This is a genomic window from Micromonospora sp. DT201, from assembly GCF_049841575.1.
Lineage (GTDB): Bacteria > Actinomycetota > Actinomycetes > Mycobacteriales > Micromonosporaceae > Micromonospora.
Genome location: NZ_JBNCKP010000022.1, coordinates 1 through 115,343 on the forward strand (window position 1 = coordinate 1; position 115,343 = coordinate 115,343).

Below are 115,343 nucleotides of genomic sequence, written 5' to 3' on the forward strand. Positions count from 1 at the left end.
GGTGTCACCACCGCCCTATCTCCCCCACCCCCCGGTTATGGCCAACGGCTATAGACCCCCGCGGGGCCGCCCCGCCCAGCGGGGCCCCGCCCCGGCCGGTGGTGAAGCGACTGCTCAGCAGTCGTAGTACATGGCGAACTCGTGCGGGGTCGGGCGCAGGCGCACCGGGTCGACCTCGTTGGCCCGCTTCCAATCCACCCAGGTGGAGATCAGGTCCGGGGTGAAGACGCCACCCTCGAGCAGGTAGTCGTGGTCGGCCTCGAGCGAGTCGAGCACGGCAGGCAGCGAGCCAGGCACCTGCTTGACGTCGCCCCACTCCTCCGGCGGGAGGTCGTAGAGGTCCTTGTCGATCGGCGTCGGCGGCTCGATCTTGCTCTTGATGCCGTCCAGGCCGGCCATCATCATGGCCGAGAAGGCCAGGTAGACGTTGGCCGACGGGTCCGGAACGCGGAACTCGACGCGCTTGGCCTTCGGGTTGCTGCCGGTCACCGGGATGCGGGTGCAGGCGGAGCGGTTGCGCTGCGAGTAGACCAGGTTGACCGGCGCCTCGAAGCCCGGCACCAGGCGGCGGTACGAGTTGACCGTCGGGTTGGTGAAGGCCAGCAGCGACGGCGCGTGGTGCAGGAGGCCGCCGATGTACCAGCGGGCCATGTCGGACAGGCCCGCGTAGCCGGTCTCGTCGTAGAAGAGCGGCTCACCGTTGAGCCAGAGGCTCTGGTGGGTGTGCATGCCGGAACCATTGTCGCCGAACAGCGGCTTGGGCATGAACGTCGCGGTCTTGCCGTTGGCCCAGGCCTCGTTCTTCACGATGTACTTGAAGAGCTGGAGCTGGTCGCCGGCGTGCAGCAGGGTCGAGAACCGGTAGTTGATCTCGGACTGGCCGGCGGTGCCCACCTCGTGGTGCGAGCGCTCCACGTTGAAGCCGGTGTCGACGAGCCGGCGCACGATCGAGTCACGCAGGTCGGCGTAGTGGTCGACCGGCGGCACGGGGAAGTAGCCACCCTTGTACGCGGTCTTGTAACCGCGGTTGCCGCCCGGCTCTTCGCGGCCGGTGTTCCAGGCGCCCTCGATCGAGTCGATGTAGTAGAACGACTGGTGCGCCGAGGTCTCGTGGCGGATCGAGTCGAAGATGTAGAACTCCGCCTCGGCGCCGAAGTAGGCGGTGTCGGCGATGCCGCTCGCCGCCAGGTACGCCTCGGCCTTCTTCGCCACGTTGCGCGGGTCGCGGCTGTAGGCCTCACGCGTGAACGGGTCGTGGATGAAGAAGTTGAGCGCGAGAGTCTTTTGCGCGCGGAACGGGTCGATGAACGCGGTGGCGACGTCCGGGAGCAGGAGCATGTCCGACTCGTGGATCGCCTGGAAACCGCGGATCGACGAACCGTCGAACGCGAGGCCGTCAGTGAAGAGGTCGTCGTTGACGGACTCGACCGGCAGATTGAAGTGCTGCATCACGCCGGGCAGGTCGCAGAAACGAACGTCGACGAACTTCACGTCCTCGTTCTTGAGGTATCGCAGCAGTTCCTCGGGATTGGCGAACACACATCCTCCTGGCACGTCCACGGGGTGGCTAGGCTTCTGGCGACGCTAGGCCCAAGCGGTTGCCCGGCCATGTCTCCGTTGTTTCTGCCGTGTTACGTCCCTCGCGGAGCGTCAGCAACGCTCCTGTCCACGCCTTCGGCCCGCCGCGAACGCCGTACCGGCTGTGCCAGTGTAATGACATCTGATGCCTTTGGCCTGAATCGGCGCAGAGTGGCGGCGGCACCCGGCAAGCCCTCGTCCCGGCGCGGATACCCTTGACCGCTGTGACCAATCCGCACACCCCGGCAGCGCCGGCCGCCGACCCGACTTTCACCCCACCGAGCCTCGGGAAGCGGTTCGGGGCGCTGATCATCGACTGGGTGCTCTGCCTGCTGGTGTCCAACTTCTTCGCCGACCCGGTACGCGACGGCTGGGCGCCGGTGCTCGTCCTGGTGCTGGTGTACGGCATCTTCCTCGGCCTGTTCGCCCAGACGCCGGGCATGTACATCACGAAGCTCCGCTGCGTGAACTGGCACGACGGCGGTCGCATCGGTGTGCTCCGAGGGCTGATCCGGGGCCTGCTGCTGGCCCTCGTCGTCCCCGCGCTGATCATGGACGAGCACCGTCGAGGCCTGCACGACCGCGTCGCCGCCTCGGTCATCGTCGACGCCCCCCGAGGCTGACCCCACACCCGCCCGACGCCCCCGCCCCCCGACCATGACCGGCGACGACGACGGCGACGGCGTCCGAGGCTGACCGCACCCGCCCGATGCCCCCGCCCCCGACCATGACCGGCGGCGACGCCCGAGGCCGGCGTTCCGGCGCCCGCGTGTCGGGCAAGCGGTCAAGATCTGCGCAACTTCGCGGAAGTTGCTGCCTCCGGCCGCGTCTGAGGCAGCAACTTCGGGGATGTTGTGAGGATCTTGGCGCGGGGCGCGGGGCGCGGGGCGCGGGGCGCGGGGCGCGGGGCGCGGGGCGCGGGGCGCGGGGCGCGGGCGCGGGCGCGGGCGCGGGGCGCGGGGCGCGGGGCGCGGGGCGCGGGGCGCGGGGCGCGGGGCCGGCGAGATGAGGGCCGACGGGAAAGAGCCGGACCCGCGCGGGTCCGGCTCTTTTCGGCGTACGGCGAAGGGGTCAGCGGCCCCGCGACTGGCGGAAGGCACCCGGCGGCCGCATGTTCTTCGGGATCGCGCCCTTGGGCATCTGCGGCCGGGCAGTGAGTGCCTTGAGTCGCTTGTCCAGCGAGTTGACGTCCTTGCCGGAGAGCGCGCGGGGCAGGCGTAGCAGCGTGGTCCGCAGCTTACGGATCGGCAGCTCGCCCTCGTCCTGCCCGATCACGTAGTCGTGCAGGGGAGCGGAACCGATCACCTTCGACAGCCGCCGCTTCTCCTGCCCGAGGAGGCCGCGCACCCGCTGCGGGTTGCCCTCGGCCAGCAGGATCACGCCCGGGCGGCCGATCACCAGGTGGACCATGTCCATCTGGGTGGTCGAGCTGACCGCCGGGGTCACCCGCCAGTCGCCGCGCATGTTTTCCATGATCTGCGCCGCCGCGCCGGGCTGACCCTCGGCGGCGTTCATCATCGCCTTGTTGGACCGCAGATTGAGCACGATCAGCACCGCAAGCAGGATGAACAGGATGCCGATCGGCAGCCAGATCCAGCTCCAGAGGATGACCGCGACCACGGTGAGGGCGAGCGGGATGAGCACCGCGGCGGCGACCAACGGCGCGAACCACCGGTCCTGCTTGGCGGTGAACTGGAACACCATCCCGATCTGCTTCAGCCGTTGGCCGAACGAGACCTTCTCCTGGGGCTTTGCCATGCCGCAGAGTCTAGTGGTCGCCGCCCGCCCCGTTGATCCGCGTCCGGTTGCCGGGGCAGCTGAGTACCTTACGTCGCCGTACGCGTCCGGACCGGGCCGGTAAGGAGGGCGGCGGTCGGCAAGATGAGGCGCTGTGCCCATGCCCGGTTGGGGCCTTCACGCGAAGAGTCATCGGCAGAAGATGACAACGCACGAAGGAGCTCGACATGTTCGGCAACGACTCGGAATCCCTGCTCTCCCTGCACCGTACGCACGCCGCTGAGCTACGCGCCGAGGTAGCCGCGGACCGGCTCGCCCGCGCGGTGTCGCCCCGCACCGGCCGCACCTGGCTGGGCCGCCGCCAGCAGGCCCGCCGCGCCGGCGACGACCGCCGGTGACCGCGTCCGCCCCCGCCTCGACGCGCACGGCACCCGCTGTGCTGGCCGCTCGACCGGAACCCGCCCCGCCGCTCGGCCACCGGCCGCCGGGCGGGGCCGGTGCTGGCGGTCGTCATGGCATGCTCGCTTCCGTGACCGTACGTGCCGCCAGTTCCGTCCTCGTCGGCCGCCACCGTGAGTTGTCGACGCTGCGGGACTCCCTGGGCCGGGCACGTGCGGGGGAGCCGACCACCGTGCTGGTCGGCGGTGAGGCGGGCGTGGGTAAGACCCGGCTGCTGGAGGAGTTCACTGGCTGGGCCACCGACGGCGAAGCGCGGGTGCTGGTCGGCCAATGCCTGGAGTTGGGCGAGGCGGGTCTGCCGTTCGCCCCGTTCGCCGCCGCCCTGCGCGCGGTGCTGCGTGTCGACGGCCCGGAGGTGTTCGCCGGCTACGAGGCGGAGTTCGCCCGGCTGGTGCCGGAGTTGGGCCGGGCGGCGTTGGCCGCGCCGAGTGTCGCCCCTGTCGGCGACGCCCCGCGCGGCTACCTGTTCGACCTGGTCGCCGAGCTGTTCCAACGGCTCGCCGACGCCCGGCCGCTGGTGCTGCTCATCGAGGACCTGCACTGGGCCGACCGCTCCACCCGAGACCTGATCGGCTTCCTGGTCCGGGCGGCCCGGCCGGCCCGGCTGCTGCTGGTCTGCACCTACCGCACCGACGAGTTGCAGCGCGGCCACCCGTTGCGCCCGTTCCTCGCCGAGCTGGACCGGGTCCGCGGCGTGGAGCGGGTCGAGCTGGGCCGGCTGGACCGCGACGGCACCGGCGCGATCCTCGCCGATCTGCTCGGTGCCGAGCCGCCCGCCCGCGCCGTCGACGACGTCCACAAGCGCACCCAGGGCAACCCCTTCTTCATCGAGGAGCTGGCCGTCGCTGGCGACCCGATCGGCTGCGCGGCGCTGCCTGAGACGCTGCGCGACCTGCTGCTGGCCCGGGTGGACCGGCTACCCGAACCAGCGCAGCGGGTGCTGCGCATCGCCGCGGCCGGCGGCACCCGGTTCGCCCACGACCTGCTCGCCGAGGTCGCCGGGCTGCCCGAGGTCGAGCTGGAGGATGCGCTGCGCGCCGCTGTCGCCGCCCAACTGGTGGTGGCCGACCCGGACGGCGACTACGAGTTCCGGCACGCGCTCGTCCGCGAGGCCGTGCACGACGAGTTGCTGCCCGGCGAGCACGCCCGGCTGCACGCCCGCTTCGCCGCCGCGATCGAGGCCCAGCCACACCTGGTCGCCGCCGGCCGCTTCCCGGCCGAGATCGCCCACCACTGGTACGCCGCGCACGACCACCCGCGTGCCCTCGTCGCCGCCCGAGCCGCGGCCTGCGCCGCCGCCGAGCGGTACGCGTACGCCGAGCAGCGCCGGCTGCTGGAGCGGGCGCTGGAGCTGTGGGAGCTGGTGCCCGACGCCGCCACTCTGCTCGGTATGGACCACCTGGCGTTGCTGGAGCAGACCCTGGGCGCCGCGATCACCGCCGGCGATTTCAGTCGGGCGATCACCCTCACCCGGGCCGGGCTGGCCGAGGTGGACGCTGACGCGGCGCCGCTGCGCGCTGCCCGACTGCTGGGCCAGCGGGGTCGACTGCTGGCCCTGCTCGGTAAGAGTGACGGCAGCGAGGAGCTGGGTGAGGCGTACCGGCTCGCGGCCGGTGGCCCGGCCGGGGTGGAGCGGGTCCGGTTGCTCGCCGACATCGCCACGTACCTGGTCAAGATCGATCCTGGGCAGGCATCCCGGGTGGCGGCCGAGGCGAGTACGACCGCCGTGGCCCTTGGTGAGAAGTTGGCCCTGCTGCCGACGCGGATCGCCCTGCTCTGCCGCGGCGAGGGGAATCTCGAGCGCGGGCTGACCGAGCTGGCCGAGGCCGAGGCCGTCGCCCGCGCGGCCGGGGACGCCCCAGCGTTGGTGCTCGCCAAGGTGTTCCGGTCGGACGTGCTCTGCGAGCTGGGCCGCTACGCCGAGTCCGCCGAGGCGGCCGAGGCTGGGGCGGCCGAGGCGCGGCGGGTGGGCATCAGCCGCTCGACCGGGGCGTACCTGCTGTCTAACCGGGCCGAGGCGCTCATCGCGTTGGGCCGGTGGGACGACGCCGAGGCAGTGTGCGCGGAGGCCGCACGGATCGACCTGTCCGGCGTCACAGGGCTGCACTGGCTCCAGTTGGGCGCCGGGCTGCGGCTGGCCCGTGCGCATCCGGGCGCCGACGAACTGGTCGACCGGGCGTTGGCCTTCCTCAGCCGGCCCTTCCTGTGGCCGAACCTGCGGCTGTCCCTGCACGAGCTGGGAGTCGAGGCAGCGCTCGCCGCCGACGACAAGATCGAGGCGGTGCGGGCGGCCCGCGTGGCGGTGGCCGACGAGCGTCTGCCGCAGCTGCCCCGCGAGGGCTGGCCGGTGCTCAGCGCCGTGGCCCGTACCGCCGCCCGGGTGGGTGACCGGGAGCTGGCCGCTGCCGTCACCGCGCTCGCCGCGGCCCTGCCGGCCCGGCATCCGGCGGCCCGGGCGCACGCCGCCCAGGTCACCGCCCTGCTCGCGGTCGGCGACCAGGTCCTGCCGGCGTGGCGTACGGCGGTGGGCGCGTGGCGCGCCGACGGGCAGCCGTACCCGCTCGGTCGGGCGTTGCTGGCGCTGGCCGAGTCGGCCGCCGCCGCAGGCGAGCGGGACGAGGTGTCGGCGGCGGTCACCGAGGCGGCGGAGATCGCCCGGCGGCTGGGCGCGACGCCGCTGGCCGAGACGGCCGCAACCCTGGCACGGCGGGTCGGCCTGCGCGGGGCGGGCCAGGGCGGGGCCGGGGCAGATCTGTTGACCGCCCGGGAGCGGGAGGTGCTGCGTCTGGTCACCGAGGGGCACAGCAACAGCCGGATCGCCGAGCGGTTGTTCATCTCCCCGAAGACGGCAAGCGTGCACGTCTCCCGGATCATCGCGAAACTGGGCGTGACCAACCGGGTGGAGGCCGCCGCTGTGGCCCACCGCCTCGGCCTGCTCGCCGAGCCCGCCACACCCCGCTGACGGGCGGGCGGGGCGACCGGCCGGCCGCCTTCAGGTGCGCGGCAGGTAGATCTGCCAGCCGTCGATCGTCACCAGGTCAAGGCTGCCTGGGGCGGCGCGAAGCCGCTCGTCGAGCACGTTCGCCAACGGTGAGCCGGCCGGCGCGACCCAGGCTGGCGCCGCCGCGCTGTCCACCTCCCGCCGGTACGCGGGGTAGCGGTCGAAACCGGGGCGCAAGGTGTCGTCGACGACCGCGCAGACCACCTGCTCGGCGGTGGCGAAGGTGAGTCGGTTGCAGGTCCAGTAGCCGGCGCGCACGTGTCGTACGCCGAGCTGCCGCAGGGTGCTCACCAACTCGGCGTGCCGGGCCTCGGCGGCCTGCGTCGCCGGTGCGGTTTCCGCTGCCCGCCAGGTGGCGTGGCCGGCGGTGCCCAGGGTGGCGGCGAGCAACGCCAGCGCGGCTGATCGAGCGAGCGTCCGCCCGACGCTGCGACGGTCGCCCGCCGACTGGCGCAGACCGTGCCGGGCCACCGTCCACACCGGCCACAGCAGCGCTGGCAGCGAGATGAGCAGGCAGGACAGGTAGCGGGAGCTCTCCACCGGGGTGAGCCCGGCTGAGCTGCTCACGGTGTACCCGCCGAGGGTGCCGATCGCGGCCAGCACGAGCGCCAACCGCATCGCCGCAGCCAGCCGAGCCGGAACCTCAGCAGCGCCCCCAGGACCGCCAGCGGCAGGAGTTGCGGGGTCGGTCGGGATGGCGGGCGCTCGACACAGGGTGTGCCAGGCGGTGGCGGCGGCGACGGCCAGCAGCAGCGGCAGGGCGAGCGCCCACCACAGCTGCCAGGTGGCGCACTGCCCGGGAGCGCAGAAGCCCATACCCAGCGCTGGGCCGAGCAGCAGACCGCCGTGCAGCCGGTCCGCCCAGCCCGCGGCGGCGTTCGCACCGCTGGCGGCGAGCACCGCGTCCAGGGGGTTCCGGCCGTGCACCAGGCTGTACAGCAGCAGCGGCGCCGCCCCCAGCACGGCCGCCGCCCCGAGCAGCGCCCCGGCCGCCCCCCGCAGCTCCCGATGGCAGAACGCGACGAGCACCGCCCCGGTCGCCACGACGTACGGCAGCACGAGCGGGTCGACCCAGAGCATCAGGCCGGCCAGGAACCCCCACACCGCCCAGCGCGCCAGCCGCCAGCCGGGCCTTCCGATGGCCAGATCCACGGCGAGTACGGCCAACGCCATCCCGGCCGCGTTCATCTCCGGGTAGCCACCGCCGGCGATCAGCTGGTTCTTGATGATCCGGTCGGAGCCCAGCGCCAGCAGCGCCACCACCAGCAACCCGAACCACCGGTCCCCGGTCAGTCGCAGCGTCAACCGCCAGGCCAGCAGCAGGAACAGCACGTACAGCGCGAGCGTGGGGAGTCGCAGACCGAGCAGCGACGGCCCACCGGCCAGGGTGAACACCGGCGCGGCCAGGTACGCCTCCAGGGCACCCATGTACTGCTGGCCGTAGAACCAGACCGGGAAGCCCTCACCCCGGGCGATGTGCAGTGCGGCCAACCCCATGGTGGCCTCGTCGCTGTTCGTCGGCGTCGCGGCGTACGCCAGCAGACCGAGGCGGTAGCCCACACCCGCGACGACGGCGAGTGCGGTGAGGATCCCGGGCAGCCGGGACGGTCGGGTGGGCGACAGCGCGCCCAGCGCTGACACCGGCACCTATGCATAACGGGCGAAGTGCCGCAGATGTCGCGGAAGTTCCGATATTAGGCCGCCGTCGTCAGGCGACTACGGCTCGCAGCCGAAGCGGGCAGGGCTGGCGAGAGCCAGCCCTGCGGTCAGCTGGCGTTACCGACTGGGAGGCCGGCGCGGGCGTCGAGGGCCTGCTTGTAGAGCCGACCGGCCCGGTACGACGAACGCACCAGCGGCCCGCTCATCACCCCGGCGAAGCCGATCTCCTCGGCCTCCTCGCGCAGCTCCACGAACTCCTCCGGCTTGACCCAGCGGGTCACCGGGTGGTGCCGGGGGGAGGGGCGCAGGTACTGCGTGATGGTGATCAACTCGCAGCCGGCCTCGTGCAGATCGCGCAGCGCCTGCGAGACCTCGGCGCGTTCCTCGCCCATGCCCAGGATGAGGTTGCTCTTGGTGACCAGGCCATCGGCGCGGGCCTGCCGGATCACGTCCAGGGAACGGTCGTAGCGGAACGCCGGCCGGATGCGCTTGAAGATGCGCGGCACGGTCTCCACGTTGTGGGCCAGCACCTCCGGGCGGGAGCCGAAGACCTCGGCCAGTTGCTCGGGGACGGCGTTGAAGTCCGGGATCAGCAGCTCGACGCCGCAGCCGGGCTGCAGGGCGTGGATCTGTCGGACGGTCTCGGCGTACAGCCAGGCGCCGCCGTCGGGCAGGTCGTCACGGGCGACGCCGGTGATGGTGGCGTAACGCAGCCCCATCGAGACCACCGACTCGGCGACGCGGCGCGGCTCGTCGGCATCGAACTCGGCCGGCTTGCCGGTGTCGATCTGGCAGAAGTCGCAGCGCCGGGTGCACTGGTCGCCACCGATGAGGAAGGTGGCTTCCCGGTCCTCCCAACACTCGTAGATGTTGGGGCAACCGGCCTCCTGGCAGACGGTGTGCAGCCCTTCACGCGAGACAAGACCGCGCAGCTGGGTGTACTCCGGCCCCATCTTGGCCTTGACCTTGATCCACGGCGGTTTGCGCTCGATCGGCGTCTCGGCGTTGCGTGCCTCGATCCGCAGCAGACGCCGCCCCTCGGGGGCGGCCGTTGCGGTTCGCGCTGCCTGGCCGGTCGTCGGCGCGGAGTGCTCGATCGTCACGAAAATGAGCCTACGCCGGACGGCAGGTGTCTATGCGGGTCAGGCGACCGGCGTCACGCCCCAAAGGTTGTGACGCCTGACACCGGGCCGTCGAAAATGGGCGTCACATGCCCGGTGATCGGGTGCTACGGTCACCGCCAACAGCGACGACGGAGCCGAGTAGCGCGCCGACCCGCCAGTGCAGAGAGCCGCCGGTGCTGAGAGGCGGTCTGGTGCCGGTGCGCGAAGACCCTCCTGAGCTGCGGGAAGAACGGTTGCGGGTCACCCGCGCCCAGTAGAGCCCGCCCGGTTGGCCCCGGTCATCAGGCGACGAACGAGGCCCCCGTTTCGGCGGGGGCGAAGGTGTGGTGGCACCGCGAGGTTCCCGCTCGCCCACACCTCCCTGGGGCTGACGCGACGCTTCGCTTCCCCAGGGCGGCGCAGGCGTGGCGATCGACCGAGGAGCAGCCTGCCATGCAACGAACCCTGTCTCACCAACTGCCCGCCCAGGTCGGCGCGACCGTGCGGATCGCCGGCTGGGTGCACCGCCGCCGACTGCTCAAGTCCGTGGCGTTCCTGATCGTGCGGGACGCCGCCGGCCTGGCCCAGGTGGTCGTGACCGACCCGACCGTCCGCGCCGAGCTGGAGAAACTCACCGAGGAGACGGTCGTCGAGGTCACCGCGACGGTGACCTCGAACGAGACGGCGCCCGCCGGGGTCGAGCTGACCGACCCGACGGTACGTCCGCTCGGGCCGCCCGCCGTGCCGCCACCGTTCGACCTGTACCGGCCGGCGCTCACCGCGAGCCTGCCCACCCAACTCGACAACGCACCGACCGCGCTGCGGCACCCCACCCGGTCGGCCGCGCTGCGGATCTCGGCGGCGGCGGTGGCCGGGTTCCGGGCCGCCCTCGACGCCCACGACTTCGTGGAGATCCACACCCCGAAGGTGGTCAGCTCCTCCACCGAGAGCGGGGCGAACGTGTTCGCGCTCGACTGGTTCGGTGGGCCCGCGTACCTGGCCCAGTCGCCGCAGTTCTACAAGCAGCTGATGGTCGGCGTCTTCGAACGGGTCTACGAGGTGGGGCCGGTCTTCCGGGCCGAGCCGCACGACACCGTCCGCCACCTCGCGCAGTACACGTCGCTCGACGCCGAACTGGGCTTCGTCGGCGACCACCGCGACGTGATGCGTGTGCTGCGCGACACCCTGGCCGGGATGCTGGGCACAGTGCGCGAGCGGGCCGGTGCCGCCCTGGCGACGCTGGGCATCGAACCGCCGCAGGTGCCGGCGGAGATTCCAGCGGTGCACTTCACCGAGGCGTTGACGATCGCCGGGGCGCCCGCCGACGAGCCGGACCTCGCGCCCGCGCACGAACGGGCGCTGGGCGAGTGGGCCCGCCGCGAACACGGCTCGGACTTCCTCTTCGTCACCGGCTACCCGATGGCGAAGCGACCGTTCTACACCCACCCGGACCCGGAGCGGCCGGCGTACTCGAACGGTTTTGACCTGCTCTTCCGTGGTCTGGAGCTGGTCACCGGCGGGCAGCGGCTGCACCGGCACGCCGACTACCTGGCGGCGTTGGCCGCGCGGGGTGAGCCGGTCGAGCCGTACGCCGGTTACCTGGACGCGTTCCGGCACGGCATGCCGCCACACGGAGGCTTCGCCATCGGGCTGGAACGCTTCGTGGCCCGCCTGGTCGGCGCGGCCAACATCCGGGAGGTCACCGCGTTCCCGCGCGACCTGCACCGCCTCACCCCGTAAGAGGACGCACGGGCCGGCGTCGTGTGGCGCCGGCCCGTGACACCGCCCTATCGACACTCGGCGAGGCGGTCGCGCAGCCGGGCCGCCTGCGGGCCGTTGAGGTCGAGCGCGAGCGCCGCCCGGTACGCCGTGGCGGCCTCGTCGGCCCGGCCGAGACGGCGCAGCAGCTCGCCACGGGTGGCGTGGAACCACGGGTAGCCGGCCAGCCCGACGATCGCTCCCACCAGAGCCAGCCCGGCGGCGGGGCCGTCCCGCTCGGCGACTGCCGCCGCGCGGTTCAGCCGCACCACCGGGGTGTCATGGACGGTGAGCAGCACGTCGTACCAGGAGATGACCGCGTCCCACGGCGTCCGGTCGTACGACGGGGCGAGAGCGTGGCAGGCCGCGATGGCAGCCTGGACGACGTACCGGTCGGGATTGTCCGGGGTGCGGCGAAGCGCCTGGCCGACCAGCGCGACCCCGGTGGTGATCGCCGCCCGGTCCCAGAGCGAGCGGTCCTGCTCGGCCAGGAGCAGCGGGCGGCCGTCGGCGTCGGCCCGGGCCAGCCGCCGGGAGTCCTGCAGCAGGAGCAGAGCCAGCAGGCCGAGCACTGTCGGTTCGTCCGGCATCAGCTCGACCAGCAGCCGCGCCAACCGGAGGCCCTCGTCCGCCAGCCCGACCCGGATCAGATCGTCACCGGCGCCGGCCGCGTAACCCTCGTTGAAGATCAGGTAGACGGTGGCGGCGACCCCGGCCAGTCGGCCAGGCAGCTCCTCGGCCCCCGGTATCCGATACGGGATGCCCGCCCGGGTGATCTTCTGTTTTGCTCGGGTGAGCCGCTTGGTCATCGTCGCCTCGGGCACCACCAGGGCGCGGGCCACCTCGGCGGTGGCCAGCCCGCCGAGGGTACGCAGCGCCAGCGCCACCTGCGTGTCCAGTGACAGCGCCGGATGGCAGCAGGTGAAGACCAGCCGGAGCAGGTCGTCCCGGACGGATTCGGGCGAGTCCGGTGCGGGATCGAGCAGCGCCACGGCTTCGGCCTCCTTCCCGGAGCGGCGGGCCTCTCGGCGGATCACGTCGACCGCCCGGCGCCGCGCCACGACCAGCAGCCAACCGCGCGGATTGTCGGGTACGCCTTCGCGGGCCCAGGTCTGCAGGGCGCGGACGACCGCGTCCTGCGTGGCGTCCTCGGCCAGGTCGACGCTGCCGGTGACGCGGATCAGCGTGGCGAGAATCCGGGACCGTTCGGCCCGGATCACCTGCGCCGCCGCGTCGGCGGCGCGGATCACCTGCGCCGCGTCGGCGGCGCGGCCCTGCTGGCTCGCCGCGTCGGCGGCGCGGCCCTGCTGGCTCGCCGCGTCGGCGGCGCGGCCCGGCTGGCTCGCCGCGTCGGCGGCGCGGCCCGGCTGGCTCGCCGCGTCACCGGTCAGCATGGGGTCAACGCGTGACGACGGGGCGTACCTCGACTGCGCCGTTCCAAGCCGCGGGCATCTTCGCGACAGTGGCGACAGCCTCGTCCAGGTCCGCGCATTCCAGCAGGTAGAAGCCGGTCAAGGCTTCCTTGGTCTCGGCGTACGGGCCGTCGGTGGTGAGCACGTCACCGCCCTTGCCGCCGGAGACCCGTACGGTGGTCGCCGTCGCGGTCGGGTAGAGCGCGTTGCCGCCCCGGATCACCGCGCGGGCGGCCGCACCGAACTCCCGGTATTCCGCCATCTCCTCAGCCTGCTCGGGGCTGGTCCAGTCGACGTCCGCGGTGTAGGTAAGCGCGATGTAGGTGGGCATGTCCGCTCCTCGCGTCCGGGCCGGGCGGTGGGCGCCGGCCTCAGGTGTCGAGCCGACGCCGGTCGCCGACTCCACCATAGGGACGATCGGCCGGACATCCCACGGGACACTCGGTGCGGAAATTCTGGTCGGCGACGTCTCGCCGCCGACGTGGCGCTCAGACCTCGACGAGGGTGGACAGTCGGCGCTCGACCACCGGCAGCACGTCGGCGACGGTGATCGGGCGGCCCAGCTCGGCGGTGAGCGAGGTGACACCGGCGTCGCGGATGCCGCACGGCACGATCCGGTCGAAGTGCGTCAGGTCGCAGTCGCAGTTGATCGAGAAGCCGTGCAGGGTGACGCCCCGGGCCACCCGGATGCCGATCGCGGCCACCTTGCGGGCCGGCCCCCGGTCGTCCTCGGGCACCCAGACCCCGCTGCGCCCCTCGACCCGGCCGGCGGTCAGCCCGACCTCGGCACACACGTCGATCAGCAACTCTTCGGTCCGGCGTACGTACGCGACCACGTCCACCGGGTCGGGCAGCCGCAGGATCGGGTAACCGACGAGCTGCCCCGGCCCATGCCAGGTGATCTTGCCACCGCGGTCCACGTCGACGACCGGCGTGCCGTCCGCCGGCCGGTCCCACGGCTCGGTGCGCTTGCCCGCGGTGTAGACGCTCGGGTGCTCCAGCAGCAGCACGGTGTCGCCACGCTCACCGGCCACCACCGACTCGTGCAGGCGCCGCTGCTCGTCCCAGGCGGCCTGGTAGTCGAGCAGGCCGGCACGGACGGCCGTCAGGCCGGAGGTCGTCGTTGTCACGGCGTCCAGCCTAGTCCCGTTATTGGCGATCTTCCCTGGTGAGCCGCCTCACCAGGGCCCGGCCGCCCTATTGGTCGACCGGCGGGATGCGCCAGAGCCAGACGTCGTCGACCCGCTGCGGCTCGCCGAACAGGGCGGTGGCGGTACGCCGGACCGCCTCCTCGTCGACCTCGAACTTCGCGCCGTGCACCTGGTCGGCGAGCACCACCGTCTCGATCCGCCAGTGCCGCAGGTCGGAGTTGACCTCCCGGATGGTTCCGTCGGTGACGATCGGCACCAACCCGGTACGGGCCGCCTGGTCCATCAGCGCGCTCAGGGTGCGCGGCACCGGGCCGATCCGGCCGCGCCCGTCCGGCCCGCCGGGGCCGAGGAAGAAGCCGCCCGGAATGGCGAACTCGCCCTGCCGGTGTGACAACGCGTACGCCTGCCAGCGCTGGCCGTCCGGGTAGATGTCGACGGTCAGCGGCACAGGGGTGAGCACCCCGTCCGGTGACACGTAGTCCCGCCATGTGCCCGAGGTGATGAACTGCGGAATGGGTTCCCGTTCGTCGGTCAGCAGCGGGGTGGGCAGCAGCGGCACCAGGGCCACCGCGAACCCGATCAGCCAGGCCAACTCCGTGGAGCGGTGCCGGGGTGGTGCGGCGCGCAGTTGGTCGACGGCGTACGCCAGCAACAGCCCGATCACCGGCGCGACCACCAGGGCCAGCCGGGCCGGCAGCGCGGCGTTCACCACGGGTAGTTGTCCGAGCAGGTCGAACGGCATGGGCAGGTCGGTGCGTTGCCCGTCGACCTTGGCGACCGGCCCGAAGGAGAGCACCGTGAAGATCAGCGCGAGTGCGCCCAACGCCCACAGGGTGGCCCGGCGGTTGGCGTCGGCCCGCCGCCATAGCGCGACGAAGCAGACCACGGTGAGCACCAGCAGCGGGATGCCGAAGAACGAGTTCTCCTCGGTCGGGTTCGGGGCCAGCGAGGTGCCCAGCCCTGCCTCCCCGGCCAGCGAGCGGCGTGGGAAGGCGGCGAACGCGGCGATGTCCTCGGAGTGGATCAGCGGGTCGAAGCCGGTCCCGTGGAACCGTTGCGGCCCGGCGAAGTGCAGCCACAGCGGGTACGACAGCAGCACGCCGGCCACCACGGCGGTCACCCCGAGCCCGCGCAGGAAGGTGGGCAGTGCCGTGCGAGCCTCAGCCCGGTTGGCCGGGTGCAGCGCCCAGATGGCGACGAACACGCCGAGCGCCAGCGCCGTGAAGAAGAGCCCTTCGGCGGCGATCGAGAAGGCCACCGCCACCAGCACGCCGAGGATCACTCCGTCGCGGAGCCAGTGCCCGGGGCGGCGCAGCGCGAACAGGCGCCAGATCAGCAGCGGCACCAGCCAGCCGGCGGTCCAGTTCAGGTGTGCGTTGGCGTGCGAGACCATCCCGGGGGAGTAGGCGATGAACAGGCCACCGACCCCGGCGGCCAGCCGGCTGCGGACCAGGTGCCGGGACAGCAGCCAGTACCAGGCCAGCGCGGTGGCGAGCAGGTTCAGGGTGAGGATCACCAGGAACGTGGCCGGTGGCCCGATCAGGTACGTGAGCGGGGCGAAGACCACCGCGTACACCGTGATCGAGGTGTTGACCGCGAGGTTCACGCCGTCTGGGACGTTGATCAGGTACGTGAAGAGCGGGTTGCCCCCATGGGTGACCGCGTGACCGCCGAAGGCCAGCAGCCATTCGAAGAGCGCCTGGTCGCTGGAGTTGACGGTGATGGTGCGCGAGTTCGGGTCCCGCCACAGCCCACTTGTTACCCAGACGGCGAGGGCGAGCGCCACCAGCACGACGATCAGGTCGGCCCGGCGGTCCCGGACGACGCGCGGTGATGACGCGGGTGCGGGCCCGGTGGCCAGCGACGGGGAGGACGGCACGCAGCGGACGTTACCAACCGGACCTGGACGGGCCGGTCATACGTGCAAGGAGGGGACCGTTGTTGTCGCGTGGGGTTGGGGACGACTCGCGCCGACGGTCCGGCGTACACCTCGGCGGTCGTGAATGTGTGAGCGCACCCCATGTCATAGCGGCGTCGCATCGTCGTAACGTCTCGGCAATTCGACCGTGACCCAGTTCACAGTCCGCTCCCTCAGGAGGCCGCCGTGCGCCGCTCCTCGTCCATCCTCACCCGCCTGATCGGTGCGGGCGCCGGGTTCGTCCTCGCCGTGGCCGGCGCGGTCGCCTTCTCCGCACCCGCCCAGGCCGCCACCCTCACCCAGGTCACCGGGTTCGGCTCCAACCCGGGCAACCTCGCCATGTACGCCTACCGGCCGGACAACCTGCCAGCCAACTCCCCGGCTGTGGTGCTGCTGCACGGCTGCACCCAGAACGCCTCCGGTTACTTCGCCAACTCGGGCTGGCAGAAGTACGCCGACCAGTGGAAGTTCGCCCTGATCGTCGCCCAGCAGCCCTCCGGCAACAACGCCAACTCCTGCTTCAACTTCTTCGAGTCGGGCGACACCACCCGGGGGCAGGGCGAGGCACTGTCCATCAAGCAGATGGTCGACCACGCGAAGGCGAACTTCGGCGTGAGCGGCTCCCGGGTCTTCGTCAGCGGACTCTCGGCGGGTGGGGCGATGAGCGCGGTCATGCTCGCCACCTATCCAGACGTCTTCGCCGCCGGATCGATCATCGCGGGCATCCCGTACCGCTGCGCCACCAGCATGGTCAACGCGTTCAGCTGCATGAATCCGGGCTCGGACAAGACCCCGGCGGCCTGGGGTGACCTGGTGCGGGGCGCGTACTCCGGCTACACCGGTCCGCGGCCGCGAGTGGCCATCTGGCACGGCACCTCGGACCCCACGGTCGCCCCGCTCAACGGCACCGAGTCCCGCGACCAGTGGACCAACGTGCGCGGCGTCTCGCAGACCCCGACCAGCACCTCGTCGCTGCCCGGCAACACGACCCTTGAGGTGTACGGCAACGACGACGTGCGGCTCTACCGGGTCTCCGGGATGGGGCACGGCACGCCGGTCGACCCGGGCTCCGGGGCCGAGCAGTGCGGCAACGCCGGCGCCTACTTCCTGGACACCATCTGCTCGACGTACCGGGACGCGCTCTTCTTCGGGCTGAACGGCGGCGGCACCAACCCGACCCCGACCCCCACGGCCACCCCGACCCCGACGCCGACTCCGACCCCGACCACGCCGCCGACCTGCGTGACCGCGAGCAACTACGCGCACGTCACCGCCGGGCGGGCGTACCAGTCGGGCGGCTACGCCTACGCGAACGGCTCCAGCCAGCGCATGGGCCTCTACAACACCTTCTACACCACCGCCCTGAAGCAAACCGCCCCCAACCACTGGGTAATCGGCTGCTAACCCCACCCCACCCCACGCTTTGGTGATCAAGAGATTTGCGTCAGATTCCGGCATCCGGATGACGCAAACCTCTTGATCACCGGGGGAGGGGGCGGGGTCGGGGCGGGGTGGGGCGGGGCGGGGTGGGGGTGGGGGGTTAGGGGGTTAGGGCTGCTTTTAGGGCTTCCGGGAGGGTTGGGTGGTGGTACGGGTAGCCGGCTCGGTTCAGGGTGGCGGGGAGGACCCGGGTGCTGGTGAGGGCCTCGTGGGCGAAGCCGCCGAGCACCACCTTGAGCGCCAGCGCGGGGATCGGGATGATCGCCGGCCGATGCAGCTGCCGGGCGAACTCGCGGGTGAACTCGGCGTTGGTCACCGGGTTGGGGCCCACCACGTTGACCGGGCCGGCGATCTCATCGTGGGCCAGCAGGAAGAGGGTCGCGTCCAGCCAGTCAGCCATCGAAATCCACGGCAGCCACTGCCGGCCGCTGCCCAACCGGCCGGCGATGCCCAGCTTGAATGGCAGCAGTTGCGGCTTGAGTAGCCCACCGTCGCGGTGCAGCGGCAGCCCCGTGCGTAGTCGTACCACGCGTACCCCGGCGTCCTCGGCCCGCTGGGTCGCGGCCTCCCACACCCGGCAGACGTCGGCCAGGAAACCCTCGCCGGCCGGCGCATCCTCCTCGACCACCTGGTCGCCGGTGTTGCCGTACCAACCCACGGCCGAGGAGTTGAGCAGCGCCCGGGGGCGGTCGGCGGCGGGGAGCCCGGCGATGGTGGTCGCCAGTGTGGTGGTGCTGTCCACCCGGCTGGTGCGAATCAGTTGCCGGTAGGCGTCATTCCAACGCTTGTCGCCGACCCCTGCGCCGGCCAGGTTGACCACCGCGTCGGCGCCGGCCACCACGGTCGGGTCGAGTTGCGCGGCGGACGGGTTCCACTGCCGTTCGTCGGGGGTGCGCGGTGGCCGCCGGACCAGCCGGGTGACCTGGTGTCCGTCGGCGGTGAGGCGATCGGCCAGCCAGGTGCCGAGGAAGCCGGACGCGCCGGCCATGAGGATCCGCATGCTCATATCTTCGGGTACGGACGGCAACGTGGATGCATCGAGCCGGCTCGGTCACTCGTCGCGTCGGCGTGCCCACCCGTCCCGCGATCTTGCACTTGATGTCCTCCCGAAGGGGGTAAATGGTGCAAAGGGTAGACCGAAAGTGCAAGATCGCGTGCGGGCTCCGTAGCTTCCTGGGGTCGCGGGATCAGGTCAGCCGGGACAGCACCGGCGCGAGCGGATCCAGCGCGTTGCGGCGGACCACGAACCGGGTCACCCCCCACCGCTTTTCGTGCTCGGCGACCGCGGTGACGATCTCGTCCACCGTGCCGATCAGCACGAACGGGGTGGCCAGCAGCTCGGCAGGGGTCATTCCGTTGTGCTGGGCATGCTCCGCGGCGGCAGCCTCCGCGTCGTCGGTGACCACCACCGTCTGCACCAGCGCCTCCAGCGCCGGCGGGTCGGTCCGGCCGGCCGCGCCGGCGGCCACGCAGGCCAGCTGCGCCTCGATCTGGTCGGCCCGCCACCGCGCCTCATGCTGGTGGCCGTCGGCGAGGGTACGCCCGAACCCGGTCAGCCCGACCACGTCGGCGTGCGCGCCAGCCCAGCGCAGCAGCGTCGAGTTCGCCGTACCCATCGTCAGCGGGATTCGGTCCTGCACCGGTCGAGGCGCGCGCAGCACCGCCTCGCGCATCGTCAGGTCGGCCGAGTCGACGGTGACCGGGGCGCCGTCGAGCAGGGCACGGACCGCCTCGGCGACGGCCACGCAGCGACGGACCCGGCCGGCCACGTCGGGGCGTTCCCGGCCCACCGCGTGCCACTCGCCCGGGGTGTGACCGGCACCGACGCCGAGCCGGGCCCGCCCGCCGGAGACCAGGTCGAGGGTGGCCACGTCGGTCGCGAGCAGCATCGGCTCCCGCACGCCGAGGTTCGACACGTACGAGCCGAGCCCGATCGTCGAGGTCACTGACGCGGCGGCGGCCAGCGCCACGAACGGCGACGTCACGTCGCCGGGGTGGTCGGCGGCGAGCAGAGCGTCGAAGCCGGTGGCCTCGGCCCGGCGGGCCAGCTCGACCCAGCTCGCCGGGTCGGTGGGGGTGGCCTGGAGGGAGAAGATCGCCATCGGCCCATCATCGGCCCAGGCCGGAACACCGGCCACCCGGTGACCGCCGATTCTGCCCAGGGCCGAACCACCGTCGGTAGCAGGGTGAGGCCCGCTCACCGCGTTCGGCACCGCCCGCCGGACGGGTCCCGGTCGCTCGGACCTGCGTCAGCCGGCGGGCGGTGCCGTGCACTCCTCGATCAATGGCCAGGCGTTGAAGAACTTCGGCTGCTTGGTCAGCGTGGCCCGGTGGTCAGGCCGCGTGGGTCGGACGCAGGTCGGCGAGCAGTCGCTCCACCTCGGCGTAGGACTCGGGGCTCAGGGGGCCTTGGGTCAGGGTGGTGAGGTTTTCCTCCGCCTGGGCCACCGTGCGCAGGCCGGGGATCGGCACGGTACGCGGACTACGTGCGAGCAGCCAGCCCAGCGCACCCTGCGCGAGGGTCCGCCCGTCGGCGGTGAGCGCCGCGCGGACCTCCTCGACTCGGGCCGCCCAGCGTGGCGTCGGCCGGCCGTCGGTGAACCACTGCAGCCACTCGGGCGCCCGCCCGCGGACGTCGTCCGCGCCGACCGCCCGGGTCGAGCCGGTGAGCAGCCCCATCGCCAGCGGCCCACGGTTGAGGCTGGCCAGGTCGTAGCTGTCGCAGACCGCCAGCACCGCCGCGTTGTCGCGCAGCACCGACTCGTCGTGCTGGATGGCGGCGCAGTGCGGGCCGGCAGCCGCGAACGCCTCCGCCGAGGCGGGGTCGTCGGTGCTCCAGCCGTACGCGCGGATCTTGCCCTGGGCGACCAGGTCCTCCAGGGTGCCGATCAGGTCGAGCGCGGCGGGCACCGGCAGTTCGTTGATGTGCAGTTGGTAGAGGTCCACGTGGTCAGTGCCGAGCCGGCGCAGCGAGTCTTCCAGGCTGCGGACCGCGAACGCCGGGCTTGCGTCGCTGCCGAGCCACCGCCGGGTGCCCTCCTCGCTGACGTTGCCGAACTTGGTGGCGATCACCGCGCTGTCCCGCCGCCCGGCCAGGGCCCGACCCAGGATCCGCTCGCTGTGCCCGGCACCGTAGTTGCTGGCCGTGTCGAACAGGGTCACGCCGAGATCGAGCGCGCGGTGGATGGTGCGGATCGACTCGTCGTCGTCCACCTCGCCCCAACCGAACGGCTGCCCGTCGTCACCCCAGAGCGGCCCACCGATCGCCCAGCACCCCATCCCGATCGCGCTCACCTCGATGCCGCTGCGTCCCAGCGTCCGTGTCGTCGTCATGCGGTTCAGCCTCCAACCTGGAGCGCGCTCCAGGTCAAGGACTAACATCTCGGGCCATGAGCGGTTACGCCCCATCGGAGGCCGCCCGCCGCAGCGGCTTCAGCCTCGACACCCTGCGCTACTACGAGAAGATCGGCCTGCTCGCCGACGTGGAGCGGACAGCGGGCGGGCAGCGGGTCTTCACCGATGACGACCTCGGCTAACTGGTGCTGTTCCGCTGCCTGCGCGACACCGGAATGCCGATCGCGCAGATGCGCCGCTACGCGCAACTGGCCCGCGAGGGCGAGCACACCGCCGACGAGCGGCGCGAGCTGCTGCAACGGCACGCGACGCAGGTCGAGGAGCAGATGCGTCTGCTCCAGCGCCAGTACGACCACCTGCGGGAGAAGATCCGCTTCTACGAGCGGCTGCCCGGCCCGATGCCGGAGGTGGAGCAGGCCGGGGCAGCCACCCGTTCTGTCGCCTAGACGGGCAGGCCGTCAGTCGGCGGTGCGGTCAGGCCGAGGAGTTCCTCGGCGGTGCCGGGTCGACCGGTGAGTGAGTTCAGTGCGGTGACGAGCCGTTTCTCCTCGTAGCGGAAGTGCGACTCCAGCAGTGCGGCCAACCCGTCCAGCTCGGCGCGCACCTGGGCGAGCGGCACCGCCGTGTCGTCGGCCAGCAGCGCCTCGACCCGCTCCAGGATCCCCGCCACCACCTCGTGATCGGTGATCAGGTTCGCGATGACCGGGCGCAGCTCGGGGACCTGCTCGGCCAACAGCCGGAACGCCCCCGCGTCCTCACCTGTGTGGTGTCGGCCGAGCGCGGTGCAGAAGGTCAGGCAGTGCGCTCGCAGGTCCCGGGATGGGCGGGTGGCGCCCACGGTGTCGAGGCTTGCCCTGAGTCGGGCCAGTTCCGTGCTGAGCCAGAGGTGGATCTCGATCATCTGGTTGCCGACGGCAGCGAGCCGGCCGGCCGGTGAATCGGTTGGGTGCACGTTTGTCCCATGCTGTCCCCGCGCCTCCATGCCCACGGCGGCCTTCGTGCCGGGTGCACCGCGACGCTGCGGCGGAGTCTATACCGGAGGGTCACGGCGTGGTTGGCTCGTCGGTCTACGGTCGCGAGGGTGAGCGCGCCGAGCGCCGGCAGGTGTTTGTCGACCCGGGCACCGGGGGCGATCGGGGACGGCAGGGCCCAGCCGCCCACCCCGCCGCTAGCCGCCCACGGTCCCACTCTGGCAGCGTCCGGCCTGGTCGGAGGCCTGAACGGCGATGGCGGCGGTGTCGCGTGTTACCTCCGGCCCGGGGCGGGAAACACCTGGACCGGCCTTCATATCGGTCCGGAGCGCCGCCTATCGGCGCGGAGGCCGAATTGTGGCCGCCAACGGCCTCCGGCAGCGGGCCGGTCGGTCCGACCCACCCTGGACAAGGATGGATCATGACGACGAGCAAGCCGATCACCACTTCGTTCGCCCATAACTCCACGGCCATGGACGTGATCAAGGGCGTGGACCTCGTCGGGCGACGGGCGATCGTCACCGGCGGGTCGTCCGGCATCGGCGTGGAGACCGCCCGTGCCCTGGCCAGCGCCGGTGCGGAGGTCACCCTGGCCGTCCGTAACCCCGACGCCGGCCAGAAGGCCGCCAACGACATCACCGGCACCACCGGCAACGACCGGGTCATGGTCGCCCCGCTTGACCTCGCCGACCAGGATTCGGTCGCCGACTTCGTGGCCAACTGGGACGGCCCACTGCACATCCTGGTCAACAACGCCGGCATCATGGCCTCCCCGGAGATGCGAACCCCGCAGGGCTGGGAGATGCAGTTCGCCACCAATCACCTGGGGCACTTCGCGCTCGCCACCGGGCTGCGACCGGCGCTCGCCGCCAGCGGCGGGGCCCGGATCGTCTCGGTCAGCTCCGCCGCCCACCTGCGCTCACCTGTGGTCTTCGACGACATCCAGTACGAGCGCCGGGAGTACGAACCGTGGCAGGCGTACGGGCAGTCGAAGACAGCGAACGTGCTCTTCGCCGTGGAGGCGAGCCGCCGCTGGGCCGACGACGACATCACGGCCAACTCGCTGATGCCCGGGGCGATCCAGACCAACCTGCAGCGCTACGTCACCGAGGAGGAGCTCAACCGGCTCCGCGCGGGCAACGCGCCAGCCTGGAAGACCGTCGAGCAGGGTGCCGCCACCTCGGTGCTGGTAGCCGCGTCGCCGCTGCTCGACGGTGTGGGTGGGCGCTACTTCGAGGACTGTCAGCAGGCAGCCCCCGCCCAGCCCGGCGGGCGGACCGGCGTCGCGGACTACGCGCTGGACCCGGAGGCCGCCGAGCGGCTCTGGAAGGTCTCGACCGATTTGCTGAAGGGCTGAGATCGCAGACGGAGGGCTGACATCACAAACGTAAGGGCGCCCCGGTCGACGACCGGGGCGCCCTTACGGCGTTGGTGCTGGATCAGGACAGGCCCAGCTCCGCCTCGAAGTTGCCGGCCTCCAGCCGCTCCTTGATCGCGGACAGGAAACGGGCCGCGTCGGCGCCGTCGATCAGCCGGTGGTCGTAGGACATCGCCAGGTAGACCATCGACCGGACCGCGACGACCTCGCCCAGATCCGGGTCGTTGACCACGACCGGCCGCTTGACCACGGCACCCGTGCCGAGCATCGCCGACTGCGGCGACGGCACGATCGGGGTGTCGAAGAGCGCGCCCCGGCTGCCCGTGTTGGTCAGCGTGAAGGTCGCCCCGGCGATCTCGTCCGGGCTGATCTTGTTGGTCCGGGTCCGCTCGGCCAGGTCGGCGACCCGCTTGGCGATGCCACCGAGGTTGAGGTCACCGGCGTTGTGGATGACCGGAACCACCAGGCCCCGCTCGGTGTCCACCGCGACGCCGAGGTGCTCGGCGGCCGGGTAGGTGATCGTGCCGCCGTCCAGGTCCAACTGAGCGTTGACGATCGGGTACGTCTGCAGCGCCTCGACGGCGGCGAGGGCGAAGAACGGCAGGAAGGACAGCTTCACGCCGTGCCGCTGCACGAACGAGTCCTTCGCCTGGGCCCGCAGCTTGGCGACCCGGGTGACGTCCACCTCGACGACCGTGGTGAGCTGCGCCATCTCGTGCAGCGACTCCTGCATCCGCTTGGCGATGGCCTTACGGATGCGGGGGAGCTTCTCGGTGGTGCCCCGCTTGCCGCTCGGCTGCGGCTTGGCGGCCGGCTTGGCCGGTGCCGCCGACGGCGCGGCGGCCGGCGCGGGTGCGGCCTTGGCAGCCTTCGCCTTCTCGGCCGCGTCGAGGACATCCTGCTTGCGGATCCGGCCACCAACGCCGGTGCCGTTGAGCGAGGACAGGTCGACACCGTGCTCGCCGGCGAGCTTGCGCACCAGCGGAGTGACGTAGCCGGCTGCTTCTTCGCCACCACCCTGCGCGGGGGCGGACGGGCGCGACGGCGTCGAGGTCGGCGCGGCCGGCTGCGAAGCCTGCTCGGTCTTCGCCGGCTGCGCCGAGCTCTCGGTCTCCGCGGCCGGCTCGTTGTACGACACGCCCGCCGTCGGCTCCTCGACCTTCGGCGCCGGCTTCGGCTCGGCCTTCGGCGCTGGCGCGGCCTCTGCCTTCGGCTCGGGCTTCGACGGCGCGGGGGCCGCACCGGCAACGCCGATGATGGCCAGGTCGGCGCCGACCGCGGCGGTCTCGTCCTCAGGAACCTTGATCTCCAGGACGGTGCCGGCGACCGGCGACGGGATCTCCGTGTCCACCTTGTCGGTGGAGACCTCAAGCAGCGGCTCGTCGACCTCGATGGTCTCGCCGACCTGCTTGAGCCAGCGGGTGACCGTACCCTCGGTGACGCTCTCACCCAGAGCCGGCATCTTCACCGCGGTGCCCTCGCCCGACGGCGCGGCGGCCGGAGCCGGTGCCTCGTCCTGCGCCACCTCGTCGGCGGTGCCCTCGGCGGCGGCCGTCGGCTCGGTGACCGGCTCGACCGCGGCCGGAGCCTGCTGCTGCGGGGCGGCCTCGCCGCCACCGGTCGACTCGCCCTCACCGGCGATGACGGCCAGCTCGCTGCCGACCTCGGCAGTCTCGTCCTCGCCGACCACGATCCGGCTCAGCACGCCCGCCGCGGGCGACGGGATCTCGGTGTCGACCTTGTCGGTCGAGACTTCGAGCAGCGGCTCGTCGACCTCGACCGTGTCGCCCTCCTGCTTGAGCCAGCGAGTGACGGTGCCCTCGGTGACGCTCTCGCCGAGCCGGGGCATGGTGACCGATACCGGCATTTTCTGAGACTCCTTCATTCCCCTGGTGGGATCTTCGCCCGTCGCCGGACGCCGCGGTTTAAATGATCAGGCGTGCGCGTGCAGCGGCTTGCCGGCGAGGGCCAGGTGCGCCTCGCCCAATGCCTCGTTCTGGGTCGGGTGGGCGTGCACGAGCTGGGCGACCTCGGCCGGGTAGGCCTCCCAGTTGTAGATGAGCTGCGCCTCACCGATCAGCTCACCCACCCGGGCGCCGACCATGTGCACGCCGACCACCGGGCCGTCGTTTACTCGAACCAGCTTCACGAAGCCGGTGGTCTTGAGGATCTGGCTCTTGCCGTTGCCACCGAGCGGGTAGTTGTACGACTCGACCTTGTCGGCGCCGTACTGCTCCTTGGCCTTCGCCTCGGTCAGACCCACCGACGCCAGCTCCGGGTCGCAGTAGGTGACCCGCGGGATGCCGACCTCGTCGATCACGGCCGGGGTCTGCCCGGCGATCTCCTCGGCAACGAAGATGCCCTGCTGGAAGCCCCGGTGCGCGAGCTGGAGACCAGGCACGATGTCGCCGACCGCGTAGACGTTCGGCACGCTGGTGCGCAGCCGCTCGTCGGTCAGCACGTAGCCGCGGTCCATCTTGACGCCCTGCTCCTCGTACCCGAGGTTGGCGGTGTTCGGGCCGCGACCCACGGCGACCAGCAGCAACTCGGCCTCGATGGCCTCGCCGCCCTGAATGGTCAGCTTGACGCCGCTCTCGGTCTTCTCGACCTTCTCGAACGGCTTGCCGACCTTGAAGTTGATCTTCCGCTTGCGGAACGCCCGCTCCAGCGCCTTCGACGACTCCTCGTCCTCGGCGGCGACCAGCCGGGGCAGCGCCTCGACGATCGTCACGTCCACACCGAAGGACTTCCACACACTGGCGAACTCGACGCCGATGACGCCGCCACCCAGCACGATCACCGACGACGGCACCCGGTCCATCGTGAGCGCGTGGTCGCTGGTGATGATCCGCTCGCCGTCGACCTCCAGGCCGGGCAGGCTCTTCGCGTACGAGCCGGAGGCCAGGACGATGTTGCGGCCGGTGTAGCGCTTGCCGTCGACCTCGACCACGTTCTTGCCGACCAGCTTGCCGTGGCCCTCGACGATGGTGATCGCCTTGTTGCCCTTCAGCATGCCCTGCAGGCCCTTGTAGAGGCGGGCGATCACGCCGTCCTTGTACGAGTTGACCCCGGCCATGTCGATGCCGATCAGCTCGGCCTTCACACCGAACTGCTCCGACTCGCGGGCCTGGTCGGCGATCTCGGCCGCGTGCAGCAGAGCCTTCGTCGGGATGCAGCCGTTGTGCAGGCAGGTGCCGCCGAGTTTGCCCTTCTCGACCAGCGCGACCTTCAGGCCGAGCTGGACGGCGCGCAGCGCGGTCGCGTAGCCGCCGCTGCCACCTCCGAGGATGACGATGTCGAAGGTTGCGTCGTTCGGCTCGCTCACGCTCAACTCCCAGGTCGCGTCACTGCATCGGGGGTCCCGGAGGTGTAACACAGACACACCCCACCTCGGTCATCTTGTCACCACTGGGCACAGGGTGCGTACTGAGGTGCCCAACGACACGTCATCGACACGTACCCTTGGCACCGTTGTCGATGACGCAACGTGGGGGAGATGTCCGGTGGGGTTGTTCCGGCGCCGCAAACAGGCGGCTAGGCCGAGCCATGACCGTGTCGCCGATCGGGGCGACCTGGACCATCTGGAGAACTTCATTCGCAGCCGGCGCGGCGTCGAGGCGTACATCGAGCCGCAGACGACGGTGACGCAGACCACGGTCATCCTGATCGCCGACGACGGAGAGTGGACCCGCCGGCGCATCGACGGCCCGGACGGCGCCCGACGCTTCGCGTACCGGATGGGCGTCCCGGTGTACGACGTCCGACTGATGGGCTACCCGCAGCGGATGCGCGACTTCAACGAGCGCCGCAAACGTCGACCCGAGCGGTACTGAGATGTGCGGAGGGGCCCCCACAACGGGGGCCCCTCCGATTACTTCCGTCAGCCGTTGGCCGCGACGTCCTCGACGAGCTGCACCAGCGTGCGGACCGGGACGCCGGTGCCGCCCTTGGTCCAGTACCCGGTCGGCTCGCCGGAGTGGTAGCTCGGCCCGGCGATGTCGATGTGCGCCCAGGCCACGTCGTCGGTCACGAACTCGCGCAGGAACACCCCGCCCTGCAGCATGTGACCGGCCCGGTCCATCCCGGCGTTGACCTGCGAGATGTCCGCCACATCGGACTCCATGCCCTTGCGTACGTCCTCGGGCAGCGGCATCGGCCACGCGGGCTCGCCGACCGCGTCGCCGACCACCTGGACCCGCTCGCACAGCTCCGGAGTGCCCATCACGCCGGCCACCCGCTTGCCCAACGCGATCACCTGGCCGCCGGTCAGGGTGGAGGTCTCGAACAGGTAGTCGGTGCCGTCCGCACAGGCGCGGGCGATGGCGTCGCCCAGGACCATCCGACCCTCGGCGTCGGTGTTGAGCACCTCGACCCGCTTGCCGTTGAACATGGTGATCACGTCACCCGGCCGGTAGCTGCTGCCCGACGGCATGTTCTCCGCCATCGGCAGGTAGGCGCTGACCGCCACCGCCGGCTTCAACGCGGCGATCGCCAGCATGGCCGCGCCCACCGCGGCGGCGCCACCCATGTCGGACTTCATCTCCCACATGCCCTGCGCGGGCTTGATCGAGATGCCGCCGGTGTCGAAGGTGATCCCCTTGCCGACCAGCGCGACCCGCTTGCCGTTGCCGCCATCCTGCGGCGTGTAGGTGAGCTTCACCAGCCGCGGCGGGGCCTCCGAGCCCTGCCCGACCGCGACGATGCCGCCATACCCGCCGGCGGCCAGCTCCGCCTCGTCCAGCACCTCGACACCGAGGCCGGCCTCGCGGGCAGCGTCGGCGACCGCGTCGGCGAACGACGGCGGACGCAGCTCGTTCGGCGCGGTGTTCACCCAGTCCCGGGTGAGCCGGACCGCGTCCGCCACCACCTGCGCCCGGGTGACCTCCGCCAGGGCGCCCGCGTCTCCGGCGTCCGGCACCGCGATGAGTACCTCGGCCACCGGCTCCCGCCGGGTCGGCTGGGGGCGGGTCTTGTAGCCGGCGAACCGGTACCCACCGAGCAGCGCACCCTCGGCGACCCCACGCAGCTCAGCCGACGCGTCCGCGTCGTCCGGCAGCGGCAGAGCCAGCGCGACCTTCGGTGCGCCCGCCAGGGCCCGGATCGCCGAACCGGTGGCCCGGCGCAGCGTCTCCGGGGCCGGTGCGGCACCCGACGGCTCCGGGCCGAGCCCGACCGCGGCCACCAGCGGGGCGGTCACGGTGCCCAGCGTGGCCAGCTTGATGACCTCACCCGGCCCACCGGTCGCGCCGAGCAGCGCCAGCGTCTCGGTCAGCTTGCCGTCGAAGGCGGCGGCGATGCTCTCCGCGCCGCTGGCGAGCAGCAGGGTGCCAGCGAGGCCGCTGGTGGCGCCCTGCTCTCCGGGCTGGCTGTGCACGCCGATCACGATCGCGTCGACGGCGAGCTCGGCCGGGTCGGTGTCGACCAGGCTCAGGTTGGTGGTGCGGGGTGATGTCACTGAAGCTACTCCGGGCGGGCCGGGCCGGTCGCGGCATCGCGTACCAGCGGTGAAGGTCTCCGGCGGACCGTACCCGCCGGACGTCATGGCTGTCCCGCCGACAGTGCCAGCGGGCTCCCGCCGATGCTAACCAGCGACGTTGCCCCCGGTAAGTTGCCACCCATGACCGACGTGACCTACGACGCCGCCGCGACCCGGCTGCGCCGTTCCCCGCTGCACGAGCGGCACATCGCCGCCGGCGCCAAGTTCGCCCCCTTCGGGGGCTGGGAGATGCCGCTGGAGTACGCCGGCGGCGGGGTGCTCAAGGAGCACACCGCAGTGCGTACCGCGGTCGGGGTCTTCGACGTGTCGCACCTGGGCAAGGCCCGGGTGAGTGGGCCCGGCGCGGCCGACTTCGTCAACGCCTGCCTCAGCAACGACCTGGGCCGGATCGCTCCGGGCCGGGCGCAATACACCCTCTGCTGCGACGACGCCACCGGCGGTGTGGTGGACGACATCATCGCCTACCTGTACGCCGACGACCACGTCTTCCTCATCCCGAACGCGGCGAACACCGCCGAGGTGGTGCGCCGGTTGCGCGCCGCCGCGCCCGCGCAGGTCACCGTCACCGACGAGCACGAGGCGTACGCCGTGCTGGCCGTGCAGGGCCCCCGCTCGGCCGAGTTGTTGGCCGCCCTCGACCTGCCCACCGAGCACGGCTACATGAGCTTCTCCGCAGCGAGCCTGAACGGGGTGGAGCTGACCGTCTGCCGTACCGGCTACACCGGCGAGCTGGGCTACGAACTGGTGGTGCCGGCGGAGCACGCGGTGACCGTCTGGGACGCGCTCGCCGCCGCCGGGAAGACGTTCGAGCTGCGGGCCTGTGGGCTGGCCGCCCGGGACACGCTGCGTACCGAGATGGGTTACCCGCTACACGGGCAGGACCTCTCGGAGGACATCACCCCGGTGCAGGCTCGCTCCGGCTGGGCGGTCGGTTGGGACAAGCCGGCCTTCTGGGGCCGCGACGTGTTGCTCGCCGAGAGGGCCGCAGGCCCCCGGCGTACGCTGCGCGGCCTGGTGGCCGTCGACCGGGCCATTCCGCGGCCCGGGATGACCCTGCACCTCGGCGACAAGCAGGTCGGCGAGGTGACCAGCGGCACCTTCTCCCCAACCCGCAAACAGGGCATAGCGCTGGCCCTCCTGGACACCGACGCCAACCTCCGCGAAGGCGACGAGGTCGAGATCGACATCCGAGGCCGCCGAGCCCCCCTAACCGTAACAAAACCCCCCTTCGTAACCCCCTCAGTGAAGTAACCCCCCGCCCCCTGTCCCCACCCTGGCCCGCCGCCCCCAAAACCCTGTTGATCATGAGGTTATAGCCACGACACGCCGACGGCGGTGGCAATAACCTCATGATCAACGCGGGGGGCCGGCGGGGGGCCGGCGGCGGGGAGCCGGGGGTAGGGGTGGGGACAGGGTTTAGGGGGTTGGGGGTTCGCCGGAGTCTAGGACTGCTTGGGTCCAGCCGCCCTCTATGACGCCTGTCGCGTCCAGGACTGCCCAGTCGACTACTTCGGTTGCGTCCACCACCACGGGGGCGCCGATGCGCACCGCCGGGTCGGTGGCGGCGTCGCTGGCGCTCACGCCGACGATCCGCTCCGCGGTCTCCCACGAGGTGACGCCCGCCCAGACGTACTCCGGGCCGTCGTCGCCGGGCAGGCCGTACTTGACCACGAGCTGCGACTCGGCGGGGAGATGGCCTGCCACGAACCGGGTGCGCGCGTCACCCAGCGCAGCCCGCGCGGTGGCGACCGCCCGGCTCATCGCGTCACCCGAGCGCGCGTAGCGCACGTCTGGTTGGATCCCGGAGAACAGGGTCGCGCAGGCCGCGGCGTAGTAGCGCCCGTCCGGCCCCGGGTGTCCGGCCGGTGGGCGCAGGCTGAGGAACGAGTCGGCCTCCGGGTCGGTGGCCGGGTCCAGTTCCAGGCGCAGCAGCACCGGGGCGGTGGCACCGTGCTGTTCCGGGTTGCCGTACGCCACCGCGATGTCGTGCCCGGTGACCGTGGCCAGCACCGGCAGCTGCACGAACGCCGGCACCTCCTCGCCGGTGAGCCCGTCGGTCCAGTCCCGCAGCAGCCGGCGGGCCGCCCCGGTCATCACCGCACCCCAGGCGCGGGTGAGGTGGTCGGGCACACCCTGGGTCTGCAACTCGAGCAGCCCGAAGCGGCGCAGCCCCTTGGTGGTGAACCACAACCCTTCGGTGTCCGAGGAATACGGCACCAACACCCAGTCGACAAGTCGGATTCGGCCCTGCTCGTCGGGGAGCGAGCGCAGCGCGGTCGCCGGGTCGAGGAACTGCAGGCCGAAGACGTCCACCACATCGCCGTCGACGGATTCCGCCACGGCGGCCGCGACTGCCCGGGCCGCCCACTCGTGCGCGGGCGGCCAACCCGGCCGGTATTCGGCCTGTACGACCACCAGGTGGGTCGCTGCGGCCAGTCGGGCCAGCTGTTCCTCGGTGGCGCCGAACGCGGTGAGCAGATCCGGCGGCAGCTCGGGGAAGTCGGCGATCGGCCGGGTGTCGACGCTCATCAGCGGGCTGTCCAGCATCTGCCGGGCCAGCCCGTGCACCGGCTCGGCCAGCCGGCCGGTCAGCGCCGCCACCGCGGTCTTCGCACTGACCTTCGGCAGCCCCGCCATCGGCACCAGGTAGGTCGCGCTGAGCGACTCCGGCACCGGTACGGGCAGGAAGTCGTCCGTGATGAGCATTTTTGGGGTCCCCCACGGTGGCCGGCGCCGGTGCTGTCGAGCCGAACGCTACCCGGCCCGCCGCGCCCGGTTCAGCCGGACAGCACCAGACCCAGGTAGACAAGCGTGGTGACCACCTCGACGGTCGCGCCGAGGACGTCCCCGGTTATCCCGCCGAGCCGTCGTACCACGTGGGTCAGCAGGCCTGCCGCGACGGCGAGCGCGGCGGCGACGGCCAGCGGCCCCTGCCACGGGCGGTCCGGCACCGCGGGCACCGCCAGCAGCGCGACGGCGACCGCGCCGACGGCCAGTGCCACCGGGCCGACCGTGCCGGCCACGAGCGCGCCGAGCCCGTCCGGCCGGGCCGCCGGCACTCCCCGCCGGCAGGCCACCGTGACGCCGAACCGCCCGGCGGCGGTCGCCACGACCACCGCCGGGAGACACGCGGGCCAGGACCGTCCCGCCAGGTCGGCGAGCGCCGCCGCCTGCACCAGGAGTACGACCACCAGGGCGACCACCCCGAACGGGCCCACGTCCGGCTTCTTCATGATCTCCAGCGCGGCTGCGCCCCGCCGGTACGAGCCGAGCGCGTCCACGGTGTCGGCCAGCCCGTCCAGGTGCAGCCCGCGGGTGAGCAGCGCGGCGGTGCCAACCGTCACACCCGCGGCCACCAGCGGGGGAGCGAACGTGCCGGTCAGCAGCAGCACGCCGGCCAGCAGGGCGCCGAGCAGCGCGCCGATCGCCGGGGCGAGTGCCATCGCGGTGCCGGCGACCGGGCGGTCGATTCGGCCGGCTCGCACCGGCAGCGTGGTGAAGGTGGTGACCGCCAGCCGGGTTCCCGCGAGGAACCGTGACTCAGCCGGCACGCCAGCCCGACGCCGGCTGCTCGTCCGCCCCGGTGCTGGCCGGGCCCGGACCGGCCGGCTCCGGCTCGGTGAAGTCGGGCTCGGCGAACTCCGGCGCGGTGAAGTCGGGCTCGGCGTAGGCCGGCTCCGGCTCGTCGGGGGCCGGGTTTGGCTCCTCGTCACCGCCGAGCGACGGGTGGACCGGCAGCGCGGCGGCCAGTGCCAGCACCGAGCGCAGCAGCGGGAGCGCGGCCAGCGCGTTCGCACCTTCGCCGAGATCCAGCCGCAGGTCGAGCAGCGGGGTGAGACCGAGCACGTCGGCGGCGAGCCGCACCGCCGGATGCCCACCGTGGTCGGCGAGCAGGCACCAGTGCCGTGCCTGCCCGGCCAGGTCGCGGCTGACCATGCCGGCGGCCAAGCCGACCGGCCCGTCGAGCAGCACCGGCACCCGGCGGGCGGTGGCACCGAGCAGCACACCGGTGGCCACCGCCACGTCGCCGCCGCCCAGCTCGGCCAGGATGTCCTTGGCGCCGCGCGGCGAACGGCGGGTGCGGTGCAGGGCGTCACGTACCGCCGCGCAGCGGAGCATCCACGCCGCATCGTCGATCTCGCCAGAGTCGGTGATCACCCGGCCCAGCACGGCGGGCGGCTCCGCGCCCGCGGTCGCCGCGAGCACCGCCGCGGCCGCCGCCTCGGTGCCGGCTCCGCACGCCCCCAGCACCAGCAGCTGTACGCCGGCGTCGGCGGCCTGCTCGGCCAGACGCCAGCCGTAGCGCAACGCGGACTCCACCTGCTCAAGCGAGAGCGCCGGCTGGTCCTCTATGGGCGCGGCGGTCGGAGTGTCCACCACCTGCAGGCTCGCGCCGCTCTCGGCGGCCAGTCGCGCCAACGCGCCCCGGCCGGCGCGGGCCTGCGCGGCCCGGCGTGCCGACTCACCGGCGACGGTGCCGGCCGACGACCCGCCAGCGTGGTCGCCGTGCAGCAGCAACACCCGCACCGGACCCCAGGCTTGCGGGGTCGAGGTGCCCTGGGTGGCGGCGGCGAAACCGACCACCCGGTCCAGCACACCCAGCCCGGCACCCGGTACGTCCAGCGTGGCCAGTCGGTCCACCGCCTGCGGGCCCGCGTACTCGTCGGGCATCGGCAGCTCCATGCCCTGCTGGATGACCAACCCGGTGGCCACCATCGGCAGCGCCATGGTCGGCGCTGCCCAGGGGTTGCCGGGCTCCTGGTTCGGCGCGACCGGCGGGGTGTGGGTCAGCACCTCGGGCAGCTGCACCTCGGGGGTGGGCTCGGCGTCGTCCAGGCTCGCCACGACCGGTGCGGTCGCGGTTGCGGGAGCCGCCGGTGCGGTCGTGGTTGCGGGAGCCGCGGGTGCGGTCGTGGTGGCGGGAGCCGCCGACGGGATCGTGGTGGCGGCCGGCTTCAGCCAGACCGGCTGGCCGGCGACCACCAGCGCCACCGCGTCGCATGCGTCGGCGACCGCGCGGTTGGCCGCGCCCAACGCGTCGGTGAACGCCCGGCCCAGCGGGGTCGTCGGCACCAGCGACAGCCCCACCTCGGGGCTCACCAGCACCACCCGCGCCGAGCAGGTGCGGACCGCCTCGGCCAGCTCCGCGATCGTCGCCACGTCGTCGGCGGGCTGGTGATCCGGGTCGAGCAGCACCGTCACCCAGCCGCCCAGGTCGTCCACGAGCAGCGTCTCGTTGGGCTCGGCGGACGCGAGCACGTCGGCCAGCCGGCGTGGCTCAGCGGCGGTCTCCTCGGTGGTCCAGCTGCCCGGCCTGCGGGCGCGGTGCGCGGCCAGCCGGGTCGCCCACTCGGTGTCCTCCGGGTCGCCCTCGGGCGCGGTGGCGAGGTAGCGGACCACCGGCGCGTCGGTGACCAGCGACTCGGCGAACTCGGACTTGCCGGACCGGGTCCCGCCGAGCACCAGGACCGTGTTCCACCCGTCTACGGACATGCCCGTACCTTAGTTCGCTGGCTTCGTGTCTGGGCACGTCGCCCCAGCCCTCCCGAAGATCGAAAGCCCGTCCGGCGTCCGTTGCAGGCCAAAGGCCCACTTTCGGGAGCCGATACCCCCAGCGGGTACCGATTGCGGCACGTCGTTCCGGCGCCTCTCCGGCTCGTGATCTCGACCTCTGAGTGAGGCCAATCGACCGAGGCCGGATGACAGAGCCCTGGGCACCCTCTCGCCTTGATCAATTGATGAAAAGTAGGTGTCAGGGGCAGCTCGAACCTACTTTTCATCAATTGATCAACGCATGCCGTGCTGGTCATGATCGCTGCCGTCATCTGGTTGAGCGTGGTCACGGCACCCACCCGAGAAAGCGGACGAAGGCCGCCGGTGCTCGTGGTGCCTGCCGGCCCGGCGCTCGCCGTTGTTCAGTCGCAGTGTTCGAACCCGCTGCCGTAACTGACTCCGCCGGTGGCGCCGCCCCACTTCACGCATGTTCCGGGGGCGCTGGCCCGCACCGGCCCGGCGTAGTAGTCGAAGGACCCGCTGTCGGTGCTGCGGGCCCGCCCCTGCACCTCCAGGTACGCCGAAGCCGCCGTTTTCGTGCCGACCGCAGTGTCCTTGAGGGTGACCACGCAGTTGGTGCCGGTGCCCGCGTGGTACATCAGGAAGACCCGGCCCCTGCGGTGGCCGTCGCCGCCGGTCAGCGTCGCCGAGTCGATCACCTGGTAGCCGCTGCCGCACGCCTGCGCCGCCGTGAACGGGTTGGGCCGGCTGGCCGCGCTGCCGGTGGGCGTCGGTCGGCTGCTGGCCTTTCCGGTCGGTGTGCTGCCCGGCGTCGTGGCGCGCGGCTCCGGAGCGCCGGTCGGTGCGTCGGTCGGGCCGCCGGAACCGGTCGGTGCGGCGGACGCGGTGCGGCTGGCGTCCGGGGTGCCGCTGGCCGGAGGTCCCGAGGTGCTCGCACCTCCGCTGTCCTGCGCGACGTCGTCCGGGGCCGCCGCCGATCCGCCGGCCAGCGCGGGCGGGCGGTCCGTCCCACCCGACTCCTGGCCGGGCCGCAGAGCCACCACGGCCACCGCGATCAGCGCCACGAGAGTGACCGCGCCGGCCCCGATCAGCAGTTGCCGGCGCCGGCCGGACGACACCTCCCGGTACACGTCCTCCCGGGTCGACCCCGACCCGGTCACCGGCGCGGCCGCGAAGCCCGCCGGCGTGCGCACGGCAGCGGCCCCGACCGGCGCGGCCCCGACCGGCGCGGCCCCGACCGGCGCGGCCCCGACCGGCGCGGCCCCGATCGGCGCAGGCTGCCCGGTCGGCGTCGCCGCGGGCGCGGGCGTCGGTGCGGCCGGCGGCGCGGGAGCGGGGATGGGCGGCGTAGCGACCGGGGTGGCCGGAAGAGCCGATGGCGTTCCGGGGGTGGGTGCGGCCAGCGCCCACGGAGGGCGGGCGGAGACCGGGATGCTCGCCAGGGTCGAGTCGCGGGCATCGGCGGCGGCAGTGGCCATTTCAGCGGCGCTGCCGAACCGGTCCGCCGGGCTCTTCTCAAGCGCGCGGGTGACCACGGCGGCGACCGCCGGTGGGGTGCCCTGCGGCAGTGCCGCCGGCTCCTCCTGCGCGTGCCGGAGCGCCACCGCCAGCGGGTTGTCGCCGTGGAAGGGCGGCTGCCCGGCGAGGCAGAAGTACGCCACCGCGCCGAGCGCGTAGACGTCGGTGGCGGCCGAGACCGGCTGGCCGGTGGCCTGCTCGGGGGACATGTACGAGGCGGTGCCGAGCACCATGTTCGCGGCGGTGAGCCCGGCCATGCTGCGGGACCGGGCGATGCCGAAGTCGACGAGCACCACCCTGCCGTCCGCCTTGACCAGCAGGTTGCCCGGCTTCACGTCCCGGTGCACGATGCCGGCGAGGTGGGCGGTGTGCAACGCGTCCGCGGCCTGCGCCAGCACCGACATCGTGGTCGCCGGGTCCAGCCGCCCCGCCGCGCGCACCCGTGCGGACAACGGCTCACCCTCGACGTACTCCATCACCAGGTAGTCGACCTGGCCGCCGTCGGCGAGCGCGGCCTGCCCGACGTCGTGCACCGCGACCACGCCGGGATGCCGCAGCGCGGCCAGCATCCGCGCTTCGGCCCGGAACCGGGCGGTGAATTCCTGGTCGGCGACCAGCGACGGCAGCAGCACCTTCACGGCGACCTCGCGTTCCAGCAGCACGTCCGTGCCGCGCCAGACCGCGCCCATCCCGCCTGTCGCCACCCGCTCGCTCAGCCGGTACCGGTCACCGAGCAGCACTCCCCGAGTCAGCACCGAGACACCGTACCGGTCGACGCCCGGAAATGATCCACCCGTGGATCTCGCCGGGGCGAGCGAGCGGCCGTTGCGCGCCGGGCCGACTACGCTGGCGAGGGTTCGTCCCACGGGGACTTCAGCGGCGAGGGGAGACGCGGCATGGCGTGGAGCTGGCGGTACGAGGGCACGGACGGTCAGACGGTCGAGGGGCCGGCGGAGTCGTTCGGCAGCCAGGCCGACGCCGAATCCTGGATCGGTCAGACCTGGCGGGAGCTCGCGGCGTCCGGCGTCACCTCGGTCGCGCTCGTGGAGGACGACCGGGTGGAGTACCGGATGAGCCTGCTTCCCACCGCCGAGTGATGGCCTACGACCGGCCGGGCGGCGACGGGCTGGTCCTCGGCGTACCGAAGGCGGCGTTTCGGCCCAGCCCGGTCTTCCTCGGCCTGGTCGCCCTCTTCGTGGTCAGCGGGGTGCTGGCCTGGAACGGTTACGGCAACGTCCGGTTCGACGTGTTCCTCTTCGTGGTGTCCGGCTGGCTGGTCTCGCTCTGCCTGCACGAGTACGCCCACGCGGTGGTCGCCTACCGGGCCGGTGACCGGGACATCGCCCACCGCGGTTACCTGACGCTCAACCCGTTGAAATACACCCACCCGCTGCTGTCGATCGTGCTGCCGGTGGTGGTGGTGCTACTCGGCGGCATCGGTCTGCCTGGCGGCGCGGTCTGGGTGGACCGGCACGCCATCCCGGGCCGACTGCGGCACACCCTGGTCAGCCTCGCCGGCCCGGCGACCAACGTGTTGTTCACGCTGGTGCTGGTGGCGGCACTGCGGATCGGCATTGAGTCGGGTGGCCCGGTGGAGTTCTGGGCAGGGGTGGCGCTGCTGGCCTTCCTGCAGCTCACCGCGAGCGTGTTGAACCTGCTTCCGGTGCCCGGCCTCGACGGCGGCAACATGATCCAGCCGTGGCTCAACCCGCAGTGGCGCAAGATGTACGACCTGTTCGCCCCGTACGGTTTCCTGCTGCTCTTCGCGCTGCTGTGGAACCCGCGCATCGGCGGCTGGTTCTTCGACGTGGTCTTCGCGGTGGGTGACCTGCTCGGTCTGCCCTCGTGGCTCTACGCCACCGGCCTCGACCTGATCCGCTTCTGGCAGAGCTGACCGGGCCCGGCGACGGGCAGAGCTGAGCTGACCGGACCCGGTCCGGACGGCGCGAGAGGTTCGCGCCGGCCGGACCGGACTGGCGTCAGGGACGCTGCGCGGGGGACTCGGTCTTCGCCGGGTCCCGCTCGGTGACCGGCTCGACGATCTCGTCGATCGCCTTGAGCAGCGCGGCGTCGAGCTTGACCCCGGCCGCCTTCACGTTGTCGTGCACCTGCTCGGGGCGGGACGCGCCGATGATCGCCGACGAGACGTTCGGGTTCTGCAGGACCCACGCCACGGCGAGCTGGGCCATGCTCAGCCCGGCCTGCTCAGCGAGAGGCTTGAGCTGCTGAACTCGGGTGAGTACGTCGTCGCCCATCCAGCGGGAGATGAAGTTCGCGCCCGACTTCTCGTCGGTGGCGCGGGAACCGGCCGGCGGCGCCTGCCCCGGCAGGTACTTGCCGGAGAGCACGCCCTGCGCCATCGGCGACCAGACGATCTGCCCGATGCCCAGCTCCTCGCTGGCCGGCACGACCTCAGCCTCGATGACCCGCCACAGCATCGAATACTGCGGCTGGTTGGAGACCAGCGGGATGTGCAGTTCCCGGGCGAGCGGGTGGGCGGCACGCAGCTGCTCGGCGGTCCACTCGGAGACGCCGATGTAGTGCGCCTTGCCGGAGCGGACGACGTCGGCGAATGCCTCCATCGTCTCTTCCAGCGGGGTGTGGGTGTCGTAGCGGTGGGCCTGGTAGAGGTCCACGTAGTCGGTGCGCAGCCGGCGCAGCGAGCCGTTGATCGACTCCATGATGTGCTTGCGGGACAGGCCACGGTCGTTACGGCCCGGCCCGGTCGGCCAGTAGACCTTGGTGAAGATCTCCAGGCCTTCGCGGCGCTCGTTCTGCAACGCCCGGCCGAGCACGTCCTCGGCCCGGGTGCCGGCGTACACGTCGGCGGTGTCGAAGGTGGTGATCCCCGCGTCAAGGGCGGCCCGGACGCAGGCGAACGCGGCGTCCTCCTCCACCTGCGAACCGTGGGTGATCCAGTTGCCGTACGAGATCTCGCTGACCATCAGGCCGGAGCGGCCCAGGTGTCGGAATTCCATGTACCGACCCTAGCTCTAGTGGATCACCATCGTCGACCGATAGCTCAGAGCACCGGATTAGCGTCGGTGAGTAGTCGGTCGATCTCGGCCAGAACTTCGGCGCGATCACGGTGCACCGGGTCGATCAGGGGCTCGCCGCGTCGGTCCAGTGCACCCCACCGCCCGCTACCACTGGCGGCCAGGAACGCCACCGGGTGGATGACCAGCATCGCGTGCGTCGGCGGAACCAGTACCGCACCCGTGCGGTCCACCACACCGCGCCGGCCGGCCACGTCGACCACGGCGAGCCCTTCATCGGTGAAACCGTCGATCTGCTGGCCGTCGGCCAACTCGGTGACGAACGCGTGGTAGCGGGTGGGCACGACGATCCGGCCGGTCCGGTCGACCGCCCCCCACCCCTCGCGCCGAACGGCGGCCAACCCGCGGCGGAACGGTCGTACCTCGGCGAAGTTGGGCGCGACCTGCACCGCGCCGGTCGCGTCGATCGCCGTCCAACCGCCCTCGCCGACCACCCAGGCCAGACCGTCGCTGAAGGGGTGCGCCGCCCGGAAGGACGGCGGGATCACCGTCGTACCGAGCAGATTGATCAGCGACCACCGGTCCGTGTCCGGCCGGCGGACCCAGGCCAACCCGTCGTGGAAAGGCTGCGCCTCGGCGTAGCGGGCGGGGATGACCAGGTCGCCGTCCGGGCCGGTGTAACCCCACAGCGGCCCGTCCCGCTCCGGCAGCGGGGGCCGGTCACGGTCGAGCACCTCGTCGCGACCTCGGCGGTACGGCCCGAAGCCGTCCGCCGTGGCCCGGACGGTGACCGCGTCGAGGGCCACCCGGACCCGGTCCAACAGTTCGGCGTCGGCGGCGCCGCGCAGGTCCAGCGCCTGCTCGAAGTGCTGGCAGGCCTCCATGAGTCGACCCTGGTCGTAACACGACCGCCCGGCGTGCTCGTGGAGTGCGGCCCGTAACCGGTCGGGCAGTTCGACCGAGTTGGCCTGCGCGAAGAGTTGGTCGGCCTCGGCGAAGTTGCCGCGCCAGCGCAGGACGTGGGCCAGCCGGGCCTGGGCCAGCGCGGTCCGGCGCAGCTCGCCGGTGGCCTCGGCGTAGGTGAGGGCGAGTCGACCATCGGCCAGCGCGTCGTCGAGTTCGCCGAGGATCCGCGAGGTCACCGCCCGCAGGCTGAGTAGCCGGGCCCGGGCCCGGTTGTCGATTGCCGAGCCCAGTTTCTCGGTCAGCCGCCGCCGGATGGCCCGCAGGTCGTCCGGCTCGGTCAGTTCCTCCCGCAGGGTGACCGGGTCCAACCGCCAGCGGTACGCCGCGAGGACCTGCTCCGGGTCGCCCGGGTCGGCCAGTGACGGGCGGGTCACCGGCGGCGGAGCGTCGCCGGGTGGTGCGGAGACGGGCACGTTCTCCCCACGCGAGCCGGTCCTCGGGCCGGGGACGGGTGATGCGGGTGGCGCGGCCGTCGGCACCGCCGACGCGGGTGGTGCGGAGATGGGGGCCGCCGGCATGGGCGTGGGGGAGGCCGGCGGTGCGGAGACGGGCGCTGCGGCGGTCGGTGGCGTGGACGCGGGTGGTGCGGAGATGGGTGCTGCCGGCATGGGCGCGGGGGAGGCCGGCTCTGGTGACGCGGGAGGCGCGGACACCGGTGCTGCGGATTCGGGTACCGGGGTGGTCGGCGGCGCGGACACGGGTGCTGCGGTCGGCGGTTGGGTCGACAAGGGAGGCGCGGACACGGGTGCTGAGGGCACGGGTGTCACGGAGGCGGGCTGTGCCGGTCCGGGAGGCGCGGAGACGGGTGCTGGCGGTGCGGAGACGGGAGGCGCGGAGACGGGTGCTGCGGCGGGTGCTGGCGGTGCGGAGACGGGTGCTGGCGGCGCGGAGATGGGCGCTACGGTCGGTGCCGGGACCGACGGTCCAGGGTCGACAGACACCGGCGGGGCCGAGACGGGCGCTGCCGCGACGGGAGGGCTCGCGTCGTCGTCCGACGTTTCGAGTGGGGCCGGCAGCGCGAGTTCGCCCGACCAGTCGTCGGCTCGCCAGCCGTCCGTCGGTCCTACGGTGCTCGGATCGTCCTTCGCGTCAGCCGGTTGCTCGTGCGACGCGGCGTCGTCCGTTGGGTCGTGCTCAGCCGAAGTGGTGTCCCCGCCGGGACGAGCGACGATCGGTTGGTGGTCGACGGCGGTGGCGACTTCGGTCTGGTGGTACGGCAGCGCGGTGGCAGGTACGCCGGAGACAGGTCGGTTGTCCTCCACCAGGCCTGGCCCGACGGTCGCCTGTGCATGCTCGACCAGGTCGTCCGCCCATGCGCGGGGAGCGCCGGAGGTCGGGCGTGCGGGCAGCGCGGAGAGCGGCTCGGGGGTGTCGGCCGGCGACGACCTGCCTACGGGCTCGTCGGCCAGGTCGCTATGGACGTCGGCGTTCGGTGTCGACGGCTCCGCGTCCGCTGTGGATGGTGGAGTGGAGAGGTCGGGGCCGCCGGCCGTCGACTCGTCGTCGGCAGTCTCGGCCGACTGTCGGTCCGGCGCAGGCTCGCCCAGGTCGGAATCGGCCGGCTGAGCGGGGCTGAACCAGGCGTCCGGCCCACGGGTGTCCGGGACCTCCTCCGGCGTTCGAACGGGGGCGACCGGCCCTTCCGAGGGTGGCGGCGGCACGTAGCGGCGCGGTGTCCCAGGGGCGAGCGGGAGGACCACCTCGGCGTCCTCCACCGAGGGCTCCTGGGCCGCAGGGGTCGGGGCCGCAGGGATTGGGGCCGCAGGGGTCGGGGCCGCAGGGGTCGGGGCCGCAGGGATTGGGGCCGCAGGGGTCGGGGTGGGCCGGGCCGCCAGGGGGTCCGGGACCTGCCACGTGGGCGGCGGCGCGACCGGCGGACGTGCGTCCGCCGTCGGGGTCACCCGCTCCGGCGAGTGCGGGCGCTGCGGCGTGGCCGGTCGATGGTCGGCTGGGCGGCCCCCGTTGTCCGGGCCGGGGTAGCGCGGCGGTGGGGCGGGGTGCGCCCCGGCAGTCGGTGCCGGTTCGGTCGGTGTCCTGCGACCAGGCGACGGGACATCCGACCGCTCGTCGGCGATCGGCGGGTCTACTGGCGCGGGCAGGTACTCCAGCCGAAGGCGTGCGGCAGGTGGACCCGAGATGGGCACGTCGGAGGCGGGGGAGACCGGGGCGGCCGACACCGGTCGGTCTGGGCCGGGCGCAGCGGGGGAGACGGGTGCCGGCGACACCGGTCGCTCTGGGGAGATCGGCGGGACCGGCACGGCGCGGCCCGACGTCGGCGGTGCTGGCGGCGCCGTCGCGGCTGGGCGCACCGGTTGCTCGTCGTACCGGGACGGGGTGACCGCCGGTCGCTCGGGCCGGGCGCTCGGCCGTGGCGGGACGCCCGGCTCGCCGCTGCGGTGCGGGTCCGGCGTGCGGTGCGGGTCGGGCGTGCGGTGCGGGTCCGCGTTGCGGTGCGGCTCGGAGCGGTGGTCCGGCTCGTGGCTGCGGTCTGGGCGCAGCGGACCCGGTGGTGGCCAGGGCAGGCTGCCGTCCGGCCGGTGGCCGGGCTGCGGCCGAGGCTCGCGGTACCCGTTGTCGCGAGGCCGGTCCTCGCGGTACCCGTTGTCGCGAGGCCGGTCCTCGCGGTACCCGTTGTCGCGAGGCCGGTCCTCGCCGTACGCGTTGTCGCGACGTCCGTCCTCGCGGTACGCGTCCGGACGGGCCTCCTCACGGGGACGCCGGTCCGGGTACGCCTCGGCGCGAGCCGCGGTCTCGCGGGGCTGCTGCCGGTGCGGGTCGGTGTCGGGCCGACGCCTGTCGTCGTCGCGGCGGGGTTGTTCGGGCATGTCCGGCTCGGGCCGGTGCCGTCGTCCGCCGTTGGGGGACTGTGCTGCGCCGGTCACCTCGTCCGCGCCGTAGCGCCGTTCCGAGTGGCGGACGTCGTCGGCGGTCCGGCCGTCGTGGTCCCGGGTGGGTCGTACGCCGTAACCGTCGCCGGGGTGCCGCTCGTAACCAGCGGCGGGTCGCTCCTGTGTGCCGCGTCGACGCGGCACGTCGTCCGGCTCTGGCACCCAGCCGGAAGGCTCTGGCAACCAGCCGGAATCGGACCTGGGCGCGGGGGAGACCGGCGGCGTGCCCGGGTAACCCCGGTCCCACTCGGTGGGCTCCTGTCGCGGTCGGCGGCTGTCGTACCGCTCGGAGGTGGGCTGGTCCCGGTGCCAGGCGGCCTCCCGCGCCGGTCCTCGCTCCTCGGCGGGTCGTCGGTCGGACCAGGCGGTACGCCGGTCCGACTCGGGGGAGCGGCGGTCGTCGCGGCGGGGCGGCTCGGGTAGTGGCCGGCGGTACGGCTCGTGGTCGTAGTGGCGGGAGTCGGCGCTGTCGGGTCGACCGTAGGCGGATGCGTCGGCTGTGCGCTCGTCGGAGCGGGGTCGGCCGTAGGCCGGTGTCTCGCCCGGCTCGTCGTCCACCCAGGAACGGGTGTGGGGTGCTGCCTCGGCCGGCGGTTCGTCGGCCCAGGACCGGCCGAGGTAGGTGCCGTCCGGGCGGGTGGGCGCGAGCGGCGGCACCTCGGCTCGGCCGGTCACCGTCGCCCGGCCGCGCGGTGGCGGCTGTTGGGGCCTGCCGATGTCGCCGGGGTAGCGCTGGCCGGGGAATTGGGGGTGCCACTCGGTGGTCGGTTCGACAACCCAGGACGGCTCGTTCGGGTCTGGCCACCGGTCGGTGTAGCGGCCGTTCATCGGCCGAGCCCGTCGCCGCACCCGGCCACTCGGCCGACTCTCGCCGTGAGTGAGCTATCCGCAGCCGACGCAGGGTGACCGCCGGGCGTCCGGTCGCCGCCTGCCACGCCCCGGTGGCCGGCTCGCGTCCGCTCGCTCACGCGTTGTCACCTCGTTGCAAATTGTCGCGCTGGGGCCTCGCGTGCCGGTTGGGTCGCCCGCTCCGGCAGGCCGTGGCTGCGGATGGAGGGTAACGGCGTGGGCTCGCTCACCGCCACTGTGGCACCGCCCACGGACGCAAACGTTATCCCAATGGTTTCGGACATTTGGTCATATAACCCAATCCGGTCACCGACCATATCGCATTCGACGGCCGCCTTGCCCCGGCGGGATCATCGCCCTCGGTCAGGGATGCTCCATGATGAGGACGGCGAACGTGCCGGGAGCGAGCGCCTCGTAGCGGTGCGGGGCGTCACCGGGGAACGTGACGTAGTCGCCGGGGCCAAGTTCGACGGAAGCCGTCTCGGGGCCGACCCGCAGCCGGCCTGCGGCCACCACCACATGTTCGACGCTGCGCGGGGTGTGCCCGTCCGCGGCTCGAACCGCGCCCGGCTCCAGCTCGATCAGGTAGACGTCCCGGCGCAGGTGTGCCGCCCCCGCGCTGAGCAGTGTGCCGGTGAAGTCGGCCTGCTCGGAGCGGACCCGAGGCCCGTCCCCGGCTCGGATGACCCGTACGCCGTCGTCGTGGGGCTCCACCAACCGGCTGAAGGGCACGCCGAGTGCCGCGCCCAACGCCCAGAGCGTCTCCACGCTCGGGTTGCCGGTGCCCGACTCGAGTTGGGAGAGCGTGGACTTGGCCACCCCCGCCCGGCGGGCGAGTTCGGTAAGCGAAACGCCGACCCGTTCCCGCTCCCGACGCAGGGCAGCGGCAATGGTGGCCAGCGGCGCGGTCGGTTCCGGAGGCATGCGTTCGCTCCATCGGATCAACGTTCGTTGCGACGAACAGCACCAGCCTGTTCAGCATGATGAACCATGCGTACGTTACAACGAACAGCGATCGTCCGGACGCTTCCCGGCGTGCTTGCCCTCCGGGCGCAGCAATGGCTGCTGGCAGCCCGCCTCAAGCGGTCAGACCTTGTCGCCGAGCTTGACCTGCGGGGCGGGAGCGCGCATCCGCCGGAAGGTGATCGACCGCATGATCGCGTAGAGGAAGAGCGAGCCCATCCGCTGGTCGGTCTTCGGGAAGCGTTCCCGGACCAGCCTGCTGATCTTGCGGCAGATCAGCACCGAGTCGACTACCACGCCCAGCGCCAGCGCGCCCCAGAGCACGTTGGAGACCAACCGGACCACCGGTGGCATCGCCGCGTTCGAGCCGATCAGCACGATCAGCGCGCCGCCGAAGAACCAGGTGCCGACGGTACGCCGTGAGTCGACCACGTTGCGGGCCAGCAGCCGTTCCGGGCCACGGTCGCGGGGGCCGCCCTCGCGGCGGAACTCCGACGCGGCCTCGGTGCGCAGTTGACGACGGCGTTCCCGCTCCTCCTCCTTGGTGAGGGGGCGGCTGGGGCCGGCCGGGCGGCGGCCGACGGTCGGCCGCTTCGGCGTCTCCCGACCCTTGGCGGGCGTGTAACCCCGGGAACGCTCGGCGGTCTCTTCGGCGGTTACGGAGGAGACGGCCTCGTCGACGAGGTCACTGGACTTGCGGCGAAAGAGCGACGGCACGCGGCAAGGGTAGCCAACGGTCCGCGCCCGGTGCACATCGCGGTACACCGGGCGACGGCTCCAGGTCGCAGTGCGACCTGGAGCCGTCGTAGCCGAACGATGGGTGACCGAGGTTACGGACGCTCGGCGTGCGCGCCCAGGTCGGCGAGCTTCGCCTCGAAGTCCTCGTAGCCCCGGTTGATCAGGTCGACGCCGTATACCCGAGAGGTGCCCTCGGCCGCGAGCGCCGCGATCAGGTGGCTGAACCCGGCCCGCAGGTCCGGGATGACCAGGTCGGCGGCGTGCAGCTTGCTCGGCCCGGCGATCACCGCGGAGTGCTTGAAGTTGCGCCGGCCGAAGCGGCACGGGGTGCCGCCGAGGCAGTCCCGGTAGACCTGGATGTTGGCGCCCATCGAGTTCAGTGCCTCGGTGTAGCCCAACCGCTGCTCGTAGACCGTCTCGTGGACGATCGACAGGCCGCGGGCCTGGGTGAGCGCCACGACCAGCGGCTGCTGCCAGTCGGTCATGAAGCCGGGGTGCACGTCCGTCTCCAGCGCCACCGCGTTCAGCTCGCCGCCCGGGTGCCAGAAGCGGATGCCGCCCTCCTGGCCCGGGTCGCCCAGCTTCGGCGCGCGCGCGTCGGTGACCTCGTACTCGCCGCCGACCGAGCGGAAGATGTTCAGGAAGGTCATCATGTCGGCCTGCTGCGCGCCGAGCACCTCGACGTGACCGCGGGTGGCCAGGGCAGCGGCCGCCCAGCTCGCCGCCTCGATCCGGTCCGGGATCGGCCGGTGGGTGTAGCCGTGCAGCTTTGGCACACCCTGAATCTCGATCACCCGGTCGGTGTGGACCTTGATGATCGCGCCCATCTTCTGCAGGATGCAGATCAGGTCGATGATCTCCGGCTCCACCGCGGCGTTGCGTAGCTCGGTGACGCCCTCGGCCATCACCGCGGTCAGCAGCACCTGCTCGGTGGCGCCGACGCTCGGGTACGGAAGGGCGAACTTGGTGCCGTGCAGCCCGTTCGGCGCGGACAGGTGCAGACCCTCCGGCCGCTTGTCGACCGTTGCGCCGAACTCCCGCAGCGCCTGCAGGTGGAAGTCGATCGGGCGCGGGCCGATGTGGCAACCGCCAAGGTCCGGGATGAACGCGTGCCCGAGCCGGTGCAGCAAGGGGCCGCAGAACAGGATCGGAATCCGGCTGGAGCCGGCGTGCACGTTGATCTGATCGGTGCTGGCGCTCTCCACGTTCGCCGGGTCGAAGACGAGCTCGCCGTCCTCGGCGCCGTCGGTGACCTTGACGCCGTGCAGGCCGAGCAGACCCCGGACCACCTCGACGTCGCGGATCTTCGGCACGTCGAACAATCGGCTCGGGCTGTCGCCGAGGAGCGCGGCGACCATCGCCTTCGAAACCAGGTTCTTCGCGCCGCGCACGCGGATCCGCCCTTCAAGCGGAGTGCCTCCGTGTACGACCAGGACGTCGTCGGTCAACGCAACCTCCAGCGCGTCGGTGCTGCCGTGTTGTTGGTGGGGAGCCTTAACGTCGTCGCTACCCCGGATGCGGCCAAGTCGAAACGGCCCGCGTGTGTCGTCGCTCCGGCAGCATAGCCCTCGGTGACGAAAAAGGACTCGGTCACATTGGCGTGTGTGGCATTAATCGGTGATCCGGCGCTTTTGCGTACCAAGAGCACTACAGATCGTGATCAGGACGCGGCGGGCGGCGGGGTGTCCGCGCCGGGCAGGGCGAGCATCTGGTCCAACGCGACCCGGGCGTGGTGCGCGGTGTCGGCGTCCACCGTGATCTGGTTGACGACCCGTCCCGCGACCAGCTCCTCAAGAGCCCAGACCAGGTGCGGCAGATCGATCCGGTTCATCGTCGAGCAGTAGCAGACGGCCTTGTCCAGGAACATGATCTGCTTGTCCGGGTGCGCCAGCGCGAGCCGGCGGACCAGGTTCAACTCGGTGCCCAACGCCCACGCCGACCCGGTCGGAGCCGCCTCGATGGTCTTGATGATGTATTCGGTGGAGCCCACGTAGTCGGCGGCAGTGACCACCTCGTGCCGGCACTCCGGGTGGACCAGCACGTTGACCTCGGGCACCCGCGCCCGTACGTCGTTGACGCTGTCGAGGGTGAACCGGCCGTGCACCGAGCAGTGCCCCCGCCAGAGGATCATCTTGGCGTCACGCAGCTGCTCCGGTGTGAGGCCGCCACCGGGCTTGTGCGGGTCGTAGAGGACGCACTCGTCCAGCGAAAGGCCCATCTCCAGCACGGCCGTGTTGCGGCCCAGGTGCTGATCGGGCAGGAAGAGCACCTTCGACCCCTGCTCGAACGCCCAGTCCAGGGCGCGCTTGGCGTTGGACGAGGTGCAGACCACGCCGCCGTTACGGCCGACGAAGCCCTTGATGTCGGCCGAGGAGTTCATGTACGTCACCGGCACGGTGTCGCCGGCGATGCCCAACTCGGTCAGGGTGTCCCAGGCCGCCTCGACCTGACCCAGGACCGCCATGTCCGCCATCGAGCAGCCCGCCGCGAGGTCCGGCAGGATCACCCGCTGGGAGTCGGTGGTGAGGATGTCCGCGCTCTCGGCCATGAAGTGCACGCCGCAGAAGACGATGTATTCCGCGTCCGGACGAGCCGCAGCCTCCCGGGCCAGCTTGAACGAGTCGCCGGTCACGTCGGCGAACTGGATCACCTCGTCGCGCTGGTAGTGGTGCCCCAGCACGAAGACCTTGCTCCCCAGCTTCGCCTTCGCGGCCGTGGCGCGGGCCACCAGATCAGGATCGCTGGGCGCCGGCAGGTCGCCCGGACACTCCACGCCACGCTCGGTGTCGGGGTCGCTGCCCCGGCCGAGCAGCAGCAGAGCCGTCGCCGTGTTGGAGGGTTCCACCCAGGTCGAAGTCACGTGACCCATGGTCCCACAGCGCGAGCGCGACGCAGCTTCCCTCGGTGTGGGCTGCCACACTGCTCGGCATGCGCGTGCTGCTCTGCCCGGACAAGTTCGCCGGTACCCTGCCCGCACCGGAGGTGGCCGCCGCGGTGGCCGCCGGCTGGCGCACCGTCACCGACGGGGACGACCTGGTGATCCGGCCCCTGGCCGACGGTGGGCCGGGCTTCGTGGAGGTGCTCGCCGAAGCCCTCGGCGGCCGGCGGGTGCCGGTGTCGACGGTCGACCCGCTGGGCCGTCCGGCAGCCGGTGAGATCCTGCTCACCGCCGACGGCGCGACCGCCTATCTGGAGAGCGCCCAGGCGTGCGGGCTGCACCTGCTCGCCCCCACCGAACGTGACCCGAAGACCACCACCTCGTACGGGCTGGGCCTGTTGGTGGCCGCCGCGGTGGAGAGCGGGGCACGGACGGTGGTGATCGGGCTGGGCGGCTCCGCAACCAACGACGCCGGTGCCGGAATGCTCGCCGCGCTGGGCGTGACCCCGCTCGACGCGGGCGGCGCCGCGCTGCCGTACGGCGGGGCGGCGCTCGTCGCCGTCGACGCGGTGGACGGCGTACCCCGGCTTCGTGGCGTCCGGCTCGTCGCGGCCACCGACGTGGACAACCCACTGCTCGGCCTGCACGGGGCGAGCAACGTGTTCGGTCCGCAGAAGGGCGCCGACCGTGCCGACGTGCTGCTTCTCGACGCCGCGCTGGAGCGTTTCGCGGCGGTGCTGGAACGGGATCTGCCCGGCTGCCCGGCCGGGCTCGGCACGTTGCCCGGGGGTGGGGCCGCTGGTGGCATCGGCGCGGCGATCCTCGCCCTGGGCGGCGGTTGCGAGTCGGGAATCGGCCTCGTCACCCGGGCCACTCGCCTGGACGCCGCACTGGACAACGCCGACCTGGTGATCACCGGTGAGGGGTCGTTCGACCATCAGTCGCTGCGCGGCAAGGTGGTCGCCGGGGTGGCCGGCGCCGCCCGCGACCGGGGGGTCCCCTGCGTGGTGGTGGCCGGGCAGGTGAGCACCGGTCGACGGGAAGCCGCCTCGGCCGGGGTGACCGATGCGTACAGCCTGGTCGAGCACTTCGGCGGCGAGGAGGGCGGCGGGCTCGACGCCGCGCTGAGCCGGCCCGCGGAGGGCCTACGCGAGCTGGGCGCCCGGCTGGCCCGGCAGTGGAGCCGCTGAGCGTTTCGACCACCCCGCCGGCCCGCCGAGGAGCGGACCGACCTGCGGCGGGGGTTACGCCACGCGGGTGAGCCCGGCCGGGGCGGCGTACGATCGGCGAAGGACCACAACCGGGAATCACTGGACGGCGCGCGACGTTGGCCAGTGCGTCCGGACCCAAACCGCGCAGGGAGACTTCCACGTGACCACGCCAGCGCAGACCGAGTCGACCGAGGCCCAGGCCCCTACTTCCGTCGTCCTCACCGACGTCGCGGCGCAGAAGGTCAAGGCCCTGATCGAGCAGGAAGGCCGCGACGACCTGCGGCTCCGCGTCGCCGTGCAGCCGGGCGGCTGCTCCGGCCTGCGGTACCAGCTCTTCTTCGACGAGCGTTCGCTCGACGGTGATGTCGTCACCGACTTCGGTGGTGTCGAGGTCGTCGTCGACCGGATGAGCGCCCCGTACCTTTCCGGCGCGACGATCGACTTCGCCGACCGGATCGACGCCCAGGGCTTCACGATCGACAACCCCAATGCGGGCAACTCGTGCGCCTGCGGTGACTCGTTCAACTGAGTCACACAGCACAGTCCAGCACAAACGGGGCCGTCCTTCGGGACGGCCCCGTTGTCGTCGTGGTGTGAAGTCGTACCCGTTGGGAACGGTCGGAGAAGTCGCGGTGGCGGCCCGGTTGCCGATGTCCTACCGACCGGTCGCCGTCAGGTTGCCCGGCCGGTAGGCTGACCGCGCCCTGCTCCCGACCCCGAGGGTTGACATGAAGATCGCTGTCACCGGCTCGATCGCCACCGATCACCTGATGAGCTTCCCCGGTCGCTTCGCCGACCAGCTCATCGCCGATCAGCTGCACAAGGTGTCCCTCTCCTTCCTGGTGGATGACCTGGTGCTCCGTCGCGGCGGCGTGGCGGCGAACATCTCCTTCGGCATGGGGCAGCTCGGGCTTCGCCCGGTGCTGCTCGGCGCGGTGGGGGCGGACTTCGCCGACTACCGCTCCTGGCTGGAGCGCCACGGCGTGGACTGCGACTCGGTGCACATCAGCGAGGTGGCGCACACCGCCCGGTTCGTCTGCACCACCGACACGGACATGTGCCAGATCGCGTCGTTCTACGCGGGTGCGATGAGTGAGGCGCGCAACATCGAACTCGCCCCGATCGCCGACCGGCTCGGCGGGCTCGACCTGGTGCTGGTCAGTGCCAACGACCCCGAGGCGATGCTGCGGCACTCGGCCGAGTGCCGCACCCGGGGGTACGCGTTCGCCGCTGACCCCTCCCAGCAGCTCGCCCGGATGCCCGGCGAGGACGTGGTGGCGCTGATCGAAGGCGCCGAGTACCTGATGACCAACGACTACGAGAAGTCGCTGCTGCAGAGCAAGGCGCAGTTGAGCGACGACCAACTGCTGGACCTGGTCAAGGTGCGGGTCACCACGCTGGGCAAGCACGGTGTGGAGATCGCCGGGCGGGGCATCGACCCGATCCACGTACCGATCGCGCGGGAGATCCGGGCGGTCGACCCGACCGGGGTGGGCGACGGCTTCCGGGCCGGCTTCTTCACCGCGCTCTCCTGGGGGCTCGGCCTGGAGCGGGCCGCCCAGGTCGGCTCGCTGCTGGCCACCCTGGTCCTGGAAACCGTCGGGACCCAGGAGTACGAGGTCCGCCGCGACCTGTTCGTCAAGCGGTTGGCCGAGTCCTACGGCGACACCGCCGCAGACGAGATCCGCCCCCACCTCCTGCCGTGAGCGACCTGCTGGGCGAGGCTCGGCCAGACGATGCGGCTCTTGGCGAGGAAGCCGGACAGACCGGCGGGGGTAGCCGTCGCTGGATCGTCGACCCGATCGACGGCACCGCGCACTGCAGATCCTGACCGCTGCCAGGCCGGCATAGGTCTCGAACCACTCCGGCAATCAGGTCGGCGTCGGTCAACAACCGCCCACGGCGCGGGAACATTGACCGGCGCGCGTGTGCCGATGACGATTAGCCTCGTGAGGGCGCGGGAGGTCATACAACGAATCGAGCGCCTCGGTGGCTGGCAGGTTCGGCAGCGGGGATCGCACCGCATGTTCCAGGCATCCGCCGAGCTTGAGGATGGCTCCAAGGTGACGGTGCGCACGGTGGGCCACAGCACGGTGGGGATCTCCCGATCGGCACGTTGAGGGCGATCGAGCGGGACATGGCACCGTTGTTCGGAAAAGGGTGGTTGGGGTGAGCAGTCAGATTTATAGGGTTCGCGTCATTGGCGAGGGCGACAAGTGGTTGGCCGATGTTGATGGTCTACCTGAGGCGCACACCTTCGCTGACAACCTGTCCGCTCTCGACGGCGCGGTACGAGAAGTGATCGCGCTCGTCGAGGATCTGCCGGACGGCGCCGAGGACGAGCTGGAACTGGTCTACGACCTGGAACTTTCCGGCGCGGATCTCGACGACGCCATGGAGCGGCTGAGGCTTGAGCAGCGTCGGGTGTGGCACCAGGCCGAGGCGCTGGAGCAGCACCTGACTGTCCTCCGGCGGGCAATGCACACCACCGAGGCGCACCGGCAGGGGCGCGACGCCGCCTGAGCTGGATGCGGCAGGACGCGCCTCAGTGGGTGCGGCGGATGTCGAAGGCGGGGCCGTCCGGGCCCGTGATCGCCGCGAGGAACTCCTGACCGCGCATCCGGCACCAGGCGGGGATGTCGACCGCCGCCGCCGGGTCGTCGGCGAGCACCCGGACCACCGTGCCCACCGGCACCTGTGGCAGCCGCCGGGCCGCCGCGATCACGGGCAGCGGGCAGCGCTGCCCCCGGCAGTCGATCACCTCGTCCGGCATCGTCACAGCCCCACCACCCCAGCCTCGGCGCGCAACTCGGCGACGATCCCGGGCAGCTCGGTCAGGAACCGCTCCACGTCCGCCTCGGTCGACTCCCGATGCAGGCTGACCCGCACGTTGCCATGCGAGAGCACCCCCATGGCCTCCAGCACGTGCGACGGGCGCAGCGTCGACGAGGTGCAGGACGAACCAGACGACACGGCGAAGCCCCGCCGGTCCAGTGCGTGCAGCAGTGCTTCGCCGTCGACGTACAGGCACGAGAAGGTGACCAGGTGGGGGAGCCGGAGCACCGGGTCGCCCACCACCTCCACGTCGGGCACCTCCGCCGCGACCCGCGCCCGGATCCGGTCCACCAGCGGAGCCAGCCGCGTCGCCTCGGCTGCCGCGTCGGCCGCCGCCGCCCGCAGGCTCGCCGCCGCCGCCACCACCGCCGGCAGGTTCACCACCCCAGGGGTACGCCCACCCTCCCGCTCGTCGGCCGGCCAGGGTGACTCCCAGCGGGTGCCCTTACGGACCGCCAACACCCCCACCCCGGGTGGGCCGCCCCACTTGTGGGCGCTTGCCGTGAGCACCGACCAGCCGGCCGGCAGCGGCACCCGGCCGACCGACTGCGCGGCGTCCACGTAGAGCGGCACCCCCACGTCGGCGCAGGCGGCGGCCGCCTCGGCGACCGGTTGCACGGTGCCCACCTCGTGACTGGCGGTGATCAGCGCGGCCAGCGCGACCCCGGGGGCCCGGACGGCAGCCGACCACGCCGTCAGATCCAGCCGGCCCAACCGGTCGACCGGCACCCCAGCGGCCGTCCCGCCCGCCGTGACGTGCCGCTCGGCGGCGTGCAGCACCGCCGAATGCTCGATCGCAGAATGCACAAGCGCCGACCCGATCCGGCGTCGTCCCGCCAGGCCTCCGAGCACCGCGCCATGGGCTGCGGTCGTACCACTGGGGGTGAAGGAGACCTCGTCGGCGCGAACGCCGAGCGTCAGCGCGGTGGCCTCGCGGGCGGCGTCGAGCAGTTGCCGCGCCCGACGGGCCTGGGTGTAGAGCTTGCCCGGGTCGGCCCAGCCGTCTTCGAGGGCGGCCAGCAGCGCCTGCCGTGCGACCGGATGCATGGGCGCGGCGGTCGCCGCGTCCAGGTAGGCCGGGGATGCACTCACAGGTCCGCCTCTGCTCGCGACTGCGGGGCTCGCAACCTCGGCTTACTCATCGCGCTCACAGGACAACACGCTATCGCGGCGGTATGCCCAGGATCCCCCCGATGGGGGTGGACAGTGACCCCACCACGGTCGAGTCCGCCATGGTCGAGTAATCTGCGACCGTCGGTGACGCCTTTGCCGCCGGTGCTGACGAAGGACGCACCGCGGCGCGCTAGGGAGGCAGGACCAGGTGGTCGCAAGGAGTTCGGAGGTACGGCCGTCGGCCGTACGGCACAGCGCTTCGCCAGGGGTCGGTGGACGCCGGGGGCGTGGTGCTGGTCGGTTGGCCGGGCTCGGTCTCAGTGGCGTGGCGCTGCTGATCCTGCTCACGGGCTGTGACGTCGGTCAGACGTTCCACGGCTTCGGCTGGCCGCAGGGCGGCATCTCGGCGGAGTCCAAGCGGATGTACGACCTGTGGATCGCCTCCTGTGTCGCAGCCCTCGCGGTCGGCGTCTTCGTGTGGGGCCTGATCTTCTGGTGCGTCGTGCGATACCGCAAGCGTGGCAACGCGCTGCCGGTGCAGACCCGCTACAACCTGCCGATGGAGTTCCTCTACACCATCGCGCCGATCCTGATCGTCTCCGTGCTCTTCTACTACACGGCGATCGTTCAGACCGACGTCGACAAGTTGTCGAAGAACCCGGATGTCACGGTCGAGGTCGTCGCCTTCAAGTGGAACTGGCAGTTCAACTACCGCGACGGCCAGGGCCCCGAGGCTCGCACCACCGCGTCGACGCTCGGCACCAGCGAGGTCATTCCGGTGCTGGTGCTTCCGACCAACCGGTCCATTCGTTTCGAGGAGACCAGCCGCGACGTCATCCACTCGTTCTGGGTGCCGGAGTTGCTGTTCAAGCGGGACGTCATGCCGGGCAAGATCCGCAACGTGTTCGAGGTCTCCAGCCTGGACGCCGAGGGCGCCTACGTCGGACGGTGCGCCGAGCTGTGCGGCAGCTACCACGCGTTCATGAACTTCGAGCTGCGGGTGGTTTCGCCGGAGAAGTACGACCAGTTCCTGGCTGCCAAGCAGGGCGGCAAGTCGACCCAGGACGCGCTGACCGAGATTGGTGAGCAGCCGTACGCGGGGACGACCGAGCCGTTCGACACCCGGCGGACGCAGGACAACTTCAACCCGGACGACGCTCCGGCCCGTACGGGAAGCTGAGGCAGCGGCATGAAGACCGAGTGGCGTATCTTCCTGATCATCGCCGTGTTCCTCTTCGGTGCCACCATCCTCTACGGCACCTGGACGCACGGCGCGTCGGGCGGCGTCGAGTGGGTGGGCACCGTCGCCCTGCTGCTGTCCTTCCTGCTCTGCTCGATGTGCGGTGGCTTCTTCTGGTTCGTCTCCCGCCGGATCGACCTGCGCCCGGAGGACCGTGCGGACGCCGAGATCGCCGACGGCGCCGGTGAGGTTGGCTTCTTCAGCCCGGGCAGCTACTGGCCGTTCGGTCTGGCGCTGGCTGCCGCGATCGCCGCGCTCGGCATGGTGTTCTGGCAGTTCTGGCTGATCGGCGCCGGCCTGCTGGCGGTCGTCTTCTCCGCCTGCGGGCTGCTGTTCGAGTACTACACCGGCACTCGACGCACCGCCGAGCACTGATCCACCTGGTTGCCGTCGCAACCGACACGTACGCCACGAAGGCCCGTTCCCCCAGGGGAGCGGGCCTTCGAGTGTTCCTCCAGCCGAGTGTTCCTTCGTCGTGTCCTGGCCGAGCGCCTCCGCCAAGGGCCGACGGTGCCCGATGGAGTGCGGCAGCGCAGGCTTCCGCGTCGGTGGTCGGATGATCGACTCCACGTCGCCGATGTGGCGGTATAAGCGTGGGGGGATGCCACAACATCGGCGATATTGAGTCGATCGAGACGCTGCGCGCCGAGGCTAGGGCTGAACGCGGCCGGCCCGGGGGCAGAGTGTGCCGGACCGGGCGGGGTGGTGCCGGACGGGGGCGAGACGGTGCCGACCGGACCGGGCCGAGAGGGCCGGACGAAGGCATGGCCGATCGGAAGCGGACCGCTTGGAAGCGGGACCAGGCCGAGAAGGGCCGCTCGGGCGGGGCTGGTCGGAAGCGGGGCTAGGCCGACAGAGCCGGTCGGGAGCAGGGCCGGTCGGGAGCAGGGCCGGTCGGGAGCAGGGCCGGTCGAAGGTAGAGCAGGTGCCGAGGGGCCGGTCGGAGGCGGGACCGGGTGGAACGGGCTTGAGGTGGGCGGGTGGTGGTCTCTCAGGCGGCGTGGCGGCGGGCGGGCTGGCGGCGTCGGCGTTCGGCCAGTCGCGTGACGGGGAAAGCGAACGTGGCGATCACCATGGCGGCGCCGCAGCCGGTGCAGATCAACTCAGGACAGTCGGTGCCGTGGCCGTCGACGCAGGGCGGCGCCTCGAACGGTGCCACGCCCTCGCAGACGTCGCAGTAGAGCTCGCGGTGCGACACGGGTGTCTCCTCTTCACGTCGGGTGGACCCGCCCCGGATGCGACAGCGGCGCGCAACGGGAGCGGAGAACTACTCGGCTGCAGGCTTCCACGCGGGTCCGACAAATCCCCGCCCACCGCCGGTCCGCCGGCCCGCTGGCTCAGCGGGCAGCCGGTCAGACTGTGGTGGCGGTCTTGATCCAACGGTCGAGGGTCGCGGCGGCAGCGCCGGAGTCGATCGACTCGGCCGCGCGGTCCAGGCCGGCGCGCAGCGCCTCGGTCAGGTCGCCATCGAGTGGACCCTGGGTGGCGAGCGCCGCAGCGGCGTTGACCAGCACCGCGTCCCGGACCGGGCCCGTCTCACCGGCCAGCAGGCGACGGGCCACGCCGGCGTTGTACGTGGCGTCACCGCCCCGCAGGTCCGCGAGGGCGGACCGGGGTACCCCGAGGTCCGTCGCGTCCAGCACAGCCTCGCGTACGGTGCCGCCCTGGGCCACCCAGACCCGGGTCGGTGCGGCGGTGGTGAACTCGTCCAGCCCGTCCTCGCCGCGCAGCACGATCGCCGAGTCCCCGCGGGCCGCGAAGACGCTGGCCATCACCGGGGCCATCCGCAGGTCGAAGCAGCCGACCGCGCCGGCGCGGGGCCGGGCCGGGTTGGTCAGCGGGCCGAGGAAGTTGAAGAAGGTGGGCACCCCCACCTCGCGGCGGATCGGGCCGGCGTGGCGCATCCCGGGGTGGAACCGGGCCGCGAAGCAGAACCCGATGCCGGCCTCCTCGACACAGCGGGCGACCTGCTCCGGGCCGAGATCCAGCGGAATGCCGAGGAACTCCAGCAAATCGGCGGTGCCACACAGGGACGAGGCGGCGCGGTTGCCGTGCTTGACGACGCGGACGCCCGCGCCGGCGACCACCAGCGCCGTCATCGTGGAGATGTTGACCGTATGGGCGAGGTCACCGCCGGTGCCGACCACGTCGAGCGCGGTGCGGCGCAGCTCCTCGGGGAGCACCACCGGGACCGAGCGACCCAGCATCGCCTCCACCAGACCGGCCAGCTCGGCCGGGGTCTCACCCTTGGCCCGCAGCGCCACGGCGAAGGTGGCGATCTGCACCGCGCTCGCCGAGCCGGTCATGATCTCGTCCATCGCCCAGGCGGTGTCGGCGGTGGAGAGCTCCTCGCCGAGCAGCAGCGCGTTGAGCAGGTGCGGCCAGGTCCGATCGCCCATGGCGGGCCTCCCGAGCATGCGAAGTGCGGGTGGGCTGGAATCGGCGCCGAGGAGACCCGGCGCCGTGGAGGTGCCGGAGAGCTTGGGGACGTCAGGCGGGTGCGTGCGTCCGCAGCAGCTCGGCCACCGTGCCGCCGGTGGTCACCGGGTCGAGCGGGTGCACCAGCGTCGCGTCGACCTCGGCGTACGCGGCGAGCCATCGGTCGGCGGCGCGGGCGATCACCAGGCAGGTCGGGGGAGCGTCGTCCCGGTCGTCCTTGATCTGCCGGGCGATGCCGATGCCGCCGCCCGGGCTCGCCTCACCGTCGAGGAGCAGCAGGTCGATCTCGTAGTCGTCGACCAGCCGGATGGTCTCCGCGTAGGTCGACGCGTCGACGAACTCGATCTGCAGCCCGGGCGCGGGTCGAGTGCCGACGGCCATCCGCATCTGGTCACGGACCTGCGGGTCGTCGCTGTAGAGCAGGACGGTACACAGACGATCGCTCATGGCTGACAGGCTCCCACCTCGTAGCTGCCCGCCGATCGTACCGGTCGGCGTGACGTAGCTGACATCCCGCCCGTCGCCACCCGCCGGGGCGTACCGTCCGGGCAGCTCAGGCGGTCGCGCTGTCGGCGGCGCGCTCGCGGGCCTCCTGGCGGTCGAGCTCGCGGTCGACCCGGCGGGCCTCCCGTTCGGACTGCTTGACCCACTGGACCACCAGCACCGCGAGCATCGTCACGCTGACGAACTCACCGCCTGCCCAGAGGATGCCGCCAGCGACCACCTGGTCGGCCCAGGGGTCGACCCAGCTCAGGTTGAGCGACGGGTACCAGTCGCCGCCGAAGAGCGTGCTGCTCTGCATGATGGTGAGGCCGAGCACGGTGTGGAACGGCACGGAGAGCAGCATCAGCAGCGCACGCGCCGGGTACGGCCAGCGGCCGGGCAACGGGTCGAGGCCGAGCAGCGGCCAGAAGAACACGCAGCCGGTCATGATGAAGTGCGCGTGCACCAGCTCGTGCGCCCAGGCGTGGTCGAGGGTGAAGCGGTACAGGTCGCTGAAGTACAGGGCGAACGGGTTGACCACGAAGATGGCGAACGCCACCAGCGGGAAGCTGTAGACCCGGGCGACGCGGCTGTGCACGATCGCCAGCAGGCGCTTGCGCGGCCCGACCGGCAGGGTCCGCAGGGCCAGGGTCATCGGCGCGCCCAGCGCGAGGAAGATCGGCGCCACCATGGACAGCACCATGTGCTGGATCATGTGCACGGACAGCATCGCCGTGTCGTACGCGTGTAGCCCGCTGACCGTGACCAGGGCGATACCGCCCAGTCCGGGGCCGAGGAAGAACACGGTACGGGCGATCGGCCAGCGGTCGCCACGCAGGCGCAGCCGGTACACCCCGTAGAGGTACAGGCCGGCGGCGAGCACCAGGCCGAGGGCCAGCCAACTGTCCAGACGGGTCTCGGTCAGCACCGCGCCGACGGTGAAGGGCGGTGGGGCCGAGGTGGCGGCGAAGATCGGATCGACGTGCAGCACGCTTTTCAGGCTAGGCCAGGCGAACCGGACCCTGTCGCTCGGGCCACGGAAGGCGCAGGTTTGCCACCCCGCTGATGGCGGGCACCGGTCAGGGGCAATAATGACGGCGTGACTGCGGCCCCAGCCATTGACAAGAGCCGGATCCACTCTCTGACCCGACCGAACATGGTCAGCGTCGGGACGATCGTGTGGCTCTCCAGCGAACTCATGTTCTTCGCGGCGTTGTTCGCGATGTACTTCTCCATCCGCGCGGCTGCGCCGGAGCAATGGGAGAAGCACACCGAATCGCTGAACATCCCGTACGCGACCACCTTCACGGTGATCCTGGTGCTGTCCTCGGTGACGTGCCAGCTCGGCGTCTTCGCGGCGGAGAAGGGCGACGTGCACGCGCTGCGGCGCTGGTTCACCGTCACCTTCGTGATGGGCCTGATCTTCGTGCTCGGCCAGCTGAACGAGTACCGGCACCTGGTCGAGGACGGCATCAAGATCAACGGAGACGGGTACGGGTCGGTGTTCTACCTGACCACCGGCTTCCACGGCCTGCACGTGACCGGCGGCCTGATCGCCTTCATCATCTTCATGGTCCGTACGACCATGGGCCGGTTCACCCCGGCGCAGGCGACCTCGGCGATCGTCGTGTCGTACTACTGGCACTTCGTCGACGTCGTGTGGATCGGGCTGTACGCCATGATCTACTGGCTCCAGTGATCTTGCGCGTCACATTTTGCGCTGCTGCTCCGTCCCCTGAGACAGGTCCAACCGGTTAAGGACACCGCTCATGACTTCTGACAACGACCGCCGACGCGGTCTGCTCGCGCGGTTGCGCGAGCGGCCCGCCGCGCGCAGCAGGGGCCGCCGCCGGCTGGGCGCCGCGGTCCGGCTGATCGCCGCGCTGATGCTCGCCGGCGGCGCCTACACCGTCTTCGCTCCAGGTGCCCAGGCGCAGGACAACCCGCAGCTGACCGGTGCCGCCGCCGAGGGCAAGGCGCTGTTCGACGTGAGCTGCGTGACCTGTCACGGCCGCAACGCCCAGGGTGTCGAGGGTCGTGGGCCGAGCCTGATCGGCGTCGGCGCGGCCTCGGTCGAGTTCCAGGTCAGCTCCGGGCGGATGCCGCTGGCCCGCCAGGAGGCCCAGGCGCACCGCAAGCCCCCGGTCTTCACCGACGAGCAGACCCGTCAGCTCGCCCAGTACATCCAGGAGCTCGGTGGCGGCCCGGTCGTGCCCGACGGCGACGACCTCCACGAAGATGGCAACGTCGCTGCTGGCGGCGAGCTGTTCCGGATCAACTGCTCGCAGTGCCACGCGTTCGGTGGCGGCGGCGGTGCGCTCTCCTCGGGCAAGTTCGCCCCGAGCCTGCACCCCGCGACCGACCGCCAGATCTACGCGGCGATGCTGAGCGGTCCGCAGAACATGCCGGTGTTCGGCGACAACCAGCTTCGACCGGAGCAGAAGGCCGACATCATCTCCTACATCCAGGAGACGCTGAAGCACGACCAGGACCCGGGCGGGTTGAACCTCGGGCGGTACGGTCCGTCCACCGAGGGCCTGGCGATCTTCCTGATTGGCATCGTGGCGCTCGTCTTCGCCAGCCTGTGGATTGCGGGCAAGTCGTGACTGAGCGGATCATTCGAATCAGTGCTGTGGTGCCGCTCGGCGCCACCCGTAGCGAGGTGACGGCATGAGCACCCACACCGAGCACCAGGCCCCGCAGGGCCGGGAGCCGCTCGACGTGAACGACCCCAAGCTGACCCGGTTCGACATCGTTCGTGAGGGCGCGCGTCGGGACGACATCGAGATCGTCCACTACGAGCCGCAGGTGCTGCCCGGCACCAAGGCAGAGCGTCGGCTGACCCGCGTGGTCGCCGGGTTCTTCCTGATCACCGGGCTCGCCGCGACCGCCTTCCTGGCCATCTACATCTGGTGGCCGTGGCAGTACGAGCCGGGCCGTGGCGGCGACAAGTTCTACACCCCGCTGCTGGGCTTCACCCTCGGCGTGGCCCTGCTCGCCGTCGGCTTCGGCATCCTGACCTGGGGCAAGAAGTTGCTGCCCAAGGAGGTCTCGATCCAGGACCGGCACGAGGGCGCGGTCGATGAGGAAGGCCGCACCATCACCGGCCAGACCATGCTCTACATGGCCGACGAGCTGGGTGTGAAGCGTCGCCCGCTGCTGGGCATCTCGCTGCTGGCCGGTCTCGCGCCGGTCGGCGCGGTCCTCGCGGCACCACTGGTCGGCGGTCTGATCTCCCAGCCCCACAAGAACAACCAGATGTTCACGACCGGGTTCGCCACGGCCGAGGGCGGTCAGCCGATCCGCCTCGTCCGCGAGGACGGCCGGCCGGTCCGCCCCGCGGACGTCAGCGCCGGTGGTCAGCTGACCGTCTTCCCGGGCATCGAGCACGGCGTGAGCAACAAGCATGCCGACTCGCCGACGCTGCTGATCCACCTTCGGGACTCCGACGCGCAGGAGTCGCGTCGGGCCAACGAGCGGGTCGGCCACGGCAACTTCATGTGGGGCAACTACGCGGCGTTCTCCAAGGTCTGCACGCACGCAGGCTGCCCGGCCAGCTTGTACGAGCAGCAGACCAACCGGCTGCTCTGCCCGTGCCACCAGTCCCAGTTCCTGATCACCGACAACGCCCGGCCCGTCTTCGGCCCCGCCAGCCGGCGGCTGCCGCAGCTGCCGATCGAGGTGGACTCAGAGGGCTTCTTCGTGGCGAAGTCCGACTACACCGAGACCGTCGGGCCTGATTTCTGGGAGCGGCCATGAAGCGTCGAAAGTTTGACCTTGCGGCGATGCCGGGCAAGGCCGCGGTGGGAGTGGACGACCGCTTCCAGGTGGCCACCCCGCTGCGCAAGCTGCTGAACAAGGTCTTCCCGGACCACTGGTCCTTCCTGCTCGGCGAGATCGCGCTGTTCTCGTTCGTCGTGCTGCTGCTGACCGGTGTGTTCCTGACCCTGTTCTACGAGCCGGCGATGACCGAGGTGGTCTACGACGGCAGCTACGCGCCGTTGCAGGGCACGCCGATGTCCGCCGCGTACGCCTCCAGCCTGGACCTGTCGTTCGACGTCCGGGGTGGTCTGGTGATGCGGCAGATGCACCACTGGGCGGCGCTGCTGTTCATGTCCGCGATCGTCGTGCACATGCTGCGGGTCTTCTTCACCGGTGCCTTCCGCAAGCCGCGCGAGACCAACTGGATCATCGGCTCGCTGCTGTTCTGGGTCGGCTTCCTGGCCGGCTTCACCGGCTATGGCCTGCCGGACGACGGCCTGTCCGGCACCGGCCTGCGGATCGCCTCGGCGATCATGCTGTCCATCCCGGTGGTCGGGTCCTGGGTCACCTCGTCGATCTTCGGTGGCGAGTTCCCGGGCGTGATGATCATCAGCCGGATGTTCATCGCCCACGTGCTGCTCATCCCGGGCCTGCTGCTCGCCCTGATCAGTGTCCACCTGGGCCTGGTCTTCAAGCAGAAGCACACCCAGTGGCCCGGCCCCGGCCGGACCAACAACAACGTGGTCGGCGAGCGGATGTTCCCGCGGTACGCGCTGAAGCAGGGCGGCTTCTTCATGGTCGTCTTCGGCGTCATCGCGCTGATGGGCGGTCTGCTGCAGATCAACCCGATCTGGCTGTTCGGCCCGTACGAGGCGTGGGTCGTCTCGGCCGCCAGCCAGCCTGACTGGTACGTCATGTTCCTCGACGGGTCGACCCGACTCATGCCGGCCTGGGAGATCAACATCCCGCTCGGTGACGGGTACGTCATCCCGCCGCTGTTCTGGCCGACGGTCGTGTTGCCCGGCATCCTGGTGGGCCTGTCGACGATGTACCCGTTCCTGGAAGCCCGGCACCTCAAGGACCGCAAGAGCCACAACCTGCTCCAGCGGCCCCGCGACGTTCCGGCCCGGACCGCGGTCGGTGCCATGGCCGTCGCTTTCTACATCGTGCTGACGCTCTCCGGTGCCAACGACGTGATCGCCGACAAGTTCCAGATCAGCTTGAACGCGATGACCTGGGCTGGCCGGATCGGTCTGCTGGTGGTCCCGCCGATCGCTTACTACGTCACGTACCGGCTCTGCCTGGGTCTGCAGCAGCACGACCGGGAGGTGCTCGCGCACGGCGTGGAAACCGGCATCATCCGGCGCATGCCGGACGGCCGGTTCGTCGAGGTGCACCAGCCGCTCAGCGCGTCGAACGGGCACGCGGATGGTCACGGCGAGCTGGACTACGTCGGCTGGGTCGTGCCAAAGAAGATGAACCGGCTGGGGGCCCTCGGCCCGGCCATCCGGGGCTTCTTCTACCCGATCGAGAAGCCGGTCGAGGCACCGGTTTCGCCGGGGCACCCGCCGGTCGAGGCCCGGCCCGAGCGCGAGGAGATCGGCAGCGGCGAGAGCCGCCGCTGACCTGCCCGAACGCACCGTTACGTGGCGCCCGCCGGATTCCGGCGGGCGCCACGTCGTTATGCGGCACCCGCCGCCCATCCGACCAGGAGTCGGACGGCCATGGCGGGACCGGTCGACCCCGCGCGACGGGCGATCGCAGGAATAACCCCGGTGAGCCGGGTATCCGTGCGGTCCAACGTTCTCAAGGGGGGGAAGCATGTTGGGTATCAAACGCCTCGGCCTGTTGGCCGCGCTGGTACTGGTCGGGGTCGCACCGGCTGCGGCCGCGCAGGCTGCGGCACAGCCGTCGACGCAGGACACCCAGTACCTGCAGGCGGTGCACCAGGTCAACCTGTTCGAGATCACCGCCGGTGACCTGGCACAGCAGAAGGGTCAGGACCAAGGGGTCAAGGACCTGGGCGCGATGCTGAAGACCGACCACACCCAGCTGGACCAGACGGTGCAGCAGACCGCATCCCAGCTCGGGGTGGAGTTGCCGAACGAGCCGAGCGCCGATCAGCAGCAGGTGATCGACAAGCTGAACAACGCCAGCGGTGCGGCGTTCGACAAGCTCTGGGTGACCAGTGAGCTGGCCGGTCACGTCCAGGCCATCCAGGCCACGCAGACGGAGATCTCGCAGGGCTCCGAGCAGTCGGTGGTCCAGTTGGCACAGACCGCGCTGCCGACGCTGCAGGCGCACTACGACGAGTTGGTGCAGCTCGCCAACAAGCTGGGCATCCCGGTTCCGCAGACCAGCGCCAGCGGTACGCCCAGCCCGGGTGGCACTGGCACCGAGTCGCCGGCTCCGGGTGGCACTGGCACCGAGTCCCCGGCTCCGGGTGGCAGCACTGAGTCCCCGGCTCCGGGTGGCGGCACCACTGAAACGCCGGCTCCCAGCGAGAGCTGATGTAGCGACAGCAGACGGCCGGTCCACCGTGTGGTGGACCGGCCGTTGTGCGTGCGTTGGTCAGTCGGCGCTGGACAGGCCGATCGCGAACGCCTCCTCCAGGTCGTGCTGGGAGTACGCGCGGAATGCGATGTGCGACTCGGTGTTGAGCACGCCCGGCACCTTGGAGATGCTGCCCGCGATGACCTGGGCGATCTGGTCGAACTCGCGGACCCGGACGATGGCGATGAGGTCGACGTGCCCGGCCACCGAGTAGACCTCGCTGACGCCGGGAAGGTTGGCCAGGGTCTCCGCCACCTCGGGGATCGCGTCGGTGGCGCAGTCGATCAGCACGATAGCGGTGATCACGGGACATTTCTCCGTTCGTCGGCGTCGTCGCCCATGCTAGATGTTCTCTGCCCAATCGATGCCGAGGGTTGGTGTTCAGGTGACCGGCACGGTCAGGTTGTCTCCGGCCCGGATCGCGTCACGCAGCCGCTCGCCGTCGTGCACCGTCGCGCCCGGCCAGACCACCGTGCGCTCGATGTCGCCGTACACCCGCGCGCCTGCGCCGACCACCGACTCCCCGCAGTGACCGGTCACCGTGGCGGACGGGTCGACCAGGGTGCCGCCGGCCGCGGCGTGCAGGTTGGCCGCCAGGTAGTCGGCCGGGGTGCCGGTGTCGTAGAAGGTGCCCGGGTAGGGCACCACCTCCAGAGCACCCGCCGCCTCCGCCGGGCGCCAGAGGGCGCGGACCAGGTCGGAGAAGACGACCTGTAAGTCGCGGACAAGCCGCCAGGGCAGCAGCGAGAAGCCGGTGAAGCAGTGCCCGGCGAAGGTGCCCGGTGCCGCCGGGTCCGCGGCGGGCTGGCCGAGCAGGCGTACGGTGTGGCCGTCCCACCCGTCCAGCAGGGCGGCCACGTCCGGGCCCGGTAGAGCCGCCGGGTCGGCGAGGTACGCGTCGGCGTTGCCGACCAGCACCGGCCGCCCGTCGATCCAGTCCCGCAGGTTGGCCACCCCACCCGCGGTGCCCAGCGGGTCGCCCGGCTCGACGGACAGGTGCGCGCGGTCGCCCACGTGCGCGACCACCTGGTCGCCGAGGTAGCAGGCGTTCACCGCGACCTGGGCGGGACCGGTCAGGCCCAGCCCCGCCAGCCGGGCCAACGCCCGGTCCAGCAGTGGCACGTTGCCCACCGGGCAGAGAGCTTTGGGCACCCGTTCGGTGAGCGGGCGCAACCGGGTGCCCTCGCCGGCGGCGAGCACCACCGCGCACAGGTCCGCCGGCCCGCCAGCCAAGCCGGTCATGGCATGTCGTCGGGGACCGGTGGCGGGAACTGCCCGGCCAGCGGGCCGATGTCGTAGTAGGCGAGCAGCCGGGCGGTCGGCCAGGTCAGCTTGGGCAGGTCGTCCAGGGGGTGCCAGGCGGCCTCGAAGACCTCAGCGCCGTCGACCGCCAACGTGGTGCTGGACGCCGGCACCTCCGTCTCGAAGACCATGTCCACCCAGCCCTTGGCGTGCACGATCGCGTTCGGCACCGCCGGACGCAGCCGGGACGGGGGGAGTCGGATGCCGGATTCCTCGAACAGTTCGCGGGCCGCGCCCACCACCGGAGCTTCGCCGCGGTCCAGCAGGCCGGCGGGGAGTGACCAGCCCTTGCCGGGCGGCTGGCGCAGCATCAGCAACCGGCCCGCGCCCGTCGCCTCGGCGTCACGGACCAGGGTGACCGCACCGACGATGTACTTGGGCACAGCCAGCCGAACCAGGCGCCGACGCACCGGCAGCGGCAGGCGGTAGAAGGCCTGATAGAACATGGCCCGACCGGTAGCGCGGGAGCGGGGGATCATGACCCCAGGCTAGTGGTCGCGAATGTCCTTCGGACGCGCTGGGCCAGCCAGGTCACTGTCGATGGTCGACCAGGTCGATGAGCTGGCGCACCACGGTGTCTGGCTCGATCACCCGGTCGAAGACCGCGACCAGCAGGGTCTCCAGGTCGGGATAGCCCAGCTCCTCGGAGAGGCGCAGCAGCGGCAGGTCACTGGCGAGGCCGCGGTTGTGCTGACGCAGGGCGAGCCCGATGGTGGCCCGACCCAGGCGGACCTTGTCGCTGATCGTGATGCCCGGCTCGGTGTGCTCGGCGAACCACCGGTTGATCTGCATCTGCGCGTGCGGTGACTTGACGAAGCTCAGCCACTCCCGGCGGGGGCCGCGCGACGCGACACCGGCCTCGAAGCCGTTGTCGCCGTCGTTCTCGGTGAAGATCTCTACCACGTCGCCCTCGTCCAGCTCGGAGCTCAGCGGGGCCAGCCGACCGTTGATCCGTGCGGCGAGGCAGCGGTCGCCACGTTCGCTTCCCAGCTCGTATGCCACGTCGACGGGCGTGGCGCCGGCTGGGAGCACGACCTGTCGTCCGTCGGCGAAGACCTGGATCTGGCCCTCGGCGAGGTCGCAGCGCAGCGACTCGAGGAACTGTGCCGGGTCGGCGGCGGCCGGCTCCCAGTCGAGCACCCGGCGCAGCCAGTTCAACTGCTCGGCACGGGCTGCGGCGCTGCTGCTGGCCGAGCGGGGGAAGCGGAAGCCGGCGGCGATGCCGTACTCGGCCGAGCGGTGCATCTCCTCGGTGCGGATCAGCACCTCCACCGTGCGGTCCTGCGGGCCGCAGATGCTGGTGTGCAGCGAGCGGTAGAGGTTGTTCTTCGGTGAGGCGATGAAGTCCTTGAAACGGCCGGGCACCGGCCGCCAGGTGCCGTGGATCGCGCCGAGCGCGGCGTAACAGTCGGTGGCCGGGCCGTCGACCACGACCACGATGCGAGGCAGGTCGTACGGGGCGGTGTGGCCGCCGGCGATGGTGTCCTTCCAGATCGAGTAGAGGTGCCGGGGGCGGGCGCTCACCTCAGCGTCGACCCGGCTGCGTTTCAGCGCGGCCCGGGACCGGGTGACCACCAGGTTGAGGTAGGTGTCCCAGCCCGGCCGGTCGTGCACGTGCCGGGCCAGCCGGGCGTGCTCGTCGGGCTCCAGGTGCAGCAGCACCACGTCGTCCAGCTCGCGCTTGAGAGTCTGGATGCCCAGCCGGTCGCAGAGCGGGACCAGCACCTCCTGGGTCTTCCGGGCGATCCGTTCCCGCGACGACGCGGAACGCACCCCGAGGGTGCGCATGTTGTGCAGCCGGTCGGCCAGCTTGATGATCAGCACCCGCACGTCCTTCGCGGCCGCCACGATCATCTTGCGGATCGTCTCCGCCTCGGCGGCCTTGCCGTAGAACGCCTTGTCGAACTTGGTCACCCCGTCGACCAGGTGGGCGACCTCCCCGCCGAAGTCTTCGGAGAGCGCCTGGAGGGTGTAGCGGGTGTCCTCCACGGTGTCGTGCAGCAGCGCCGCGACCAGGGTGGTGGTGTCCATCCCCAGCTCGGCACAGATCTGCGCCACCGCAAGGGGGTGGGTGATGTACGGCTCCCCGCTCTTGCGGAACTGCCCGCGGTGCATGTTCTCCGCGATCGTGTACGCACGTCGCAGCACTGCGGGGTCGGTGCCGGCGTGGATGCCCCGGTGGGTGCGAACCAGTTGAGTGACCGGGTCGGAGTCGGTGGTCGGCCAGCTGAGCAACGACCGCAGCCGGCGGGTGAGCGGCAGCTCACCTGGCTGTGTCGGAAGGGCGCCCCCCAGGGCGGCGCCGTGTCCGGCGTCGACATCCACGAGGGACACCTCCTCACCCCGGCTCCGCGCCGCCGAAGCCGGCGGTGGGGAGCAGGCCCACGAATCGGGCAGGACTGCACTTCTCTAACAGCCTAAGCGAGTCGACGTAGTCCGATCGGTCAGTTGGTCATGAGCGTTCGGTCGAGAGTTGGTGGGACCCGCCGTTCTCGGCCTTCGCCAGCAGGTCACGGAACCGCCCCGCGCCGCCCACCGGGGAGGACCAACCGGAGGACATCTCCACCAGTCGGGTCTCCGGTCGTTCCAACCAGGACAGGATCCGCTCGGATTCCTCGGCGGTCGCCGCCGGCACCGGGCCGTGCCCGCCCGACACCGTCTCGGCGGTGGCGCGGATGGCGGTCAGGGTGGGCCGTGGGTGAACGCCCGGCGGGGACACCCCCGCGCCGGCCAGCCGGCCGTGCCGCACCAGCGCCAACTCCCAGCCGCCCCGGGCGGCCGGTCGAGCTGCGGCCAACTCGACGATCCCGGTCAGCGCGGCCAGCCGCTGCATCCGCACGGTAGCCCGCAGCACCGCGGCAAGCCGGGACCGCACCACCGCGGCGTCCTCGTAGCGCTGGTCGGCCGAGAGCACCTCGATCCGGGCGAGCAGCGCGTCCACCACCGGCTGGGGGTCACTGGCCGTGGCGGTGCGGAAGGGCGCGGCCGCGGCGTCGTCGTACTCCTCGGGGGTGATCTTGTGCTCGCAGGGTGCCGGGCAGCGACCCAGCTCGGCCAGCGCGCAGGCCGGCGTGACGGTGCGCAGTGAGAGGCGGTGTGTGCACTGGCGCAGCGGCACGGCGTCGTGGAAACCGGCGGCGGCCAACTCGGCGGCCCGCCGGGACGTGAACGGCCCGAGGTAGGCGGTGTCGGTGGGGGAGAGGTCGCGGACGATCGAGAGCCGAGGATAGGGACCGTCGGTGAGCTTGAGCCAGACCATCCGCTCCGGGTATTTCGACCGCCGGTTGTACGGCGGGGCATGCGCGGCGATCAGGCGGAGCTCGCGGACCTCCGCCTCCAACGAGTGGGCGCACTCCACCGCCTCGACCCGCTCCGCCGCGCCCAGCATCTCGGAGATCCGGGCGCGCTTCTCCCCGGCCGTGAAGTAGCTGCGCACCCGGGTGGCGATGTCGACGGAGGTGCCGACGTAGAGCGGGCGGTCGTCGGCGGCCCGGAAGATGTAGACGCCGGGGACCTTGGGCAGCCCCTCGGCCAGGTGTCGCTTGCGACGCTGCGTCGGGGTGACCGCCCGGGCGAACTCGATGGCGTCGCCGACCGTGTCCACCCGGTGCCCGCCGAGCCGACCGATCAGGCCGTGCAGCACGTCGACGGTGGCCTTCGCGTCGTCCAGCGCACGGTGCGTGGGTTGGGTGGTGGTGCGGAAGTATGCGGCCAGGGTGCCCAGCTTGCGGTTGGGCACCTCGTCGCGGGTCAGCACCCGGCGGGCCAGCGCCGCCGTGTCGAGCACGCGGGGATTGGGCCACTGGTAGCCGTGCTTCGCGCAGGCGGCCTTGAGGAAGCCCACGTCGTACGGGGCGTTGTGGGCCACCAGCACCGCGTCGGCGATGAACTCCAGGAAGCTCGGCAGCACCTGCTCGATCGGCGGCGCCGGCATCAGCATCGCCTGGGTGATCCCGGTCAGCACGGTGATGAACGGTGGGATCGGCTGCCCCGGGTTGACCAGGGTGGCCAGCACGCCCAACTGCTCGCCACCGCGCACCTTGACCGCGCCGATCTCGGTGATGCCGCCCCCGTCCGGCGCGCCGCCGGTGGTTTCCAGGTCGACCACCACGAAGGTGGTCGCGTAGAGCGGCAGTGCCGGGTCAACCCCGCCCACCGCCGGGTCGAGACCGGCCAGCGACTCCTGGACGTACTCCGCCTGTGCCATCGGCGGCACGCTAGCGCCACGGTCCGACACTCCTGCCGCAGCCGTCCCATCCGTCCCCATGGGGCTAGGATGAGAGATCGGCTCACTCACCGGGCGGTGGGCCCGGCCGCGGTGGGAGACTTGCCACATGCCCCTCACCGAGCCCTACGACGACCACCTCCCGCAGGAGGATCAGGTCGCGCTCGACGGTGCCGTGGGCAACCCGGACGACAACGTAGTCAGCGAGACATCAGGCGCATCCGACCCGACGTCAGCGGGCGACAGCCCGGCTGCCGAGCCGGAGCCGACGCTGCCCGAGCCGGAGCCGACGCTGCCCGAGCCGGTCCGGCAGCGGATCGTGGCGCTGACCGCCGCCGTGCTGCCCACCCTGCCCGCCGACGAGGTGCCGGTGCCGTTGCGCCGGGTGGCCAAGTTCGCCCCCAACCGGCGGGCCCGGCTCGGTGCGCCCGCCATCGCCGCCCAGCTCACCGCCGACCCGCTGTTCCGGCAGCGGGTCACCGCCCGTGTCCTGGCCGACGCCGGTGACCTCGGGGCTGCCGTCATCGAGGGCACCGCGCCCGCCGCCGCCGACCCGGTCGAGGTCGCCGCGCTGGCCTACCTGGCCCGGCCGCGCGGCTGGCGGGAGCTGATCGACGCCAGCGGCGCCGCCGTGCGTGCCGAGGCGGACAGCGCGGTCGTCGCCGAGTTGGTCCGGGAGGCCGAGCAACGGGCCACCCGCGCCGAGCACGACCGGGCGGTGGCCCGGGTCGAGGCGGAGAAGCTTCGCGACGAGGTGGCCCGCGTCCGTGAGGAGTTGGGTCAGCTCCGCGAGGAGTCCCGGCAGGTCGCCCGCACCCTCCGGGAAACCCAGGCCCGCGAGCGAAAGGCCACCGAGCTGCTGGCCACCGAGCGCGGCCGGGCCGCGCGCGCCAGCGCCGACATGGACGCCGAACTACGCCGCGCCCGGGCTCGGCTGGCCGAGGCGGAGTCCGCCGCCGGCGTGGCCCGGGCCAGCGCCAAGGAGGCCCGCTCGGTCGACGACGCCCGACTCTGGCTGCTGCTGGAGACCATCGGCCAGGCCGCCGTCGGGCTGCGCCGGGAGTTGGCGCTCGACCCGGTCGACAAACTCCCCGCCGACTTCGTCGCCGACGCGTTCGCCGAGCAGCCGGGCACCGCTCCGGCCAGCCCCGCCGCACGTGCCCGCGACACCGACGACCCAGCCCGACTCGACCAACTGCTCGCTCTGCCCCGGGCGCACCTGGTGGTGGACGGCTACAACGTCACCAAGCGCGGCTTCGGCGAGATGTCGCTGGAGCAGCAGCGTAAACGCCTGATCACCGGGCTGGGCGGGATCGCCGCGCAGACCGGCGACGAGGTCACCGTGGTGTTCGACGGCGCCGAGCGGATGCACGGGCTGCCGCCCGCCCCGCGCGGCGTACGGGTGCTGTTCTCCCGCAAGGGCGAGACCGCCGACGAGCTGATCCGGCGGCTGGTCCGCGCCGAGCCGTCGGGCCGCCCGGTGGTGGTGGTGTCGTCCGACCGCGAGGTCGCCGACGGGGTACGCCGACACGGGGCCTACCCGCTGGGTGCCGACTCGCTGTTGCGGCGGCTCGCCCGCTCCTGAGGGCACCCGCGACCGGGCTCGGACCGCCGCCGGGCTCGGACCGCCGGCGGGCCGTGATCGACACGAGATCGGCGATGTGGGGGTGTCCCCGCTATCGGGATACCCCGATTTCGCGGAACTGGAGTCGATCTCGCCCTCAAACGGCCGATCGGGCGTGATTTCTGTCGTACCCGGTGGTTAGCGTCGATGTGACCGACGGTGCTCGCTCGGCGACGACAGGGCGTCGTCCGTGCACCGCGAGCCGATCAGGAGGCGTGATGCTCATCGACTGCGACGGGTGCGCGAAGCGGGCCGACGGCTGTTCCGGCTGCCTGCTGACCGCCCTGTTCGACGAGACGTCCCCGGCGTCCGGGCTGGTCGCCGCCGAGGTCGAGGCCATCGAGGTGCTCGCCCGGGCCGGCTTCGACGTGGAGGTGATGGCCGCGCCCGCGCGTCCCGGCACGGCTCGCCGCCGTGGCGCCCGCCGGGTCGCCTGAGCGCGACACCGCGCCCGAAAGCGGGCTTCTCGCGGGCCATAGGATGGGCGGTCACGGCGGGAGGAGCGGCGCGATGAACGGGGTACGACGGGCGGTGACGCGGTGACCCCGCGTGGCTGGGCGCTGCTGACTCTGGCCGGGCTGACCGTCGCGCTGGTCGTTGTCGCCGCGCTGTTCATCCCGTGGCACCGACCGCCAGCCCCGCGCGCCGACCAGCTCGCCGCGCTGCGTGACCTGCCGGCCGAGCAGGTGGCCAAGGGGCGGGAGTTTCGGGCGGCTCTGCGCCCCGGCGGGTATGCCGCGCTCGCCGTTGCGCTGCTGATCGCCCTCGCGCTCGGGTTGACCCCGCTGGGCAGCCGCCTGGTCGAGTTGGTGGGTCGGCCCTTCGGCGGGCAGTGGGCCGCGCAGGCGGTGCTCGGTGGGCTGGCCGTGGTGCTCGTCGCCGACCTGGTGACGCTCCCGTTCGCCGCCTGGCGCCAGAGCGTGCTCACCCGCTACGGGTTGAGCACCAACGGTTGGAGCGGCTGGGCGGTCGACCTGCTCAAGTCGTACGCGGTCAGCGCGGTGATCGGCGCGGTGGCGCTGTTCGGTTTCTACGCGGTCATCCGGTTCGCGCCGCGCTGGTGGTGGGCGTTCGGCGCGGCCGGCGCGGCCCTGCTGGTGGTGCTGCTGTCGTTCGTGCTGCCGGTGCTGGTGGAGCCGGTCTTCAACAAGTTCACCCCGATGGAGCAGGGCCCGCTGCGCACCGAGCTGATGAGCATGGCCGCACGTGATGGCGTGCCGGTGCGCGACGTGCTCATCGCCGATGCCTCCCGCCGCACCAAGGCGGTCAACGCGTACGTCTCTGGTCTCGGGCCGACCCGCCGGGTGGTCGTCTACGACACGCTGTTGCGTGAGGCGACCCCGGCCGAGGTGACCGCGGTGGTGGCGCACGAGTTGGGGCACGCGAAGGGTTCCGACGTGACGGTCGGCACGCTGACCGGGGCGCTGGGTGCCGCAGCCGCCGTGGTGGCGCTCTACCTGCTCGGCTCGTGGGGGCCGCTGCTGCGGCTGGCCGGCGTCGACTCGGTCGCCCAACCACGCGCCTTCCCGCTGCTGCTGGCCCTCGTCACGGTGGCCGGGTTGGTCGCCGCGCCGGTGCAGGCGCTGATGTCGCGGCGGGTGGAGGCACGGGCCGACGCGCACGCGCTCGCGCTGACCCGTGACCCGGAGGCCTTCGAGTCGATGCAGCGCCGGCTCGGCTCGGTCAACCTCGGCGACCCCGACCCACCGCGCTGGGAATACCTCTACTCGGCCTCGCATCCGTCCACCGTCGAGCGGATGGCCGCCGCCCGCGCGTACGCCCGGGAGGCCGGCCGATGACCCGCACGCTGCTGATCACCAACGATTTTCCGCCCCGCCCCGGCGGCATTCAGTCCTTCGTGCACAACCTCGCGGTGCGTCAACCGGCCGGCTCGGTGGTCGTCTACGCGTCGAGTTGGCGCGGGGCCGAGAAGTTCGACGCCGACCAGCCGTTCGAGGTGATCCGGGAGCGCACCAGGGTGCTGTTGCCCACCCCGTTGATCGCCCGCCGGGCGGCGCGGCTGGCGCGCGCGTACGACTGCGACACGGTGTGGTTCGGCGCGGCGGCTCCGTTGGGGCTGCTCGCCGCCGGTCTGCGTCGGCGGGCCGACGTGCGCCGGGTGGTGGCGCTGACCCACGGCCACGAGGTCGGTTGGGCGGCGCTGCCGGGGGCACGGCCGGCGCTGCGGCGCATCGGTCGGGGCGTGGACGTCACCACCTATCTCGGCGAGTACACCCGTAGCCGGCTGGCCCGCGTGCTGGACGACGTGACCGAGTTGCGCCGGCTCGCGCCCGGGGTCGACGTGGACACCTACCACCCGACCGTCGACGGTGAGCAGGTCCGGGCCCGGCTCGGGTTGACCGACCGGCCGGTGGTGGTCTGTGTGTCCCGGCTGGTGCCGCGCAAGGGTCAGGACATGTTGATCCGGGCACTCCCGGAGATCCGCCGTCGGGTGCCCGACGCGGCGCTGCTGATCGTCGGCGGCGGGCCGTACCGGGCGACCCTGGAGAAGCTGGCCCGGCAGACCGGCGTGGAGCGGGACGTGGTGTTCACCGGCTCGGTGCCGTCGGTCGAGTTGCCGGCGCACTACGCGGCCGGCGACGTCTATGCGATGCCGTGCCGCACCCGCAACCGGGGGCTCGACGTGGAAGGTCTCGGCATCGTCTACCTGGAGGCGTCCGCGACTGGCCTGCCGGTGGTGGCCGGTGACTCCGGGGGCGCACCGGACGCGGTCCGCGAGGGGGAGACCGGCTACGTCGTACGCGGGCGGGACGTCGCCCAACTCGCCGACCGGGTCGCCCGGCTGCTCGCCGACCGGGACCTGGCCCGCCAACTGGGTGCCGCCGGCCGGACGTGGGTGGAGCGGGAGTGGCGCTGGGAGGCGCAGGCGGAACGAATGGCGTCGCTGCTCGCCGGCTGATCGCCACCCGCCCTCAGTTGGGGCTCCCTCGGGGCGGGGCGTAGCGCGGCACGTACTCCTGGTCGGTGAGCTTCTGGATCGCCGCCATCACCTCGTCGGTGACCGTCCGGATGTCGCGTGGCCCGGTGATCCGGTCGGCGACCGGGATGGGTGCGCCGAGCCGCAGGGTGACCGGGTGTCGGCGGGGCAGTCGCGCGTCGACCGGCAGCACCTCGGCAGTGCCGAGTACGCCGACCGGGATGATCGGCACCTCGGCGTCGCGGGCCAGCCGGGTCATTCCGACGCGGCCCCGGTAGAGCCGTCCGTCCGGGGAACGGGTGCCCTCCGGATAGATGGCGACCAGACCGCCGGCGCGCAGCACCGGTATGGCGGCGTCGAGGGCGCTCAGGGCCGCCCGACCGCCGGCACGCTCCACCCGGATGGCACCCATGCCGGCGACGATCCGCCGGCTGACCCAGCCGCCCGGCCCGCGACCGGTGAAGTATTCGGCCTTGGCCCAGAAGGTGACGTGCCGGGGCGTCAGGCACGCCAGGAACAACTCGTCGGCGACGGACAGGTGGTTGCCGGCGAGGATCGCGCCGCCGTGCCGGGGCAGATGCTCCAGCCCTTCTACGCGGGGCCGCCAGCCCAACCGCAGGGTGGTGCCGATGGTCAGCTTGCTGAGGTCGTACAGCAGGGGCACTTGTCCTCCGGGGTCAGTGGGGGGCGGGGCCGAGATGGGCGTCGAGCGTGGCGCGCAGCAGGGCCTCGTCGTCGGGTGCGCCGGTAGCCAGCGGCAGACTGCCCCACGCCCAGAGTTGGGCGATGCCGTGCAGGTTGGCCCAGAGCGCGCCGGCGAGCACCGGCGCGGGCGCGTCGGTCGGCCGGCGTACCTGGGTCACCAGGTCGGCCAGGACGGCGAACAGCGGAAGGCTCGTCTCGCGCAGCCGCAGCCGGCCGCTGTCGAGCAGGTCGTGGCGGAACATCAGCTCGAACATGCCGCGGTGGGCCGCCGCGAAGTCCAGGTACGTCCGGGCTAGCGCGGTCAATCGAAGACGCGGGTCCGGGCCGATGTCGCGGATCGTCTCGTCGACGCGGGCAGTGAGGTCGGCGAAACCCTCCCTGGCGATGGCGGAGAGCAGGTCGACGTGGGTGGGGAAGTAGCGGCGTGGTGCGCCGTGTGAGACCCCGGCGCGGCGGGCGATCTCCCGCAGCGACACCGCCGCCTGGCCCTCGCGCAGCACCAGGTCGACTCCGGCAGCCACCAGCCGGTCCCGTACAGCGCCCTCGTCGGTCATAGACATTGTCTACCAGGCCGGCGTAGACGCTGTCTACCGGGCTCGGCTCCAGCCAGGTGGCACGGAGCGTCGACGCGTCGGGGTGGCCCTCGCCTCATCGAGCGGTATACCTCTGTGTCATAAAAATGACTCTCAGGTATATCGGTTGTCGGGGCATTGGTCGCCCGACCGCGCGCGGCGGGCGGGACGGTGCAGCGGGGCCGTCGACCGGCGCGCTCAGCGGATGCGGGCCAGGATCCGGTCGGCGGGGGCCGGGCGGCCGAAATGCCAGCCCTGGGCGGCGTCGCAGCCGATCGCCCGCAACCTCTCGGCCTGCCCGGCGGTCTCCACCCCCTCGGCGGTGACCGTCAGATCCAGCGCGTGCGCCAGCGAGACCAGCGAGGCGAGGATCCGCTCGTCGGTGCGGCCAACCGAAGGCGACCGTAGGCCGGCCACGAACTCCCCGGCGACCTTCAGCTCGGTCACCGGGAGGTCCCGTAGATAGGCCAGGTTGCTGTAGCCGGTGCCGAAGTCGTCGATGGCGATCCGCACACCCAGGTCGGCCAGCACCCGCAGGGCACGTACCGGCTCCTTGGCGGTGCTCATCATCGTGCTCTCGGTGATCTCCAGTTGGAGGCGTTCCGGTGGCAGGCCGGTCTGCTGCAGTAGCGCGCGGACCTCCTGCACCAGCCCCGGCCGGTGCACCTGCCGTACCGCCAGGTTGACGCTGACGAACGGTGCGGCGACGCTACCCGCCGACCACGCCTCGGCCTCGCGGCAGGCCTCGGCCAGCACCCACCCGCCCAACTGGACGATCAGGCCGGTCTCCTCGGCCAACCCGATGAAGCTGTCCGGACGCAGCACCCCCAACTCCGGGTGGCGCCAGCGGACCAGCGCCTCGACGCCGACCAGGCTGCCGTCGCGCAGTGAGGTCAGCGGCTGGTAGTCGAGATAGAACTCGCCCCGCTCCAATGCGGCCGGGATGGCCGCGGAGAGCGCGTACCGGGCCAGTTCACGTTGGTTGCGCTCGGCGTCGTAGAGCGTCCATCGTGCCCCGCCGTCGGCCTTCGCCCAGTGCAGGGTGCTGTCCGCAGCCCGCATCAGGTCGCTGGGGTTGGCTCCGGCCACCTGGCGCTCGACGATGCCGATGCTCGCCGATATCTGCAGCTCATGTCCGTCGACAAGCGCCGGTGCCCGGACTGCGGCCAGCGCGGTCTCCGCCACCGCCACCACGTCGTCGGTGCCCCCGGTGCGTTCCACCAGGATGACGAACTCGTCGCCGCCGAGCCGGGCAACCAGGTGCTCACCCATGGCCTGGCACAGCCGTTCGGCCACCGTGACCAGCAGCCGGTCACCGACCTGGTGCCCCAGGGTGTCGTTGACGACCTTGAAGCGGTCCAGGTCCAGGAAGCACACCCCGACCCGCTGCGCACCGCGGCCGGGCTCGTTCAGCGCGGCGGTGAGCCGCTCGGTGAACAGCGTCCGATTGGGCAGGCCGGTGAGGGGGTCGTGAGTGGCCTGATGCCGGAACCTGGCCTCGCTGGCGCGCAGCGCCCGCTCGGCCTGCGTCCGGGCTCTCATCGCGGCCCGGCGGATCGACTCCTGCTCGTCGAGCGTCCGATCGCGCAGCGCGCGGGCGTAGCCGGTCGCCACGGCCGCCAGCAGCCGGGCCATCCGGTCCTCGACCTCCTCGGCCACCAAACCCAGGTCGCGCACCAGCCGGAGCTGGATGACCTCGACGGTACGACCCAGCCCTTCCGCGGAGGCGACGTGCGCGGCGACCAACTCCGCACCGACCCGATGACCGGCACGCAGGTCGAACGGCTCCGTCAGCAACGCGCCGGCCAGTTGCCCGGTGAGCCGGTCCAGCAGGGCCTCCAGCTGGGCCTGGGTCATCGGCAGGTAGCTGGTGCCGGAGACGGCCTTCGCCCAGGCCCGGGCGAACGTGCCCGGGTAGGAGGCCGCCCCGGGCGGCTCAGCCACCGAGTCGCCCGACGCCGCCTATGAATACCGCGCGCTCGGCGTCCTCCGCGCTGTCCGGAGTGTCCGGTCGCCACTGGGGCACCCAGACCACTCCGGGGTCGAGCAACTCGAAGCCGTCGAAGAGTGCGGTCAACTCGGCGCGGCTGCGCACCCACAGCGAGTTGTCGGTGCGCTGGTAGACCCGCTCCGCCTCGGCGCGCTCGTCTTCGCTGCGCCCGTCGTCGCTGGCCTGCGACAGAACGAGGTAGCTGCCGGGGGCCAACGCGTCACGCAGCACCCGCAGCAGCGCCGCCGGTCGGTCGTCGTCGGAGACGAAGTGCAGGACGGCCACGACCATCACTGCCACCGGCTGGCTCAGGTCGAGCAGCTTGCGGACGTCGGGATGGGCCAGGATCGCCTCCGGGTGCCGCAGGTCCTCCTGCACCACCGCCGCCCGCTCGTTGCCGGCGAGGATCTCGCGGCTGTGCGCCACCGCCACCGGGTCGACGTCCACATAGACCACTCGCGACTGCGGATCGAGCCGCTGGGCGATCTCGTGCACGTTGCCGACGGTCGGGATGCCCGAGCCGATGTCCAGGAACTGCCGGACCCCGGCCTCGGCGAGGTGGTGCACGGCTCGGCGCAGGAACGCCCTGTTGGCCTGGGCCATCAGTGGTGCCTCGGGCACCGCCGCGACCATCGCCTGCGCCGCGGCCCGGTCGGCGGCGAAGTTGTGCGAGCCGCCGAGGTAGTAGTCGTACATCCGCGCGACACTCGGGCGCTCGATGTCGATGGTGTCGGGTGCCCAGTCCGGCCGCTGCATGCGTTCACCCCTTGAGTCCGCAACGCGGGCATCGCCGCCCGCGCGGGTATTGTGCACCCGCCACGCGCGCCAGACCATAGCGCGCCGGGTGTTGCCCGCCGACGTCGGTCGATGTGCGACGGTCCGCGCCAGCCGAAGCTGGCGCGGACCGTCGGTCGCGATGTCCGCTCGACGAGCGGTGTCAGATCAGAACTTCGGCGCGTCCGGTGCCTCGAGCAGGCCGAGCCGCAGCGCGGTCATCAGGGCCTGAGCCCGGTTGGCCGCCCCAAGCTTCTCGTAGAGCTTGGAGATGTGCGTCTTGGCCGTGGACTCGCTGACGAACAACTGCTTGGCGATGCCCGCCACGCTCATCCCGTCGGCGAGCAACCGCAGCACCTGCCCCTCCCGAGGAGACAACTGCGGGCCGGACGGAGCGAGCCGGCGCTTCATCGCCTCGGCCAGGTCGGCGGCGGTGAACGCGCTGGGAGAGGAGGCGGCGTGCCGAGCGGCTGCCACCACCTCGTCTGCCGGGGCGGTCTTCGGCACGAAGGCACTCGCACCTGCCTCCAGAGCGCCGAAGAGCTGGTCGTCGCCGGCATACATGGTCAGCACCACGATGCCCATCGACGCACTGGACTTGCGCAGCGCGCGGGTGGCCTCCAAGCCGCTGCCGTCGGGCAGCCGCAGATCCATGATCACCACGTCCGGCTGCAGGGCGCCGGCCTGGCGCACCCCCTCTGCCGCCGTGGCGGCCTCACCGACGACCTCGAACTGGCGGTCGCGCTCGAACGCGTGGCGCAGGCCCTTACGAATCAGGTCATGATCGTCGACAAGGAGGACCTTGGTGCGGGTGGCCGGTGTCGGACTTGTGGTCATCCTCGGGTTACTCCCCTTCTGGTGCTGCGCTGTCGCGCACGTTATCTCGGCGGGACGAGGTGCCAACAACCACCGCCACTGTCGTGCCGCTGGGTTGCCGCGGCCTGATCTCCAACCGGCCCCGGATACGTTCCGCCCTCTCGGCCATGATCGCAAGACCGTACCGCCCGTCGGGGCGCTGGTCAGCCATCCCCTGACCGTCATCCGACACTTCTATTTGCGCGTACGGGGGGTCGACCTCGCACGTGACCCACAAATTCGAGGCTCCGGCGTGCTTGCGCGCGTTGGTCACCGCCTCCTGCGCGATGCGCAGCAACTCGGCCTCGGTGGCAGCCGGCAGCCGGGCCGTGGACTCGTCAAGCGAGAGGTGCACCCGCAGCCCGCCGGAGGCACCCACGGTGCGCGCGTACTCGGCGATCGCCGCGGCCAGCCCGCCCTGCCGGTCCACCTCGCTGCGCAACTCGAAGAGGCTCAGCCGCAGCTCCTGGATCACCCGGGTGACCTCGGCCCGCAGCGTACGCAGCGCCTCGGCGGTCTCGTCGGCGTCGTCGAAGACGGTGGCCATGGCGTTGTCGATGCCGTAGCCGACCATCACCAACTCCTGCGCCACCCCGTCGTGGATCTCCCGGGCCAGCCGCTGCCGTTCCTCGTTCGTGGCAAGCGAGCGCACCTCGTCGAAGAGCAGCGCCGCCTCGAGCCGCAGTGCGGCCGGCCGGGTCAGCGCGGTCACCCGGGACACCACCGGCGACGGGTACGCGTGCGCCACGTCCGCCTCCAGCACCACCAGCCCCACCGTGCGCACCCCCGCGACCAGCGGAACGATCAGCGCGGACACGTCAGCGCCCCGGTGCGAGCGGGACTGCGAACGCGCGGCGGTCTGTGCCTGCTGGCTGGCCCAGGCGTCGGCGATCGCCGAATCCGCGTCCAGCGTCGTCTCCCAGTCCACCCGGTCGACGCCGGCCTGGGCGAGCACCACGAGCCGGCCGCCGCCGCTGGCCGACAGCACCGCGCCCCGGTCCGCCCGGGCCACCGTGCGCAACTCCTCCAGCAGGTGCTCGGAGATACCGCCCGGGTCCAGGGTGGCGCCGGGCAGCTGCCGGGCCACCGTACGCAGCTGGGTCAGCAGCCGGGTGGCCTCGGCGTACGGCTGGGGTTTGCCCTCATCGCGGACCGCCATCACCCGGTGCAGGGTCCCGGCGGCGTAGAGGCCCAGCGCCGCCAGGATCAGCCACTGCGCGCAGACCGCGAGGTAACCCGGTTGGCCGAGCTGGAGCTCTCCGTTGACCGTGGTCAGCGCGCCGGTGACCAGCAGGGTGGCGGCGGCGACCGCGAGCAGGGCGGCGCCCTCACGGAAGCGGCGGCGCAATGCGGTGACGGTCGCCGGAACGGCGAGGTAGGGCAGCACCGCCGAGGCGCCGAGCCCGTCGACCGTGCCGCCGATCGACGCCACCGCGGCCACCTGGCTCGCGGCCAGGCCCAGCACCACCACCTCGGCGACCCGACTCAGCGGTGCGATCAGCCGGTGCTGTGGGGCCAGCAGGGACGGGAGCCCGGCCACCGCCAGCAGCGCGATCCACCACAGCTGGGCGACGTCACGGGTGGCGAACAGGGTCAGGACGGCGATCAACGCCAGCATCACCAGGCGGGCGGCCGCGGCGAGGGGATGCGGGTGCGGTGCGGTGGCTGTGGATGCGGGCACGTGACGGATGGTAGTCAGCCTCGGTAGATATCGGCGATCTCCGCCGCGTACGTCTTGTGGACGACCTGGCGCTTGACCTTGAGCGAGGGCGTCAGCTCGCCGGTCGCCTCGGCGAAGTCGCGGGGCAGGATCCGGAACATCTTGATCGCCTCGGCCTTGGAGACGGCCTGGTTCGCGGTGTCGATCGCGGACTGGATCTCCTTGCGTAGGGCCTCGTGCTCGCGCAGCTGCTCGACCGCGGTGTCGGCGGGAATCCCGGCGCTTTCCAGCCAGGCCGGCAGCGCCTCCTCGTCGAGGGTGACCAGCGCCGCGATGAACGGCTTCCGGTCACCGACAACGACACACTGGCTGATCAACGGGTGTGCCCGGACCAGGTCCTCCAGCACCGCCGGGGCGACGTTCTTGCCGCTGGCGGTGACGATCAGCTCCTTCTTACGCCCGGTGATGCTCAGGTAGCCGTCGGAGTCGAGTTGGCCCAGGTCGCCGGTACGGAACCAGCCGTCAGCGCTGAGCGCCTCGGCGGTCGCCGTCTCGTTGCGCCAGTAACCCTGGAAGACCAGGTCGCCGGAGATCAGGATCTCGCCGTCGTCCTCGATCCGTACGGTCACGCCGGGCAGTGGGCGACCGACGGTGCCGATCCGGGTGCCGGTGGGCAGGTTCACCGCGGCGGCGGGCGAGGTCTCGGTCAGGCCGTAGCCCTCCAGGACGGTCACGCCGATGCCCCGGAAGAAGTGACCGAGCCGGGCGCCGAGCGGCGCGCCGCCGGAGATCGCGTCCCGGCACCGCCCGCCGAGCGCGGCGCGCAGCTTGCCGTAGACCAGCCGGTCGAAGACCACGTGCTGGGCGCGCAGCGCCAGGCCGGGGCCGCCCGGGGTTTCCAGAGCCTCGCTGTACGCGATGGCGACCTGCTCGGCGCGGGCGAAGATGCTGCCCTTGCCGTCGGCCTCGGCCTTCTGCTTGGCCGCGTTGTAGACCTTCTCGAACACCCTGGGTACGGAGAGCACGAAGGTCGGCCGGAACGCTTGCAGCTCGGCGACCAGGTTCTTGGTGTCGGCGCAGTGCGCCATGGTGGCCCGTGCCTGCACGAGGCCGATCTGGATCAGTCGCGCGAAACCGTGCGCCAGCGGGAGGAACAGCAGAGTGGACGCGCCGGCGTTGAACAGGTTCGGCAGCACCGGCACCGCGTTGGCGATGTCGGCGTACATGTTGCGGTGGGTGAGCACGCAGCCCTTGGGTCGGCCGGTGGTGCCGCTGGTGTAGATGATCGTGGCGAGGTCGTTGGCGCGGACAGCCTTGCGCCGCCGCTCGACCTCGGCCAGCTCGACCGTGGCACCGGTCGTGACCAGCTCGTCGACCCCGCCGAGGTCGATCTGCCAGACGTGGTTGAGCTCGGGCAGCCGGTGCCGGACACCGGCGACCAGGGCGGCGTGCGCGTCGGTCTCCACGACGACGGCGACCGCGTTGGAATCCTCGAGGATCCACGCGGCCTGCTCGGCGCTGGACGTCTCGTAGATCGGCACGGTGACCGCGCCGACGGCCCAGATGGCGTAGTCCAGCAGCGTCCACTCGTAGCGGGTACGGCTCATCAGCCCGACCCGGACACCCGGCTCGACGCCGGCGGCGATCAGCCCGCGGGCCACGGCGGCCACCTCGTCACGGAACTGCAGACAGGTCACCTCTGTCCAGGTGGTGACGGTGCCGGTGCCGGTGGTGGGGCGGGCGAACTGGACGGCGTCAGGCGCGACTTCGGCGTTGTCCCAGACCGGATCGGTGAGGTTGGCCGCGTCGCCAACGGTGACGATCGGCGGGACGGAGAACTCGCGCACCTGCACTCCTTCGTGCTCGCACTGCCGGGGCCGGCGGCCACCGTGGGCGACGGCTTTGTCGAAACCTACCCGGCGGGCGGTCCAGGTGGGTTCAGCAGGATGGTCGGTGGGGCTTCGTGGCGCCTGGCCCACGGGTCGGTGTGCGCGGGCCATCCGTGCGGTTGGGGCGGCGCGGCGTGGAGGCGGGACCCGCCGGGTAGCCTCCCCCCATGGCGGACTCCTCCACCCAGTCGATCATCATCGGCGCCGCACCGGATCGGGTGACGGCGGTCATCTGCGACTTCGCGCGCTACCCGGATTGGACCGACGCGGTGCGTCGGGCCGAGGTCGTCGAGGAGTACGAGGACGGCTACGCCAGTCAGGTGCACTTCGTCATCGACGCCGGGGTGATGGCAGACGAGTACGTGCTCGCCTACGAGTACGCCGAGGACCTGTCCCGGATCGAATGGCACCTGGTCGCCCCGTCGAAGATGCAGAAGACCCAGCGCGGTTCGTACGACCTGGTGGGTAACCCGGACGGCAGCACCACGGTGACCTACACGCTGGAGGTCGAACTGTCGGTGGGGATGCTCGGGATGTTTCGGCGCAAGGCCGAGAAGATGATCATGGACACCGCGTTGAAGCAGCTCAAGCGCCGGGTAGAAGCAACCGGTGCGGCGCAGTGACGTGTCCGGTGGCACGGTAGAGGAGCCGACGATGGGCGGAACGGATCCGGGTTCGGCCCGGGAAGAGGCGGAGCGGCTGGTCGCCACCCTGCTCGCGGGAGCGCGACTGGCCTCCGCGGGCTCGGCCGGCGGCGCGTTCGGCTCGCTTGGTGGGCTGCTGGCCGGTGTCCTCGGTCACAGTGCAGGCCCGGACGGGCGCTCCGGTACGGGCGGCGCTTTCGCCACCGGTTCGGCCGAATGCTGCGTCTGCCCGGTCTGTCGGGGCATCGCCGCGTTACGCGACCCTAGTCCGGAATTCGCCGAACGCCTCGCGACCGGTGCCGGTGACCTCGCGGCGGGCGTCGCCAGCCTGCTCCGCGCGTTCTCCCCTGCAGAACCGCCCCCGACCAGCCCCACCGAGCGGGCATCCGAGTCGAACGCCCCGCCACCGCCGGCACCCGCCGCGAACACCGACGGCGTGCTTCCGGAGCCAGCCCCGAGCGACCCGTCCACCGCGGCCGGCGACGACCACGTGTGGCGCGATGCCACCCGTACCGGGCATGATTCTCAGCCGGCGCCGGAGCAGGATGTCTGGTCGGTCGCCACCCGGAGGGCGGAACCACTCGCCCCGGCCGCCGCACCACCCGTCGACGACGCCGGGCCGGCGACCGTACCGGCACCGACCACTCGTCAGGTGGTGCCCGCCTCGCGGGTGCCCGACGACACCGGTGCGCAAGCGCCGGACGACGGCGCCTGAGCGCGGGACCCACCGACCCGGATCGGCATGCTGCCGTGACCCGGGCCGGACAGAACAGCAGAGGGGAGCGGCAGCGGTGACGCTGACCATCGGAGTCGACGTCGGTGGCACGAAGGTGGCCGGCGGTGTCGTGGACGACACCGGCAAGGTTCTCGTGCAGACCCGACGGGACACCCCCGCCGATGACGTCGCCAAGACCCGCGACGTCATCATCGAGCTGGTCGGCGAGCTGGCAGCCGGGCGGACGATCGAGGCCGTCGGTATCGGCGCGGCCGGCTGGATCGACGCCAGCCGCTCGACCGTTCTCTTCGCCCCCAACCTGGCCTGGCGCGACGAGCCGCTGCGGGACTACGTGAGCAAGGCCGTCGGCCTTCCCGTGATCGTGGAGAACGACGGAAACGTGGCCGCCTGGGCCGAGTTCCGCTACGGCGCGGCCCGCGACGCCGACGACTCGATGATCATGTTCACCATCGGCACCGGCGTGGGCGGCGGCATCGTCCTCGGCGGCGACCTGATCCGGGGCGCGCACGGCATCGCCGCCGAGCTGGGCCACATGCTGGCCGTGCCGGACGGGCACCAGTGCGGCTGCGGCAGGCTGGGGTGCATCGAGCAGTACGCCAGCGGCAGCGCCCTCGTGCGCTTCGCCCGAGCCGGCGCCCGGCAGGAGCCCGGCCGAGCCACCGCGCTGCTGGCCCTGGCTGGCGGTGAGGCCGAGGCGATCACCGGCCCGATGGTGACCGCCGCCGCGCAGGGCGGCGACCCGATCTCCGCCGAGGCTTTCGCGCAGATCGGCCGGTGGCTGGGCACCAGCCTCGCCGACATGGCACAGATCCTCGACCCGCAGACCCTGGTGGTCGGCGGCGGTGTGATCGACGCCGGTGAGCTGCTGCTCGGCCCGACGCGCCGCTCGTACCTCGACGCGCTCGCCCAGCGCGGTCGCCTGCCGGTGGCCGAGGTGCTCCCGGCTGAGCTGGGCAACAGCGCCGGGGTGATCGGCGCCGCCGACCTGGCCCGCAGGATCTGAAGCGGGCCGGGATGGGCCGGGGTGCGGGCGTGCCGCTGCGCGTGGTGTCGTACAACATCCACAGTCAGCGCGACGACGCCGCCGCGCTGGCAGCGGTGGTCCGGGCCGCGACGCCGGACGTGGTGATCGTGCAGGAGGGGCCGCGCCGGTTCCGGTGGCGGCAGAAGTCCGCCACGTTGGCTGAGTCGTTCGGCCTGGTGGTGGCCGCCGGCGGGCTGCCCGCGCTGGGCAACCTGCTGCTGACCAGCCTGCGCGTTCAGGTGCGGGGCACCCGATGCCAACGCTTCCCGCTGACCCCCGGCCGGCACCTGCGCGGCGCCGCGTACGCCGACTGCCGGGTCGGCGACGCCCGGTTCACCCTCGCCGGCTCGCACCTGTCCACCGACCCGGCCGAGCGTCCCGCGCAGGCCGCCGAGTTCAAGCGTGGACTGGACGCGGCGACCAGCCCGGTGCTGGCCGGGGCGGACCTCAACGAGGGGCCGGACGGGCCGGCGTGGGCAACCGTGTCACGCGGGTTGACCGACGCCGCGGTGGCGGCCGACCGGGCGGACCGGCTCACCTACTCCTGCGCCGACCCGCGCCGGCGCATCGACGCGCTCTTCGTCGACCCGCGGATGACCGTGGTCGACTACGACGTGGTGGACACCCCGCAGACCCGCCGGGCCAGCGACCATTTCCCGGTCCTGGTCGACCTGCTGCTGCCCACCACCGGCTGACCCCAACCCCGGACCGACCGCCGATCTGTCCGCATCAGGGCTGGACATCCGGCTCGGTTGTGGAGAGGATTTCGCGGCGACCGGCACGCGTGCCGTACAAAAGGAGATTTCCCGGTGTCCACCTCCACCGACCACGGCCGGCCCGACCCGGAAGCGACCTCGTCCGCGCAGAGCAGCGACGGCCGCCCGGTCTCCGACCGCGGCGACACGGTCTGCGTCCTCGGGGCCGGAGCCAGCGGCCTGACGGCCATCAAGAATCTGCGCGAGCACGGGTTCGGCGTCGACTGCTACGAGCGGGAGACAAGCGTCGGTGGCGCCTGGAACTGGCGACACGACCGCAGCCCGGTGTACGCCAGCACCCACCTGATCTCGTCGAAGCCGTTCACCCAGTTTCCCGACTTCCCGATGCCGGATTCCTGGCCGGACTACCCGCACCACAGCCAGGTGCTCTCCTACTTCGAGCGGTACGCCGACCACTTCGACCTGCGCTCGCACATCTGGTTCGGCACCGAGGTGATCCGGATCGAGCCCGCCGAGGGGGAGCGGTGGGATGTGACGACCCGCTCCACCGGCGGGTACGGCCCGGAGCGCACCTCCCGGTACGCCGCCGTGGTGATCGCCAACGGCCACAACTGGTCGCCGAAGCTGCCCCGCTACGAGGGCCTCGAAGAGTTCCGCGGCGAGATCATGCACGCCTCGTCCTACAAGGACCCGGCGCAGTTGCGCGGCAAGCGGGTGCTGGTCGTCGGTGCCGGTAACACCGGCTGCGACATCGCCGTCGAGGCCGCCCAGCAGGCGTCGCGCTGCTGGCACTCCACCCGGCGCGGCTACTGGTACGCGCCGAAGTACGTGCTCGGCCGCCCCGCCGACCAGGTGAACGACACCCTGTTGGCGCTGCGCGTGCCGTTGCGGGTGCGGCAGTGGCTCTACCACTGGACGCTGCGGTTGACCGTCGGCGACCTGACCCGCTTCGGCCTGCCCAAGCCCGACCACCGGGTGTACGAGACGCACCCGATCGCCAACAGCCAGCTCGTCTACTACGTGGGCCACGGCGGGATCGGCCCGGTGCCCGACATCGCCCGGTTCCACCCGTACGCCGTGGAGCTGGCCGACGGCCGCGAGATCGACCCCGAGGTGGTCATCTTCGCCACCGGCTACCTGCCGCGCTTCGAGTTCCTCGACGCGTCGGTGTTCAGTGACAGCGCAGGGGCGGGCCGGCCCGGGCTGTGGCTCAACGCGTTCACCCCGGGGCATCCGACGCTGGCGGTGGCCGGCCTGTTGCAGCCCGATTCCGGTCTGTTCACCCTGTCGCACTGGCAGACGGTGCTCTTCGCCCGGCTGCTGCAGGCCCGCCGGGACCGACCAGAGCGGGCCGCGGCGTTCGCGTCTCGGGTGCGTGAACGGGCCGGGGAGCGCTACTCCGGGCCGGTCAAGGACAGCAGCCGGCACTGGTTCGAGGTTGGTCACGCCGACTACCTGCGTGCCGTCCAGCGCGCCCTGCACGATCTGGAGGGCAAGTGAGCTGCCGGCCCCGCAGTCGCGAACGAAAGGTTGACCAGTGACTGAGTTGCGGATCATGCGGGGCCGGGAGTGGTCCCGGCCGGTCCGGCCGGCCCGGCGGGAAGTGCTCAGCGCCATTCCCGAGCTGGAGGAGGGGCGGCCGCCGCTGCTCTTCGTCCCCGGTTTCGGGCACGGTGCGTGGGCGTTCGCCGAGCACTGGTTGGGTCACGCGGCGTCGCGGGGTTTCCCGGCGTACGCGGTGAGCCTGCGCGGGCACGGTGGCAGCGAACCGGCGCCGGAGGCGACGCTGCGGGCGTACGCCCACGATGTGGTCCAGGTGGCCGCGGGCCTGCCACGCCAGGCGGTGCTGGTGGGGCACGGTGCCGGGGCCCTGGTGGTGGCGCACGCGTTGGCCCGCTACCCGGCGCGGGGCGCGGTGCTGGTGGCGCCGGTCTTCGGGGGTTGGGGAGTGCTGGGGGCGGCGTTGCGCCGCAACCCGGCGGGCACGTTGCCAGCGGTGTTCGGTGGGCCGTTGCGGCTCAACCGAGGGCAGTTGTTCAGCCGCGAGTTGCCCGACGAGGAGGCCCGGCGGTACGTCGGGCGGCTCGGTCGGGCGGGCCGGCGGGCGCAGTGGGCTCTGCTGGGCGAGCCGGAGGCCGAGCCGGCTGTGGGCGCACCGCCGGTGCTGGTCCTGGGCAGCCCCGACGACCGGGTGGTGCCGGCGTCGACGTTGACCCGGGTGGCCCGCCAGTACGGTTCGGCCCCGCTGCTCTTCCCCGGGATGGGCCACGACCTGATGCTGGACGCCCGTTGGGCGGAGCCGATCGACGCGATCCTGGACTGGCTGGAGAAGGAACCCGCCGCGCACTGAGCGACCAGGCGTCCCCGCGCCGGTCAGGTCTGCACCGCCGGGCTGGCGGACGGCCGGGCCGGCGGTCGGCCTGGCGGGGTGTTGGTCAGCCGCCGGGCTGGCGGATGGCCGGGCCGGCGGTGGGGGTGGCGGGCCGGGGCACCCGAGCGGCGCCGTCGGGGTTGGCGTCGGCGCTGGTCAGACGGCCGACCAGGGCACCCTGCTCGTCCAGCGCGTGTAGGTAGGAGCGGGCCCAGGCCTGGATGTCGTGCTCGTGCAGGTGGGCGCGCATGGCCCGCATCCGCTGTGTGATGTCGGCTGGGTTGGCCCGCAGCGCCGCGCAGAGGCCCTGCTTGAGCCCTTCCAGGTCGTGCGGGTTGACCAGGTAGGCCTGGGACAGTTCGGCGGCGGTGCCGGCGAACTCGCTGAGCAGCAGAGCACCCGTGTCGTCCACCCGGGCGGCCACATATTCCTTGGCGACCAGGTTCATCCCGTCGCGCAGCGGGGTCACCGCCATCACGTCGGCGACCCGGTAGAGCGCGGCCAGCTCGGCTCGGTCGAAGGGCTGGGTGAGGTAGTGGATCGCCGGCTCACCGACCCGGCCGAACTCGCCGTTGATCCGGCCCACCTCGCGTTCGATCCGCTCACGCAGGATCTGGTACTGGCCGACGCGTTCCCGGCTCGGCATCGCGACCTGCACCAGCACCGTGTCACGGACCTTGACGTCACCGCTGGCGAGCAGTTCGCTGTACGCCTTGAGACGCTGCTCGATGCCCTTGGTGTAGTCCATCCGGTCCACGCTGAGGATGACCTGCCGAGGATCGCCGAGGTCCCGTCGGAGTCGGCGGGCCCGGGCGGCCACGTCCGGGCGGGCGGCGAGCGCGCTCATCTCAGCGGTGTCGATGGAGACGGGGAACGCGCCGATGCGGACGACCCGGTCGTCGATGCCGATTCGCCGGTCGGTGGCCGGCAGCTCCAGCACCCTGGTCACCAGCTGGGCGAAGTTGTGCGCCGCCTGGACGCGTTGGAAGCCGACCAGGTCGGCGCCGAGCATGCCGCGCAGCAGCTCGGCCCGGCGTGGCAGCTGCATGAAGAGCTCCGGCGGCGGGAAGGGCACGTGCAGGAAGAACCCGATGCGTAGGTCCGGACGGAGCGTGCGCAGCAGGCCGGGGACGAGTTGCAGGTGGTAATCCTGCACCCAGACCACCCCGCCCTGCTCGGTCACCTCGGCGGTCGCCTCGGCGAAGCGCTGGTTGACCCGCTGGTACGCCTCCCACCACCGACGGTGATGCTGCGGCTGCTCGACGGCGTCGTGGTAGAGCGGCCAGAGGGTGGCGTTGGCGAACCCCTCGTAGTGGTCCCGTAGGTCTTCCGGGCTGAGCGCGACGGTGTGCATCCGGACGCCGTCCACGTCCGGTAGTGCGGGGGCCGGCCCGGTGCCGCCGGCCCAGCCGACCCAGGTCGCCGGGGTGTGCCGCAGGAGGGGGTGCAGCGCGCTGACCAGCCCACCAGGGCTGCGCCGCCACTCGCAGGCCCCGTCGGGCGCCTGGCTGTCGTCGATGGGGAGGCGGTTGGCCACCACCACGAGGGAACTCTGTCGCATCTCGGGCATTCCGATCAGCAGAGGGCTGACCGCCGCGAGCAAGGAAAAACCGGTCAGTCAGCGGAGGGAGTGACGTACGGCGGTATTCCTACTGACAGTAAGTTACACCACTGCTACGGCTCCGGCGGGTTGCTGCCGTCCCGGGATGCGGGCCAGGGTCAGACGACCGCGCCGTTGTCCGGGTCGTCCTCGTCCTCGTCGCCGGGGCGCAGCCGCCAGATCAGCGTGACGAACCCGGCCAGAATGCCGGTGAACCCGAACAGGGTGACCGCCGAGCGGTCCACCGGGAGCAGCCACGGGAAGAGGAAGAGGATGAACCCGACGACCACGCCCAGCACACCGACCACCGCGTACTTGCTGACGCGGGGTAGCGGGGGTGGTGGCGGCGGGTGGTAACCCTCGTCGTCCTCGTCGTCGGGCAGATCAGCCCCGAAGGTGTCCAGCCCGTCCAGCAGCGACGGCTCGTCCGGCTGGGTGCCCCGCCCGATGGAGATCCCGGAGATGTCGGTCGCGGAGGGTAGCCGGCGGACGTCGGTGGCGGTCGGACCGGGCTCGTCGGCCCCGGAGCGGGAAAGGGGGCCAGTGGCCGGTTCGTCCCGGGTGTCCCGTTCGTCCACGTCCTCCGAGGCCGGCCACGGGTGCTCGCCGGCCGTTGAGGAGGTGTGGAAGCCGGCGACGATCCGCGCCCACTCGGCGTCGATGTCCGGCTCGTCACGGGCCGGCGGCTGCTCGGGGGTGGCCTCGTCGGCCAACTGGGTCAGGTAGTCCCGTGCCGTGGTCAGGTGCGAGCGGTCGACGTAGAGCCGGTCGACCGGCCGGGCCGGAACAGTGGTGGTGCGGGTGACCGGATTGAGGTCTGCGGAGGGCTGCAGGTAGGCGGCGATCCCGCCAGCGGCCAGCACGTCGAGCAGGTGCTCGCCGACGCGCGGATCGACATCGCCGACGACGGCGTACTCGTTCGCGTCGAGCCCGTTGTCCCGCCGTCCCCGGCGGGCACCACCCGCTGACACCCGGACATCCCCCTTAACGCGCCTCTCGACGCGACCGCCCCTGCCTCCTCGACGCCCGTCTGCACGCCGTGCTCTGAATCGTGACACGTCAGGGCATGGTTCCGGGAGTGCGTTGTGTCGCGTCTTCCAAAGTCACGGCTACCGCCGCAGGTCGCGGCAGGGGTTCTTTGTCCGTTCTTGCTTTACGAGTGCGATCTCGATGATCGTTGGCGCCTGGCCGCTTCGACCCGCCGAGCGTTGCCCTGCTGAGCTGTCGGCGATCGGGAACTGACTCGACCGGCGGCGGATCTCAGGGCAGGTGGAGCAGGGCAGGAGCGTGGTGGCGGGTGGCGAAGTCGTGCAGGCGGGCGCGGGCCGTCGCGGCGGCGGATGGGTCGGTCTCGGCCAGCGGGCCGATCGCCAACGCCGTCGTGATGATCTCGTCGGTCACATCGGTCATCTGGGCGTAACTCGCGGCCGCGGACCTCAACAGGCCCGCGGCGGTAGCCGCGTCCCCGCTGTGCCGGGCGAGTGTGGCGTCGGCGACCTGGCGGGCGGCGCGAGCCCACGGAGTCATCCGGGGCGCCCGGTCGAGCAACTCCCGGACCAGCTGGGCGGCGTCGGCGCCGAGCACCCCGGCGACGTGCCCGACGGCCGGCACCCACTCCGCGAACGGGATCATCCGGGTCCGTCGCCAGTCCTCGTCCAACTCGGTCAGCAGCGCCATCGCCTCGTCCCGGCGGCCCTGCACGGCTCGGCACAATGCGGCGTGCGCCAGCGTGGAGCGCAGCACCCGATGGAATCCGCTGCGGCGGGCCGCGACCAGCGCCTGCTCGACCAGATCCGCACCCGCCCCAGCCGGTCCCGCGGCCCTGCTCGCCTCGGCACCAGCCAGCCCGCGCATCCAGCCGGAGACCGCGACGATGTGCAGGTCCCACTCCGCGGTCGGCCGACGGGTCGACTCCGCGGCCATCGCCAGTGCGGCCGTCCAGTCACCCGCGTAGTACGCCCGCGCCCACTGATCGGCGAAGCTGGTCGCCAGGCTGTGCTCGCCGCCCAGGTCGAGGGTGAGCTGCTCGTCGACAAGCCGCGCCGAGCCGGCCAGGTCGCCCTCCTCCTGCAACGCCCAGGCCAGGTTCTGCACCGCCCGGCGTCGACTGGTCAGCCGCTCCACCCTGCAGTGCTCGGTCACCTCGACCAGCTCCGGGTACGCCGAGGCGGAGCCGGCCAGATAACGCGCGACCGCCAGAGTGATCCGCGCGTTGGCCTGCACCTCACGCAGGTGGAGCCGCTCCGCGAGAGTCTCCGCGGCTCGGGCCGCGGCGCACGCCGGGTCGGTCTCCGCGTTCAGCATGTGTACGCGGGCCAGCTCCAGCAGCGCGCCCGCCTTCTCCTGGCTGTCCGGTAGTTCGCTGTAGATGCCGATCGCCTGGTCCAGGCACTGCAGGGTCGCGGAACGGTCGGCCCGACTCCACGCGGCGGTGGCGAGCAACGTCCAGGCCCGTGCCGCACCCGTCCGGTCGCCAGCGGCAGTGAGCCGCTCGGCCAGCCGGGTGAGCGTGTCGGTGCCACCGGCCACCAGGAACGCGTCGCCGTCGCGATAGAACGCCAGCTCCGCGTCGAACAGCTCCAGTGCCGGGTCCGGCCCGACGTCCAGGGCCAATGCCCGGCCGACCAGCGCGGCAGCGGTGTCCAACGCGTGCAGCTCGTACGCCCGGCGGGCCGCTCGGTGCAGCGCGGCCCGCGCGGGCGGGGCGTAGGGGGCGGTGTCCAGCCCGACGGTCCGGGCGATCTCGTGTGCCGCCCAGCGGTGGTTGGCCAGCATCTCGGCCAGGTCGTGCTGTCGGCCGTTGGTGAGCTGCGCCATCCAGTCGGCGGTGCGCTGGTGCCGTAACACCCGCTCGGCCCTCGGTAGCCGCTGGTAGCACACGTCGCGCACCAGGATGTGCCGGAACCGGTACTCGGACTGGCCGGGCATCGTCGAGGTGCCCTGCTCGTACACCAGGTCGCGCCGTTGCAGCCGGTCCAGCGCGCGCTCCACCCACTCCACCGGCCGCCCCAGCGCAGTCGCCACCGGCGCGGCCCAGAACTGCACGCCGACCACCGCGGCAGCCTGGAGCACCGCCCGGTCGGCCGGGTCCAGCAGGTCGAGCCGGTTGGCGATGACCGCCTGCACCGTGCGGGGCATCTCCGCGCCACCGTCCGGGTCGAGTCGGGCGGCCGAGCGCACCGCGTCGAGCAGGCCGCCGTCGAGCAGCATCCGGGCGTACTCCTGGGCGTAGAGCGGGTTGCCGTCGGCGAACTCGATAAGCGGAGTGCGGGCGGTCGTGGTCAGAGTGGACTGTCCGAGTAGCAGCGAGTAGAGCGTGTCGATGTCGGTGTCGTGCATCGGTGGCACCGAGATGGACATCGCGCCGCTGATCGTGGCGGTCCACGCGGGGTGCCGTTCCCGCAGTTCCGGGCGGGCGGTCGCGACGACCAGGAGCGGCACACCGCGCGCCATCGCGCCCAACTGCTCGACGAAGGCGAGCATCGCCTGGTCCGCCCAGTGCATGTCCTCGAAGGCCAGCACAGTCGGACCGGTGGCAGCCAGGGCGAGCAGGAAACGCCGCCAGGAGGCCTCGGTCTCGCCGGGGGTGAGCCGCTCGCCGGGTATGCCGATCAGCGGCCCGAGCGCCTCGGCCAGGCGGGTCGCGTGCGGGTCGGCGAGCTGCCCCAGACGGGCCCGCAGCCGCTCGCGCAGGGCGGCCGGGTCGTCGACCTCCGGCACGCCCACCCAGCTCTTCACGATGTCCGCCAACGCGGCCCAGGTGACGTTCTCGCCGAACGGCGGGCACTGCCCGACGAGCCAGGTGACCGGCGTTCCGGGCAGGCTGCCGGCGTGCCGTGCGAGCTCGCGCAGCAGGCGGCTCTTGCCGACACCGGCGGGGCCGAACACCGTCACCAACTGGGAGGTACGCTCGGTCACCGTCCGGTGTAGCGCGTTGACCAGCAGGCCGCGCTCGTGCTCCCGGTCCACCATCGGCGTCAGCTCGGCGGTCCGCAGGTCCCGGTGTGGCCGGACCTGGACGGCCAGCCAGATTCGGCTCACCGCGGACCGGCCGCGCAGCGTGACCGGCGGTTGGTCGGCGTACTCCATCTCGTGGCGGGTGGCCGACCAGGTGCTCTCGTCGACGACGACGCCGCCCGCCGGGGCGAACGCCTGCAACCGCGACGCGGTGTTGACCACGTCGCCGGTGACGAACGCCTGACCACCGTCTCGGGTGGCGGAGAGGTCGACCAGGGCCTCGCCGGTCGCGATGCCGACCCGGAAACCGAGCGGCGGCTGTGGGCCGTTGGGCTGCTGGGCCAGGCTGCGTTGCAGCTCCAGGCCGGCGCGGACGCACCGCAGCGCATCGTTGTCGGTGGCCACCGGCGCGCCGAACAGCGCCATCGCCGCGTCCCCGATGTACTTCTCGACCACCCCGCCGTACTGGTGCACGATCCGTCGCACGGTGGCGAAGTACGTCTGTTGCAGACCGCGGGCCTGTTCCGGGTCGGCCCGTTCCGCGTACCTGGTGAAGTCGACGATGTCGACGAAGAGCACGCTGACCTGGCGCCGGTCCTCCTGCACCACGACCACGTGGTCCCGCAGCGGTTGACCGCAGCTGGTGCAGAAATTGACCTCGGTGCTGTTGGGGTGCCCACAGTGCGCGCAGTTGACCGCGAGCGGCTGGCCACACCCGCCGCAGAAACGGTCGTCCGGCCCGGCCGCGCGGGCGCAGTGTCCACATCTGAGGTCGATGTTCAGCTCCGGGGGCGAGAGGGGTCATTGTCGCGTCAGCCCTGACCAGTCGGGTACCCGACGTGTGGGCGGGCATCGTCATCGATCGGTCGGAGTTAGTGTTCCGTACCAGGAAGTTTCATATCAGGGAGAGTGCCGTGCAGGTGCGACTGTCCGCCCCCTGGACCGATCCGGGTGGCACGCGGTGGGCTCCGGGCGACACGATCGACGTCGATGCGGTGACTCTCGCCGAGCTGGAGGAGCAGGGCATGGTGGAAGAGCCTGAAGGCCAGGGGGGCGGGTCGGGGGAGACCACGACCACCTCGTCGAGCACGTCTACGTCCGGTAAGCCGACCGATCCGAAGAAGATCGGTCCGGGGCCGGGCGCGCCGCCGGCCGACGAGACGAGCAACTGATCGCCCGGGCGCGTCCGGCGGGCCCGTGGGTCCGCCGGCCGCGTCCGTCGACCGGCTCCAGCCGTGCCCGTGTCGAGAGCCGCGCGGCCGTGGCCACCCAGCTGTTGGTCTCCAAGCCCTGCTGCGCCGTTGGTGCCCTCAGCGGTCGCTCATGCCGGCGCGGCGACGCAGCGCTGCCACGTCGGTCACCACGATCCGGCGACCCTCGGTCCGCAGCCAACCACGGCTGGCGAACGAACCGATCGCCTGGTTGACGCTCTGCCGGGAACCACCGGCCATCTCGGCCAGCTGACTCTGGTTGAGCTCGATCGTGATCATCGGCGCCTGGCTCTCGCCGGCCAACCGGACCAGCGTCTTGGCCACCCGACCAGGCAGGTCGAGAAAGACGTGATCGGCGTTCTGCTCGGTGAGCCGGCGGATCAGCCCGCCCAGCGAGCGCATCACCGCGTCCAGGATGCGAGGGTTGGAGTGCACCAGCTCCATGAACGCGCCGCGCGAGAGCGCGAGCGCCGCGCAGTCTTCGATGGCCTCGGCCGAAGCGGACCGGGTGGAGGCGTCGAGCAGGGAGACCTCGCCGAGCACGTCCGGTGGACGGATCACCGACAGCACGGCCCGCTCGCCGGTGGGTGCGGTGCGAAAGACGGCCACCGCGCCACGGCGCAGCACGATCAGCGACTCACCCGGGTCGTTCTCCACGAAGAGCAACTGGCCCTTGCGGTAGGTGCGCGGGACGGCGGCGGCGATGACGCGCTGCCGCACCTCGGGCTCCAAGCCGGCGAACATTTCGACACCCGTGAGCGCGTCACCCGGCTCCGGCAGGCGCATCTCCACGGCCCAACCCCTCCCCGGTCATGGACCACAAACTCGCTCACCGGGCGAACCTGATGGCCCTGACGAGGTGAACTGACACCGATTCGGCGTCCGGTAGCGGTACACATCAGATCATGACGGTCCGGTCGCTTGCTGTACACCCCTCGAAGCACTTCCGTGACCGTCGCGAGCTGCTGCGTACCGTGATCTGAAGTGCCGGTTTGGCCCGCGGCCAGCGTCGGGACGGCCCCCGCCGGGCACGGCCGCGCGGCGGTGGGCGAGGATGGCCGGAATGGTCTACCGCTACTTCTACGACTGCGAGTTCATCGAGGACGGCACAACCGTCGACCTCGTCTCGATCGGTGTCGTCGACGAGTACGGCCGTGAGTTCTACGCGGTCTCCACCGAGTTCGACGACTCCCGCGCCGTGCCCTGGGTCCGGCGCAACGTACTGGACAAGCTGCCCTCTCCGGCCGACCGGGCCTGGCGGTCGCGTGAGCGCATCCGCGACGACCTGTACGACTTCCTGGTCGAGCCGATCCGGGACCGGCCGGGGGAGCAGGTGGAGCTGTGGGCCTGGTACGCCGCGTACGACCATGTGGTGCTCGCCCAGCTCTGGGGTGCGATGCCGGCGCTGCCCCGGGAGATCCCCCGCTACACCAAGGAGCTGCGGCAGCTCTGGGACGACCGTGGTCGGCCGGCTCTGCCAGATGCGGACGCGGCCCGGCACGACGCGCTGGTCGACGCCCGGCACAATCTGGCCCGCTGGCGGGCGATGACGGCTGGCGGGCGATGAGGACCCGCTGATTGGCGGTCGTACTGTCGTAGGTTTGACCGGTTCTGTCCCGGGCATCGGTTCGACCAGCCGAGCCGAGGGAGAGTGCCATGAGCAACCAGCCGACCAGCGCCGCCGAGGCCCGCGCCCGGGTCACCGAGCTGGCCCGGGCTGCGCGGATCTGCATGCTCACCACGATTGCTCTGGACGGGCGGCAGGTGAGCCGGCCGATGGGGCTCCAGGAGGCCGAGTTCGACGGCAATCTGTGGTTCTTCGCCTACGCCGACTCGGCCAAGGTCCGCCAGCTCCGGGTGAACCCGGAGGTCAACGTCGCCTTTTCCGACCAGAAGCATCACGCCTGGGTGTCGATCTCCGGCACTGCCACCGAAGGGTTCGATCAGGCCCGCGCCGAGCGACTGTGGAACCCGCTGCTCAAGGCGTGGTTTCCCGTTGGGCTGGACACCCCCGGCCTCACGTTGATCAAGGTGCACGCCAGCTCCGCCGAGTACTGGGACTCGCCCGCCAGCACCGTTGTCAACCTGCTCGGCTACGCGAAGGCCGCGGTCACCGGCCGGCCGCCCGAGGTCGGCGAGAACCACGAGGTGACCTACTGAGCGACGAATCGTGGGCCCCTCACCCCGGGGCGCGCTGTCGCCGCACCGGCGGGCCGACTACAGTGCGCAGTGACGGCCCGCCCCGGGCCGGCAACGGCGCCGATGGTCTGACCTGACACATATCCTGGGGCATATCGGGCTTTACCTGATGCTCCAGGAGGATGAGCGGATCATGCGTATCGGCGTGCTCACCGGCGGCGGCGACTGCCCCGGTCTCAACGCGGTCATCCGGGCGGTGGTCCGCAAGGGCGTCGCCACTTACGGTCACGAGTTCGTGGGCTTCCAGGACGGCTGGAAGGGCCCGCTGGAGGGCCTGTCCCGGCCTCTGGGGATCGCGGACGTCCGTGGCATCCTGCCCCGTGGCGGCACCATCCTCGGCTCGTCCCGGACCAACCCGTTCAAGATCGAGAACGGCGTCGAGCGGATCAAGGACAACCTTGCCTCGCAGGGCGTGGACGCGCTGATCGCGATCGGCGGCGAGGACACCCTCGGCGTGGCGACCAAGCTCTACGAGCTGGGCGTGCACGTGGTCGGCGTGCCGAAGACGATCGACAACGACCTCGGCGCCACCGACTACACCTTCGGCTTCGACACCGCGGTCAACATCGCGATGGAGGCCATCGACCGCCTGCACACCACCGCGGAGAGCCACCACCGCACCCTGGTCGTCGAGGTGATGGGCCGGCACGCCGGCTGGATCGCCCTGCACGCCGGCCTGGCCGGCGGCGCCAACGTGATCCTGCTGCCCGAGCGGCAGTTCGACGTCGACCAGGTGGCCGGCTACGTCGAGAAGCGCTTCCAGCACCAGTACGCCCCGATCGTCGTGGTCGCCGAGGGCGCCCAGCCGCTGGACGGCCAGATGGTCCTCGCCAACCAGGAGCTGGACTCGTTCGGCCACGTCCGCCTCGGCGGCATCGGCCAGTGGCTCGCCGAGCAACTGGAGGCCAAGACCGGCAAGGAGGCCCGCACCGTGGTGCTGGGCCACATCCAGCGCGGTGGCACCCCGACCGCCTTCGACCGGGTGCTCGCCACCCGCCTGGGCCTGCAGGCCATCGACGCGGTCAACGACGGCGACTGGGGCAAGATGGTCGCGATGCAGAGCACCGACATCGTCCGGGTGCCCCTCGCGGAGGCCACCCGCGAGCTGAAGACCGTGCCGCTGGAGCGGTACGCCGAGGCCGAGGTCTTCTTCGGCAGCTGATCGACGGTCGGCGGCGCGGCGGGCCTGCGGGTCCGCCGCGCCGCGACCCGATTCGAGGAGGTACGGGCCGAAATGACAGCCGGGGTGCACACGGTTGCGGTGATCGGTGCGGGCAAGATCGGTGAGCTGATGCTCTCCGGGCTGCTGCGCTCGGGATGGCCGGTGGACCGGCTGTTGGCCACCGCCCGCCGGCCGGCCCGCGCCGAGGAGTTGACCGCCCGCTACGGCGTACGGGTCGTCGACAACCTGACGGCGGTGGAGGAGGCGGCGGTGCTCGCGGTCTCCGTGAAGCCACAGGACGCCGCCGCGCTGCTCGACGAGATCGGCCCCAAGGTGCCGGCGGACAAGCTCGTCATCTCGCTCTGCGCCGGCCTGCCCACCAGCTTCTTCAACCGCCGGCTGCCCGAGGGCACCCCGGTGGTCCGGGTGATGACCAACACCCCGGCGCTTGTCGACGAGGCGATGACGGCGATCTCGGCGGGCGCGTACGCCACCGGGGCGCACTTGGCGTTGGCCGAGGAGATGTTCAAGCCTCTCGGGCAGACGATCCGGGTGCCCGAATCGCAGCAGGACGCGGTCACCGCGCTGTCCGGCTCCGGCCCGGCCTACTTCTACCTGCTCGTCGAAGCCATGATCGACGCGGGAATCCTGCTCGGGCTGCCCCGGCAGGTGGCGCACGAGCTGATCGTGCAGACCGCGATCGGGTCCGCGGTGATGCTGCGTGACTCCGGTGAGCACCCGGTCAAGCTGCGCGAGGCGGTCACCTCACCGGCCGGGACCACCATCTCCGCGATCCGTGAGCTGGAGAAGCACGGCGTACGGGCGGCGCTGCTCGCCGCGCTGGAGGCTGCCCGGGACCGCGCCCGCGAGCTGGCGGCCCAGGCCGACTGAGCGTTCCGGGCGCGTCGCCGGGCCAGGCGTGCCGCATACTTGCCCCGTGTTCACACTCGCCCAGGCCCGGCACCTGGTGGCCACCCTGCAGCCGCGCGTCGACGAGCTGATCCGGGTCCGGGCCGACCTGGCCGAGCTGCGCGCCGACCTGGCCGACCACGGCGTGAGCGCGCTCGGCGGGCTGGCCGAGGTGAAGGGGCTGGAGGCCCGGCTGCACGCCGTCGTCGACGAGCTGCACCAGCACGACATCCAGGTCAAGGGCATCGCCCCGGTGCTGCTCGACTTTCCGGGCGAACGGGCCGGCCGGGCTGTCCTCTGGTGCTGGCTGGAGGGCGACTCCGACGTGCGCTGGTACCACCGGGCCGAGTGCGGCTTCGCCGGCCGCCGCCCGCTCTGACGCCGCGCCTGGGCTGCCGACCGGTGCTCAGCCCGCGGCGGAGTGAGGCAGCGCCGGGTTGGCGGCCTCGGTCACCGCGAAGACCACCACGTTGTCCCGGTAGTGCCCGCTGCGCCGGTCGAAGTCGCCCCCGCACGTGACCAGGCGCAACTCCGCACCCGGTGTCGGCCCGTAGACCGCTTCCGTGGGAAAGCGGTCCTTGTGGGCACGCAGCGACCCGGTCACCCGGAACGACAGCCGTTGCCCGCCGCGCCACACCTCCACCTGATCACCGGGGCGCAGCTCGCCGAGCCGGGCGAACACCGCCGGGCCGCGCCGTGAGTCCAGGTGCCCGGCGAGCACGGCCGGGCCGGTGTCGCCGGGTGCCGGGCCCCCGCCGTACCACCCGGCGGCGTCGAAGTCGGTCGGCGGGATCAGCGCTCCGGCACGGTCCAGGCCCAACACGGTGAGCGTGGAGTCGACACCGATGCGGGGCACGCGTACCCGGGTGGGTGGACCCTGCGGCGCGGGCGCCGCGGCCACGGACGGACAGCCGTCGGTGCAGCCGGGGTGCCAGCTCGCCATCGGCGGGGCCGAGTCGGGCGCCGAGCCGGAGGTGGCCAGCCCGATCCCGGTGCCGGCGGCCAGGCAGACCGCCGCGCCGGCCGCGACGAGCGCGGCCAGCGGCACCCGGTGGTCGCGGTGCCGCCGGATCGACGCGTCGGGCCCGGTGTTCACCAGGTGGTGCGCCGCCGCCGGCGCCACAGCAGCAGGGTCACCGCGACGGCCGCCGCGGCAACACCGCCGGCCACCAGGGGGTACGCGCCGAACCCGGCCTTGGCGGTGCCGCCAGCGCCGGTGTCCACCCCGCCGGCGGGGACGACCGTGCCGCCCTTGGCGTCGCGGCGCAGCTCAGCGGTGAGACCGCCCTGTTTCGCGTCGAGCACCAGCAGCGAGTAGACCGCGCCGTCGGTGAGCCGCACTTCGGCGTCGGCGCTCGGCCCAGCGGGACCCGCGAGCCGCAGCCGAAAACTGCCCGGCTCGACCTGCTGGTATTCGGTCGTGGTCGCGAACTGCACACTGTTGGCGATCATTGGGCCGTCGGCGGCGGCGACGTCCAGCACCGGGGTACGCACGGAAGCCTGCACGACACGCACCTTGGCGTGGCCCTGCGTGGGCGCGCTGAGGTCATCGTTGAGCACCCGCAGCCCCAGGTCCGCGTGCCGGCCGACACCGGCCACCGTGTAGGCGTCACCGCTTGTCACCGCGACCTCGGTGGTGAGCACCGGGGGATCGCTGGCGGGAGCGCCGGCCGCGCGCATCGCCACCGCGTACCGACCGGGTGCCAGCTTCAGATAGTCGGAGACCACGCCGTAGGCGACACCGTTGAAGACCATCGGCTTGGCGGTGCCCGGCGCGGCCAGGTAGACGTCGACGGCCGGGGTGTCCGGGGAGAGGTGGGCGAGCCGGACGTATCCGACAGTGTCCACACCGGTCGCGGCGCTGGCCGGCACGGGCGTGCCGACGGCGGCGAGGGCGGTGCTGAGTAGGAGCGCGCCGGAGCCTGCCAGCAGCCGGCGAGGCGCGGTACGGAGCGTGTGCATGTCGCCTCCGGAAGCACGTTCAGTAAGCGGGCGGCAACCCAGAGAACAGGGTCCCGTTTACAGGACTCCAGCGCAAGTTGCCGAAAGGATGTTTTTTCAATGGCGCCCCACCCTGCGTCTGCCGCTGGCGGGGCCGCGCCACAAGATCCGCGCAACATCGGGGAAACTGCTGCATCGATCCGTGCTGAGGCATCAACTTCCCCGAAATTGCGCAGATCCTGGCTCGTCGGGCCGAGGACAGACGGGCCGACGTCGACCGTCGCGCTCCCTTATCCTCGGTCGATGCGGGATCGACGGGTGGCGCTGGTGTGGGCGGCCTTCGTCGTCGTCGCGTCGGTGTCCTGTGTGCTCGTTCTTCGGCGTCCGGATCGCCTCGCCGACCTGCACATCTACTACGGCGCACTGTCCGACCTGCACAGTGGTCGACAGTTGTACGAGTACGCGGCGGCGAACGGCGGGCCTTTCACCTACCCGCCGTTCGCCGCTCTCGTGCTGGGGCCGATCACCGCCGTGAGTGAGGGCGTACTCCAGGGGATCTGGCTGGTGGCGACGTGCGCGGCGGTCGTCGCCATCGCCGGGGCCGTCGGTGTCGCGTTGACCACCCGGCAGTCCCGGCGGCCGCTCGTCGTGGCGGTGGCGGCCACCGTGCTGATGCTCTCCGCGCCGGTGCAGAGCAATCTGCGCTTCGGCCAGGTCAGCATCTTCATCGTGCTGCTGGCCCTGCTCGACGGAATGGGCGTCGTCCCGCCCCGGCTGCGCGGGATGCTGGTCGGGGTGGCCGCTGCGATCAAGCTGACCCCGCTGCTGTTCGTGGTCTACTTCCTCGTCACCGGCCGCTACCGCGATGCCGGCCGGGCAGTGGCGACGTTCGTGGGCTGCGCGGGGCTCGCCGCGATCGTGTTGCCGGGTGAGAGTTGGACCTACTGGACCGAGGCGGTGCGGCAGACCTCGCGGATCGGCAACCTGGCCTCGCTGGGCAACCAGTCCGTGCACGGGATGTTGCTGCGCGTCGGCGTCGACGAGTCGGCGCTGCCGCTACTCTGGGCCGCTCTGGTGGCGCTCATCTGCGCGGCGGCGCTGCTGCGGGCCCGGCACCTGACGCTGGAGGGTCGCCCGGGGCACGCGGCCGTGCTCGTCGGCTGCGCCACCGTCGCCGCGTCCCCGGTGTCCTGGACCCACCACCAGGTGTGGCCGGTGCTCGCGGCGATGCTGCTGATCGGCGCTTCCGGCGTCACCCAACGGGTCGCCGGCGCGGCGCTGCTCACCGCCATGGTCGTCTCGTTGGGTGCGGTCCTCAGTCCGGCGTCGATGCGGCCGGGCGTGCAGTTCCTCTTCGAGAACGCCCGCGCCGTCGGGGTGTGCCTGCTGTGTCTGGTCGGTTTCGGTGGTGTCGCGGTCGCCGCCGCCCGGACGAACCGGTGGCCCGCCGGGGGGAGTGGTTGGCTGCGGGTGGGCGTCACGGCCACGGTGGCGGTCGCCTTCTTCGCCGTGCAGCCGTTGCCCGCCGGAGCGGACCCGACCTTCAAGGCGTACACGCTTGACGACGTGGTCAACCCGCGATATTTCTTCGTCTGCCGTGGCCCGGTCGAGTGCGCCGCCTACGGCACCGGCGCGCCGGTCACCTTCGGCACCCGAGCCGAGAAGACCAAGGTCCGGGTCAATGGCGTGGTCTCCCCACAGGTGGCCAGGTTGGAGTACTACTCGGCCCCGGGCGGGGCACCTCGGGTGATCCCCCTGCTCGACGCCTACCCGGGGACGCGGACGTTCTCGTTCCGCTCGGCGAACATGGCCCAGGGCCGACTCCGCGCGTACGCCTCGGACGGCCAGCCGATCGCCACCTACGACGACGAACTCGCCGCGGCCCTTCGTGCCGCCACCTGGTAGCGGAGGCTGTGCGCGGTGTCGGAAATTCCGCTTGACCGGTACGGCCGGATCATGAGTTTGGCGCGGCGCCGACCGGTCGCCGGGCGGGCCGGAGATGGCCCACCCGGCGGCGTTGCTCAGCGGGTCGCGGCGGCCAGGGCGGCGCGCAGCGTCTCGGCGTCGCCCTGGGCCGGGTGCTCCCAGTCGTTCGGGTCGGCGGAGTAGAGCACGCCGTACGCCGGGGTGTCCGGCTGGTAGCGCCATCCCTCGGTCAGCGACCCGGCGTCCACCGCGTCGTAGCCGATCCGGTCGAGGAAGGCAGTCACCTCGGCCTTCGCGGCGGCGTCGTCACCTGCGATCGCGAGGGCGCTGCGGTCGGCCGCGCCGGACGGCCGCGGCAGCGCGGCCAGGTGCTTGAAGAAGATGTTGTTGAAGACCTTGACCACCCGGGCCTCCGGCAGGTGCTGTTGGAGCAACTCGCTGCTGGTGATCTCGCCGGCGTCCAACTCCGGGAAGGCCCCGTCACGCTGCGGGTAGTAGTTGTTGGTGTCGATGACGACCTTGCCGGCCAGCGGCTCCACGGGCACCGCCCGGTAGGCCTTCAGCGGCACGCTGACCACCACCAGGTCACCCACCTGCGCCGCGTCCTGTGCCGTGCCGGCGCTGGCGTGCTTGCCCAACTCGTCGGCGAGGCCCTTCAGCGTCTCCGGCCCACGCGAGTTGCTCAGCACCACGTCGTAGCCGGCGTCGACCGCCAGCCGGGCCACGGTGCCGCCGATGTTGCCACTGCCGATCAGTCCCACAGTTGTCATGTTGGTTCCCAACTCCGTCCACCCGCGACGCATTCCCGACCGGTCCAGTGGGTTATTGCGGTTGCCGGGTTGCCGACCGGCTGCCCAGACTGCCGGGCATGCGCCGTCTCGTCGAGGGCCTCGCAACCTTCGCCACCACGGCGGGCACCTGGCTGCGCCGGGAGCCCGTCCTGCACAACGTACTGCTCACGCTGGTCGCCAGTCGGCTCTCCGGGGACGTGCCACTCTCCGGTGACGAGCAATTCGAGCGTGATCAAGGCCGCCCGGGGCGGCGCGCGGCGCTTGCCGGGGGGCGGGTCAGGCGGGGGTGGGCAGGGCCTTCTCGATCGCCTCGCGGAGGTCGCTGGCGTCGGGCTCGACCGTGGGGGCGAAGCGCGCGGCGACGCTGCCGTCGGGGGCGACCAGGAACTTCTCGAAGTTCCACCGGACGTCTCCGGTGTGCCCGTCCGCGTCCGGGGTGTCCACGAGTGCGGCGTAGAGCGGGTGCCGGTCGGGACCGTTGACGTCGACCTTCTCGGTCAGCGGGAAGGTGACCCCATAATTGACCTGGCAGAAGTCGCTGATCTCGGCGGCGCTGCCCGGCTCCTGCCCGGCGAACTGGTTGCAGGGCACCCCGAGCACCACCAGGCCGCGGTCGGCGTAGGAGTCCGCGAGCTTCTGTAGGCCGGCGTACTGCGGGGTGAGGCCGCAGCGGGAGGCCACGTTGACGACCAGAAGCGCCTTCCCGCGGTAGCGGGCCAGGTCGGCGGGGCCGCCGTTGAGGGCGTCGATCGGGATGTCGAAGACGGTCATGACCTGAGATTACGCGCCGGCCGGGTGGGGCCCCGGGGGTGGGCGGAGCAGGGGCAATCCACGCATCAGGGGAAATCGAAACATGTACATCTTGACGAAGTGATGACGCCGTGAGTACCGTCTCACCATCTCTTTTGGAAGGTTTCCTAACAGTTCGGGAGACGCCTCATGAAAAGATCGCTCCGCCGGGCCCTCTGGGCCGGTGCGGTGGTCGCCGTGACTGTCGCAGCGGTGCCGATGACCACCGCGTTCGGCGCCGGCAGTGTCACCACCACGTTCACCAGGGCACAGGACTGGGGGACCGGTCACGAGACGAAGGTGACCGTCACCAACGGCTCGAGTGCCACCGTCAACACCTGGCGCATCGAGTTCGACCTACCGTCGGGCACCACCATCAGCAGCGCCTGGGACGCCGACGTGACCAGCAGCGGCAACCACTACGTCGCGGTCAAGAAGAGCTGGGCCGGCGGTCTCGTCCCGGGTGCATCGTTCAGCTGGGGTTACAACGGCACCGGCTCCTTCAAGGCCCCGCTGAACTGCACAGTCAACGGCGCACCCTGCGGCGGCGGCACCCCCACCAGCCCGCCGACCACGACCCCGCCACCGACCACCACCCCACCGACCACGGCACCGCCGACCACAGCACCGCCCACCACGGCACCGCCGACCACAAACCCGCCCAACCCGGGCGGCAAAAAGGTCGTCGGCTACTTCGCCGAGTGGGGCGTCTACGGACGGAACTACCACGTCAAGAACATCCAGACCAGCGGCTCCGCCGCCAAGCTGACCCACATCCTGTACGCCTTCGGCAACACCACAGGTGGCCGCTGCGCCATCGGAGACAGCTACGCCGACTACGAGAAGGCGTACACGGCGGCGGACAGCGTGGACGGCGTCGCCGACACCTGGGACCAGCCGCTGCGGGGCAGTTTCAACCAGCTGCGCAAGCTCAAGCAGATGAACCCGCACCTCAAGGTGATCTGGTCGTTCGGCGGCTGGACCTGGTCCGGCGGCTTCACCCAGGCCGCGCAGAACCCGGCGGCCTTCGCCGAGAGCTGCTACAACCTCGTCGAGGATCCGCGCTGGGCCGACGTCTTCGACGGCATCGACGTCGACTGGGAATACCCCAACGCCTGCGGGCTGACCTGTGACAGCAGCGGCCCCAACGCGTTCAAGAACGTGATCAGCGCGCTGCGGTCGAGGTTCGGGTCCAGCGCCCTGGTCACCGCCGCGATCACCGCGGACGGCAGCAACGGCGGCAAGATCGACGCCGCCGACTATGCCGGTGCCATCGGCAACCTCAACTGGCTGATGCCGATGACCTACGACTACTTCGGGGCCTTCGCCGCCCAGGGGCCGACCGCACCGCACTCGCCGCTCACCTCGTACACCGGCATCCCGCAGCAGGGCTTCAACTCCGACGCCGCGATCCAGAAGCTCAAGAGCAAGGGCGTCCCGGCCAACAAGTTGCTGCTCGGCATCGGCTTCTACGGCCGAGGCTGGACCGGGGTCACCCAGGCCGCACCGGGTGGCAGCGCCACCGGCGCGGCACCGGGCACCTACGAGGCGGGCATCGAGGACTACAAGGTCCTCAAGAACACCTGCCCGGCCACCGGCACGGTCGCCGGCACGGCGTACGCCAAGTGCGGCAGCAACTGGTGGAGCTACGACACCCCGTCGACCATCAACGGCAAGATGCAGTACGCGAACAACCAGGGCCTCGGTGGCGCGTTCTTCTGGGAGCTCTCCGGTGACACCAGCAACGGTGAGCTCATCGGCGCCATCAAGGGCGGTCTCGGCTGAGCCGAAGGCCGACGCAGCACCCGCACGGCGGGGAGGGGCGCGCACCGTCCCTCCCCGCCCGTGACACACCGGCCCGGTCCGCGCCCAGCGTCGGCCGGGCCGCCGCCGTTGGGTTGGGCCTGCCCGATGTGGCAGACTCGCGGCTCGGCAGGTCTCGATCTCACCGTCGACGGAGGTGGTCATGCGCCCGACCCACCGCAGGCTGGCGGCAACGGCCGCCGGGCTGGTGTTGCTGCCGGTCACCCTGGTCGGCTGCGGAATCGGCGGCGGCGCCAAGGATGAGCCGGCCGCCAAGCCCCAGCGAGCCCCCGCCGAGGAGGCCGCCAGCCGATCCCGGGAGCGCGTGCAGGCATACCTCGACGCGATGACCGCCAAGGACGTCGCCGCTGGCCGCAGCCAGCTCTGCGCTCTGCTGCACGACGGGTTCGACCTGGGTGCCACCGGCCCCAACGGCGACTTCGCCGATCACTTCCAGGTGCCTGAGGCGGCCATCACCGACGTCCGGTCCGGTCCGCTCGGGCAGGAAGTCAGCGTCTCGGTCTCGGTCAGCGCCGGCAAGCGCACCGTCGCCCGGCCGCTGGTGTTCACCGTCACCCGCGACGGAAGCGACTGGTGCATCGCCGGGGAGGCGCCGGGCGGCCCGGCCGCCAACCCGACACCGACCGGCATCCGACCCTCTCGCGCGTCCTGACCAGCGCCCGGCGGATTGATCTTCCATCTGTCGGAACCGTCCCCCTCGCTGCCTGGGCAACCCGACGGTCGCCGTAGGCTTTCTGTCATGCGCCATGAGTGGCATCAGCTGAGCCCTCCCGCAGTGGGCAGTCCTGGTCTGCAGACCAGCCGACCGACCGTCGACTCCGCCGAGGACGCCGCGCTCGGCCTGGACCGATGGCGGGAGCTGCCCCGCGAGCAGGTCCCGCCGTGGTCCGACCCGGCCGCCGTCGCCGAGGTCTGCAAGGTCCTCGACACCGTGCCGTCGGTCGTCGCGCCCTACGAGGTGGACCAACTCCGGCAGAAGCTCGCCCTGGTCTGCGAGGGCAAGGCGTTCCTGCTCCAGGGCGGCGACTGCGCCGAGACGTTCGCCGACAACACCGAGAGCCACCTGCTGGCCAACGCCCGCACCCTGCTCCAGATGGCGATCGTGCTCACCTACGGTGCGTCGCTGCCGGTGGTCAAGGTCGCCCGAGTCGCAGGGCAGTACACCAAGCCCCGCTCACTGCCCACCGACGCGCGCGGCCTGCCCGCCTACCGCGGCGACATGATCAACTCGCTGGAGGCCGACCCGGTCGCCCGGGTCGCCGACCCGCAACGCATGATCCGGGCGTACGCCAACTCGGCGGCGGCGATGAACATGCTCCGGGCGTACCTGGCCGGAGGGCTCGCCGACCTGCACGCCGTGCACGACTGGAACAAGGGCTTCGTGAAGAACTCCCCGGCGGGGGAGCGCTACGAGGCGATCGCCCGGGAAATTGACCGGGCGCTGGCCTTCATCCGGGCCTGCGGCATGACCGACGACGAGGCTCTGCGCACCGTCACCCTCTACTGCTCCCACGAGGCGCTGGCCCTGGAGTACGACCGGGCACTCACCCGGGTCTCCGACCGTCGGGCGTACGGGCTCTCCGGGCACTTCCTCTGGATCGGCGAGCGCACCCGGCAGATCAGCGGGGCGCACATCGACTTCATCTCCCGGATCGCCAACCCGATCGGCGTCAAGCTCGGCCCGACCACCTCCCCGGACGAGGCGATCGAGCTGTGCGAGAAGCTCAACCCGGACAACATCCCCGGCCGGCTCACCCTGATCAGCCGGATGGGCAACCACCGGGTGCGCGACGCCCTGCCGCCGATCGTCGCCAAGGTCACCGCCGCCGGCGCCAAGGTGGTCTGGCAGTGCGACCCGATGCACGGCAACACGCACGAGTCGTCCAACGGCTACAAGACCCGGCACTTCGACCGCATCGTCGACGAGGTGCTCGGCTATTTCGAGGTGCACCGAGGGCTGGAAACCCACCCCGGTGGCCTGCACGTCGAGTTGACCGGCGAGGACGTCACCGAGTGCCTCGGCGGTGCCCAGGGCATCGAGGATCTCGACCTGCCCGGCCGGTACGAAACCGCCTGCGACCCGCGACTGAACACCCAGCAGTCGTTGGAGTTGGCCTTCCTGGTAGCCGAGATGCTCCGTGGCTGAGCTTGCGAGCCCCGCAGTCGACAAGTCGGAAGGATGACCATGGCTGGCGCGAGGAGTGAGCTTGCGAGCCCCGCAGTCGGCAAGTCGGAAGGATGACCATGGCTGACGCGAGGAGTGAGCTTGCGAGCCCCGCAGTCGGCAGCCGAAAGGATGACCATGGCTGACCTGTTCGTGGACCTGCGCTCCGATACGGTGACCCGACCCACCGCCGGGATGCGGGAGGCGATGGCCACCGCCGAGGTCGGTGACGACGTCTACGGCGAGGATCCGACCGTCAACGCGCTGGAGGCCGAGGTCGCGGCGCTGTTCGGGCACGAGGCGGCGCTGTTCGCCCCGAGCGGGTCGATGGCCAACCAGATCGCCCTGCAACTGTTGGTGTCTCCCGGCGACGAACTGCTCTGCGACGCCGACGCGCACGTGGTCACGTACGAGATCGGTGCCGCTGCCGCGTACGGCGGGATTTCCTCGCGGACCTGGCCTGCGGTCGGCGCGGACATCGACCCGGAGGCGGTGGCCGCGATGATCCGGCCGGACGGCTACTTCGCCGTCCCGACCCGCGCGATCGCCGTCGAGCAGACCCACAATCGCGGCGGCGGCGGGGTGATTCCGCTGGCTACCCTGCGGAAGCTGCGCGGGGTCGCTGACGACGCGGGCGTGGCGCTGCACTGCGACGGCGCCCGGATCTGGCACGCGCACGTTGCCGACCGGGTGCCCCTGATCGAGTACGGCCGGCTCTTCGACACGCTGTCGGTGTGTCTCTCCAAGGGCCTCGGCGCGCCCGTCGGCTCGCTGGTGGTGGGCAGCGCGGAGAAGATCGAACGAGCCCGGATGATCCGTAAGCGGATGGGTGGTGGCATGCGTCAGGCCGGCATTCTCGCCGCCGCCGGCCGGTACGCGCTCGCGCACCACATCGACCGGCTGGCCGATGACCACGCCCGGGCGGCCCGGCTCGCCGAGGCGGTCGCGCCGTTCGGCGTGCTCGCCACCGTGGTTCGCACCAACCTGGTCGCGCTGGACCTCACGAAGCACGCCCTGGACGCGCGTGCCCTGGCCGCCGCCGCGCGGGCCGAGGGCGTGTTGATCTCGGTGCTCGGCCCCCGTACCGCCCGCCTGGTCACCCACCTCGGCCTCAACGACGCGGACATAGACCGCGCCATCGCAGCCCTACCCCGAATCCTCGCCGCAACCTAACCGGCCTCTCGCCGGCCTCTCCCCGGCCTCTCCCGCCTCTCGCCCCGGTGATCAAGAGGTTTGCGTCATTCCACGGCTGGAATCTGACGCAAACCTCTTGATCACCACGCAGAGAGGTGGGTGGGTGGGGTGGGGGTTAGGCGGGGGGTGGTGGTTAGGCGGGTTAGGGTGGTTATGTCGGCGGTGTGGCCTATGTGCTTTTCGCTTGGGGTTTCCACGACGATCGGGACGCCAGCGGTGGCTGGGTGGGCCATCAGTTCGGCGAAGGCGGGCTCACCGATGGTGCCCTTGCCGATGTTCTCGTGCCGGTCCCGGGTGGAGCCGCACAGATCCTTCGAGTCGTTGGCGTGGATCAGCCGCAGCCGATCCGCACCCACTGTGGCCACCAGAGTGTCCAGGGTCGCCGTCATGCCGCCCTCGGCCGCCAGGTCGTGCCCTGCGGCCCAGGCATGGCAGGTGTCGAAGCAGACCCCGAGCATGGGGTGCCGGTCCACCGCGTCCAGGTAGGGCCCGAGCTGCTCCACCCGGGAAGCGAGTGACCGGCCACCGCCCGCGCTCGGCTCGACCAGCAACATCGGCCCACCGACGTCGGCGGTCCAGTCGAGCAACGGCAGCAGTTCGCGGCGGACCTGTCGCATGGCCGCCTCGGCGTGCCCCTCGTCCACCGAACTGCCCGCGTGGAACACCACCGCCTGAGCGCCGATCGCTACGCCCCGACGAAGCGCGTGTGCCAGCGTCTGCGTCGACTTCTCGACCGTTTCCGGGGTGGGCGATCCGAGGTTGACCAGCAACGCGGCGTGGATGAACGCCGGAATGCCTCGTTCGGCGCAGCCGTCTCGAAACAGGGTGTCCTGTTTGGGGTCACCGTTGGGCAGTGCCCAGCCCCGCGAGTTGGAGACGTAGACCTGCACCACCTTGGCGCCGGTCGTGTCGGCGTACGGCAGGGCGGCCTTGGCCAGCCCACCCGAGGTGGGGGTGTGCGCGCCCACCGGCCGCGACGAGAGCGCCGGCATCAGAAGCACGTGAGGACGACCGGGGTGCCCGGCGGCACCTGCGAGTTCTCGACGGGGACCTGGATCTGGGCCACGGCGTTCGGGTTGCCCGCAACCGTCACCGGGTAGCCCTGGCTCTCCAGCACCTGCTTGGCCTGCTGACAAGGCAGGCCGATCACCCGGGGCACCACGACCAGCGGCGGACCCTTGCTGATGTCCAGTTTGACCTCGGTGCCCTTCTCCACGCCGGCACCGTCGGCCGGGCTCTGGCCGAGGATCTCGTCCTTGGGCTTGTCGGAGTCCTTGAAGGTCTCCACCGGCACCAGGCTGAGCGAGGCCAGGGTGGCCTTGGCCTCGGTCAGGTTCTTGCCGACCAGGTTCGGCACCGTCACCGGCGCTCTGCCCCGGCTCAGAATGAGGGTGACCTTCGCACCCGGTTTGACCTCGGCGCCGACCTTGGGGGAGCTTTCCACAACGACCCCTGCCGGCAGGCTGTCGTCGTAGCGGGGGGTCCCCTTGGCCACCACCAGCTTCAGGTTGACCAGGTCCGCCTCGGCAAGCTCGAACTCCTTGCCGATCACGTCCGGCACAGGGAAGCGCTCCGGGCCGAGCGAGAGGGTCAGGGTGATCGTGCCACCCTTGACGATCTTGGCGCTGGAGGTCGGGCTCTGCCCCAGCACGCTGTCCTTCGGGGCGGTCTCGTCGAAACGCGGCTCACCATATTTCAGGATGAGCCCGGCGCGGTCGGCCTGCGCCTGCGCGTCGGTCTTGCTCAGGCTCACCAGCTGTGGAGCAGTCGTGTAACGGCCGGCGCCGAACCACCAACCCCCGACGGCGGCCACCAGACCCAGCACCACCACCACGGCCGCGACGGCCAGCCGGCCGCGCGGATTGTTCAGCACCGTGGTGCGCAGCGCGGCGAGCCGGGAACCCATGCCCTCCGCCGGCTCCGGGGCAGCCCGCCGACGACCGGGCCCCTGGCTGGCAGCCCCCTCGGGCAGCCTCGCCCAGGCCGGGCGATCGGTCGGTCGGACCGTCGCGACCATCATGGTCGGCTGGGAGAGCGACACATCGTCGGTCACCGGGCGAAGCACGGCGGTACGGGTGTTGGCGTCGCCCAGACGTTCCCGGGCAACCTGCACCTCGGCCAGCAGGGCGCTGGCGTCGGCGGGCCGCGCGCCGGGATCGCGCCGAGTGGCCCGCTGCACGAGGTCGTCGAGGACCGGTGGCAGGCCAGGCACCAGCGTCGAGGGTGCCGGCACGTCCCGGTCGACGTGCTGCCAGGCGACGTCCACCGGGCGGTCCCCGTCGTACGGCACACGGCCGGTGAGCATCTCGAACAGCACGATTCCGGCCGAGTAGACGTCGGTGCGCGGATCGGCACGGCCCTCGGTGACCAGCTCCGGGGCAACGTACGCCACGGTGGCCATCAGTTGGTTTCCCTGCTCCTCGTCGGCGCTCGCCTCGACGGCCCGGGCCAGCCCGAAGTCGGCCACCTTGACGACGCTGTCGACCAGATTCGCGACACCGCCGGTGGGCGCCTCGGCGACCAGAACGTTCTCCGGCTTGACGTCGCGATGTACGAGACCGGCCCGGTGCGCGGCGGCGATCGCGGCGAGCATCTGCTCGGCGATGGCCAGCGCCTCGTCCGGGTTGAGCCGGCGTCGTTCGGCCAGCACGTCGCGCAGAGTACGGCCGCGGACGTACTCCATCACCAGGTATGGCAGACCGGCGTGGGTGCCCTGGTCGTAGACCGCCACCACGTTCGGGTGGGTCAGCCGGGCGATGGTCTTCGCCTCGTCGGTGAACCGAGCCACGAAGTTGGCGATCCGGGCCCGGGCCTCGGGCGCCTGGGTCGGGTGAATGATCTTGACAGCGACGGTGCGCTCGAGGCGTTCGTCCGTGGCGGTATACACGGTCGCCATGCCGCCACGGGCCACGCGACCGCGAATGCGGTAGCGCCCGTCGATCAGCGAGCCCAGCAACGTGTCGGCGACCTGTGTGTCCATCGGCAGGGAGTCTATGTGTCCTGAGGGTGAAGGTTGAACAGGATGCTACAGCCGAACGCCGAACTGGTTCGTCCCGCCGCGCTCGCTGCCCCTTATCCGCTGGTCAGTGGCGCTCATGGGAGTGGGTCCGCTCGATCGTCCGGGGTGCCGGTGGCCTGTCGCGCCGGCGACGTGGCAGGGTGGTCGGGTGACCGAACCCGTACCCGACCAGGCCGTGCCCGGCCTGGAGCTCGCCGGACCAGCCGACCCGGCCGGCTGGCTGACCCTGCCCGACGTCGCCGAGCGCCTCGACGTGTCGATCAGCAAGGTGCACCAGATGATCCGTGACCGGGAGTTGTTGGCGGTCCGCCGCGACGGCGTCCGCCGAATCCCGGCGGACCTGGTTGCCAACCAGGTCGTGCTCAAGCACCTGCCCGGCGTGCTCAACCTGCTCACCGACAACGGCTACGACGACGAGGCCGCCCTGCGCTGGCTGTACGAGCCGGACGACACCCTCCCCGGCGCCACCCCAGCCGCCGCCCTGTCCGGCGACCAGGCCCGCGAGGTGAAGCGCCGAGCCCAAGCCCTGGGCTTCTAACCCGCCCCGCGTTGATCATGAGGTTGGCGGTGCGACACGTCGAGGCGAATGGCGCTAACCTCATGATCAACGCTGCGGGCGGCTGCGGGCGGGCGCGGGCGCGGGCCGGGAAAGGTTAGTCGGCTCGGCGGGTTGCTGCTATGGCTAGGTCTACCAGGGCTTGGCGGGCCTCGGTGTCGAGGTCGACAGCGGTCAGGGCCGCCAAGGCGGCGTCGGTGAGCGTGACGATCCGCTGCTCGGTGCGGGCCAGCGCCCCGCTTGCGGAGATCAGCTCGCGGAGCCGAGCCACCCCCTGCTCGTCCAACTCCGGGTCGCCGAGCCGGCTGAGCAGCAGCTCGCGGCCCGCGTCGTCGGTGGTCTCCACGGCCGCCGCCACCAGGTAGGTGCGCTTGCCTTCGCGCAGGTCGTCCCCGGCCGGTTTGCCGGTCAGCGTCGGGTCACCGAAGACTCCCAGCACGTCGTCGCGGAGCTGGAACGCCTCGCCCAGCGGCAGCCCGTACGCCGAGTAGGCCGTCCGCACATCGGCCGTCGCGTCGGCCAGCGCTGCGCCGAGCAGCATCGGCCGCTCGACGGTGTACTTCGCGGACTTGTACCGGGCGACCTTGCTGGCCCGCTCCACCGAGGTGTCCCCGGTGACCTGCGTCAGCACGTCGAGGTACTGCCCGACGGTGACCTCGGTGCGCATCTCGTCGAAGACCGGCCGGGCCCGGGCCAACGACCACAGGTCGAGTCCCGCGGAGTGCAGCAGCTCGTCGGACCAGACCAGGCAGAGATCGCCGAGCAGGAGGGCCGCGGCGTCGCCGAAGCCGTCCGGGTCACCGCCCCAGCCGGCCTCCCGGTGCCGCGCGGCGAACCGCCGGTGCACCGCGGGCTCGCCACGGCGGGTGTCGGAGCGGTCCATCAGGTCGTCGTGGATCAGGGCACTGGCCTGTACGAATTCCAGCGCGGCCAGGGCGGTGAGGACCTGGTCGCCGTCCACCCCGCCAGCGCCCCGAAACCCCCAGTACGCGAATGCCGGACGTAGTCGCTTGCCGCCGCCGAGCACGAAGGCCTCGATCGCCTCGGCCACCGGGATCAGGGCGTCATCCACGGCGGTGAGTCGGGCTCGTTGGCCGGCCAGGAACTCGGTGAGTGCCTTGTCGACCCGTTGCCGCAGGCCGGCACGGTCGACGGGGGATACGGGGGCAGCGTGGGTCACGCTTCGACGCTAGCGGGTCGCCGTGGCGCGCGCTCCACCGCCACGGGTAGTCCCGCCGGTGCGGCCGGGACCGGTTCGCCCGGCCGGTCGCGCGCCGGCCGGCGCGGTGCGGCCCGGCCCGGTGGCTCGCGTCGAGCCGGCCCGACGGGTGGCCGCGGCAGCTTCGGCGAGCGCCACCAGCGGCACGTCCAGGACGACGGCGAGCCAGCCGAGCCAGAACCCTCCGGGCACGCGACGCTGTCGTTCCCACCGGGACACCTCGTGCCGACTCAGCGTCGGCACCCCGGCGGCGGCACACAACTCGGCGGCGGTGCGCTGCTGGCTCCAGCCACGGGCCAGCCGGCACCGGGCCAGCAGCGGCCCGAGCTGCGCTGGGCGCGGCGATGCGGGCGGGATCATCGGTCCTCCTGGCGGGCGTCGAGGCGGTGACGACCCACCCGCCCCGACTGGGCGGATCGGCGCCACCGCGTGGTTGCTGACCCCCGCGCGGGACCTCGGGGCCGCCCCCGCCGCCCCTCCCACGCCACCCATTTCTACCCCGGGGGTACGACGCCTTCCGCCCGCCGGGTCCGGGCGGGGCGGTACCGGCCGCGGGGTGGGAAGCGTCTGGGCCGTGGAGGCGTCGCCCGCTAGAGTCGGGTCGTGGCGCTCGGTCTTCCCTCGGTACTCCCCAATCCGCAGCCGGCGATCGGGGAGCTCATCCGCGCGCGCCAGCCGACCTTCTCGTTCGAGTTCTTCCCGCCCAAGACCGAGGCGGGGGAGCGGCTGCTCTGGCAGGCCATCCGCGAGCTGGAGTCGCTGCGCCCGTCGTTCGTGTCGATCACGTACGGCGCTGGTGGCTCGACCCGGGACACCACCGTGGCGGTGACCGAGCGGATCGCCACCGACACCACCCTGCTGCCGATGGCCCACCTGACCGCGGTCAACCACTCCGTCGCCGAGCTGCGGCACGTGATCGGCCGGCTCGCCGGGGTGGGCGTGCGCAACGTGCTGGCCGTCCGCGGTGACCCCCCGGGCAACCCGGGCGGTGAGTGGATCCGCCACCCCGAGGGCGTGGACTACGCCGAGGACCTGGTCCGACTGGTGCGCGATGCCGGCGACTTCAGCGTCGGCGTGGCGGCCTTCCCGTACAAGCACCCCCGCTCGCCCGACGTGGCCAGTGACACCGCCCAGTTCGTCCGCAAGTGCCGTGCCGGTGCGGAGTTCGCGATCACGCAGATGTTCTTCGAGGCCGACGACTACCTGCGGCTGCGTGACCGGGTGGCCGCCGCAGGCTGCGACACCCCGATCCTGGCCGGGGTGATGCCGGTGACCCAGATCGGCACCATCGAGCGGTCTGCGCAGCTGTCCGGTGCGCCCTTCCCACCGGCGCTGGCGGCCCGCTTCGAGCGCGTCGCCGACGACCCGGAGGCTGTCCGCAGGCTCGGCATCGAGCAGGCCAGCGAGATGTGCCGCCGACTGCTGGACGAGGGCGTGCCGGGAATCCACTTCATCACGCTCAACCGATCCACCGCGACCCGCGAGGTCTGGCAGA

General features: G+C 71.9%; 99 protein-coding genes and 2 pseudogenes (1 of these 101 running past the window's edge). 46 read left to right on the forward strand and 55 right to left on the reverse strand.

All coding sequences use genetic code 11. The annotated features are described in order from the left end of the window. Positions 1–114: 114 nt before the first annotated feature. Positions 115–1,539, reverse strand: coding sequence for a type I glutamate--ammonia ligase (glnA, locus tag ACLQ28_RS28110; protein ID WP_110565751.1), 1,425 nt, complete (start codon positions 1,537–1,539; stop codon positions 115–117). A gap of 263 nt (positions 1,540–1,802) precedes the next feature. On the opposite strand from glnA, the gene ACLQ28_RS28115 reads away from it, so the two are divergent. Continuing rightward, positions 1,803–2,201, forward strand: a complete 399-nt coding sequence (locus tag ACLQ28_RS28115; protein ID WP_425689270.1) for an RDD family protein — start codon at positions 1,803–1,805, stop codon at positions 2,199–2,201. 448 nt (positions 2,202–2,649) lie between these two features. Here the strand turns inward: ACLQ28_RS28115 and ACLQ28_RS28120 are convergent, their stop codons facing one another. Then, on the reverse strand, positions 2,650–3,336 hold the full coding sequence (locus tag ACLQ28_RS28120) for a DUF4191 domain-containing protein (RefSeq protein ID WP_363726904.1): 687 nt from the start codon (positions 3,334–3,336) through the stop codon (positions 2,650–2,652). A 206-nt stretch (positions 3,337–3,542) separates the two neighbouring features. On the opposite strand from ACLQ28_RS28120, the gene ACLQ28_RS28125 reads away from it, so the two are divergent. Then, a complete protein-coding gene (locus ACLQ28_RS28125) occupies positions 3,543–3,713 on the forward strand; it encodes a hypothetical protein (RefSeq protein ID WP_425689271.1) in 171 nt (56 codons plus the stop codon). A 131-nt stretch (positions 3,714–3,844) separates the two neighbouring features. Next, positions 3,845–6,736: a helix-turn-helix transcriptional regulator gene (locus tag ACLQ28_RS28130; protein ID WP_425689272.1), complete on the forward strand. Its 2,892-nt coding sequence runs from the start codon at positions 3,845–3,847 to the stop codon at positions 6,734–6,736. Between the two features lie 30 nt (positions 6,737–6,766). Here the strand turns inward: ACLQ28_RS28130 and ACLQ28_RS28135 are convergent, their stop codons facing one another. Further along, on the reverse strand, positions 6,767–8,416 hold the full coding sequence (locus ACLQ28_RS28135) for a hypothetical protein (protein WP_425689273.1): 1,650 nt from the start codon (positions 8,414–8,416) through the stop codon (positions 6,767–6,769). Between the two features lie 125 nt (positions 8,417–8,541). Then, positions 8,542–9,537, reverse strand: coding sequence for a lipoyl synthase (gene lipA / locus ACLQ28_RS28140; RefSeq protein ID WP_425689274.1), 996 nt, complete (start codon positions 9,535–9,537; stop codon positions 8,542–8,544). A gap of 453 nt (positions 9,538–9,990) precedes the next feature. Between lipA and aspS the strand changes: the two genes are divergently transcribed. Continuing rightward, positions 9,991–11,277 carry an aspartate--tRNA(Asn) ligase gene (gene aspS / locus ACLQ28_RS28145; protein WP_425689275.1) on the forward strand — a complete coding sequence of 429 codons (1,287 nt, stop codon included), beginning with the start codon at positions 9,991–9,993 and terminating at the stop codon, positions 11,275–11,277. Positions 11,278–11,324: 47 nt separating this feature from the next. On the opposite strand, the gene ACLQ28_RS28150 is transcribed toward aspS, so the two are convergent. The 4 genes from ACLQ28_RS28150 to ACLQ28_RS28165 all read right to left on the reverse strand — a co-directional run bounded on the left by ACLQ28_RS28150 (position 11,325) and on the right by ACLQ28_RS28165 (position 15,737). Beyond that, entirely contained in the window at positions 11,325–12,689 is a 1,365-nt protein-coding gene (locus ACLQ28_RS28150; protein WP_425689276.1) for an RNA polymerase sigma factor, read from the reverse strand. Positions 12,690–12,693: 4 nt separating this feature from the next. Continuing rightward, positions 12,694–13,038: a YciI family protein gene (locus ACLQ28_RS28155; RefSeq protein ID WP_425689277.1), complete on the reverse strand. Its 345-nt coding sequence runs from the start codon at positions 13,036–13,038 to the stop codon at positions 12,694–12,696. A 157-nt stretch (positions 13,039–13,195) separates the two neighbouring features. Next, positions 13,196–13,837 (reverse strand): lipoyl(octanoyl) transferase LipB, encoded by a 642-nt coding sequence (lipB, locus tag ACLQ28_RS28160; RefSeq protein ID WP_425689278.1) that lies wholly within the window; start codon positions 13,835–13,837, stop codon positions 13,196–13,198. A gap of 67 nt (positions 13,838–13,904) precedes the next feature. After that, a complete protein-coding gene (locus ACLQ28_RS28165) occupies positions 13,905–15,737 on the reverse strand; it encodes a DUF2079 domain-containing protein (RefSeq protein WP_425689279.1) in 1,833 nt (610 codons plus the stop codon). A 225-nt stretch (positions 15,738–15,962) separates the two neighbouring features. On the opposite strand from ACLQ28_RS28165, the gene ACLQ28_RS28170 reads away from it, so the two are divergent. Next, entirely contained in the window at positions 15,963–17,180 is a 1,218-nt protein-coding gene (locus tag ACLQ28_RS28170; RefSeq protein ID WP_425689280.1) for an extracellular catalytic domain type 1 short-chain-length polyhydroxyalkanoate depolymerase, read from the forward strand. Positions 17,181–17,316: 136 nt separating this feature from the next. Here the strand turns inward: ACLQ28_RS28170 and ACLQ28_RS28175 are convergent, their stop codons facing one another. The 3 genes from ACLQ28_RS28175 to ACLQ28_RS28185 form a co-directional block, all read right to left on the reverse strand. Next, positions 17,317–18,216 (reverse strand): TIGR01777 family oxidoreductase, encoded by a 900-nt coding sequence (locus ACLQ28_RS28175; protein ID WP_425689281.1) that lies wholly within the window; start codon positions 18,214–18,216, stop codon positions 17,317–17,319. A gap of 187 nt (positions 18,217–18,403) precedes the next feature. Beyond that, positions 18,404–19,318, reverse strand: a complete 915-nt coding sequence (locus ACLQ28_RS28180; RefSeq protein WP_425689282.1) for an LLM class flavin-dependent oxidoreductase — start codon at positions 19,316–19,318, stop codon at positions 18,404–18,406. A gap of 232 nt (positions 19,319–19,550) precedes the next feature. Then, positions 19,551–20,549 carry an aldo/keto reductase gene (locus tag ACLQ28_RS28185; RefSeq protein WP_425689283.1) on the reverse strand — a complete coding sequence of 333 codons (999 nt, stop codon included), beginning with the start codon at positions 20,547–20,549 and terminating at the stop codon, positions 19,551–19,553. A gap of 56 nt (positions 20,550–20,605) precedes the next feature. Between ACLQ28_RS28185 and ACLQ28_RS28190 the strand changes: the two are divergent. Further along, positions 20,606–21,016 (forward strand): annotated as a pseudogene (locus tag ACLQ28_RS28190) (MerR family transcriptional regulator). Here ACLQ28_RS28190 and ACLQ28_RS28195 read toward each other — a convergent pair. Beyond that, positions 21,013–21,522 carry a hemerythrin domain-containing protein gene (locus tag ACLQ28_RS28195; protein ID WP_425689284.1) on the reverse strand — a complete coding sequence of 170 codons (510 nt, stop codon included), beginning with the start codon at positions 21,520–21,522 and terminating at the stop codon, positions 21,013–21,015. The pseudogene ACLQ28_RS28190 and the gene ACLQ28_RS28195 sit on opposite strands and share 4 nt — an antisense overlap. Before the next feature lie 440 nt (positions 21,523–21,962). Between ACLQ28_RS28195 and ACLQ28_RS28200 the strand changes: the two genes are divergently transcribed. Continuing rightward, on the forward strand, positions 21,963–22,898 hold the full coding sequence (locus ACLQ28_RS28200; RefSeq protein WP_425689285.1) for an SDR family NAD(P)-dependent oxidoreductase: 936 nt from the start codon (positions 21,963–21,965) through the stop codon (positions 22,896–22,898). Between the two features lie 82 nt (positions 22,899–22,980). On the opposite strand, the gene sucB is transcribed toward ACLQ28_RS28200, so the two are convergent. Then, positions 22,981–24,786 carry a 2-oxoglutarate dehydrogenase, E2 component, dihydrolipoamide succinyltransferase gene (sucB, locus tag ACLQ28_RS28205; protein ID WP_425689286.1) on the reverse strand — a complete coding sequence of 602 codons (1,806 nt, stop codon included), beginning with the start codon at positions 24,784–24,786 and terminating at the stop codon, positions 22,981–22,983. A 66-nt stretch (positions 24,787–24,852) separates the two neighbouring features. After that, positions 24,853–26,244: a dihydrolipoyl dehydrogenase gene (gene lpdA, locus ACLQ28_RS28210; RefSeq protein ID WP_425689287.1), complete on the reverse strand. Its 1,392-nt coding sequence runs from the start codon at positions 26,242–26,244 to the stop codon at positions 24,853–24,855. 178 nt (positions 26,245–26,422) lie between these two features. Here lpdA and ACLQ28_RS28215 point away from each other — a divergent pair, with 178 nt between their 5' ends. After that, on the forward strand, positions 26,423–26,752 hold the full coding sequence (locus ACLQ28_RS28215; protein WP_425689288.1) for a hypothetical protein: 330 nt from the start codon (positions 26,423–26,425) through the stop codon (positions 26,750–26,752). Between the two features lie 47 nt (positions 26,753–26,799). On the opposite strand, the gene ACLQ28_RS28220 is transcribed toward ACLQ28_RS28215, so the two are convergent. After that, on the reverse strand, positions 26,800–28,374 hold the full coding sequence (locus tag ACLQ28_RS28220; RefSeq protein WP_425689289.1) for a leucyl aminopeptidase: 1,575 nt from the start codon (positions 28,372–28,374) through the stop codon (positions 26,800–26,802). A gap of 162 nt (positions 28,375–28,536) precedes the next feature. Here ACLQ28_RS28220 and gcvT point away from each other — a divergent pair, with 162 nt between their 5' ends. Further along, a complete protein-coding gene (gene gcvT / locus ACLQ28_RS28225) occupies positions 28,537–29,667 on the forward strand; it encodes a glycine cleavage system aminomethyltransferase GcvT (RefSeq protein WP_425689290.1) in 1,131 nt (376 codons plus the stop codon). Between the two features lie 165 nt (positions 29,668–29,832). On the opposite strand, the gene ACLQ28_RS28230 is transcribed toward gcvT, so the two are convergent. From ACLQ28_RS28230 to ACLQ28_RS28245, 4 genes are all read right to left on the reverse strand, one after another. Further along, positions 29,833–31,122, reverse strand: a complete 1,290-nt coding sequence (locus tag ACLQ28_RS28230; RefSeq protein WP_425689291.1) for a DUF2314 domain-containing protein — start codon at positions 31,120–31,122, stop codon at positions 29,833–29,835. Between the two features lie 71 nt (positions 31,123–31,193). Next, a complete protein-coding gene (locus tag ACLQ28_RS28235) occupies positions 31,194–31,967 on the reverse strand; it encodes an adenosylcobinamide-GDP ribazoletransferase (RefSeq protein ID WP_425689292.1) in 774 nt (257 codons plus the stop codon). Continuing rightward, on the reverse strand, positions 31,957–33,909 hold the full coding sequence (locus tag ACLQ28_RS28240; RefSeq protein ID WP_425689293.1) for a bifunctional adenosylcobinamide kinase/adenosylcobinamide-phosphate guanylyltransferase: 1,953 nt from the start codon (positions 33,907–33,909) through the stop codon (positions 31,957–31,959). The genes ACLQ28_RS28235 and ACLQ28_RS28240 overlap by 11 nt, the downstream gene beginning before the upstream one ends. 422 nt (positions 33,910–34,331) lie before the next feature. Further along, the gene (locus ACLQ28_RS28245) at positions 34,332–36,203 is read right to left on the reverse strand and encodes a protein kinase domain-containing protein (protein WP_425689294.1); all 1,872 of its coding nucleotides are present in this window, start codon (positions 36,201–36,203) and stop codon (positions 34,332–34,334) included. 141 nt (positions 36,204–36,344) lie between these two features. Here ACLQ28_RS28245 and ACLQ28_RS28250 point away from each other — a divergent pair, with 141 nt between their 5' ends. Both ACLQ28_RS28250 and ACLQ28_RS28255 read left to right on the forward strand, forming a co-directional pair. Further along, positions 36,345–36,545 (forward strand): hypothetical protein, encoded by a 201-nt coding sequence (locus ACLQ28_RS28250; RefSeq protein WP_030337978.1) that lies wholly within the window; start codon positions 36,345–36,347, stop codon positions 36,543–36,545. After that, the gene (locus ACLQ28_RS28255; protein ID WP_425689295.1) at positions 36,545–37,342 is read left to right on the forward strand and encodes a site-2 protease family protein; all 798 of its coding nucleotides are present in this window, start codon (positions 36,545–36,547) and stop codon (positions 37,340–37,342) included. Before ACLQ28_RS28250 ends, ACLQ28_RS28255 begins: the two co-directional genes overlap by 1 nt. A gap of 85 nt (positions 37,343–37,427) precedes the next feature. Here ACLQ28_RS28255 and ACLQ28_RS28260 read toward each other — a convergent pair whose 3' ends face one another. The 6 genes from ACLQ28_RS28260 to nadA form a co-directional block, all read right to left on the reverse strand. After that, a complete protein-coding gene (locus ACLQ28_RS28260) occupies positions 37,428–38,426 on the reverse strand; it encodes an aldo/keto reductase family protein (protein ID WP_425689296.1) in 999 nt (332 codons plus the stop codon). Positions 38,427–38,470: 44 nt separating this feature from the next. Then, positions 38,471–43,126, reverse strand: coding sequence for a WG repeat-containing protein (locus ACLQ28_RS28265; protein ID WP_425689297.1), 4,656 nt, complete (start codon positions 43,124–43,126; stop codon positions 38,471–38,473). A 384-nt stretch (positions 43,127–43,510) separates the two neighbouring features. Beyond that, positions 43,511–44,071, reverse strand: a complete 561-nt coding sequence (locus ACLQ28_RS28270; RefSeq protein WP_425689298.1) for a helix-turn-helix domain-containing protein — start codon at positions 44,069–44,071, stop codon at positions 43,511–43,513. Between the two features lie 162 nt (positions 44,072–44,233). After that, entirely contained in the window at positions 44,234–44,827 is a 594-nt protein-coding gene (locus ACLQ28_RS28275) for a DUF3043 domain-containing protein (RefSeq protein ID WP_425689299.1), read from the reverse strand. A gap of 113 nt (positions 44,828–44,940) precedes the next feature. After that, positions 44,941–46,296, reverse strand: coding sequence for a UDP-N-acetylglucosamine 1-carboxyvinyltransferase (gene murA, locus ACLQ28_RS28280; protein ID WP_203177790.1), 1,356 nt, complete (start codon positions 46,294–46,296; stop codon positions 44,941–44,943). A 212-nt stretch (positions 46,297–46,508) separates the two neighbouring features. Then, on the reverse strand, positions 46,509–47,708 hold the full coding sequence (gene nadA, locus ACLQ28_RS28285) for a quinolinate synthase NadA (protein ID WP_425689300.1): 1,200 nt from the start codon (positions 47,706–47,708) through the stop codon (positions 46,509–46,511). A gap of 68 nt (positions 47,709–47,776) precedes the next feature. On the opposite strand from nadA, the gene ACLQ28_RS28290 reads away from it, so the two are divergent. From ACLQ28_RS28290 to ACLQ28_RS28310, 5 genes and pseudogenes are all read left to right on the forward strand, one after another. Then, a complete protein-coding gene (locus tag ACLQ28_RS28290; RefSeq protein ID WP_425689358.1) occupies positions 47,777–48,916 on the forward strand; it encodes a glycerate kinase in 1,140 nt (379 codons plus the stop codon). A 181-nt stretch (positions 48,917–49,097) separates the two neighbouring features. Further along, complete coding sequence (gene erpA / locus ACLQ28_RS28295; RefSeq protein ID WP_007463211.1) at positions 49,098–49,466, forward strand: iron-sulfur cluster insertion protein ErpA; 369 nt, start codon at positions 49,098–49,100, stop codon at positions 49,464–49,466. Between the two features lie 199 nt (positions 49,467–49,665). Further along, positions 49,666–50,643: a carbohydrate kinase family protein gene (locus ACLQ28_RS28300; protein ID WP_425689301.1), complete on the forward strand. Its 978-nt coding sequence runs from the start codon at positions 49,666–49,668 to the stop codon at positions 50,641–50,643. Between the two features lie 5 nt (positions 50,644–50,648). After that, a pseudogene (locus ACLQ28_RS28305) lies at positions 50,649–50,753 on the forward strand (inositol monophosphatase family protein); the annotation flags it as partial. Positions 50,754–51,106: 353 nt separating this feature from the next. Then, complete coding sequence (locus tag ACLQ28_RS28310) at positions 51,107–51,460, forward strand: hypothetical protein (protein ID WP_425689302.1); 354 nt, start codon at positions 51,107–51,109, stop codon at positions 51,458–51,460. Between the two features lie 22 nt (positions 51,461–51,482). Here ACLQ28_RS28310 and ACLQ28_RS28315 read toward each other — a convergent pair whose 3' ends face one another. Beyond that, positions 51,483–51,716: a sulfurtransferase TusA family protein gene (locus tag ACLQ28_RS28315; RefSeq protein ID WP_425689303.1), complete on the reverse strand. Its 234-nt coding sequence runs from the start codon at positions 51,714–51,716 to the stop codon at positions 51,483–51,485. Continuing rightward, on the reverse strand, positions 51,713–52,864 hold the full coding sequence (locus ACLQ28_RS28320; protein WP_425689304.1) for a cysteine desulfurase family protein: 1,152 nt from the start codon (positions 52,862–52,864) through the stop codon (positions 51,713–51,715). Before ACLQ28_RS28320 ends, ACLQ28_RS28315 begins: the two co-directional genes overlap by 4 nt. Before the next feature lie 229 nt (positions 52,865–53,093). On the opposite strand from ACLQ28_RS28320, the gene coxB reads away from it, so the two are divergent. Both coxB and ACLQ28_RS28330 read left to right on the forward strand, forming a co-directional pair. Continuing rightward, complete coding sequence (coxB, locus tag ACLQ28_RS28325; protein ID WP_425689305.1) at positions 53,094–54,065, forward strand: cytochrome c oxidase subunit II; 972 nt, start codon at positions 53,094–53,096, stop codon at positions 54,063–54,065. A gap of 9 nt (positions 54,066–54,074) precedes the next feature. Beyond that, on the forward strand, positions 54,075–54,500 hold the full coding sequence (locus ACLQ28_RS28330; protein ID WP_425689306.1) for a cytochrome c oxidase subunit 4: 426 nt from the start codon (positions 54,075–54,077) through the stop codon (positions 54,498–54,500). A 616-nt stretch (positions 54,501–55,116) separates the two neighbouring features. Here ACLQ28_RS28330 and ACLQ28_RS28335 read toward each other — a convergent pair. From ACLQ28_RS28335 to ACLQ28_RS28350, 4 genes are all read right to left on the reverse strand, one after another. Continuing rightward, complete coding sequence (locus ACLQ28_RS28335) at positions 55,117–55,323, reverse strand: hypothetical protein (RefSeq protein WP_425689307.1); 207 nt, start codon at positions 55,321–55,323, stop codon at positions 55,117–55,119. Positions 55,324–55,477: 154 nt separating this feature from the next. After that, positions 55,478–56,524: an anthranilate phosphoribosyltransferase gene (trpD, locus tag ACLQ28_RS28340; RefSeq protein ID WP_425689308.1), complete on the reverse strand. Its 1,047-nt coding sequence runs from the start codon at positions 56,522–56,524 to the stop codon at positions 55,478–55,480. Positions 56,525–56,615: 91 nt separating this feature from the next. Next, entirely contained in the window at positions 56,616–57,011 is a 396-nt protein-coding gene (locus ACLQ28_RS28345; protein ID WP_110564151.1) for a hypothetical protein, read from the reverse strand. Between the two features lie 106 nt (positions 57,012–57,117). Beyond that, positions 57,118–58,038 (reverse strand): cytochrome c oxidase assembly protein, encoded by a 921-nt coding sequence (locus ACLQ28_RS28350; protein WP_425689309.1) that lies wholly within the window; start codon positions 58,036–58,038, stop codon positions 57,118–57,120. Between the two features lie 108 nt (positions 58,039–58,146). Here ACLQ28_RS28350 and ACLQ28_RS28355 point away from each other — a divergent pair, with 108 nt between their 5' ends. The 5 genes from ACLQ28_RS28355 (at position 58,147) to ACLQ28_RS28375 (ending at position 63,320) form a co-directional block, all read left to right on the forward strand. After that, entirely contained in the window at positions 58,147–58,746 is a 600-nt protein-coding gene (locus ACLQ28_RS28355) for an aa3-type cytochrome oxidase subunit III (RefSeq protein ID WP_110564150.1), read from the forward strand. Positions 58,747–58,816: 70 nt separating this feature from the next. Next, positions 58,817–59,653, forward strand: coding sequence for a cytochrome c (locus ACLQ28_RS28360; protein ID WP_425689310.1), 837 nt, complete (start codon positions 58,817–58,819; stop codon positions 59,651–59,653). 64 nt (positions 59,654–59,717) lie between these two features. Continuing rightward, complete coding sequence (locus ACLQ28_RS28365; RefSeq protein ID WP_425689311.1) at positions 59,718–60,806, forward strand: ubiquinol-cytochrome c reductase iron-sulfur subunit; 1,089 nt, start codon at positions 59,718–59,720, stop codon at positions 60,804–60,806. Next, the gene (locus tag ACLQ28_RS28370) at positions 60,803–62,434 is read left to right on the forward strand and encodes a cytochrome b N-terminal domain-containing protein (RefSeq protein ID WP_425689312.1); all 1,632 of its coding nucleotides are present in this window, start codon (positions 60,803–60,805) and stop codon (positions 62,432–62,434) included. Before ACLQ28_RS28365 ends, ACLQ28_RS28370 begins: the two co-directional genes overlap by 4 nt. Positions 62,435–62,630: 196 nt before the next feature. Beyond that, positions 62,631–63,320, forward strand: a complete 690-nt coding sequence (locus tag ACLQ28_RS28375) for a DUF4142 domain-containing protein (RefSeq protein WP_425689313.1) — start codon at positions 62,631–62,633, stop codon at positions 63,318–63,320. Positions 63,321–63,380: 60 nt separating this feature from the next. Here the strand turns inward: ACLQ28_RS28375 and ACLQ28_RS28380 are convergent, their stop codons facing one another. The 5 genes from ACLQ28_RS28380 to ACLQ28_RS28400 all read right to left on the reverse strand — a co-directional run bounded on the left by ACLQ28_RS28380 (position 63,381) and on the right by ACLQ28_RS28400 (position 68,871). Beyond that, positions 63,381–63,668, reverse strand: coding sequence for an Lrp/AsnC family transcriptional regulator (locus tag ACLQ28_RS28380; RefSeq protein WP_425689314.1), 288 nt, complete (start codon positions 63,666–63,668; stop codon positions 63,381–63,383). A gap of 75 nt (positions 63,669–63,743) precedes the next feature. Then, positions 63,744–64,604, reverse strand: coding sequence for a nucleotidyltransferase family protein (locus ACLQ28_RS28385; protein ID WP_425689315.1), 861 nt, complete (start codon positions 64,602–64,604; stop codon positions 63,744–63,746). Beyond that, a complete protein-coding gene (locus ACLQ28_RS28390; protein ID WP_425689316.1) occupies positions 64,601–65,143 on the reverse strand; it encodes an NUDIX hydrolase in 543 nt (180 codons plus the stop codon). The genes ACLQ28_RS28385 and ACLQ28_RS28390 overlap by 4 nt, the downstream gene beginning before the upstream one ends. A 52-nt stretch (positions 65,144–65,195) precedes the next feature. After that, a complete protein-coding gene (locus tag ACLQ28_RS28395) occupies positions 65,196–66,989 on the reverse strand; it encodes a RelA/SpoT family protein (protein WP_425689359.1) in 1,794 nt (597 codons plus the stop codon). A 127-nt stretch (positions 66,990–67,116) separates the two neighbouring features. Continuing rightward, the gene (locus ACLQ28_RS28400; RefSeq protein WP_425689317.1) at positions 67,117–68,871 is read right to left on the reverse strand and encodes a DEDD exonuclease domain-containing protein; all 1,755 of its coding nucleotides are present in this window, start codon (positions 68,869–68,871) and stop codon (positions 67,117–67,119) included. 127 nt (positions 68,872–68,998) lie between these two features. Here ACLQ28_RS28400 and ACLQ28_RS28405 point away from each other — a divergent pair, with 127 nt between their 5' ends. From ACLQ28_RS28405 to ACLQ28_RS28420, 4 genes are all read left to right on the forward strand, one after another. Next, positions 68,999–70,474: an NYN domain-containing protein gene (locus tag ACLQ28_RS28405; protein ID WP_425689318.1), complete on the forward strand. Its 1,476-nt coding sequence runs from the start codon at positions 68,999–69,001 to the stop codon at positions 70,472–70,474. 257 nt (positions 70,475–70,731) lie between these two features. Continuing rightward, positions 70,732–70,950: a hypothetical protein gene (locus tag ACLQ28_RS28410; protein WP_425689319.1), complete on the forward strand. Its 219-nt coding sequence runs from the start codon at positions 70,732–70,734 to the stop codon at positions 70,948–70,950. Positions 70,951–71,052: 102 nt separating this feature from the next. After that, entirely contained in the window at positions 71,053–72,312 is a 1,260-nt protein-coding gene (locus ACLQ28_RS28415; RefSeq protein WP_425689320.1) for a M48 family metalloprotease, read from the forward strand. Beyond that, complete coding sequence (locus ACLQ28_RS28420) at positions 72,309–73,433, forward strand: glycosyltransferase family 4 protein (protein ID WP_425689321.1); 1,125 nt, start codon at positions 72,309–72,311, stop codon at positions 73,431–73,433. The genes ACLQ28_RS28415 and ACLQ28_RS28420 overlap by 4 nt, the downstream gene beginning before the upstream one ends. Before the next feature lie 13 nt (positions 73,434–73,446). Here the strand turns inward: ACLQ28_RS28420 and ACLQ28_RS28425 are convergent, their stop codons facing one another. From ACLQ28_RS28425 to ACLQ28_RS28455, 7 genes are all read right to left on the reverse strand, one after another. Next, positions 73,447–74,115 (reverse strand): lysophospholipid acyltransferase family protein, encoded by a 669-nt coding sequence (locus ACLQ28_RS28425; protein WP_425689322.1) that lies wholly within the window; start codon positions 74,113–74,115, stop codon positions 73,447–73,449. 13 nt (positions 74,116–74,128) lie between these two features. Next, positions 74,129–74,710 (reverse strand): TetR/AcrR family transcriptional regulator, encoded by a 582-nt coding sequence (locus ACLQ28_RS28430; protein WP_425689323.1) that lies wholly within the window; start codon positions 74,708–74,710, stop codon positions 74,129–74,131. Positions 74,711–74,926: 216 nt separating this feature from the next. Then, a complete protein-coding gene (locus ACLQ28_RS28435) occupies positions 74,927–76,585 on the reverse strand; it encodes a putative bifunctional diguanylate cyclase/phosphodiesterase (protein ID WP_425689360.1) in 1,659 nt (552 codons plus the stop codon). Between the two features lie 79 nt (positions 76,586–76,664). Continuing rightward, positions 76,665–77,474, reverse strand: coding sequence for an SAM-dependent methyltransferase (locus ACLQ28_RS28440; RefSeq protein WP_425689324.1), 810 nt, complete (start codon positions 77,472–77,474; stop codon positions 76,665–76,667). A gap of 186 nt (positions 77,475–77,660) precedes the next feature. Continuing rightward, entirely contained in the window at positions 77,661–78,329 is a 669-nt protein-coding gene (locus ACLQ28_RS28445) for a response regulator transcription factor (RefSeq protein WP_007072219.1), read from the reverse strand. A gap of 7 nt (positions 78,330–78,336) precedes the next feature. Beyond that, positions 78,337–80,028 carry a GAF domain-containing sensor histidine kinase gene (locus ACLQ28_RS28450; RefSeq protein ID WP_425689325.1) on the reverse strand — a complete coding sequence of 564 codons (1,692 nt, stop codon included), beginning with the start codon at positions 80,026–80,028 and terminating at the stop codon, positions 78,337–78,339. 14 nt (positions 80,029–80,042) lie between these two features. Then, the gene (locus ACLQ28_RS28455) at positions 80,043–81,854 is read right to left on the reverse strand and encodes an AMP-dependent synthetase/ligase (protein ID WP_425689326.1); all 1,812 of its coding nucleotides are present in this window, start codon (positions 81,852–81,854) and stop codon (positions 80,043–80,045) included. 209 nt (positions 81,855–82,063) lie between these two features. Here ACLQ28_RS28455 and ACLQ28_RS28460 point away from each other — a divergent pair, with 209 nt between their 5' ends. The 6 genes from ACLQ28_RS28460 (at position 82,064) to ACLQ28_RS28485 (ending at position 87,366) form a co-directional block, all read left to right on the forward strand. Next, a complete protein-coding gene (locus ACLQ28_RS28460; protein ID WP_425689327.1) occupies positions 82,064–82,519 on the forward strand; it encodes an SRPBCC family protein in 456 nt (151 codons plus the stop codon). A gap of 31 nt (positions 82,520–82,550) precedes the next feature. Further along, positions 82,551–83,255 carry a hypothetical protein gene (locus tag ACLQ28_RS28465; RefSeq protein WP_425689328.1) on the forward strand — a complete coding sequence of 235 codons (705 nt, stop codon included), beginning with the start codon at positions 82,551–82,553 and terminating at the stop codon, positions 83,253–83,255. A gap of 76 nt (positions 83,256–83,331) precedes the next feature. After that, a complete protein-coding gene (locus ACLQ28_RS28470) occupies positions 83,332–84,279 on the forward strand; it encodes an ROK family glucokinase (protein WP_425689329.1) in 948 nt (315 codons plus the stop codon). A gap of 11 nt (positions 84,280–84,290) precedes the next feature. Beyond that, entirely contained in the window at positions 84,291–84,995 is a 705-nt protein-coding gene (locus ACLQ28_RS28475; RefSeq protein ID WP_425689330.1) for an endonuclease/exonuclease/phosphatase family protein, read from the forward strand. Positions 84,996–85,109: 114 nt separating this feature from the next. Continuing rightward, a complete protein-coding gene (locus tag ACLQ28_RS28480) occupies positions 85,110–86,516 on the forward strand; it encodes a flavin-containing monooxygenase (RefSeq protein ID WP_425689331.1) in 1,407 nt (468 codons plus the stop codon). A gap of 55 nt (positions 86,517–86,571) precedes the next feature. After that, positions 86,572–87,366 carry an alpha/beta hydrolase gene (locus ACLQ28_RS28485; protein ID WP_425689361.1) on the forward strand — a complete coding sequence of 265 codons (795 nt, stop codon included), beginning with the start codon at positions 86,572–86,574 and terminating at the stop codon, positions 87,364–87,366. Between the two features lie 85 nt (positions 87,367–87,451). On the opposite strand, the gene ACLQ28_RS28490 is transcribed toward ACLQ28_RS28485, so the two are convergent. From ACLQ28_RS28490 to ACLQ28_RS28500, 3 genes are all read right to left on the reverse strand, one after another. Continuing rightward, positions 87,452–88,948 (reverse strand): alpha,alpha-trehalose-phosphate synthase (UDP-forming), encoded by a 1,497-nt coding sequence (locus tag ACLQ28_RS28490; RefSeq protein ID WP_425689332.1) that lies wholly within the window; start codon positions 88,946–88,948, stop codon positions 87,452–87,454. Positions 88,949–89,106: 158 nt separating this feature from the next. Further along, entirely contained in the window at positions 89,107–89,958 is an 852-nt protein-coding gene (locus ACLQ28_RS28495; protein WP_425689333.1) for a DUF308 domain-containing protein, read from the reverse strand. 289 nt (positions 89,959–90,247) lie between these two features. Continuing rightward, positions 90,248–93,727, reverse strand: a complete 3,480-nt coding sequence (locus tag ACLQ28_RS28500) for an ATP-binding protein (protein ID WP_425689362.1) — start codon at positions 93,725–93,727, stop codon at positions 90,248–90,250. A 131-nt stretch (positions 93,728–93,858) separates the two neighbouring features. Here ACLQ28_RS28500 and ACLQ28_RS28505 point away from each other — a divergent pair, with 131 nt between their 5' ends. Next, positions 93,859–94,116 (forward strand): hypothetical protein, encoded by a 258-nt coding sequence (locus tag ACLQ28_RS28505; RefSeq protein ID WP_425689334.1) that lies wholly within the window; start codon positions 93,859–93,861, stop codon positions 94,114–94,116. A 138-nt stretch (positions 94,117–94,254) separates the two neighbouring features. Here the strand turns inward: ACLQ28_RS28505 and ACLQ28_RS28510 are convergent, their stop codons facing one another. After that, complete coding sequence (locus ACLQ28_RS28510; protein ID WP_088988366.1) at positions 94,255–94,947, reverse strand: Crp/Fnr family transcriptional regulator; 693 nt, start codon at positions 94,945–94,947, stop codon at positions 94,255–94,257. Positions 94,948–95,218: 271 nt separating this feature from the next. Between ACLQ28_RS28510 and ACLQ28_RS28515 the strand changes: the two genes are divergently transcribed. The 5 genes from ACLQ28_RS28515 to ACLQ28_RS28535 all read left to right on the forward strand — a co-directional run bounded on the left by ACLQ28_RS28515 (position 95,219) and on the right by ACLQ28_RS28535 (position 98,804). Further along, positions 95,219–95,722 carry a polyadenylate-specific 3'-exoribonuclease AS gene (locus tag ACLQ28_RS28515; protein ID WP_425689363.1) on the forward strand — a complete coding sequence of 168 codons (504 nt, stop codon included), beginning with the start codon at positions 95,219–95,221 and terminating at the stop codon, positions 95,720–95,722. Between the two features lie 89 nt (positions 95,723–95,811). Then, on the forward strand, positions 95,812–96,315 hold the full coding sequence (locus tag ACLQ28_RS28520; RefSeq protein ID WP_425689335.1) for a pyridoxamine 5'-phosphate oxidase family protein: 504 nt from the start codon (positions 95,812–95,814) through the stop codon (positions 96,313–96,315). A 172-nt stretch (positions 96,316–96,487) separates the two neighbouring features. Continuing rightward, on the forward strand, positions 96,488–97,516 hold the full coding sequence (locus tag ACLQ28_RS28525; RefSeq protein ID WP_425689364.1) for a 6-phosphofructokinase: 1,029 nt from the start codon (positions 96,488–96,490) through the stop codon (positions 97,514–97,516). Between the two features lie 72 nt (positions 97,517–97,588). Continuing rightward, complete coding sequence (gene proC, locus ACLQ28_RS28530) at positions 97,589–98,407, forward strand: pyrroline-5-carboxylate reductase (protein ID WP_425689336.1); 819 nt, start codon at positions 97,589–97,591, stop codon at positions 98,405–98,407. Positions 98,408–98,453: 46 nt separating this feature from the next. Then, positions 98,454–98,804, forward strand: a complete 351-nt coding sequence (locus ACLQ28_RS28535; protein WP_110564124.1) for a DUF2203 domain-containing protein — start codon at positions 98,454–98,456, stop codon at positions 98,802–98,804. A 27-nt stretch (positions 98,805–98,831) separates the two neighbouring features. Here the strand turns inward: ACLQ28_RS28535 and ACLQ28_RS28540 are convergent, their stop codons facing one another. After that, complete coding sequence (locus ACLQ28_RS28540) at positions 98,832–99,548, reverse strand: class F sortase (protein ID WP_425689337.1); 717 nt, start codon at positions 99,546–99,548, stop codon at positions 98,832–98,834. Then, positions 99,518–100,387 carry a DUF4397 domain-containing protein gene (locus tag ACLQ28_RS28545; RefSeq protein WP_425689338.1) on the reverse strand — a complete coding sequence of 290 codons (870 nt, stop codon included), beginning with the start codon at positions 100,385–100,387 and terminating at the stop codon, positions 99,518–99,520. The genes ACLQ28_RS28540 and ACLQ28_RS28545 overlap by 31 nt, the downstream gene beginning before the upstream one ends. Before the next feature lie 282 nt (positions 100,388–100,669). Here ACLQ28_RS28545 and ACLQ28_RS28550 point away from each other — a divergent pair, with 282 nt between their 5' ends. After that, on the forward strand, positions 100,670–102,271 hold the full coding sequence (locus ACLQ28_RS28550) for a glycosyltransferase 87 family protein (protein ID WP_425689339.1): 1,602 nt from the start codon (positions 100,670–100,672) through the stop codon (positions 102,269–102,271). A 116-nt stretch (positions 102,272–102,387) separates the two neighbouring features. Here ACLQ28_RS28550 and ACLQ28_RS28555 read toward each other — a convergent pair whose 3' ends face one another. After that, positions 102,388–103,062, reverse strand: coding sequence for an NADPH-dependent F420 reductase (locus ACLQ28_RS28555; protein ID WP_425689340.1), 675 nt, complete (start codon positions 103,060–103,062; stop codon positions 102,388–102,390). Between the two features lie 297 nt (positions 103,063–103,359). Beyond that, entirely contained in the window at positions 103,360–103,854 is a 495-nt protein-coding gene (locus tag ACLQ28_RS28560; RefSeq protein WP_425689341.1) for a glutathione peroxidase, read from the reverse strand. A gap of 168 nt (positions 103,855–104,022) precedes the next feature. On the opposite strand from ACLQ28_RS28560, the gene ACLQ28_RS28565 reads away from it, so the two are divergent. From ACLQ28_RS28565 to ACLQ28_RS28580, 4 genes are all read left to right on the forward strand, one after another. Then, a complete protein-coding gene (locus ACLQ28_RS28565) occupies positions 104,023–105,657 on the forward strand; it encodes a glycosyl hydrolase family 18 protein (RefSeq protein WP_425689342.1) in 1,635 nt (544 codons plus the stop codon). Between the two features lie 181 nt (positions 105,658–105,838). Then, positions 105,839–106,348 carry a hypothetical protein gene (locus tag ACLQ28_RS28570; RefSeq protein WP_425689343.1) on the forward strand — a complete coding sequence of 170 codons (510 nt, stop codon included), beginning with the start codon at positions 105,839–105,841 and terminating at the stop codon, positions 106,346–106,348. Between the two features lie 87 nt (positions 106,349–106,435). Further along, a complete protein-coding gene (locus ACLQ28_RS28575) occupies positions 106,436–107,842 on the forward strand; it encodes a class II 3-deoxy-7-phosphoheptulonate synthase (RefSeq protein ID WP_425689344.1) in 1,407 nt (468 codons plus the stop codon). Between the two features lie 156 nt (positions 107,843–107,998). After that, complete coding sequence (locus ACLQ28_RS28580; protein ID WP_425689345.1) at positions 107,999–109,033, forward strand: threonine aldolase family protein; 1,035 nt, start codon at positions 107,999–108,001, stop codon at positions 109,031–109,033. Between the two features lie 101 nt (positions 109,034–109,134). Here the strand turns inward: ACLQ28_RS28580 and ACLQ28_RS28585 are convergent, their stop codons facing one another. Then, complete coding sequence (locus tag ACLQ28_RS28585) at positions 109,135–110,046, reverse strand: deoxyribonuclease IV (RefSeq protein WP_425689346.1); 912 nt, start codon at positions 110,044–110,046, stop codon at positions 109,135–109,137. Continuing rightward, positions 110,046–112,034: a Stk1 family PASTA domain-containing Ser/Thr kinase gene (pknB, locus tag ACLQ28_RS28590; RefSeq protein WP_425689347.1), complete on the reverse strand. Its 1,989-nt coding sequence runs from the start codon at positions 112,032–112,034 to the stop codon at positions 110,046–110,048. The genes ACLQ28_RS28585 and pknB overlap by 1 nt, the downstream gene beginning before the upstream one ends. Before the next feature lie 187 nt (positions 112,035–112,221). Here pknB and ACLQ28_RS28595 point away from each other — a divergent pair, with 187 nt between their 5' ends. Beyond that, positions 112,222–112,611, forward strand: coding sequence for an Rv2175c family DNA-binding protein (locus ACLQ28_RS28595; protein WP_425689348.1), 390 nt, complete (start codon positions 112,222–112,224; stop codon positions 112,609–112,611). A gap of 115 nt (positions 112,612–112,726) precedes the next feature. On the opposite strand, the gene ACLQ28_RS28600 is transcribed toward ACLQ28_RS28595, so the two are convergent. After that, entirely contained in the window at positions 112,727–113,809 is a 1,083-nt protein-coding gene (locus tag ACLQ28_RS28600; RefSeq protein WP_425689349.1) for a polyprenyl synthetase family protein, read from the reverse strand. 9 nt (positions 113,810–113,818) lie between these two features. Beyond that, entirely contained in the window at positions 113,819–114,208 is a 390-nt protein-coding gene (locus ACLQ28_RS28605) for a helix-turn-helix domain-containing protein (protein WP_425689350.1), read from the reverse strand. A gap of 243 nt (positions 114,209–114,451) precedes the next feature. On the opposite strand from ACLQ28_RS28605, the gene metF reads away from it, so the two are divergent. Then, positions 114,452–115,343 carry the 5' portion of a methylenetetrahydrofolate reductase [NAD(P)H] gene (metF, locus tag ACLQ28_RS28610; RefSeq protein WP_425689351.1) on the forward strand. Its footprint extends 26 nt past the window's final position, so 892 of the gene's 918 nt are visible here — the first part of the coding sequence; it begins with the start codon at positions 114,452–114,454; the stop codon falls past the right edge of the window.

Coding starts and splice junctions, on each gene's coding strand:
- ACLQ28_RS28430 (WP_425689323.1), bottom strand. CDS start 74,710: ATGACCGACGAGGGCGCTGTACGGGACCGGCTGGTGGCTGCCGGAGTC.
- ACLQ28_RS28460 (WP_425689327.1), top strand. CDS start 82,064: ATGGCGGACTCCTCCACCCAGTCGATCATCATCGGCGCCGCACCGGAT.
- ACLQ28_RS28435 (WP_425689360.1), bottom strand. CDS start 76,585: ATGACCCAGGCCCAGCTGGAGGCCCTGCTGGACCGGCTCACCGGGCAA.
- proC (WP_425689336.1), top strand. CDS start 97,589: ATGACAGCCGGGGTGCACACGGTTGCGGTGATCGGTGCGGGCAAGATC.
- ACLQ28_RS28365 (WP_425689311.1), top strand. CDS start 59,718: ATGAGCACCCACACCGAGCACCAGGCCCCGCAGGGCCGGGAGCCGCTC.
- ACLQ28_RS28250 (WP_030337978.1), top strand. CDS start 36,345: ATGGCGTGGAGCTGGCGGTACGAGGGCACGGACGGTCAGACGGTCGAG.
- ACLQ28_RS28155 (WP_425689277.1), bottom strand. CDS start 13,038: ATGCCCACCTACATCGCGCTTACCTACACCGCGGACGTCGACTGGACC.
- ACLQ28_RS28265 (WP_425689297.1), bottom strand. CDS start 43,126: ATGAACGGCCGCTACACCGACCGGTGGCCAGACCCGAACGAGCCGTCC.
- ACLQ28_RS28525 (WP_425689364.1), top strand. CDS start 96,488: ATGCGTATCGGCGTGCTCACCGGCGGCGGCGACTGCCCCGGTCTCAAC.
- pknB (WP_425689347.1), bottom strand. CDS start 112,034: ATGGACACACAGGTCGCCGACACGTTGCTGGGCTCGCTGATCGACGGG.
- ACLQ28_RS28580 (WP_425689345.1), top strand. CDS start 107,999: ATGGCTGACCTGTTCGTGGACCTGCGCTCCGATACGGTGACCCGACCC.
- ACLQ28_RS28390 (WP_425689316.1), bottom strand. CDS start 65,143: ATGATCCCCCGCTCCCGCGCTACCGGTCGGGCCATGTTCTATCAGGCC.
- gcvT (WP_425689290.1), top strand. CDS start 28,537: ATGACCGACGTGACCTACGACGCCGCCGCGACCCGGCTGCGCCGTTCC.
- ACLQ28_RS28230 (WP_425689291.1), bottom strand. CDS start 31,122: ATGCTCATCACGGACGACTTCCTGCCCGTACCGGTGCCGGAGTCGCTC.
- ACLQ28_RS28575 (WP_425689344.1), top strand. CDS start 106,436: ATGCGCCATGAGTGGCATCAGCTGAGCCCTCCCGCAGTGGGCAGTCCT.
- ACLQ28_RS28570 (WP_425689343.1), top strand. CDS start 105,839: ATGCGCCCGACCCACCGCAGGCTGGCGGCAACGGCCGCCGGGCTGGTG.
- ACLQ28_RS28260 (WP_425689296.1), bottom strand. CDS start 38,426: ATGGAATTCCGACACCTGGGCCGCTCCGGCCTGATGGTCAGCGAGATC.
- ACLQ28_RS28555 (WP_425689340.1), bottom strand. CDS start 103,062: ATGACAACTGTGGGACTGATCGGCAGTGGCAACATCGGCGGCACCGTG.
- ACLQ28_RS28490 (WP_425689332.1), bottom strand. CDS start 88,948: ATGCGACAGAGTTCCCTCGTGGTGGTGGCCAACCGCCTCCCCATCGAC.
- ACLQ28_RS28515 (WP_425689363.1), top strand. CDS start 95,219: ATGGTCTACCGCTACTTCTACGACTGCGAGTTCATCGAGGACGGCACA.
- ACLQ28_RS28270 (WP_425689298.1), bottom strand. CDS start 44,071: ATGCCTCCGGAACCGACCGCGCCGCTGGCCACCATTGCCGCTGCCCTG.
- ACLQ28_RS28360 (WP_425689310.1), top strand. CDS start 58,817: ATGACTTCTGACAACGACCGCCGACGCGGTCTGCTCGCGCGGTTGCGC.
- ACLQ28_RS28240 (WP_425689293.1), bottom strand. CDS start 33,909: ATGTCCGTAGACGGGTGGAACACGGTCCTGGTGCTCGGCGGGACCCGG.
- ACLQ28_RS28120 (WP_363726904.1), bottom strand. CDS start 3,336: ATGGCAAAGCCCCAGGAGAAGGTCTCGTTCGGCCAACGGCTGAAGCAG.
- ACLQ28_RS28175 (WP_425689281.1), bottom strand. CDS start 18,216: ATGCGGATCCTCATGGCCGGCGCGTCCGGCTTCCTCGGCACCTGGCTG.
- ACLQ28_RS28550 (WP_425689339.1), top strand. CDS start 100,670: ATGCGGGATCGACGGGTGGCGCTGGTGTGGGCGGCCTTCGTCGTCGTC.
- ACLQ28_RS28385 (WP_425689315.1), bottom strand. CDS start 64,604: ATGACCGGCTTGGCTGGCGGGCCGGCGGACCTGTGCGCGGTGGTGCTC.
- ACLQ28_RS28400 (WP_425689317.1), bottom strand. CDS start 68,871: ATGGCACAGGCGGAGTACGTCCAGGAGTCGCTGGCCGGTCTCGACCCG.
- ACLQ28_RS28370 (WP_425689312.1), top strand. CDS start 60,803: ATGAAGCGTCGAAAGTTTGACCTTGCGGCGATGCCGGGCAAGGCCGCG.
- ACLQ28_RS28605 (WP_425689350.1), bottom strand. CDS start 114,208: ATGATCCCGCCCGCATCGCCGCGCCCAGCGCAGCTCGGGCCGCTGCTG.
- ACLQ28_RS28255 (WP_425689295.1), top strand. CDS start 36,545: ATGGCCTACGACCGGCCGGGCGGCGACGGGCTGGTCCTCGGCGTACCG.
- ACLQ28_RS28150 (WP_425689276.1), bottom strand. CDS start 12,689: ATGCTGACCGGTGACGCGGCGAGCCAGCCGGGCCGCGCCGCCGACGCG.
- ACLQ28_RS28565 (WP_425689342.1), top strand. CDS start 104,023: ATGAAAAGATCGCTCCGCCGGGCCCTCTGGGCCGGTGCGGTGGTCGCC.
- ACLQ28_RS28485 (WP_425689361.1), top strand. CDS start 86,572: ATGCGGGGCCGGGAGTGGTCCCGGCCGGTCCGGCCGGCCCGGCGGGAA.
- ACLQ28_RS28405 (WP_425689318.1), top strand. CDS start 68,999: ATGCCCCTCACCGAGCCCTACGACGACCACCTCCCGCAGGAGGATCAG.
- ACLQ28_RS28345 (WP_110564151.1), bottom strand. CDS start 57,011: ATGAGCGATCGTCTGTGTACCGTCCTGCTCTACAGCGACGACCCGCAG.
- ACLQ28_RS28585 (WP_425689346.1), bottom strand. CDS start 110,046: ATGCCGGCGCTCTCGTCGCGGCCGGTGGGCGCGCACACCCCCACCTCG.
- ACLQ28_RS28180 (WP_425689282.1), bottom strand. CDS start 19,318: ATGGCGATCTTCTCCCTCCAGGCCACCCCCACCGACCCGGCGAGCTGG.
- ACLQ28_RS28440 (WP_425689324.1), bottom strand. CDS start 77,474: ATGCAGCGGCCGGACTGGGCACCCGACACCATCGACATCGAGCGCCCG.
- ACLQ28_RS28375 (WP_425689313.1), top strand. CDS start 62,631: ATGTTGGGTATCAAACGCCTCGGCCTGTTGGCCGCGCTGGTACTGGTC.
- ACLQ28_RS28290 (WP_425689358.1), top strand. CDS start 47,777: ATGCGCGTGCTGCTCTGCCCGGACAAGTTCGCCGGTACCCTGCCCGCA.
- ACLQ28_RS28185 (WP_425689283.1), bottom strand. CDS start 20,549: ATGACGACGACACGGACGCTGGGACGCAGCGGCATCGAGGTGAGCGCG.
- ACLQ28_RS28200 (WP_425689285.1), top strand. CDS start 21,963: ATGACGACGAGCAAGCCGATCACCACTTCGTTCGCCCATAACTCCACG.
- ACLQ28_RS28300 (WP_425689301.1), top strand. CDS start 49,666: ATGAAGATCGCTGTCACCGGCTCGATCGCCACCGATCACCTGATGAGC.
- ACLQ28_RS28420 (WP_425689321.1), top strand. CDS start 72,309: ATGACCCGCACGCTGCTGATCACCAACGATTTTCCGCCCCGCCCCGGC.
- ACLQ28_RS28475 (WP_425689330.1), top strand. CDS start 84,291: ATGGGCCGGGGTGCGGGCGTGCCGCTGCGCGTGGTGTCGTACAACATC.
- sucB (WP_425689286.1), bottom strand. CDS start 24,786: ATGCCGGTATCGGTCACCATGCCCCGGCTCGGCGAGAGCGTCACCGAG.
- aspS (WP_425689275.1), top strand. CDS start 9,991: ATGCAACGAACCCTGTCTCACCAACTGCCCGCCCAGGTCGGCGCGACC.
- ACLQ28_RS28465 (WP_425689328.1), top strand. CDS start 82,551: ATGGGCGGAACGGATCCGGGTTCGGCCCGGGAAGAGGCGGAGCGGCTG.
- ACLQ28_RS28545 (WP_425689338.1), bottom strand. CDS start 100,387: ATGCACACGCTCCGTACCGCGCCTCGCCGGCTGCTGGCAGGCTCCGGC.
- ACLQ28_RS28445 (WP_007072219.1), bottom strand. CDS start 78,329: ATGACCACAAGTCCGACACCGGCCACCCGCACCAAGGTCCTCCTTGTC.
- ACLQ28_RS28330 (WP_425689306.1), top strand. CDS start 54,075: ATGAAGACCGAGTGGCGTATCTTCCTGATCATCGCCGTGTTCCTCTTC.
- ACLQ28_RS28125 (WP_425689271.1), top strand. CDS start 3,543: ATGTTCGGCAACGACTCGGAATCCCTGCTCTCCCTGCACCGTACGCAC.
- trpD (WP_425689308.1), bottom strand. CDS start 56,524: ATGGGCGATCGGACCTGGCCGCACCTGCTCAACGCGCTGCTGCTCGGC.
- ACLQ28_RS28520 (WP_425689335.1), top strand. CDS start 95,812: ATGAGCAACCAGCCGACCAGCGCCGCCGAGGCCCGCGCCCGGGTCACC.
- ACLQ28_RS28410 (WP_425689319.1), top strand. CDS start 70,732: ATGCTCATCGACTGCGACGGGTGCGCGAAGCGGGCCGACGGCTGTTCC.
- ACLQ28_RS28560 (WP_425689341.1), bottom strand. CDS start 103,854: ATGACCGTCTTCGACATCCCGATCGACGCCCTCAACGGCGGCCCCGCC.